Source organism: Comamonas sp. B21-038 (assembly GCF_022387135.1).
In the GTDB taxonomy this organism is placed as follows: Bacteria; Pseudomonadota; Gammaproteobacteria; order Burkholderiales; family Burkholderiaceae_C; genus Comamonas; species Comamonas sediminis.
In genome coordinates this window covers 3,310,956-3,422,630 of record NZ_CP092462.1, presented here as the reverse complement: position 1 = coordinate 3,422,630, position 111,675 = coordinate 3,310,956, and the positions used below count along the sequence as shown (strand labels likewise).

The 111,675-nt window shown below is 64.1% G+C and carries 109 protein-coding genes, 3 tRNA genes and 1 pseudogene (1 of these 113 cut by a window edge); 63 read left to right on the top strand and 50 right to left on the bottom strand.

What is annotated here, in order from left to right; genetic code table 11:
• Both MJ205_RS15830 and MJ205_RS15825 read right to left on the bottom strand, forming a co-directional pair.
• Positions 1-367, bottom strand: the 5' end (the start) of a protein-coding gene (locus tag MJ205_RS15830) for a bifunctional helix-turn-helix transcriptional regulator/GNAT family N-acetyltransferase (RefSeq protein WP_239809336.1). Its footprint begins 611 nt before the window's first position; 367 of the gene's 978 nt are visible here — the first part of the coding sequence; the start codon lies at positions 365-367; its stop codon lies beyond the left edge, outside the window.
• Positions 368-463: 96 nt separating this feature from the next.
• On the bottom strand, positions 464-1,315 hold the full coding sequence (locus tag MJ205_RS15825; protein WP_239809335.1) for a DODA-type extradiol aromatic ring-opening family dioxygenase: 852 nt from the start codon (positions 1,313-1,315) through the stop codon (positions 464-466).
• 87 nt (positions 1,316-1,402) lie between these two features.
• Here MJ205_RS15825 and MJ205_RS15820 point away from each other — a divergent pair, with 87 nt between their 5' ends.
• Positions 1,403-2,308 (top strand): LysR family transcriptional regulator, encoded by a 906-nt coding sequence (locus MJ205_RS15820; RefSeq protein ID WP_239809334.1) that lies wholly within the window; start codon positions 1,403-1,405, stop codon positions 2,306-2,308.
• On the opposite strand, the gene alkB is transcribed toward MJ205_RS15820, so the two are convergent.
• The 7 genes from alkB to MJ205_RS15785 all read right to left on the bottom strand — a co-directional run bounded on the left by alkB (position 2,305) and on the right by MJ205_RS15785 (position 8,447).
• Positions 2,305-2,970 (bottom strand): DNA oxidative demethylase AlkB, encoded by a 666-nt coding sequence (alkB, locus tag MJ205_RS15815; RefSeq protein WP_239809333.1) that lies wholly within the window; start codon positions 2,968-2,970, stop codon positions 2,305-2,307. The two genes, MJ205_RS15820 and alkB, sit on opposite strands and share 4 nt — an antisense overlap.
• A gap of 122 nt (positions 2,971-3,092) precedes the next feature.
• A tRNA-Met gene (locus tag MJ205_RS15810) sits at positions 3,093-3,169 on the bottom strand.
• 126 nt (positions 3,170-3,295) lie between these two features.
• A tRNA-Met gene (locus tag MJ205_RS15805) sits at positions 3,296-3,372 on the bottom strand.
• A 139-nt stretch (positions 3,373-3,511) separates the two neighbouring features.
• Positions 3,512-4,291, bottom strand: a complete 780-nt coding sequence (locus MJ205_RS15800) for an enoyl-CoA hydratase (protein ID WP_230778938.1) — start codon at positions 4,289-4,291, stop codon at positions 3,512-3,514.
• Between the two features lie 148 nt (positions 4,292-4,439).
• A complete protein-coding gene (locus tag MJ205_RS15795) occupies positions 4,440-6,275 on the bottom strand; it encodes a M61 family metallopeptidase (protein ID WP_239809332.1) in 1,836 nt (611 codons plus the stop codon).
• A 107-nt stretch (positions 6,276-6,382) separates the two neighbouring features.
• Complete coding sequence (locus tag MJ205_RS15790) at positions 6,383-7,096, bottom strand: DsbC family protein (RefSeq protein WP_239809331.1); 714 nt, start codon at positions 7,094-7,096, stop codon at positions 6,383-6,385.
• Between the two features lie 193 nt (positions 7,097-7,289).
• Entirely contained in the window at positions 7,290-8,447 is a 1,158-nt protein-coding gene (locus MJ205_RS15785) for an FAD-dependent monooxygenase (RefSeq protein ID WP_239809330.1), read from the bottom strand.
• Between the two features lie 154 nt (positions 8,448-8,601).
• On the opposite strand from MJ205_RS15785, the gene MJ205_RS15780 reads away from it, so the two are divergent.
• The 5 genes from MJ205_RS15780 (at position 8,602) to MJ205_RS15760 (ending at position 14,143) form a co-directional block, all read left to right on the top strand.
• Positions 8,602-9,483: an MOSC domain-containing protein gene (locus MJ205_RS15780; RefSeq protein WP_239809329.1), complete on the top strand. Its 882-nt coding sequence runs from the start codon at positions 8,602-8,604 to the stop codon at positions 9,481-9,483.
• A 255-nt stretch (positions 9,484-9,738) separates the two neighbouring features.
• Positions 9,739-10,833: a redox-regulated ATPase YchF gene (ychF, locus tag MJ205_RS15775; RefSeq protein WP_239809328.1), complete on the top strand. Its 1,095-nt coding sequence runs from the start codon at positions 9,739-9,741 to the stop codon at positions 10,831-10,833.
• A 268-nt stretch (positions 10,834-11,101) separates the two neighbouring features.
• Entirely contained in the window at positions 11,102-12,079 is a 978-nt protein-coding gene (locus MJ205_RS15770; protein ID WP_446715088.1) for an NUDIX hydrolase, read from the top strand.
• A gap of 150 nt (positions 12,080-12,229) precedes the next feature.
• Complete coding sequence (gene nadC / locus MJ205_RS15765) at positions 12,230-13,099, top strand: carboxylating nicotinate-nucleotide diphosphorylase (protein ID WP_239809327.1); 870 nt, start codon at positions 12,230-12,232, stop codon at positions 13,097-13,099.
• A 51-nt stretch (positions 13,100-13,150) separates the two neighbouring features.
• Positions 13,151-14,143, top strand: coding sequence for a tripartite tricarboxylate transporter substrate binding protein (locus tag MJ205_RS15760; RefSeq protein ID WP_446715030.1), 993 nt, complete (start codon positions 13,151-13,153; stop codon positions 14,141-14,143).
• Between the two features lie 25 nt (positions 14,144-14,168).
• Here the strand turns inward: MJ205_RS15760 and MJ205_RS15755 are convergent, their stop codons facing one another.
• A complete protein-coding gene (locus MJ205_RS15755) occupies positions 14,169-14,708 on the bottom strand; it encodes a YqaA family protein (protein ID WP_239809326.1) in 540 nt (179 codons plus the stop codon).
• Positions 14,709-15,015: 307 nt separating this feature from the next.
• Here MJ205_RS15755 and dusB point away from each other — a divergent pair, with 307 nt between their 5' ends.
• The 5 genes from dusB (at position 15,016) to MJ205_RS15730 (ending at position 19,472) form a co-directional block, all read left to right on the top strand.
• Positions 15,016-16,089: a tRNA dihydrouridine synthase DusB gene (gene dusB / locus MJ205_RS15750; protein ID WP_239809325.1), complete on the top strand. Its 1,074-nt coding sequence runs from the start codon at positions 15,016-15,018 to the stop codon at positions 16,087-16,089.
• Complete coding sequence (locus MJ205_RS15745) at positions 16,086-16,319, top strand: Fis family transcriptional regulator (protein WP_021027292.1); 234 nt, start codon at positions 16,086-16,088, stop codon at positions 16,317-16,319. The genes dusB and MJ205_RS15745 overlap by 4 nt, the downstream gene beginning before the upstream one ends.
• Positions 16,320-16,397: 78 nt before the next feature.
• On the top strand, positions 16,398-17,996 hold the full coding sequence (gene purH / locus MJ205_RS15740; RefSeq protein ID WP_239809324.1) for a bifunctional phosphoribosylaminoimidazolecarboxamide formyltransferase/IMP cyclohydrolase: 1,599 nt from the start codon (positions 16,398-16,400) through the stop codon (positions 17,994-17,996).
• 130 nt (positions 17,997-18,126) lie between these two features.
• Positions 18,127-18,615, top strand: coding sequence for a c-type cytochrome (locus MJ205_RS15735; RefSeq protein WP_239809323.1), 489 nt, complete (start codon positions 18,127-18,129; stop codon positions 18,613-18,615).
• Between the two features lie 146 nt (positions 18,616-18,761).
• Positions 18,762-19,472, top strand: coding sequence for a Bax inhibitor-1/YccA family protein (locus MJ205_RS15730; protein ID WP_239809322.1), 711 nt, complete (start codon positions 18,762-18,764; stop codon positions 19,470-19,472).
• Positions 19,473-19,558: 86 nt separating this feature from the next.
• On the opposite strand, the gene hemL is transcribed toward MJ205_RS15730, so the two are convergent.
• Both hemL and thiD read right to left on the bottom strand, forming a co-directional pair.
• The gene (gene hemL / locus MJ205_RS15725; RefSeq protein ID WP_239809321.1) at positions 19,559-20,857 is read right to left on the bottom strand and encodes a glutamate-1-semialdehyde 2,1-aminomutase; all 1,299 of its coding nucleotides are present in this window, start codon (positions 20,855-20,857) and stop codon (positions 19,559-19,561) included.
• A gap of 98 nt (positions 20,858-20,955) precedes the next feature.
• Complete coding sequence (gene thiD, locus MJ205_RS15720) at positions 20,956-21,876, bottom strand: bifunctional hydroxymethylpyrimidine kinase/phosphomethylpyrimidine kinase (protein WP_239809320.1); 921 nt, start codon at positions 21,874-21,876, stop codon at positions 20,956-20,958.
• A 304-nt stretch (positions 21,877-22,180) separates the two neighbouring features.
• Between thiD and MJ205_RS15715 the strand changes: the two genes are divergently transcribed.
• From MJ205_RS15715 to MJ205_RS15680, 8 genes are all read left to right on the top strand, one after another.
• Positions 22,181-22,567 (top strand): response regulator, encoded by a 387-nt coding sequence (locus MJ205_RS15715; protein WP_021027286.1) that lies wholly within the window; start codon positions 22,181-22,183, stop codon positions 22,565-22,567.
• Positions 22,568-22,576: 9 nt separating this feature from the next.
• On the top strand, positions 22,577-22,942 hold the full coding sequence (locus tag MJ205_RS15710) for a response regulator (RefSeq protein ID WP_256460938.1): 366 nt from the start codon (positions 22,577-22,579) through the stop codon (positions 22,940-22,942).
• A 3-nt stretch (positions 22,943-22,945) separates the two neighbouring features.
• Entirely contained in the window at positions 22,946-23,473 is a 528-nt protein-coding gene (locus tag MJ205_RS15705) for a chemotaxis protein CheW (RefSeq protein WP_239809319.1), read from the top strand.
• A 38-nt stretch (positions 23,474-23,511) separates the two neighbouring features.
• The gene (locus MJ205_RS15700; protein WP_239809318.1) at positions 23,512-25,779 is read left to right on the top strand and encodes a methyl-accepting chemotaxis protein; all 2,268 of its coding nucleotides are present in this window, start codon (positions 23,512-23,514) and stop codon (positions 25,777-25,779) included.
• Positions 25,780-25,944: 165 nt separating this feature from the next.
• Positions 25,945-32,211: a hybrid sensor histidine kinase/response regulator gene (locus MJ205_RS15695; protein WP_239809317.1), complete on the top strand. Its 6,267-nt coding sequence runs from the start codon at positions 25,945-25,947 to the stop codon at positions 32,209-32,211.
• 123 nt (positions 32,212-32,334) lie between these two features.
• Positions 32,335-32,943, top strand: coding sequence for a YqgE/AlgH family protein (locus MJ205_RS15690; RefSeq protein ID WP_239809316.1), 609 nt, complete (start codon positions 32,335-32,337; stop codon positions 32,941-32,943).
• A complete protein-coding gene (ruvX, locus tag MJ205_RS15685) occupies positions 32,940-33,389 on the top strand; it encodes a Holliday junction resolvase RuvX (protein ID WP_239809315.1) in 450 nt (149 codons plus the stop codon). Before MJ205_RS15690 ends, ruvX begins: the two co-directional genes overlap by 4 nt.
• A gap of 17 nt (positions 33,390-33,406) precedes the next feature.
• Positions 33,407-34,162: a lysophospholipid acyltransferase family protein gene (locus MJ205_RS15680; RefSeq protein ID WP_239809314.1), complete on the top strand. Its 756-nt coding sequence runs from the start codon at positions 33,407-33,409 to the stop codon at positions 34,160-34,162.
• A 28-nt stretch (positions 34,163-34,190) separates the two neighbouring features.
• Here the strand turns inward: MJ205_RS15680 and MJ205_RS15675 are convergent, their stop codons facing one another.
• A complete protein-coding gene (locus MJ205_RS15675) occupies positions 34,191-35,234 on the bottom strand; it encodes an ABC transporter ATP-binding protein (RefSeq protein ID WP_239809313.1) in 1,044 nt (347 codons plus the stop codon).
• An 88-nt stretch (positions 35,235-35,322) separates the two neighbouring features.
• Between MJ205_RS15675 and MJ205_RS15670 the strand changes: the two genes are divergently transcribed.
• The 5 genes from MJ205_RS15670 to MJ205_RS15650 all read left to right on the top strand — a co-directional run bounded on the left by MJ205_RS15670 (position 35,323) and on the right by MJ205_RS15650 (position 40,985).
• The gene (locus MJ205_RS15670; RefSeq protein ID WP_239809312.1) at positions 35,323-36,957 is read left to right on the top strand and encodes an ABC transporter permease; all 1,635 of its coding nucleotides are present in this window, start codon (positions 35,323-35,325) and stop codon (positions 36,955-36,957) included.
• A gap of 353 nt (positions 36,958-37,310) precedes the next feature.
• On the top strand, positions 37,311-38,696 hold the full coding sequence (locus tag MJ205_RS15665; protein ID WP_239809311.1) for a phosphatase domain-containing putative toxin: 1,386 nt from the start codon (positions 37,311-37,313) through the stop codon (positions 38,694-38,696).
• 51 nt (positions 38,697-38,747) lie between these two features.
• Positions 38,748-39,152, top strand: a complete 405-nt coding sequence (locus tag MJ205_RS15660) for a hypothetical protein (RefSeq protein ID WP_133855284.1) — start codon at positions 38,748-38,750, stop codon at positions 39,150-39,152.
• A 13-nt stretch (positions 39,153-39,165) separates the two neighbouring features.
• A complete protein-coding gene (gene arsC, locus MJ205_RS15655) occupies positions 39,166-39,522 on the top strand; it encodes an arsenate reductase (glutaredoxin) (RefSeq protein WP_239809310.1) in 357 nt (118 codons plus the stop codon).
• Positions 39,523-39,581: 59 nt separating this feature from the next.
• Positions 39,582-40,985 carry a phospholipase D-like domain-containing protein gene (locus MJ205_RS15650; RefSeq protein WP_239809309.1) on the top strand — a complete coding sequence of 468 codons (1,404 nt, stop codon included), beginning with the start codon at positions 39,582-39,584 and terminating at the stop codon, positions 40,983-40,985.
• A gap of 67 nt (positions 40,986-41,052) precedes the next feature.
• Here the strand turns inward: MJ205_RS15650 and MJ205_RS15645 are convergent, their stop codons facing one another.
• Positions 41,053-42,243, bottom strand: coding sequence for an IPTL-CTERM sorting domain-containing protein (locus MJ205_RS15645; protein ID WP_239809308.1), 1,191 nt, complete (start codon positions 42,241-42,243; stop codon positions 41,053-41,055).
• A gap of 290 nt (positions 42,244-42,533) precedes the next feature.
• Here MJ205_RS15645 and MJ205_RS15640 point away from each other — a divergent pair, with 290 nt between their 5' ends.
• From MJ205_RS15640 to MJ205_RS15630, 3 genes are all read left to right on the top strand, one after another.
• The gene (locus MJ205_RS15640) at positions 42,534-42,944 is read left to right on the top strand and encodes a hypothetical protein (protein WP_239809307.1); all 411 of its coding nucleotides are present in this window, start codon (positions 42,534-42,536) and stop codon (positions 42,942-42,944) included.
• The gene (locus MJ205_RS15635) at positions 42,944-43,153 is read left to right on the top strand and encodes a helix-turn-helix transcriptional regulator (protein WP_239809306.1); all 210 of its coding nucleotides are present in this window, start codon (positions 42,944-42,946) and stop codon (positions 43,151-43,153) included. Before MJ205_RS15640 ends, MJ205_RS15635 begins: the two co-directional genes overlap by 1 nt.
• A gap of 257 nt (positions 43,154-43,410) precedes the next feature.
• On the top strand, positions 43,411-43,947 hold the full coding sequence (locus tag MJ205_RS15630) for a Dps family protein (RefSeq protein WP_239809305.1): 537 nt from the start codon (positions 43,411-43,413) through the stop codon (positions 43,945-43,947).
• A 129-nt stretch (positions 43,948-44,076) separates the two neighbouring features.
• On the opposite strand, the gene MJ205_RS15625 is transcribed toward MJ205_RS15630, so the two are convergent.
• Positions 44,077-44,694 (bottom strand): hypothetical protein, encoded by a 618-nt coding sequence (locus tag MJ205_RS15625; RefSeq protein ID WP_239809304.1) that lies wholly within the window; start codon positions 44,692-44,694, stop codon positions 44,077-44,079.
• A gap of 210 nt (positions 44,695-44,904) precedes the next feature.
• Here MJ205_RS15625 and MJ205_RS15620 point away from each other — a divergent pair, with 210 nt between their 5' ends.
• Entirely contained in the window at positions 44,905-45,252 is a 348-nt protein-coding gene (locus tag MJ205_RS15620; protein WP_239809303.1) for a PRC-barrel domain-containing protein, read from the top strand.
• Between the two features lie 226 nt (positions 45,253-45,478).
• Here MJ205_RS15620 and MJ205_RS15615 read toward each other — a convergent pair whose 3' ends face one another.
• The 5 genes and pseudogenes from MJ205_RS15615 to MJ205_RS15595 form a co-directional block, all read right to left on the bottom strand.
• Positions 45,479-46,588, bottom strand: a complete 1,110-nt coding sequence (locus MJ205_RS15615; RefSeq protein WP_239809302.1) for a hypothetical protein — start codon at positions 46,586-46,588, stop codon at positions 45,479-45,481.
• A 360-nt stretch (positions 46,589-46,948) separates the two neighbouring features.
• A complete protein-coding gene (locus tag MJ205_RS15610; protein WP_239809301.1) occupies positions 46,949-47,362 on the bottom strand; it encodes a hypothetical protein in 414 nt (137 codons plus the stop codon).
• 55 nt (positions 47,363-47,417) lie between these two features.
• The gene (locus tag MJ205_RS15605; RefSeq protein WP_239809300.1) at positions 47,418-48,782 is read right to left on the bottom strand and encodes a chloride channel protein; all 1,365 of its coding nucleotides are present in this window, start codon (positions 48,780-48,782) and stop codon (positions 47,418-47,420) included.
• A gap of 274 nt (positions 48,783-49,056) precedes the next feature.
• Positions 49,057-49,433 (bottom strand): annotated as a pseudogene (locus tag MJ205_RS15600) (c-type cytochrome).
• 76 nt (positions 49,434-49,509) lie between these two features.
• A complete protein-coding gene (locus MJ205_RS15595) occupies positions 49,510-50,292 on the bottom strand; it encodes an AraC family transcriptional regulator (RefSeq protein ID WP_239809299.1) in 783 nt (260 codons plus the stop codon).
• A 105-nt stretch (positions 50,293-50,397) separates the two neighbouring features.
• Between MJ205_RS15595 and MJ205_RS15590 the strand changes: the two genes are divergently transcribed.
• The 5 genes from MJ205_RS15590 (at position 50,398) to MJ205_RS15575 (ending at position 53,675) form a co-directional block, all read left to right on the top strand.
• Entirely contained in the window at positions 50,398-51,204 is an 807-nt protein-coding gene (locus MJ205_RS15590; protein ID WP_239809298.1) for a sulfite exporter TauE/SafE family protein, read from the top strand.
• 129 nt (positions 51,205-51,333) lie between these two features.
• Positions 51,334-51,738, top strand: a complete 405-nt coding sequence (locus MJ205_RS15585; protein WP_239809297.1) for a bleomycin resistance protein — start codon at positions 51,334-51,336, stop codon at positions 51,736-51,738.
• 550 nt (positions 51,739-52,288) lie between these two features.
• A complete protein-coding gene (locus MJ205_RS15580) occupies positions 52,289-52,780 on the top strand; it encodes a hypothetical protein (RefSeq protein ID WP_239809296.1) in 492 nt (163 codons plus the stop codon).
• Positions 52,781-52,859: 79 nt separating this feature from the next.
• A complete protein-coding gene (locus MJ205_RS23690) occupies positions 52,860-52,991 on the top strand; it encodes a hypothetical protein (protein ID WP_256460937.1) in 132 nt (43 codons plus the stop codon).
• Positions 52,992-53,336: 345 nt separating this feature from the next.
• Positions 53,337-53,675, top strand: a complete 339-nt coding sequence (locus MJ205_RS15575; protein WP_239809295.1) for a hypothetical protein — start codon at positions 53,337-53,339, stop codon at positions 53,673-53,675.
• A 176-nt stretch (positions 53,676-53,851) separates the two neighbouring features.
• Here the strand turns inward: MJ205_RS15575 and MJ205_RS15570 are convergent.
• Positions 53,852-53,926: transfer RNA gene (locus tag MJ205_RS15570), tRNA-Arg, on the bottom strand.
• 170 nt (positions 53,927-54,096) lie between these two features.
• On the opposite strand from MJ205_RS15570, the gene MJ205_RS15565 reads away from it, so the two are divergent.
• Positions 54,097-54,831, top strand: a complete 735-nt coding sequence (locus MJ205_RS15565) for an MOSC domain-containing protein (RefSeq protein WP_239809294.1) — start codon at positions 54,097-54,099, stop codon at positions 54,829-54,831.
• 129 nt (positions 54,832-54,960) lie between these two features.
• On the opposite strand, the gene MJ205_RS15560 is transcribed toward MJ205_RS15565, so the two are convergent.
• The 3 genes from MJ205_RS15560 to MJ205_RS15550 are packed head-to-tail and all read right to left on the bottom strand — an operon-like array spanning position 54,961 to position 62,434.
• Entirely contained in the window at positions 54,961-59,355 is a 4,395-nt protein-coding gene (locus MJ205_RS15560) for a translocation/assembly module TamB domain-containing protein (RefSeq protein WP_239809293.1), read from the bottom strand.
• 2 nt (positions 59,356-59,357) lie between these two features.
• On the bottom strand, positions 59,358-61,244 hold the full coding sequence (locus MJ205_RS15555) for an autotransporter assembly complex protein TamA (RefSeq protein ID WP_239809292.1): 1,887 nt from the start codon (positions 61,242-61,244) through the stop codon (positions 59,358-59,360).
• A gap of 2 nt (positions 61,245-61,246) precedes the next feature.
• Complete coding sequence (locus MJ205_RS15550) at positions 61,247-62,434, bottom strand: vWA domain-containing protein (RefSeq protein ID WP_239809291.1); 1,188 nt, start codon at positions 62,432-62,434, stop codon at positions 61,247-61,249.
• Positions 62,435-62,506: 72 nt separating this feature from the next.
• Between MJ205_RS15550 and MJ205_RS15545 the strand changes: the two genes are divergently transcribed.
• Positions 62,507-63,091: a hypothetical protein gene (locus MJ205_RS15545; protein ID WP_239809290.1), complete on the top strand. Its 585-nt coding sequence runs from the start codon at positions 62,507-62,509 to the stop codon at positions 63,089-63,091.
• A 19-nt stretch (positions 63,092-63,110) separates the two neighbouring features.
• Here MJ205_RS15545 and MJ205_RS15540 read toward each other — a convergent pair whose 3' ends face one another.
• From MJ205_RS15540 to MJ205_RS15530, 3 genes are read right to left on the bottom strand one after another with little or no spacing between them, the layout of a single operon-like run.
• Entirely contained in the window at positions 63,111-63,704 is a 594-nt protein-coding gene (locus MJ205_RS15540; protein ID WP_239809289.1) for a GNAT family N-acetyltransferase, read from the bottom strand.
• Positions 63,705-63,718: 14 nt separating this feature from the next.
• The gene (locus tag MJ205_RS15535) at positions 63,719-63,949 is read right to left on the bottom strand and encodes a hypothetical protein (protein WP_239809288.1); all 231 of its coding nucleotides are present in this window, start codon (positions 63,947-63,949) and stop codon (positions 63,719-63,721) included.
• Between the two features lie 7 nt (positions 63,950-63,956).
• On the bottom strand, positions 63,957-64,811 hold the full coding sequence (locus MJ205_RS15530; RefSeq protein ID WP_239809287.1) for an AAA family ATPase: 855 nt from the start codon (positions 64,809-64,811) through the stop codon (positions 63,957-63,959).
• A 103-nt stretch (positions 64,812-64,914) separates the two neighbouring features.
• Between MJ205_RS15530 and MJ205_RS15525 the strand changes: the two genes are divergently transcribed.
• On the top strand, positions 64,915-65,595 hold the full coding sequence (locus tag MJ205_RS15525) for a c-type cytochrome (protein WP_239809286.1): 681 nt from the start codon (positions 64,915-64,917) through the stop codon (positions 65,593-65,595).
• A 21-nt stretch (positions 65,596-65,616) separates the two neighbouring features.
• Here the strand turns inward: MJ205_RS15525 and MJ205_RS15520 are convergent, their stop codons facing one another.
• Both MJ205_RS15520 and kefC read right to left on the bottom strand, forming a co-directional pair.
• Positions 65,617-66,051: a DUF1841 family protein gene (locus MJ205_RS15520; protein WP_239809285.1), complete on the bottom strand. Its 435-nt coding sequence runs from the start codon at positions 66,049-66,051 to the stop codon at positions 65,617-65,619.
• Between the two features lie 94 nt (positions 66,052-66,145).
• Entirely contained in the window at positions 66,146-68,020 is a 1,875-nt protein-coding gene (kefC, locus tag MJ205_RS15515; RefSeq protein WP_239809284.1) for a glutathione-regulated potassium-efflux system protein KefC, read from the bottom strand.
• Between the two features lie 245 nt (positions 68,021-68,265).
• On the opposite strand from kefC, the gene MJ205_RS15510 reads away from it, so the two are divergent.
• Positions 68,266-68,904 (top strand): LysE family transporter, encoded by a 639-nt coding sequence (locus MJ205_RS15510; RefSeq protein ID WP_239809283.1) that lies wholly within the window; start codon positions 68,266-68,268, stop codon positions 68,902-68,904.
• Between the two features lie 39 nt (positions 68,905-68,943).
• Here MJ205_RS15510 and trmL read toward each other — a convergent pair whose 3' ends face one another.
• Together trmL and MJ205_RS15500 are read right to left on the bottom strand one after the other, a co-directional pair.
• Positions 68,944-69,429 (bottom strand): tRNA (uridine(34)/cytosine(34)/5-carboxymethylaminomethyluridine(34)-2'-O)-methyltransferase TrmL, encoded by a 486-nt coding sequence (gene trmL, locus MJ205_RS15505; protein ID WP_239809282.1) that lies wholly within the window; start codon positions 69,427-69,429, stop codon positions 68,944-68,946.
• Between the two features lie 64 nt (positions 69,430-69,493).
• A complete protein-coding gene (locus tag MJ205_RS15500; protein WP_239809281.1) occupies positions 69,494-70,261 on the bottom strand; it encodes a ComF family protein in 768 nt (255 codons plus the stop codon).
• Between the two features lie 49 nt (positions 70,262-70,310).
• On the opposite strand from MJ205_RS15500, the gene MJ205_RS15495 reads away from it, so the two are divergent.
• From MJ205_RS15495 to MJ205_RS15465, 7 genes are all read left to right on the top strand, one after another.
• The gene (locus MJ205_RS15495) at positions 70,311-71,219 is read left to right on the top strand and encodes a biotin synthase (protein WP_239809280.1); all 909 of its coding nucleotides are present in this window, start codon (positions 70,311-70,313) and stop codon (positions 71,217-71,219) included.
• Positions 71,220-71,508: 289 nt separating this feature from the next.
• The gene (gene coxB, locus MJ205_RS15490; protein ID WP_239809279.1) at positions 71,509-73,158 is read left to right on the top strand and encodes a cytochrome c oxidase subunit II; all 1,650 of its coding nucleotides are present in this window, start codon (positions 71,509-71,511) and stop codon (positions 73,156-73,158) included.
• A 39-nt stretch (positions 73,159-73,197) separates the two neighbouring features.
• Positions 73,198-74,844, top strand: a complete 1,647-nt coding sequence (ctaD, locus tag MJ205_RS15485) for a cytochrome c oxidase subunit I (protein ID WP_116924682.1) — start codon at positions 73,198-73,200, stop codon at positions 74,842-74,844.
• On the top strand, positions 74,841-74,948 hold the full coding sequence (locus MJ205_RS15480; RefSeq protein WP_230775372.1) for a cytochrome oxidase small assembly protein: 108 nt from the start codon (positions 74,841-74,843) through the stop codon (positions 74,946-74,948). Before ctaD ends, MJ205_RS15480 begins: the two co-directional genes overlap by 4 nt.
• A gap of 18 nt (positions 74,949-74,966) precedes the next feature.
• Positions 74,967-75,593: a cytochrome c oxidase assembly protein gene (locus MJ205_RS15475; RefSeq protein ID WP_239809278.1), complete on the top strand. Its 627-nt coding sequence runs from the start codon at positions 74,967-74,969 to the stop codon at positions 75,591-75,593.
• A complete protein-coding gene (locus tag MJ205_RS15470; protein ID WP_239809277.1) occupies positions 75,593-75,805 on the top strand; it encodes a DUF2970 domain-containing protein in 213 nt (70 codons plus the stop codon). Before MJ205_RS15475 ends, MJ205_RS15470 begins: the two co-directional genes overlap by 1 nt.
• 56 nt (positions 75,806-75,861) lie before the next feature.
• A complete protein-coding gene (locus MJ205_RS15465; protein WP_239809276.1) occupies positions 75,862-76,743 on the top strand; it encodes a cytochrome c oxidase subunit 3 in 882 nt (293 codons plus the stop codon).
• 25 nt (positions 76,744-76,768) lie between these two features.
• Here MJ205_RS15465 and MJ205_RS15460 read toward each other — a convergent pair whose 3' ends face one another.
• Entirely contained in the window at positions 76,769-76,987 is a 219-nt protein-coding gene (locus MJ205_RS15460) for a DUF2909 domain-containing protein (protein ID WP_239809275.1), read from the bottom strand.
• Positions 76,988-77,190: 203 nt separating this feature from the next.
• Here MJ205_RS15460 and MJ205_RS15455 point away from each other — a divergent pair, with 203 nt between their 5' ends.
• Genes MJ205_RS15455 through MJ205_RS15435 form a run of 5 tightly spaced genes read left to right on the top strand, consistent with a single transcriptional unit; the run spans position 77,191 to position 81,380 of the window.
• A complete protein-coding gene (locus MJ205_RS15455; RefSeq protein ID WP_239809274.1) occupies positions 77,191-78,015 on the top strand; it encodes an SURF1 family protein in 825 nt (274 codons plus the stop codon).
• Positions 77,948-78,688, top strand: coding sequence for an SCO family protein (locus MJ205_RS15450; protein ID WP_239809273.1), 741 nt, complete (start codon positions 77,948-77,950; stop codon positions 78,686-78,688). The genes MJ205_RS15455 and MJ205_RS15450 overlap by 68 nt, the downstream gene beginning before the upstream one ends.
• 12 nt (positions 78,689-78,700) lie before the next feature.
• Complete coding sequence (locus MJ205_RS15445; protein ID WP_239809272.1) at positions 78,701-79,831, top strand: COX15/CtaA family protein; 1,131 nt, start codon at positions 78,701-78,703, stop codon at positions 79,829-79,831.
• A gap of 33 nt (positions 79,832-79,864) precedes the next feature.
• Entirely contained in the window at positions 79,865-80,764 is a 900-nt protein-coding gene (cyoE, locus tag MJ205_RS15440; protein ID WP_373450022.1) for a heme o synthase, read from the top strand.
• Between the two features lie 7 nt (positions 80,765-80,771).
• Complete coding sequence (locus MJ205_RS15435; protein WP_239809270.1) at positions 80,772-81,380, top strand: SCO family protein; 609 nt, start codon at positions 80,772-80,774, stop codon at positions 81,378-81,380.
• A gap of 50 nt (positions 81,381-81,430) precedes the next feature.
• Here MJ205_RS15435 and MJ205_RS15430 read toward each other — a convergent pair whose 3' ends face one another.
• A complete protein-coding gene (locus MJ205_RS15430; RefSeq protein ID WP_239809269.1) occupies positions 81,431-82,261 on the bottom strand; it encodes an urease accessory protein UreD in 831 nt (276 codons plus the stop codon).
• Between the two features lie 260 nt (positions 82,262-82,521).
• On the opposite strand from MJ205_RS15430, the gene MJ205_RS15425 reads away from it, so the two are divergent.
• The 8 genes from MJ205_RS15425 to ureG are packed head-to-tail and all read left to right on the top strand — an operon-like array spanning position 82,522 to position 87,984.
• Entirely contained in the window at positions 82,522-82,824 is a 303-nt protein-coding gene (locus tag MJ205_RS15425; RefSeq protein ID WP_239809268.1) for an urease subunit gamma, read from the top strand.
• 31 nt (positions 82,825-82,855) lie between these two features.
• Positions 82,856-83,464: a HupE/UreJ family protein gene (locus MJ205_RS15420; RefSeq protein WP_239809267.1), complete on the top strand. Its 609-nt coding sequence runs from the start codon at positions 82,856-82,858 to the stop codon at positions 83,462-83,464.
• A 14-nt stretch (positions 83,465-83,478) separates the two neighbouring features.
• A complete protein-coding gene (locus MJ205_RS15415; protein WP_230775352.1) occupies positions 83,479-83,787 on the top strand; it encodes an urease subunit beta in 309 nt (102 codons plus the stop codon).
• A gap of 49 nt (positions 83,788-83,836) precedes the next feature.
• Positions 83,837-85,555 carry an urease subunit alpha gene (ureC, locus tag MJ205_RS15410; protein ID WP_239809266.1) on the top strand — a complete coding sequence of 573 codons (1,719 nt, stop codon included), beginning with the start codon at positions 83,837-83,839 and terminating at the stop codon, positions 85,553-85,555.
• Between the two features lie 14 nt (positions 85,556-85,569).
• Entirely contained in the window at positions 85,570-86,052 is a 483-nt protein-coding gene (locus MJ205_RS15405; RefSeq protein WP_239809265.1) for a GNAT family N-acetyltransferase, read from the top strand.
• Between the two features lie 11 nt (positions 86,053-86,063).
• Positions 86,064-86,624: an urease accessory protein UreE gene (gene ureE / locus MJ205_RS15400; protein WP_446715087.1), complete on the top strand. Its 561-nt coding sequence runs from the start codon at positions 86,064-86,066 to the stop codon at positions 86,622-86,624.
• Between the two features lie 2 nt (positions 86,625-86,626).
• Positions 86,627-87,328 carry an urease accessory protein UreF gene (locus MJ205_RS15395; protein WP_446715029.1) on the top strand — a complete coding sequence of 234 codons (702 nt, stop codon included), beginning with the start codon at positions 86,627-86,629 and terminating at the stop codon, positions 87,326-87,328.
• Positions 87,325-87,984, top strand: coding sequence for an urease accessory protein UreG (ureG, locus tag MJ205_RS15390; protein WP_133855334.1), 660 nt, complete (start codon positions 87,325-87,327; stop codon positions 87,982-87,984). Before MJ205_RS15395 ends, ureG begins: the two co-directional genes overlap by 4 nt.
• 24 nt (positions 87,985-88,008) lie before the next feature.
• Here ureG and MJ205_RS15385 read toward each other — a convergent pair whose 3' ends face one another.
• From MJ205_RS15385 to rpoH, 7 genes are all read right to left on the bottom strand, one after another.
• On the bottom strand, positions 88,009-88,509 hold the full coding sequence (locus tag MJ205_RS15385; RefSeq protein ID WP_239809262.1) for a gamma-glutamylcyclotransferase family protein: 501 nt from the start codon (positions 88,507-88,509) through the stop codon (positions 88,009-88,011).
• Between the two features lie 24 nt (positions 88,510-88,533).
• A complete protein-coding gene (locus tag MJ205_RS15380) occupies positions 88,534-89,457 on the bottom strand; it encodes a DUF6999 family protein (RefSeq protein ID WP_239809261.1) in 924 nt (307 codons plus the stop codon).
• The gene (locus MJ205_RS15375) at positions 89,454-91,397 is read right to left on the bottom strand and encodes an iron-containing redox enzyme family protein (protein ID WP_239809260.1); all 1,944 of its coding nucleotides are present in this window, start codon (positions 91,395-91,397) and stop codon (positions 89,454-89,456) included. The genes MJ205_RS15380 and MJ205_RS15375 overlap by 4 nt, the downstream gene beginning before the upstream one ends.
• 6 nt (positions 91,398-91,403) lie before the next feature.
• Entirely contained in the window at positions 91,404-92,360 is a 957-nt protein-coding gene (locus MJ205_RS15370) for a fatty acid desaturase (protein WP_239809259.1), read from the bottom strand.
• Between the two features lie 10 nt (positions 92,361-92,370).
• Complete coding sequence (locus MJ205_RS15365; RefSeq protein WP_239809258.1) at positions 92,371-93,126, bottom strand: sterol desaturase family protein; 756 nt, start codon at positions 93,124-93,126, stop codon at positions 92,371-92,373.
• On the bottom strand, positions 93,123-94,067 hold the full coding sequence (locus MJ205_RS15360) for a Bug family tripartite tricarboxylate transporter substrate binding protein (RefSeq protein WP_239812762.1): 945 nt from the start codon (positions 94,065-94,067) through the stop codon (positions 93,123-93,125). The genes MJ205_RS15365 and MJ205_RS15360 overlap by 4 nt, the downstream gene beginning before the upstream one ends.
• A gap of 190 nt (positions 94,068-94,257) precedes the next feature.
• The gene (rpoH, locus tag MJ205_RS15355; RefSeq protein WP_394680901.1) at positions 94,258-95,235 is read right to left on the bottom strand and encodes an RNA polymerase sigma factor RpoH; all 978 of its coding nucleotides are present in this window, start codon (positions 95,233-95,235) and stop codon (positions 94,258-94,260) included.
• A gap of 349 nt (positions 95,236-95,584) precedes the next feature.
• On the opposite strand from rpoH, the gene cutA reads away from it, so the two are divergent.
• A complete protein-coding gene (gene cutA / locus MJ205_RS15350; protein WP_239809256.1) occupies positions 95,585-95,932 on the top strand; it encodes a divalent-cation tolerance protein CutA in 348 nt (115 codons plus the stop codon).
• 30 nt (positions 95,933-95,962) lie between these two features.
• Here cutA and MJ205_RS15345 read toward each other — a convergent pair whose 3' ends face one another.
• The 3 genes from MJ205_RS15345 to ftsY all read right to left on the bottom strand — a co-directional run bounded on the left by MJ205_RS15345 (position 95,963) and on the right by ftsY (position 101,373).
• A complete protein-coding gene (locus MJ205_RS15345) occupies positions 95,963-96,742 on the bottom strand; it encodes a DeoR/GlpR family DNA-binding transcription regulator (RefSeq protein WP_239809255.1) in 780 nt (259 codons plus the stop codon).
• A gap of 93 nt (positions 96,743-96,835) precedes the next feature.
• Complete coding sequence (locus MJ205_RS15340; protein ID WP_239809254.1) at positions 96,836-100,006, bottom strand: metallophosphoesterase family protein; 3,171 nt, start codon at positions 100,004-100,006, stop codon at positions 96,836-96,838.
• 152 nt (positions 100,007-100,158) lie between these two features.
• Entirely contained in the window at positions 100,159-101,373 is a 1,215-nt protein-coding gene (gene ftsY / locus MJ205_RS15335; protein WP_239809253.1) for a signal recognition particle-docking protein FtsY, read from the bottom strand.
• 28 nt (positions 101,374-101,401) lie between these two features.
• On the opposite strand from ftsY, the gene MJ205_RS15330 reads away from it, so the two are divergent.
• The 4 genes from MJ205_RS15330 to coaD all read left to right on the top strand — a co-directional run bounded on the left by MJ205_RS15330 (position 101,402) and on the right by coaD (position 105,600).
• Positions 101,402-102,847, top strand: coding sequence for a M16 family metallopeptidase (locus MJ205_RS15330; RefSeq protein ID WP_239809252.1), 1,446 nt, complete (start codon positions 101,402-101,404; stop codon positions 102,845-102,847).
• A 102-nt stretch (positions 102,848-102,949) separates the two neighbouring features.
• A complete protein-coding gene (locus tag MJ205_RS15325; RefSeq protein ID WP_239809251.1) occupies positions 102,950-104,293 on the top strand; it encodes a M16 family metallopeptidase in 1,344 nt (447 codons plus the stop codon).
• Entirely contained in the window at positions 104,293-104,997 is a 705-nt protein-coding gene (rsmD, locus tag MJ205_RS15320) for a 16S rRNA (guanine(966)-N(2))-methyltransferase RsmD (RefSeq protein ID WP_239809250.1), read from the top strand. The genes MJ205_RS15325 and rsmD overlap by 1 nt, the downstream gene beginning before the upstream one ends.
• A gap of 105 nt (positions 104,998-105,102) precedes the next feature.
• Complete coding sequence (gene coaD, locus MJ205_RS15315) at positions 105,103-105,600, top strand: pantetheine-phosphate adenylyltransferase (protein WP_239809249.1); 498 nt, start codon at positions 105,103-105,105, stop codon at positions 105,598-105,600.
• 14 nt (positions 105,601-105,614) lie between these two features.
• Here coaD and MJ205_RS15310 read toward each other — a convergent pair whose 3' ends face one another.
• From MJ205_RS15310 to MJ205_RS15290, 5 genes are all read right to left on the bottom strand, one after another.
• Entirely contained in the window at positions 105,615-106,739 is a 1,125-nt protein-coding gene (locus tag MJ205_RS15310; protein WP_239809248.1) for a zinc-binding metallopeptidase family protein, read from the bottom strand.
• Between the two features lie 124 nt (positions 106,740-106,863).
• Positions 106,864-107,184, bottom strand: a complete 321-nt coding sequence (locus MJ205_RS15305; protein WP_239809247.1) for a BON domain-containing protein — start codon at positions 107,182-107,184, stop codon at positions 106,864-106,866.
• Between the two features lie 93 nt (positions 107,185-107,277).
• Positions 107,278-107,664: a hypothetical protein gene (locus MJ205_RS15300; protein WP_239809246.1), complete on the bottom strand. Its 387-nt coding sequence runs from the start codon at positions 107,662-107,664 to the stop codon at positions 107,278-107,280.
• Positions 107,665-107,775: 111 nt separating this feature from the next.
• The gene (locus MJ205_RS15295) at positions 107,776-107,937 is read right to left on the bottom strand and encodes a DUF1328 domain-containing protein (RefSeq protein ID WP_021026244.1); all 162 of its coding nucleotides are present in this window, start codon (positions 107,935-107,937) and stop codon (positions 107,776-107,778) included.
• Positions 107,938-108,199: 262 nt separating this feature from the next.
• Positions 108,200-109,537: a sensor histidine kinase gene (locus MJ205_RS15290; RefSeq protein ID WP_239809245.1), complete on the bottom strand. Its 1,338-nt coding sequence runs from the start codon at positions 109,535-109,537 to the stop codon at positions 108,200-108,202.
• Between the two features lie 109 nt (positions 109,538-109,646).
• On the opposite strand from MJ205_RS15290, the gene MJ205_RS15285 reads away from it, so the two are divergent.
• The gene (locus MJ205_RS15285) at positions 109,647-110,279 is read left to right on the top strand and encodes a response regulator (RefSeq protein ID WP_021026242.1); all 633 of its coding nucleotides are present in this window, start codon (positions 109,647-109,649) and stop codon (positions 110,277-110,279) included.
• Positions 110,280-110,355: 76 nt separating this feature from the next.
• On the opposite strand, the gene MJ205_RS15280 is transcribed toward MJ205_RS15285, so the two are convergent.
• Positions 110,356-110,742 (bottom strand): response regulator, encoded by a 387-nt coding sequence (locus MJ205_RS15280; protein WP_239809244.1) that lies wholly within the window; start codon positions 110,740-110,742, stop codon positions 110,356-110,358.
• A gap of 153 nt (positions 110,743-110,895) precedes the next feature.
• Entirely contained in the window at positions 110,896-111,651 is a 756-nt protein-coding gene (locus tag MJ205_RS15275) for a HesA/MoeB/ThiF family protein (RefSeq protein ID WP_239809243.1), read from the bottom strand.
• Between the last annotated feature and the right edge of the window lie 24 nt (positions 111,652-111,675).

Below are 111,675 nucleotides of genomic sequence, written 5' to 3'. Positions count from 1 at the left end.
TGAGCTGCGCCAGCGCGCTGCGCACCTGCATTTGCCCGTAGGCGTGTATGCCCGCTACCGTGCGTTGGCCTTGCGCTGACAGCTGCAATTGCTTGGCGCGTGCATCGTCAGTGCAGGGCTGCTCCTGCAGCTCGCCGTTGGCGATGAGCTTGGCCACCATGCGGCTGACGCTGGATTTGTCCAGCCCCAGAAACTCCGCCAATTGGGCGGCGGTGACAGTGCCATGCGCATCGATTTCCAGCAACGCATGGACCGCAGACGCCGAGTAGGGCGTGGCCGCCAAGGTGTTGGCCATAAAACCCAGCTCCCGCACCATCGTGCGGGAGGCGCTGCGGATGTCGTTGACCAGGGGGGTGTCGGCTGTCATGCGGCTCTCCAGTAGTTGGTTGCAATATACATCCATATGGTTGTATGGTACAACTTTTTTGGAGGGTGTGTCTACCGCACCCCGCATCTAAAGCGCTTAGGCTGCATCCAGCCGGTAGCTGGACACGGCCAGCCCACCCATGAAGGCATCCTCATGGTAGATGCGCACGGCGCGGTCGGCCTCGGCGGCACCGACGGCGACCATCAGCGGCAGCAAATGCTCCTCGCGCGGGTGGGCAATGCGGGCCGCCGGGGCGTCCTCCCAATCCAGCAGGCGCTGGCTGCGGCTGGCGCTGTCCACCTGCAGCATGGTCTCGGCCAGCCAGTCGTCAAAGGCCTTGGAGGGCACCCTGGCCTGCGGTCCAAAGGCGCGCAGGTTGTGGTACGACAGGCCGCTGCCGATGATCAGCACCTCCTCATCGCGCAAGGCAGCCAGCGCGCGGCCCAGAGCCAGGTGTTCAGCGGGGTCCAGGCCCCGGCGCAGCGACAACTGCACCACCGGCACCTGGGCCTCGGGGTAGATCGCGGCCATCGGCGAGAACATGCCGTGGTCATAGCCGCGCTCGGCGTCCTGCTCCACGGCGATGCCGGCCTGGGCCAGCAGCCCCGCCACCCGCTCGGCCAATGCTGGCGATCCTGGTGAACGGTAATGGATCTGGTAGGTGTGGGCCGGAAAGCCGCCGTAGTCATAGATCATGCCTGGCTGGGGCGTGGACTGCACGGTGAAGCTATCGGCCTCCCAGTGGGCGGACACCATCAGGATGGCGCGCGGTGTGCGGCCGATCTGGCGCGGAATATCGGCCAAGGAGGCCGCCAGCTGCGCATAGTAGTCATGCATCTCGGGCATCCAGGGCCAGGGGCCGCCGCCGTGCGAGATAAAGTACACGGGCAGGCGGCTGCCGCCCATGCTGGCGGGAATGGTGTTGGTGGTTGTGGTCGTGGTAGTCATGGCAAAACTCCTTGACTCCACTTTAGTAGCTGCCCAAAAGGAAACCAAGTAGCTAAAATGCAGCGATTGATTTCCTGTTGAGAAACTATGGACCAGCTCATCAGCATGCAGGTGTTCCAGGCGGTCGTGGACAACGGCAGCTTTGCCCAGGCCGGCGAGCGGCTGGGCATTTCGGCGCCGATGGTGAGCAAGCATGTGGCGCAGCTGGAGCAGCGCCTCGGTGCGCGCCTGCTCAACCGCAGCAGCCGCCATGTCAGCCTGACCGAAGCGGGCCAGCGCTGGTATGCGCAAAGCCGCCTGGCTTTGGAGATGCTCGATGCCGCCGCCCAGGAGATCGGCCAGCACAACCAGGCCCCCAGCGGCCAGCTCAAGATCAGCGCGCCGGTCTGGTGCGCCACGCCGCAGATGGCGCGCATCCTGGCGCGCTACCGCGCCCGTTATCCGCAGGTGCTGGTCGACATCCACCTGGACAACCACAAGATTGACCTGGCCACTGCCGGCTACGACATGGCCTTGCGGGCCTCGTCGGACCCCGCGCCGCATCTGATTGCCCGCCCGCTGTGCCAGGTGCCTTTCTACCTGGTGGCCAGCCCCGCTTACCTGGCGCAGGCGGGTTTGCCCCAGCAGCCTGCCGACCTGGCCCAGCATGCTGCGGTGCTGCCCAGTTATGTGTCGCTCAGCCCCCTGCAGTTGACCCAGCCCGGTGGCCGCAGCGCGCCGCTGCATGTGCAACCGGCCCTGCTGTCCGATGATTCCAACCTCAGCCTGCATGCGGTGCGCGCCGGCATGGGCCTGGGTTTCCTGCCCTCGTGGCTGGTGGAGGACGATCTGCGCAGCGGCCAGCTCCAGCGGGTGCTGCCGCAGTGGGATGCGCTGACCGTGACCCTGTATGCGATCTACACCAGCCGGCGCTACCTGGCGCCCAAGGTACGCAGCTTTATCGATTGCCTGTCGCAGGCGTTGGGTGGTGCGGGCAGCGGCGCAGCCGACTAGCTGGCGCGGCGGAAAGTGAGGTTGATTCTTTGCCCGTCCAGCAGCGGATGGGCCACGGGGCTGGCCCCCTCCTTGACCGGCATCACCCCGTGGTAGCGCATGCGGTCCACGCCGCCCCAGACCACCACATCGCCATGCTGCAGCGGCAGCTTTTGCGTGGCGTCGGCGCGCTGGTCGCCGCCCCACAGAAAGATGGCGGGCAAGCCCAGTGACACCGACACGATGGGGTGGCGGGCATCACCTTCGTCCTGGTGCAGGGTCAGGCGGGTGCCGACGGTGTAACGGTTGATCAGGCAGGCATTGGGCGCAAAAGGGGGCAGGTCGGCAGCTTCTGCCGCCTGCGCAGCCAGTGCTGCAAAAGCCGGTGGCATCGGCGGCCAGGGTTGGCCGCTCAACGGATCGGTGGCAGTGTAGCGGTAGCCGCGCTGGTCGCTGTACCAGCCGAAATCGCCGCAGTTGGTCATCGCCACCTGCATCTGGCGGCCGCCCGGCGTGCGCAAATGCCGAAACGGGGCCCGCTGCACGAGTTCCTGCACCTGGCGGAGCAAGTCACTCTCCCAGCGCAGTGCAAAGCCGCGCAGCACGCAGGCCTGGTGGCCAATGGCAATGCGCTCCCAAGGCATCTGGCCTTCGTCGGCAGGGGGACTGAACAGGTCTTGCATGCCGCCTATTGTGCCCCGCTGACCTGTGCTGCAGAGTCGGACGGGACGCTGGCCTGGGGCTGGGCGCATCTGTGCACCCCCAAAAAAACCGCAGCGCCTGTGGCAGGCGCTGCGGTGGGATGTGGTGGTCGTAGTGGGACTTGAACCTACGACATCAGCATTATGAATGCTGCGCTCTAACCAACTGAGCTATACGACCGACGGGCTCCATTGTAGAGGCGGATGGGCGGCCTGCCGGGCACCTGCTGCGAGTTTTTCAGCCACCAAAACAGATGCGGCAAAGAGAAAAGCCGCAGCGATTGTGCAATCACTGCGGCTTGTAACCTGGTGGTCGTAGTGGGACTTGAACCTACGACATCAGCATTATGAATGCTGCGCTCTAACCAACTGAGCTATACGACCGGCAGAACGAAATTATATACCGAAAATTTGGCCTGGCGATCAATGTCGCCAGGTTTTGTCAAAATGGGGTGATGGGGCGGGGCCGTTGCCGGGCATGCCCAGGCCCGTTGGTCTGGCCTCCACGGCACCGTCACGTCGATCAGCTGTTGCTGAACTGGGCCTGGCGCTTGTTGACGAAGGCGTCCATGCCTTCCTTCTGGTCGTTGGTGGCGAACAGCGCATGGAACAGGCGGCGCTCGAACATCACGCCGTCGTTGAGGCTGCCTTCAAACGCACGGTTCACCGATTCCTTGGCGGCCATCACGGCCAGTTGCGAGAAGCCGCTGATGATGATGGCCGCGCCCAGCGCTTCTTCCATCAGCTTGTCGACGGGCACCACGCGGCTGACCAGGCTGGCTCGTTCGGCCTCGTCGGCGTTCATCATGCGGCCGGTGAGGGCCAGGTCCATGGCCTTGGCCTTGCCCACGGCGCGCGGCAGGCGCTGCGTGCCGCCGGCGCCGGGGATGACGCCCAGCTTGATCTCGGGCTGGCCAAAGCGGGCGTTGTCGGCGGCGATGATGAAGTCGCACATCATCGCCAGCTCGCAGCCACCACCCAGTGCATAGCCACTGACGGCGGCAATCACCGGCTTGCGGATGCTGCGGATCGCCTCCCAGTTGCGGGTGATGTAGTCGCCGCCATAGGCGTCGGCAAAGCTGTACTTGGCCATCGCGCCAATGTCGGCACCGGCGGCAAAGGCTTTTTCGCTGCCGGTGATGATCATGCAGCCAATGTTCTTGTCGGCATCAAAGGCCTTGAGCGCCTCACCCAGCTCGTTCATCAGCTGGTCGTTCAGCGCGTTCAGCGCCTTGGGGCGGTTCAGCGTGATGATGCCCACCTTTTCGGCTTCGACGCGCACTTCGATCATTTCATAGGCCACGGTCTGTCTCCTTGGGTTTGTGGGGCAGCAGCGGCCTGCTGGCGCCCGCATGGTCGACAGGCATCCTACACCAAGCAGGCTGTTGCGGCGCAGCAGCCTGCACAAGATGGCGCTTTTTGGGTGCTGGTGGGCGTGCCGCCACCCGTGATCAGCGCCCGTCCAGCCAAAGGTTGACCAGATTCACATCGGTGACAGCCAAGGTGACGGTATCGCTCTGGCTGGCAGTTTTTGGAGCCTTCTTGCGGCCTTTGCCCGGGGCGCTGGCGGCGCGGGCCGGCAAGGCCAGTGGCAGGCGCAGCAGGCGCTTGTCGCGCGCCACCAGCGCCAGCACCTGCTGGGCGTCACCGGCATACAGCGGCAGGTCGTCGAGCTTGTGCAGGCGCCAGCCGATGCTGTCGGTGCTGGCCTGCAGTGGCTCGATGCCGATCCATTCGTCGCCCGCCATCATGCCGGCGGCCTCGGCCGCGCCGCCGCGCAGCACCACCTTGATGCTGATACCCGCTGCGCCCTCGGCCACCCGCAGGCCCAGTTGCTGGGCGATCTGGGGCTTGTCGGGCTGGCAGTCCACGCCATGGGCCTGCAGCAGGGCGGCTACCGGCAGGTCCAGCTTGCCGTGCACCCAGGCGCTGATGTCGGCGGCCCAGCTGCGGCCGGTCAGCTCGTGCAGCACATCGAGCAGGTCCTGCTCGCGCATGGGGCCGGCCTTGCAGCGCCGGTACAGCGCCCGCATCACCGCATCCAGCCCGCTGTGGCCTGCACGGCGCAGGCTCAGGTCCAGGCACAGCGCCACCAGCGATCCCTTGGTGTAGTAGCTGACGGTCGCGTTGGGCGTGTTCTCGTCCTGGCGGTAGTACTTTACCCAGGCGTCAAAGCTCGACTCGGCCACGCTTTGCACATGCCGGCCCGGCGTCTGCAGGACCTGGTTGAAGGTCTTGTTGAGCAGCTTGAGGTACTGCGCGTTGTCCAGCAGGCCCGCGCGGCGCAGGACCAGGTCGTCGTAGTAGCTGGTGAAGCCTTCGAAGAACCACAGCAGCTCGGTGTAGTTCTCGCGTTCGTAGTCATAGCTGGCCAGCTCCATCGGGCGCAGGCGCTTGACGTTCCAGGTGTGGAAATACTCATGGCTGATCAGGCCCAGCAAGGTGATGTAGCCACTGCTGGGCTGGGCCTCGCCCTTGCGGGGAAGGTCGCGCCGGCTGCAGATCAGGGCGGTGGAGTTCTTGTGTTCCAGGCCGCCATAGTTGTCGTCCATGGCGTTGAGCATGAACACATAGCGCTCGAAGGGCGGCTTGCCCCGGGGATGCCAGAGGCGGATTTCGGTCTCGCAGATCTTTTGCGTGTCGGCCACCAGGCGCGCGCCATCAAAGCTGGGCGGTGCACCGGCGACGACAAAGCGGTGTGCCACGCCGTGGGCACTGAACTCGGCGCTCCAGAACGCGCCCATCTCGACCGGGCAGTCCACCAGCTCGTCGTAGCTGCTGGCGTGGTAGCGGCCAAAGCCCTGGGGGTTGGTCTGCGCGGCCATCAGGCCGGTGGCCACCTGCCAATGGGGCTGCTGGGCCGGCGGCTCGATGTGCAGCACCTGCAGCAGCGGCTCGCTGCCATGCACACGCAAAAACACGCTGGTGCCATTGAAAAAGCCGCGCTGGCTGTCGAGCCAGACGGTGCGCACCGAGCTGTCGTAGGCGCAGATCTGGTAGCTCAGGGTCAGCGGCTCGGCCGCGCTGCTGTCCACCACCCAGGTGTTCTTGTTCTGCTGCTGGACGTCGACCAGCTGTCCGCCCTGGCTGGCACTCAGGCCCTGCAGCGATTTGGAGAACTCACGCACCAGGTAGCTGCCGGGGATCCAGACCGGCAGCGACACGGTCTGCATCGCCTTGGGCCGGGGGATATTGAGCACCACCTGGTAGAGGTGGGCATGCAGATCGATGGGCGTGATGGTGTACTGGATGGCGTGCGGTGCCAGGGCGGGTGCGCTTTGGGTCATAGCCTGCAAGCGTAGCCCCAATTGCATGGGCGCGTGCCGACCCAGGAATTCACCGGCGCAAAAAAAGGCCCCGAAGGGCCTGAGGAAAGAGGGGCAACGCGCCTGGTTTACTTGACTGCCTTGAGGCGCTTTTCCAGGTCGTCCGAGCCAATGGCGCCCGGCACGCGCGAGCCGTCTGCAAAGAAGATCGTGGGCGTGCCGGTGATCTTGTACTTGCGGCCAAATTCCATATTGCGCTGCAAGGCGGTCACGTCGCAGCTCGATGGAGCGGCGGGCGCATCCGTGCCCTTGAGCATGTGGCTGGCCCATTCCTTGGCCGGGTCCTTGGCGCACCAGATGTTGCGCGACTTCTCGACCGAATCGGGGCTCAGGATCGGGTAGAGGAAGGTGTAGACGGTCACGTCCTTGACGTTTTGCAGGTCTTTCTCGAAGCGCTTGCAGTAGCCGCAGTTGGGGTCTTCGAACACGGCGATCTTGCGCGAACCATTGCCCTTGACGGTCTTGATCGCGTCCTTCAGATTGAGGCTGTTGAAATCCACGGCCGTCAGCTTGTTGATGCGGTCTTCGGTCAGGTTGCGGTGCGCCTGGGTGTCGATCAGCTCGCCCTGGATCAGGTAGTTGCCCTTGGCATCGCTGTAGAACAGGTCGGTGCCGACGCGCACCTCATACAGGCCCTGCATCGGGGTGGCACTGATTTCGTCAATCTTTTGCAGCTGGGGGATACGCTCTGCCAGCGCCTTGCGGATCGCGTCTTCTTGCGCACTGGCAGAGAAACTGGCCGCGATGGCAGCACTGGCCAGTACGGTAGAGAGAATTCGCATGGGGAAACCTTCTTTGATCTTGATAGTAAAAAGCCAGCGCGCGGGAGAGGCCCCAACGCAGGGAAAGCCGCTTGGCGGTGCACCGATGTCCGTCTGGGCGGGAAGTGTGCCTGAACGCTAAACCCCCGCAACTATTAACATTTTGGTACCGCAAGCGGCTTTTGGCCGAACGACGGTTTGTACCAGATGGGCGCTAAAAGTTCACTCCCATGGCCTGGCGGGTCACCCACGATTTCAGCGGACCGCTGCTTTCAAAGCCGCGCATGCCCCAGTTTCTCAGGCTCTGCAAAGGCGTCTCGGGCCTGGTAAACAATTGTTGAATGCTGTCCATCGCCAAGCCGATGGGGGCCAGGCGCGCCTTGCGCTCACGCTCATAGCGGCGCAGCAGGCGCAGGTCCGACAGGCGGCGCCAGCGCGCATCTTCGCTGGTCAGCAAACGCGCCAGTGCGGCGATATCGGCCATGCCCAGGTTCAGTCCCTGGCCGGCCAGCGGGTGCACGGCGTGGGCGCTGTCGCCGGCCAGCACCCAGCTTTGGGCCCGGGCAGTATCTTGCAAGGCGCTGCCCGGCATCGGGCCGCACCACTGGCGCGCCACCGACTGCTGCAGCGGCCAGGCGGCACGCTCGGCGCACACGGTCAGCTGGCCCAGCATGCCCTGGCTGGCCGACTCCAGCGCCATCGCCAGGCCTGCATCGTCCAGCGCCTTGACCCCTTCAACCTGGCTGACCGGCAGCGACCACACGACGGCCACCTCATGGCCGCCGGGGCCGCCCAGCGGCAGAAAGGCCAGAATATCGCCAGCGGCAGAAAACCACTGGCGCGCGGCCTGGCCGTGCGGGCGCTCGCAGCGCAGACGCGTAGCGACGGCGGTCTGGTGGTAGGGGATGGTGGTGAATTCCACGCCGAATTCCTCGCGCGTGCGGCTATGCTTGCCTTCGCAGACCACCGTCAGGCGGGCATCGACCGGGCTGGTCACCGTCTCCACCATCGGCTGGTAGCGCACGGCGGCGGCCAGCTGGGCCTCCAGTGCGGGCACATCGACGATCCAGTTCAGTGCCTCGGTGCGCTGCTGCGCCGCATCAAAATGCACCTCGCCGCCCTGGTCGCCATAGACGTCCATGCGGGTCACCGGCGTGGCGTACTGGGCCTCGGGCCAGCTGCGCACCGATTGCAGCACCTCCCGCGAGAGCTGGTTGAGGGCATAGGCGCGCACATCACCATGGCCGCTGTTGCTGGGCGCCGGGGCGGTATCCACCAGCGCCACGCGCATGCGCTCCCGCGCCAGCAACAATGCCAAGCTGCGGCCCACAATGCCCGCGCCACGGATACAAACGTCGAATTCAGAAGCCATAAGCGACCTATTGTAGTGGGGCACTGTGGCAGCGCCGGGCGCCTGTACGACTTGCTGCAGGGGTCTGGCTACCGTTTGGCGCCGCGTAGATGCAACGCAGCCTTTTACTCGTTACAGTGTGGTTTGCCCAGAACCAACCCAGGCGCAGAGCAGCATGGCAAATAGCGATTTTTTTGATGTCACCGGCCATATCGGCCAATTGTGGGTTTTTCCCATCAAATCCTGCGCCGGCATCGCCGTGCAAAGCGCGCGCCTGTTGCCGACGGGCCTGGAGCATGACCGGGCCTTCATGCTGGTCGATGGGCAAGGCGACTTCATCTCGCAGCGCGAGATCGCCCGCATGGTGCTGGTGCAACCGGCCATTGCCGAGGGCGTGATGACGGTGACCGCCCCGGGCATGGAGCCGATCACGGTAGACATGGCCTTTGCTGGCCCCGAGCGTGCGGTGCGCGTCTGGGATGACCGGGTGACGGGCCTGCAGGCGCCCGATGCAATCAATGCCTGGTTCAGCGCGTTCCTGCAGACCGAATGCTATTTGGTGCGCATGGCGCCCCAGGCGCTGCGGCTGGCCAGCAAGAAATGGACCGGCGGCGCCGACGCCCCCACGCAATTTGCCGATGGCTTTCCGGTGCTGGTGGTCAGCCGGGCCTCGGTCCATGAGCTCAATGAGCGCCTGACCCAGGCAGGCGAAGCGCCTGTGGTGGCAGAGCGCTTTCGCGCCAATATTGTGGTCGAGGGCTTCCAGTCCCACGACGAGGACCGTATCGAGAGCCTGTCGGTGCAGCAGGGCGGGCCGGGCAGCCAGCAATGGGTGGATCTGCCACTGGTCAAGCCCTGTGCGCGTTGCCCGATCCCCGATATCGACCCGGCCACGGCTGCAAGCGGCACCAGCGTGACCGACACCTTGCAGACCTACCGCCACGACGACCGCCTGGATGGCGCCGTAACCTTTGGCATGAATGCCTATGTGCCTGCGGGCACCGGTGGGGTGCTGCGGGTGGGTGATGCCGTCGGCGGCGCGCTGCAGTTTGACTGAGCGGCGCAAACAGCACCCTGGAGACGTCGTTGCCCCGCCGGCCGCGCCACGCCTGGCCGCACGCATGTGTTGCCTGCGGTTCGATGCTTGGTCAGGGACGCCCAGTCGGGGGCGCCCAGCCTCAACTGCCAACCTGCGGTGTTCGGGGCCGGGTGAGCAGCCCGAAGCCTCCCTGTTAATACGCCTGGATTCGCGACTGCCATGCAGTCGGCTTAAAATGCCGGGTTTGTCCGAAAGAATAGAGAAAGCACTGCCATGAGCCTCAAATGCGGCATCGTCGGTTTGCCCAATGTTGGCAAGTCCACCCTTTTTAATGCGTTGACCAAGGCAGGTATTGCCGCCGAAAACTATCCTTTCTGCACGATCGAACCCAATACCGGCGTCGTGGAAGTGCCCGATCCGCGTCTGGACCAGCTGTCCAAGATAGTAGAGCCCGAGCGCATTGTTCCGGCCATCGTCGAGTTTGTGGACATCGCCGGCCTGGTGGCCGGCGCCTCCAAGGGTGAAGGCCTGGGCAACCAGTTCCTGGCCCATATCCGCGAAACCGACGCCATCGTGAACGTGGTGCGCTGCTTCGAAGACCCGAACGTGATCCACGTGGCCAACAAGGTCGACCCGATTGCTGATATCGAGGTCATCCAGACCGAGCTGTGCCTGGCCGACCTGGCCACCGTGGAGAAGGCGCTCAACCGCTACAGCAAGGCGGCGAAGTCGGGCAACGACAAGGAAGCTGCCAAGCTGGTCTCGCTGCTGACCCCCATCCAGGCCGTGCTGGACCAGGGCAAGCCTGCCCGCATCGTGCCCGTATCCAAGGAAGACGCGCCGCTGCTCAAGCAGTTCTGCCTGATCACCGCCAAGCCAGCGATGTTTGTCGGCAACGTCAGCGAAGACGGCTTTGAAAACAACCCGCTGCTCGACAGCCTGAAGGCCTATGCCGCAGCCCAAGGCGCGCCCGTGGTCGCCATCTGCGCCAAGATCGAGGCAGAAATGTCCGAGATGGGCGACGAAGACCGCGACATGTTCCTGCAGGAAATGGGTCTGGAAGAGCCGGGCCTGAACCGCCTGATCCGCGCCGGCTTCTCGCTGCTGGGTCTGCAGACCTACTTCACCGCAGGTGTGAAGGAAGTGCGCGCCTGGACCGTGCCCGTGGGTGCCACCGCGCCCCAGGCGGCAGGCGTCATCCACGGCGACTTCGAGCGTGGCTTTATCCGCGCCCAGACCATCGCCTTTGACGACTTCATCCAGTACAAGGGTGAGCAAGGCGCCAAGGAAGCGGGCAAGATGCGCGCCGAAGGCAAGGAATACATCGTCAAGGATGGCGATGTGCTGAACTTCCTGTTCAACGTCTGACCATTTCGGCGGCGACGCTGCCCGCAGGCATTCGCTGCGTGCTGGCAGTCAGAACCTCCAAGCCCGCTGCGCGTCAGCGGGCTTTTTCGTGGGGCGTTGCGGTCATGCGCCTGTGGCAGCGGGATGGCAGCGGGATGGCAGAGCAGGGCGGCCAGCCGTTATAAGATAGCCGCTGCTTGCCAGACAGCGGCTCCGTTGGCGGTTGCTGCAAGTGCAGCCCCGTCCACCGATTCTTGAAAGCCCCCTTTTGGTGACCCCACCTGCCCCGATCACACAAGCCACTGCTGCGGATGCCCCCCGTGCGCCGAGCGCCGCCGAGCGCGAGCAGCATTCGGTGCAGGCCGATCTGGTCGCGGTGCTGGTGGCGGTGACGGGCGGGCAGCCGCGCATACTGACCACGCAGGCCGGTGAGACCCTGCCAGCGGGGCCCTTTACCGCCAACCACCGCTCGCTGCAGGCCAGCCTGCGCGCCTGGGTCGAGACGCAGACCCACCACCCGCTGGGCTTTGTCGAGCAGCTCTACACCTTTGCCGATGGCGACCGCTCGCAGGAGCTGGGCATGCGCGCGATCTCTATCAGCTACCTGGCACTGACGCGCGAGCTCGACGATGCCGGCCTGGCCCAGCCGGGCTGGCAGGACTGGTACCACTACTTCCCCTGGGAGGACTGGCGCAGCGGCGCGCCCGAGATCCTGGACCAGCGCATTGCGCCAGCGTTGCAGGCCTGGAGTGCGCAGGCAACGGGCAAGGCAGCGGCCAGCGCGCGCTGGGAGCGGGCCCGAGTGAGCTTTGGCCTCGAGGGCAGCGATTGGAACGAAGAGCTGGTGCTGCAGCGCTACGAGCTGCTGTTTGAAGCGGGCCTGGTCGCAGAAGCCTGGCGCGATGGCAGGGCGGCCCCGACAGGCCAGACCTTGCTGGGCACGGCAATGCGCAATGACCACCGCCGCATTCTGGCGACCGGCATGGCGCGGCTGCGCGCCAAGATCAAGTACCGGCCTGTGGTGTTCGAGCTGATGCCCGACAGCTTCTCGCTGCTGCAGCTGCAGCAGACTGTCGAGGCGCTGGCCGGGCGCAGCCTGCACAAGCAGAACTTTCGCCGCCTGATCGAGCAGCAGGCGCTGGTGGAAGAGACCGGCGAGATCAGCAGCCAGGGCGCAGGCCGCCCGGCCAAGCTGTTCCGCTTTCGCCGCAATGTACTGGTGGAACGCGCGCTCGCGGGCAACAAGCTGCCGCTGGCGCGCGGCTGATCGTCCTGATCCGTTCTTGCAGGCCGCAACGGAGGCGGCATCATGGCAGCGTCAGGACTTGACAATATTTATACTCATAATTAGCATAAATGTGCGCGTGACCGGTTAAGCGCTGGTGCGCCTCTTTTTTTTACCCTTTAAATACTCAAAATGAGCATTAATCAAACTGCGGCGCTGCCGGTTCCTCCTCTGCCTGATGTGATGCTGGAGCCGCTGGTGCGCATGGCCCTGCTGGAAGACCTGGGCCGCGCCGGGGACCTGACGACCGACACCATCGTGCCCGCAGATGCCAGAGACAGCCTGCGTCTGGTGGCACGGCAAGCGGGCGTGCTGGCGGGGCTGGATCTGGCGCGGCTGGCCTTTCATCTGCTGGACAGCGGTCTGGAGTTTGAGCCGCTGTGCGGCGATGGCACGGTGCTGGCGCCGGGCATGGAGATCGCCCGCATCCACGGCAAGAGCCGGGCGATCTTGACGGCGGAGCGCACGGCGCTGAACTACCTTTGCCATTTGAGCGGCGTGGCTAGCGCCACGTACGCGATCGCGCAGGCCATCCAGCCCTATGGCACGCGGGTGACCTGCACACGCAAGACCATGCCGGGCCTGCGCGCGCTGCAAAAGTATGCGGTGCGCGTGGGCGGTGGCAGCAACCACCGCTTTGGGCTGGACGATGCCGTGCTGATCAAGGACAACCACATTGCACTGGCCGGCGATGTGGCCACCGCCGTGGGCCGTGCACGCGCAGGCGTCGGCCATATGGTCAAGATCGAGCTTGAAGTGGACACGCTCGCCCAGCTCGATGCCGCATTGCAGCTGGGGGTGGATGTGGTGCTGCTGGACAACATGGACCTCGAGACCCTGCGTACGGCGGTGGCCATGTGCCGGGGCAAGGCGGTGACCGAGGCATCGGGCCGCATCACACCCGAGACCGCGCCGCAAGTGGCCGCCACCGGGGTGGACCAGATCGCCGTCGGCTGGCTCACCCACAGCGCCAAGGTGCTGGACATCGGCCTGGATGCCTGATCCGGCCCTCTACCACCCGCGCACCCTGCATATCCTGGAAGGAGGCCTGTGATGCCCCGCGTTCTCCAACGCTTCTCCTGGTGGTGGCTTGCCGCCGCCGCTGCGGCCTGCATGGCTGCCGGCCTGTGGCTGGGCGGCAGCAGCATGGCGGCAGCCCGCTTTGACAAACCCATGACCATCGTGGTGACCTTTCCACCGGGCGGCGGCACCGACTTGCTGGCGCGCAAACTGGGCGCCGCCTTGCAGCAGCACACGGGCCAGACCGTGGTCGTGGAAAACCGCCCCGGCGCCAGCGGCAATATCGGCGCGCGCCATGTGGCGGAGGCGGCAGGCGATGGCAGCACCTGGCTGATGGTGAACAGCTCGTTCGCGATCAACCCCGCCGTTTACCGCCAGCTGGATTTTGACCCGCGGCGCGATTTCAAGGCCGTGTTCAATGTGGGCACGATTGCCTCGGTGCTGGTGGTGCCGCAGGCCAGCGAATTGCACAGCCTGGCCGATGTGCGCGCCTCGGCGCCATTGCAACCGCTGCCCTTTGCCTCGTGCGGCAATGGCACGCCGCAGCACCTGGCCGGGGAGATGCTGGCCCAGGCCGCGCAGCTGCATTGGCAGCATGTGCCCTACAAGGGCTGCGGGCCGGCCATCACCGCCGTGGCGGCCGGCCAGGTCGCCATGGGCATGGTCACCGCCAGCAGCGCTGCGCCGCTGATCGAGGCCGGCCGCGTGCGCGCCATTGCCATCACGGCCCCTCAGCGCCTGGCGCAGTGGCCGCAGGTCGCCACCGTGGCCGAGCAAGGTGCAGCCGGTTTCAGCGTCGAGCAGTGGCATGGCCTGCTGGCGCCCGCTGCCACCAGCGATGCGGTGGTGCAGCGCATGCATGCGCTGCTGGCGCAGATCCTGGCCGAGCCGGCGATGCAGCAGTGGCTGCGCGATCAAGGCTATACGCCGCTGCAGCAAAGTGCGGCCGAGTTTGGGCAGGTGATCGCCAGCGATATCGACCGCTATGCCGCCGTGGCGCAGCAGCTGGGCTTGCGGGTGGATTAGGCAGCGCTGAAAACCGCGCGTGCCTTCAGGAGGGCCAGAAATGCAAAATCGTGGCCGTCATCACCAGGTAGCGCAAAAACTTGCCGATCGCCATGTAGAACACGCAGGGCCAGAACGGCAGGCGCAGCCAGCCGGCCACGGCGCACAGCGGATCGCCGACGATGGGCAACCAGCTGAGCAAACAGGCCTTGGCGCCGAACTTGCGCAGCCAGATGCGGGCCATGCGCTGGTGGCGGCTCTGCTTGTTGAGTGGTGCCGTGGGGATGAGGGAGTTGGTCGGCGCGGCCGCATCGCCGGCATGGCGCAGTCTGCGGGCCTTGTACCAGGCGGTACGGGCGAGCGCGCCGGTCCACCAGCTGATCGCGCCGCCCAGTGTGTTGCCGGCGGTCGCCACCAGAATGGCCTGCCAGAACAGGTCCGGATTCAGATGTAGCAGGCCGGCCACAGCGGGCTCGGACCCGAGCGGCAGCAATGTGGCCGAGATCAGGGCCACGACAAAGACCGTGCTGAGCCCGAACTGCGGCAGGGCCAGCCATGTCAGCAACTGTTGAATCCACGCTTCCATGGCTGCCAGTGTAGCGGCTGGTGCCGGCCTGCCAGCGGCGCAGCGGGCCGCTGCCGTGTCAGCCAAGAGGCCGAAAAATACCTGCTGCACAAGCCCTGGCGCCGGCAAGGTCGGACGGCCCGCCGGGCCATTCAGGGGGTGCCCATGCGCGTCGCCAACGCCCGCCCGCAGGCCCGATTTATGGGCATTCCCAAATGTCAAGCGGGTAGATTGGATGTTTGCTACTTTTTTAAGCAGTACAATCTGCCCCTTCCCCTCACCACAACAGACAGCACTTCGGTGGCGAAGTGCTCGCTTTTTGCATTCCATGTCCGTCCGCATCGGTCCCTATACTCTGGCCAACAATGTGTTTGTGGCGCCCATGGCGGGCGTGACGGACCGGCCTTTTCGCCAGCTGTGCAAGGCGCTGGGGGCGGGGTATGCGGTCAGCGAGATGGTGACCAGCCGCAAGGACCTGTGGGACAGCCTCAAGACCAGCCGCCGCGCCAACCATGCCGGCGAGCCCGGCCCGATCTCTGTGCAGATCGCCGGCACCGACGCGCCGATGATGGCCGAGGCGGCGGTCTACAACATTGAGCGCGGCGCGCAGATCATCGACATCAACATGGGTTGCCCGGCCAAGAAGGTCTGCAACAAATGGGCAGGCTCGGCGCTGATGCAGAACGAGCCGCTGGCGGTCGAGATTGCCGCTGCGGTGGTGGAGGCTGCGGCGCCCCATGGCGTGCCGGTGACGCTGAAGATGCGCACCGGCTGGAGCGATGACCACAAGAATGCCGTGCAGCTGGCGCGCCAGTTCGAACAGGCGGGCATCCAGATGCTCACCGTGCATGGCCGCACGCGCGAGCAGGGCTACCGGGGCCTGGCCGAGTACGACACGATCCGTGCCGTCAAGCAGGCGGTGTCGGTTCCAGTGGTTGCCAATGGCGATATCACGAGCCCGGCCAAGGCCCGCGATGTGCTGGCCTTCACCTGTGCGGATGCGGTGATGGTGGGGCGGGCGGCCCAGGGCCGCCCCTGGATTTTTCGCGAGATCGTGCATTTTCTGCAGACCGGCGAATTGCTCGCGCCTCCGCTGGTGGCCGAGCTGCGCCGCCATCTGCTCGAGCACCTGCAGGACCACTATGCGCTGTACGGCGAGAGCACCGGCGTGCGCTCGGCGCGCAAGCACATTGCCTGGTATGTGCGCGATCTGCCGGGGGGCGATGCGTTCAGGCGCGAGATGAATGTGATTGAAAACAGTGCGGCGCAATGGCAGGCCGTAGCCGATTATCTGGGGGCCTTGGGGCAACAGATGGACCGGCTGCCTGGCATCGCGGCAGCACCAGAGGCCAGCGGGAGTGCGATGGCCCCAGCAACAACAATGAGTGATGACCTTGTATGAGTAAGACGACGATTGAGCAGTCCGTGCGGGACAGCCTGCAGACCTATTTTCAGGACCTGGAAGGCGAGGTGCCGGACCGCGTGTACGAGATGGTAGTGCGCATGGTGGAGCGCCCGATGCTGGAAGTGGTGATGAACCACGCCGACAACAACCAGTCACGGGCCGCCGAGTGGCTGGGCCTGAACCGCAACACGCTGCGCAAGAAGCTGGTCGAGCACAAGATGCTCTGACCCGCGCCCTGATTTCAGTGCTGCTTGCGCCCGCTGCGCAAGCGGCACAAGCCTGTTTCCATTCTTGAAGTGATTGACATGAAAGCCCTGATTTCCGTTTCCGACAAAACCGGTATTGTCGAATTTGCCCAGGCCCTGCATGCGCTGGGCGTGCAGCTGCTGTCGACCGGCGGCACCGCCAAGCTGCTGGCCGATAAGGGCCTGCCTGTGACCGAGGTGGCCGAGGTCACCCGCTTCCCCGAAATGCTGGATGGCCGCGTCAAGACCCTGCACCCGATGGTGCATGGCGGCCTGCTGGCCCGCCGCGACCTGCCCGAGCACATGGCTGCACTGAAGGAACACGGCATCGAGACCATCGACCTGCTGGTGGTCAACCTCTACCCGTTTGAAGCGACCGTGGCCAAGGCCGGCTGCACGCTGGCCGATGCGATCGAGAACATCGACATTGGCGGCCCGGCGATGGTGCGCTCCGCCGCCAAGAACTGGAAGGATGTCGGTGTGATCACCGCCGCCGACCAGTACGACGCCGTGCTCGCCGAGCTCAAGGCCGGCGGCAAGCTGTCCAACCAACTGCGCTTTGCCCTGTCGGTGGCGGCATTCAACCGCATCAGCCAGTATGATGGCGCGATCAGCAACTACCTGTCGTCGGTCACGTTCGAAGACGAAAAGCTGTCCGAGGAATACGTGCCCGAGCGTGCCGCCTTCCCCGGCCAGAGCAACAGCCAGTTCATCAAGATCCAGGACCTGCGCTATGGTGAAAACAGCCACCAGCAAGCTGCCTGGTACCGCGATCTGTACCCCGCACCCGGCTCGCTGGCCACGGGCGTGCAGCTGCAAGGCAAGGAGCTGAGCTACAACAACATCGCCGATGCCGATGCCGCCTGGGAATGCGTCAAGAGCTTCGAGGTGCCGGCCTGCGTCATCGTCAAGCACGCCAACCCCTGCGGTGTTGCCGTGGGTGCCGATGCATTGGAAGCCTATTCCAAGGCCTTCCAGACCGACCCGACCAGCGCCTTTGGCGGCATCATCGCCTTCAACCGCGCCGTGGACAAGGCAGCGGCGGAGGCCGTGTCCAAGCAGTTCGTCGAAGTGCTGATGGCCCCCGACTTCAGCGCCGAGGCGCTGGAGATCTTCAAGTCCAAGGTCAATGTGCGCCTGATGAAGATTGCACTGCCAGCTGGCGGCAACAGCGACTGGGAGCAGGGCCGCAACGCCATTGAGTCCAAGCGCGTGGGCTCAGGCATCCTGCTGCAATCGGCCGACAACCATGAGTTGCAACTGGCGGATCTGAAGGTCGTGACCGTCAAGCAGCCCACCCCGCAGGAACTGCAGGACCTGCTGTTCGCGTGGAAGGTGGCCAAGTTCGTCAAGTCCAATGCCATCGTGTTCTGCAAGAACGGCATGACCATGGGCGTGGGCGCGGGCCAGATGTCGCGCCTGGATTCGGCCCGTATCGCATCGATCAAGGCGGAAGCGGCCAAGCTGTCGCTGCAGAACACCGTGGTGGCGTCGGATGCCTTCTTCCCCTTCCGCGACGGCCTGGATGTGGTGGTCGATGCCGGCGCCACCTGCGTGGCCCAGCCTGGTGGCTCGATGCGCGACCAGGAAGTGATCGCTGCCGCCGACGAGCGCGGCGTGGCGATGGTATTTACTGGCGTGCGCCACTTCCGCCACTGATGGCAAGGCGGTACCCGCCAGGGTGCTGCCACCGCTGGCTGCAGGCCGATCCAGTCTGCAGCCCCGATACGCCGGCCATCTTCGGGTTCGCCGGCTTGTTTTCTGCGCCGGGCCCCGGGCCCCTTCCACCATGAGCGAACCACAGCACCAAGACCCGCCTCCCGCCTCCGATCCGGACAGTGACCCGCCGCGCCGCTCGCGCTGGCTGGGTGTGCTGATCGTTGCATTTGCGCTGGTGGTGGGCCTGGGCATGTTCAATATCGGGCGGCTCATCATCCGGCCCAAGCCCGAGGTGACGGCCGCTGACCGCCTGATCGAGGCCAGCCCCCGGTTGCAGCAGGGCCGCGAGCTGGTCACCCGCAGCAGCGACTGCATGCGCTGCCACACGATGGAGCTGGATGTGGTGGGCCCGGGTTTTCGCAACATCGCCAAGCGCTATGCCGACCGTGACGACGCCGTCCCCTATCTGGCGCGCAAGATCCGCGAGGGAAGCGTCGGCGAGTGGGGCCGTATCGTGATGCCACGCCATCCGCAGGTCACGCAGGAGCAGGCCGAACTGATGGCCGGCTGGCTGATGGCCCTGCGCCCCGCCAACGCGCCTGCCGCCAGTCCGCCTTGAGCGCCTGTCGGACCAGCCGCACGAGCCCGCTGCTGCAGCGGGCTTTTTTGCGTCCGGCGGCAATGTCCGTAGACAGGGTCTGGAAAGGCCATGCTTTGTAAAGCAAATCTGCGATACTGCAGCGACATAGACCTGAAGGAGGATGCATGAACTTTCCCGAATACGCCGGACACGGCGGTGGCCTGACCGAGGCGAACAGCCGAGGCCAATTCATCAAGGCGGCCTACAGCCATTTGGCCGTCGCCATTTTGGCTTTTGCCGTGCTGTCGTTTGGCCTGTACGCCAGCGGTGCATCGTTTGCGATGCTCAAGATGCTGGGCGTAAGCAAGTGGGGCTGGCTGGCCGTCATGGGCGCTTTCATGGTGGTCGGCTGGCTGGCGACCAATGCCGCCGACAACTCGGAAAGCACCGGCGTGCAGTACCTGGCGCTGGGCGGCTTTGTGTTTGCCGAATCGCTGATCTTCGCCCCGATGCTGGCCATGGCCAGCATCATTGCTCCCGGCTCGATCCAGGCGGCCTCGATTGCCACCCTGGCGTTGGTGGCGGGCCTGACCTTCACGGCCTTCACCAGCAAGAGGGACTTCTCCTTCCTGGGCGGCTTCCTGAAGATCGGTGGCCTGGTGGCCATCGGTATCATCCTGGCCGGTGTCGTGTTCGGCTTCAAGCTGGGCATCTGGTTCTCCGGCGCGATGGTGCTGTTTGCCGGCGCTTGCGTGCTGTATGACACCTCGCAGATCATGCGCCACTACCCGGCAGACCGTCCCGCTGGCGCGGCCCTGCACCTGTTCGCATCGGTGGCCCTGCTGTTCTGGTATGTGCTGCGCCTGATCATGCAACTGGGTGGCAGCGACGACTGATCGCCTGCGACAGACAACAAAAAACCTCGGCACGCCGAGGTTTTTTTATGCCCGCCAGGGACGGGTGGCCAGGCAGCGGAGGGCGCTTACAAGGTCTTGAAGACGTCGCGGGCTGCTTCGATCGTCGCCTGGATGTCGGCATCGGTATGGGCGCTGCTGACAAAGCCCGCTTCGTACAGCGCCGGCGCAAAGTAGTGGCCGCGCGCGAGCATGCCGTGGAAGAACTTGTTGAACAGCGGCTTGTCGCTCTTCATCACCGCTTCGTAGTGGCTGGGCAGCTCGGGCAGCAGGAAGAAGCCGAACAGACCGCCCTGGTGGTCCACGCTGAAGGGAACGCCTGCGGCATCGGCCTCGGCCTTGAGGCCGGCCATCAGCTGGCCGGTCTTCGCATGCAGCGCTTCATGGAAGCCTGGCTGGCTGATCAGCGACAGGGTCTGCAGACCACAGGCCGTGGCAATCGGGTTGCCCGACAAGGTGCCGGCCTGGTAGACCGGGCCCAGCGGCGACAGCTTTTCCATGATCTCGCGGCGCGCGCCAAAGGCGGCCATCGGCATGCCGCCGCCAATCACCTTGCCCAGCACGGTGATGTCGGGCTTGAAGCCGGGGATCTGCTGCGCATACAGGCTTTGCGCGCTGCCCAGTGCGACACGGAAACCGGTCATCACCTCGTCGTAGATCAGCAAGGCGCCATGTTCCTGGGTCAGCTCGCTGATGCGGCGGGTAAAGGCGGTGCTGGCGCGCACAAAGTTCATGTTGCCGGCAATCGGCTCCATGATCACGCAGGCGATCTGGCCGTCGTACTTGGCAAAGGCTTCTTCGAGCTGGCCGATGTCGTTGTATTCCAGAACGATGGTGTCCTGCACCACCTGGGCGGGCACCCCTGCCGAAGACGAGGCGCCAAAGGTCGCCAGGCCCGAGCCGGCCTTGACCAGCAGCGCATCGGCATGGCCGTGGTAGCAGCCGTTGAACTTGATGATCTTGTTGCGGCCGGTATAGCCGCGCGCCAGGCGAATCGCGCTCATGCCCGCCTCGGTGCCGGAGCTGACCAGCCGCACCATGTCCATCGACGGCATGAGCTTCAGGATGGCTTCAGACAGTGCGATCTCGCGCTCGGTGGGAGCACCGAAGGAAAAGCCTTCGAGCAGCGCAGCCTGCACGGCGCTCAGCACCTGCGGGTGGCCATGGCCCAGGATCATCGGGCCCCAGGAGCCGATGTAGTCCACATAGCGTTTGTCATTGGCATCAAACAGGTGCGCGCCTTGCGCGCGGGCGATGAAGGCCGGCGTGCCGCCTACGGCATTGAAAGCCCGCACGGGCGAATTCACGCCGCCGGGGATCACCTGGCGGGCACGTTCAAACAATTGGGCGTTTTTATCCATCGTCATAAGGGCTCACATCTACTCTGGCCTTGGATTGTCGGCCAAGCGGGTGCCTGGGGCTGTCAATCCGGTATTCACTGCACTGGAACAGGCAGGCTTTGAACTCAGAGCGGGCGGGTGTGGAGCGCGTCGCTCTCATCCCCATCCGCGCTGCCGTCATCTACTACGTCCTCGTCATCGGCATGCACCCAGAAGAGACGGTCAGGCACGGTCTTACCCATGCCGGGGCGCAGGCCTCCCTCCAGACATTTGTCGAGGTAGGTCATCGCCTCGGCGGTCGCGTCGCTCAGCGGCACCTCGGTGGCCAGCAAGGCCGTGAGCGCCGCGCTCAAGGTGTCGCCTGCGCCGATGTACTCGGTCTCGAAAAGCTCGAACTCGCCGCTGCCGTACACGGTGTCGGCCGAGGCGAGCACGTTTTCCACATGCTGGTCATGGGCGGGGATGCCGGTCACCAGTACAAAGGGCACACCATGGTCGGCGGCGGCCTTGGCCAGGTCACGGGGGCTGGGGCGGTGCTCGGAGGTGCGGTAGGGCAGCAGCCAGCGCCATAGCAAGCCATAGGCACCGACCAGCACCGTCACCTGGGGCAGCAGCAACTCCTGGTACGCATCGAGGTAGTCGTCGATCAGTTCGCTGTCCCACCAGGCCATGCCGGCGACATAGGCGACGACCGGTACATCGGGGTAGTCATTGGTTACTTCCGCACACACGCGTACATTTTCAATCGATCCCAGAAAGCCCAGTTTGATCGCGCGGATGGGAATGTCCTGCAATACGGTCTGCGCCTGTTGCTGAACTGCATCATCGGACAGCGCATAAAAGTCGATGGTGTCGAGCGTATCGCGGATCAACGCACCCGTGACGACGGTGCAGGGGTGTCCTCCCATCGACGCCACGGCCAGCGCATCGGCATTGGTGCCGCCTGCGCCGCTGGGGTCATTGGCGTTGATGCAGAGGATGCTGGCGGTATCAATCGTCGCGGCCAACGTGCTTTCACTCGGGCTGGATTCTGGCTGGTTTGTCAAGGAGGATGTCATAGGTCAACGAGATAAAGCACATTGATGCAGGAATCACCGTTAAATCTGTGTTGAAAAGCTACAATCGTTGCATTCTATGTAAAGCCTCTGTAAGCTTTTCAAAATTAGGAGCAGGGACGACGGATGCAGTGTACGCGCTGTGGTGCAAAATGCACCTCCAGCACATGCGGATTCGTCGAAGAAAAATTGCCATAGGGCGTATGTGTTCAATGCAAACGGGTGGGAGGGGCTATGTCAGCCTTGGCTGCCGCGTGCATTCGCATTTCATGACATGCAATGAGGAGGGTGGCCGGTGACAGTTTCCGCAGACAACTTCAAGGTATTGGTGGTTGACGATAGCAATACCATTCGCAGAAGTGCTGAGATTTTTCTGAAGCAAGGCGGCTACGAGGTGCTGCTCGCTGAAGACGGCTTCGATGCCCTCTCCAAAATCAACGATTTCAAGCCGGACATGGTGTTTTGCGACATCCTGATGCCCAAACTGGACGGCTACCAAACCTGCGCCATCGTCAAGCGCAATGATGCTTTCGCATCTACACCCGTGGTCATGTTGTCGTCCAAGGACGGCGTTTTCGACAAGGCCCGGGGACGCATGGTGGGATGTGAAGACTACCTCACCAAGCCATTTACCAAAGATCAATTACTGGAAACCGTCGGACGTTTCGTTGCCGAACGTTAAGGAGGGGTCGTGCCTATTCAAAAAGTTCTTATCGTTGATGACTCAAAAACCGAATTGATGTTTTTGAGCGATCTGCTTGTACGCCAGGGTATGGTGGTGCGCACTGCGCAAAATTCGGACGAGGCGATGCTGCGCCTGGCGGAAGACCGGCCCGACCTGATCCTGATGGACGTCGTGATGCCAGGGCAGAACGGCTTTCAGCTGACCCGCCTGATCACCCGCAGCCCGGAGTATGCGGATATCCCGATCATCATGTGCACCAGCAAGAACCAGGAAACCGACCGGGTCTGGGGCATGCGCCAGGGCGCACGTGGCTATGTGACCAAGCCGGTGGATCCGGCCGAACTCAAGGCCAAGATCGAGGCACTGGGATAAGGCATGGCACAGCGCGAAGACTTGCGAGAGCTGCAAACCCGGCTGGCCGATCGTCTGAGCCAGGCACGCAACCAGACGGCGGTCGGTGCCTCGTGGCTGGCAGTCAAGATCAGTGGCCGGAACTTTCTGCTGCCTTTGAGCCAGTCCGGCGAAGTGCTGGGCTGGAGCGGGGTGGAGCCTGTGCCCTACACCAAACCCTGGATGCTCGGTGTGACCAGCATCCGGGGTATTTTGTTGACGGTGGTGGATCTGGCCCGCATGCTGGGCCTGCCTGTCGCACGCAGCGAACAGGTGTTTGCCGGGGCTTCGGTCGTCGCGCTCAACCCCATGATGGGCGTCAATGCCGCCCTGTTTGTCGAGCAGCTGGAAGGCTTGCGCGGCAGCAATGACTTCGCGCATTCCAAAGACAAGCCGGCCGATGCGCCGGAATTTTTTGGTGCGCTCTATACATCCGCCAGTGGCGAGCAGTGGCAGGAACTCAACCTGCAGCTGCTGGCCAATGCGCCCGATTTTCTCGATATCACGGTTTAGTGCGGGGCTTCCGCGGCTTCATCCCTTTCGGTATTTGTATGTTCAACAAACTATTCAAACGCAAAGAAGACGTGGCAGACCCAGGCGTCAGCATCTTCCCAGATGGTGACCAGGTGATGCTCTCCGAAGGCTCGACCGGTGACGGCGTGTCCCCCGCCAAGACGGCGGCCAATGTATCCGGCGCTGCGGTGCAGGACGATTACATGGCCCAGCTGGTCGAGGGCGAGACCGCCTCCGACGATCTGGTGACGCTGCCGGTGCTGGGTGCGGCACCGGCTGCCAAACACCAAAAGACCCTGCTGACCATCGTCATCGTGGGTCTGGTGGTGTTCTTTGCGCTGGCGGTGTGGGCGATCTTGCAGTCGCGCACGACAGGCGGCCAGCTGGCAGCCACCGGCCAGGCCTTGACCCAGTCGCAGCGTCTGGCCAAATCGGTGGGTCAGGCGGTCAACGGCAATGAGCAGGCATTTGCCGAAGTGGCAGAAGCCTCGTCGATTCTGAAGAAGAACATCGATGGCCTGAACTCCGGCTCGGAAGACCCGGCGATCAAGGCGCTGGGCAGTTCCTACGCCGAGGTGCTGGCGCCGCTGGTGGAAGCCTCGGACCGCACCGCGAGCAAGAGCGATGCCGTGGTCAAGCAGAAAGCCTCGCTGGTCGCGATGAACAAGGACTTGCAGGCGATTCACAAGAACACGCAGACCCTGCTCGAGCTGAGCGAGGCGGTGGTCAGCCTGAAGCTCCAGCAAGCGGCTCCGCCCGCTGAAATCGCCGCAGCCAGCCAGCTGGCGATGCTGACCCAGCGTATCGGCAAGTCGGCCAACGACTTCCAGAGCGCCTCGGGTGCCAATGCCGAGGCGGTATTTCTGCTGGGCAAGGACTTGAACACCTTCAAGGAAATCGTCGCCGGTCTGCTCAACGGCAGCGCCGAGCTGCGCCTGAGCCCCGCCCGCGATGGCGCCGTGCGCGACAAGCTGCAGGAACTCTCGTCCCAATACGACATCACGTTGAAGGATGGCTCGGCGGTGCTGAGCAACCTCAAGGGCATCTCGGAAGCCCGTGAGGCCGAAGTCTCGATCCAGTCGGCCAGCGATCCGCTGCGCAAGGGCCTGGAAGCACTGCAGGCGGACCTGAACAGCTGGTCCGACCGCATCTGGCTGTACCTGGTGGGCATCGTGCTGGCAGCGTTGCTGGTGGGCCTGGGTGTGTGGGGCCTGGTGCGCCTGCAGCTGGCAGACAGCTTGAACCGCCGCCGCGCTGCAGAATCGCTGCAACAGGAAGCGACCCGCCAGGAGCAGGAGGCCAAGCGTCTCAATGACGCCAACCAGGCTGCCATTTTGCGGCTGATGAACGAGTTGCAGTCCGTCGCTGAAGGGGATCTGACCCAGGAAGCGACCGTGACGGAAGACATCACCGGCGCGATTGCCGACTCGGTGAACTACACGGTGGAAGAGCTGCGCATGCTGGTGGGCAGCGTGCAGAACACGGCGACCCGCGTGGCACAGACCACGTCGACCGTGGACTCCACGTCGACCGAGCTGCTGGCTGCGTCGACCGAGCAACTGCGTGAGATTCGCGAAACCGGCAAGTCGATTCTCGACATGGCGACCCGTATTAACCTCGTGTCGTCACAGGCGCAGGAATCGGCTTCGGTGGCGCGCAAGTCGCTGATGGCGGCCGAGTCGGGCCTGCAGGCGGTGGAAAACGCGATCGGTGGTATGAACTCGATCCGGGACCAGATCCAGGACACCTCCAAGCGCATCAAGCGCCTGGGTGAGTCCTCGCAGGAGATTGGTGAAATTACCGACCTGATCTCGGACATTACCGAACAGACCAACGTGCTGGCATTGAATGCGGCCATTCAGGCGGCCTCCGCCGGTGAAGCCGGCCGCGGCTTCTCGGTGGTGGCCGAGGAAGTGCAGCGTCTGGCTGAGCGCTCGGCCGATGCAACGCGCCAGATCTCGGTGCTGGTGAAGGCGATTCAGACCGACACCCAGGACGCGGTGGCCGCTATGGAGCGCTCGACCCAGGGTGTGGTGGAAGGGGCCCGTCTGTCGGACAGCGCCGGTACGGCACTGGCGGAAATTGACCGCGTTTCGCGTGAGCTGGCAGATCTGATTCAGCAAATTTCCCGTTCTGCGTCCGACGAAGCAGTTCAGGCCAACGATGTGGCAGAGAATATCCAGCATATCTTTGCGGTGACGGAGCAGACCAGTGATGGCACCCGTACCACAGCGCAGCAGGTGCGTGAGCTGTCGCAAATGGCCGAGGAACTGCGCCAGTCGGTGTCTCGGTTCAAGATTGCCTGACCCATGTCTGCTGTTTCATTTTGACCCGCAATCGGGGACTGTTGCATGTCTATAGCTATCGAAAATAAAGCGGAAAACGCACAGCCAACAGAAGAGAGGGATCTCGGGCCATTGGCGTGGATCAATGACGAGGTTCGCCGGTCACTGGAATCCACGGTCAAGGCATTGCTTCGTTACAGCCGGGATGTGGAAGCGGCCAAGGTATCGGACCTGGAGGCGATCGACACCACCGGTATCCGCGTGGCCAAGCAGTACCTGCACCAGGTCAAGGGTGCGTTGCAGATGGTGGGTGTGGGCCAGGCGGCCGAGCTGGTGGGCCTGATGGAAGTGGCGGCGCAGCGCTTTGCGGCCAAGCCCCACCTGTGCACCGAGAAATCGGTCGCGCTGATGGAGCGCACGTCGTTTGCGCTGCTGGAGTACCTGAGCCATGTGCTCAAGGGGCGCAACGTCTCCTTCGTAGCGCTGTTTCCGCAGTACAAGGAAATGCAGGCCTTCACCGGTGTGGAGCGTGTCCACCCGGCCGATCTCTGGCAGGGCGACCAGGCGCAACAGGAACCGAAGACGCCGCCAGTGGCCGCACTGCCACTGGACCGCGGCGCCCGTGAGCGCCTCGATGCGGACATGCTGCAGATCATCAAATCTGCCGACGCGCGTGCAGCGCAGGATTTGACCGCCGTCTGCCTGGGCCTGGCCCAGGGCCAGACGCAAGCCCCTTTGAAACTGTTCTGGAAGGTGGCCGCAGGCTTCTTCGACGCGCTGGCGTACAAGTTGCTCGACCCCGACCTCTATGTGAAGCGCTCGGCGTCGCGGGTGATCATGCAGTTCGCAGCGCATGCCAAGGGTGGCAGCGATGTGGACCAGAGCCTGCAGCATGAGCTGAATTTTTTCTGTGCTGTTGCCCAGGGCCCGGATGAGGCCAAGGCGGCGGTGCTGCAAGCGGTGCGCGTCAGCCTGCAGACCGAGGCGCTGCAAGGCGTGAACTACGGCCAGGAGCGCTTTGGCCTGTATGACCCGGCTGTGCTCGCGCAGGCGCGCAAGCGCCTGGAGTCAGCTGCCGAGCTGTGGTCGTCGCTGGCCGATGGTGACCGCTACAAGATCAAGCCGGTCGCCGACCAGTTCCACCTGATCCGCGAATCGCTGCACAAGCTGCATATTGGTGCCGACGAGCTGGGCGCAGCGCTGGGCCGGGTGACCGAACGCCTGGTGAGCACCGGCACGCCGCCTTCGACCCCGATGGCGATGGAAGTCGCCACTGCCGTGCTGTACCTACAGGCCAACCTGGAGTCGCTGGATGTCAAGCCTGCGCTGATGCGCGAGCGTGCTGACCGCCTGGCGCAGCGCCTCGACCATGTGCTGGCCGACCAGCCGCCCGAGCCTCTGGAGACCTGGGTCGAAGAGCTGTACCGCCGCGTCAGCGACCACCAGACCATGGGCAGCGTGGTCGATGAGCTCCACTCCACGCTGGCAGAGGCAGAAAAGCACCTCGACCAGTATTTCCGCAACCCCGAGGATGTCTCGATGCTGGGCACCGTCACCGGATCGCTGTCGCAGATGCGCGGCGTGCTGTCGGTGCTGGGCCTGGACCAGGCTGTCGCTGCCACGCAGCACCTGCGTTTGGTGGTGGATCAGCTGGCCGCCGGCCAGGTGGCCGACGACGACAAGCCCGTGGTTTTTGAGAAGCTGGGCAACAGCCTCGGCGCGCTGGGCTTTCTGCTCGACATGCTGGGCTACCAGCGCACCCTGGCGCGCAAGCTGTTTGTGTTTGATGCGACCAGTGGCGAGCTGCGCATTGTGATGGGCACCCAAAGGGCCGGCGATGTCGCGCCTGCCCCGGTGGCACCCGCGCCGGCCGCAGCGCCCGATGCGCCCGAGGAACCGGAAGACGATTCCGTCTACTTCGCGCCGACCATTCCGGCGCCCCTGTTCGAGGCCAGCCCGGCCCCGGCGCCCAAGGCGCCTGCGGTGCTCGCCCCGGATCTGCAGTTTTTTGCGCCTGCCCCGGCACCGGTATCGGCACCAGCACCAGCACCAGAACCATCCCCTGTGGCGGCAACCCCGGCACAGCCGCAGGTTTCCGAGGAGGCACTGGACCAGGAACTGCTGGACATCTTCTTGGAAGAGGCCCAGTCGGTCGTGCAGACCGGCGGCCAGGCACTGCAATCCCTGCGCCGCGATGCGGCCGATGCCGAGGCGCTGACGACCTTGCGCCGCGCCTTCCACACGCTCAAGGGCAGCTCCCGCATGGTTGGGCTGGTGCAGTATGGCGATGCGGCCTGGTCGATGGAACAGGTACTCAACAGCTGGCTGGCCGAACACAAACCGGCCGATGCGCCGCTGCTGGCGCTGAGCGCCGAGGCACTGACCGGTTTTGGCCGCTGGGCCGAGGACATTGGCGCGCAGCGCCAGTCCACCTGGAACCCGGAGATCTTCCGCATCTCCGCCGATGCCATGCGTCTGGATGGCGTGCACCTGCCCTTGGTGGTGCCTGCCGCGCCTGGCCAGGTGCCGCAGACGGAGCAGTGGCCGCACGGTACCGAGTCTTCGGCGCTGGAGGCCGATGCCTCTGCCGCAGCCGACGCTGCAGAAGAAGGGGCCGCGTTGGAGCTGCCTCCGCCAGCGCCTGCTGCCGCACCGGATGCGCCGGCCGAGCCGGCGCCAGCGCTGGCCTGGCCGCTCGACGGCCTCGACCTGGAGCTGGATCCGCCCGCTGCGCTGGAGCCCGAGCCAGCCTTGACCACGCCTTCGGGCCTGGTGCCGCTGGCGATGGCGCCGGAAAGCGCCGAGGAGGTCGATTTCTCGGAGTTTGCCCAGGCGATGGCCAGTGCCGAGGCCAAGGCACCCACTGTGCAGGATCCCGAGACGCTGCAGCCGCACGACAGCGCGCTGGACTTTGTATCGATGGACGCGGGTTTGGAATTTGTGGCCGACCTCGAGGCTGCCAAGCTGGAACCGGCGCCAACCCGCTTGCCGCTGGAGCTGCCGTCGCTGGATCTGACCGACGTGCCCGCCTCGCTGGAGCCGGCCACCCCGACTGGATTCGATGCCATCGAGTTCGCGGACACCATGCTGCCCGCGCTCGAAGCGCTGCCCGAGGAGCCGGTGGCCGAGCCCCAGACCCTGCTCGTGGTGCCCGATGATCTGGCGTTCCCCGAGGCGGTTCCGCAGGCGTTGGAAGTGACGGAGCCGACTGAACTACTGCAGCCGCATCCAGACATCCCGGCAGCGGACCTGAACGAGGCGTTCGTGTCGGCTGCCGAGCCGCAGGCGCCCGAACCCGCGCTGCGGCCCGCCGCTCCCGCAGAGGCTGAGGCAGCGGCCGAGCTACCCGTCCACGCGGAAACGCAGGCCCATCCGGAAGCACCCGCCGACGTGCAAGCAGAGGCGCTGGCTCCCGTGCCAGCGCCGTCTGACACCGAGCCGCCGGCCGATGCTCAGGAGCCGGCCGAGGTGGCCAATGTGCTGGGCGTAAGCCCGGCGCTGTTCAATGTCTACCTCGCTGAAGCCGAGAACTGGTCGCACAACCTGGAGAAGGTGCTGTACGCCTGGGCCCAGGCGCCCAACCGCAATTTCCCCGAAGATGCGATCGCCTACGCCCATTCATTGGCAGGCAGCTCGTCCACGGTCGGTTTCAGCTCGTTGTCCGAGCTGGCCCGGTCGCTGGAGCATGCGCTCTCGCACATCCACAACTTCTCCAACCCGGAGGTGTCCTGGCTCAATACCTGCCAGGCAGCGGGCTCGGAGATCCGCAAGCTGCTGCACCAGCTGGCAGCCGGTTTTGTCAAACCGGCCAGCGAGATCGTGGTGCAGGACCTCGAAGACATTGCGAACCAGGAAATCAACTCGCAATTGCATCCGCCTTATGGCATGGCCGAGTTCGACCTCGAGCCCTCTGGCCTGGGCGAGTTGCGCGAGCATCCGGCCCGCGCAGCCGAGCCGGCCCGCGCCTTTGCAGCTGCAGCCGCCGTGCCGGCCGCTGCGTTGCCCGATCTGCTGGAGTTGCGCAATGACGATGCGATCGAAGTCGTCGACGTCATTGACCCTGACCTGTTCCTGATTTTCGAAGAAGAAGCGCAGGAGCTGCTGCCCAAGCTGGGTGGGGCGCTGCGCGAGTGGTCTTCCGACCCGCAGTACCTGCCGCCGCGCGGCGAAGTGCTGCGCCATCTGCACACGCTCAAGGGCAGTGCGCGGCTGGCAGGCGCGATGCGCCTGGGCGAAATGTCCCACCGCATGGAGTCCGAGGTCGAGGACATCGGCACCGAAAACCTGACCGGCCAGGACATCGAGATTCTGCTGGCGCGTTACGACGGCCTGCAGCAGGAATTTGTCGGTCTGCAGGAGCGGGGCAACCAGGTGCTGGCAGAGGGTGCCTTGCCCCAGCAGGCCCCTGCGGCCACCGAGATGGGCGAAGTGGTGGCCGAAGTGGCGGCCAGCACGCCCGCTGCACAGGAAAGCGCCAGTGCAGAGCAGGCGCTGCAAGCAGCCGATGCCGCTGACGCCAGCGCTGGCGTACAGCACAAGCCGCTGATGCTGCGCATGGCGCCGGTGCGTGCCGCTGCTGGTCAATCGGTGCGTGTGCGCTCGCAGTTGCTCGACCGCCTGGTCAATGAGGCAGGAGAGGTGCTGATTGCCCGCTCGCGTCTGGACATGCGCCTGAGCAACATCCGCTCGTCGATCAAGGACATGTCGAGCAACCTGGAGCGCTTGCGCACCTTGCTGCGCGATGTGGAGATGCAGGCCGAGTCGCAGATGCAGTCGCGCATGGCGCTGGCCAAGGATTCGGATTCGGGCTTCGATCCGCTGGAGTTCGACCGCTTCACCCGCGTGCAGGAACTCACCCGCATGATGGCCGAGTCGGTCAACGACGTGGGCACGGTGCAGCGCAATCTGCAGCGCACCGCCGAAGGCGCCGAAGACGATCTGATTGCCCAGGGCCGCCAGGCGCGCGAGCTGCAGCGGGACCTGCTGCGCACGCGCATGGTGGAGTTCGACTCCATCTCCGAGCGTCTTTACGCCATCGTGCGCCAGATCTCCAAGGAGCTGGGCAAACAGGTCAAGCTGGACATCACCGGTGCCTCGATCGAGATCGACCGGGGTGTGCTGGACCGGGTCACCCCGGCCTTCGAGCACTTGCTGCGCAACAGCGTTGCGCACGGTATCGAAACGCCGGAGGAGCGCAAGGCGCAAGGCAAGCAGCCGGTGGGCACGATCGCCATCGATGTGCGCCAGGAAGGCAACGATATCGCCGTGTCCATCCACGACGACGGTGCGGGCCTGCAGCTTGAGGCCATTCGCCGCAAGGCCATGCAGTCGGGTCTGATCACAGCCGACGAGCCGCTCGATGTGGACAAGGCGGCGCAGCTGATCTTTGCCCCCGGCTTCTCCACAGCCACGGAGGTCTCCGAGCTGTCGGGGCGCGGTATCGGCATGGACGTGGTGCGTACCGAGATCCAGTCGCTGGGTGGCCACATCGTGACCACGTCGGAGACCGGCAAGGGCACCCGCTTCCAGATGGTGATGCCGCTGACCACGGCGGTGACCCAGGTGGTGATGATGCGCGCCGGCGATCTCAAGTTCGGCGTTCCCGCCAACCTGGTGGAATACGTGCGGCGCGTGCCCAAGGCGCTGATCGAGCAGGCCCATGCCAACGGTGTCTACACCGACAACGAGCAGGAGCTGCCGTATTACTTTGCCGGTGCGCTGCTGCAGGGCCACCTGCGCAGCCAGGAAGAGCCGGAGAAGACCAGCGCGGTCGTGATCCTGCGCTCGGCCACCAAGCGCCTGGCCGTGCACGTCGATGAAGTGCTGGGCAACCAGGAAGTCGTGGTCAAGAACCTGGGCCCGCAACTGGCGCGCCTGCCAGGTCTGGCCGGCATGTCGGTGCTGGCATCCGGTGCGATTGTGCTGATCTACAACCCGGTGGCCTTGTACACCGTGTATGGCCAGCAGATTGCCGACCGCATTGCCGAAGCGGCGGTGCGCCCTGAAGTGGCCAAGGCACCGGTGCGTGAGTTGGCCGAGCAGGTGGTGCAGACGCCGTTGGTGCTGGTGGTTGACGACTCCATCACCGTGCGCCGCGTGACCCAGCGTTTGCTGCAGCGCGAAGGCTACCGCGTAGCGCTGGCCGCCGATGGCCTGCAGGCGCTGGACCGTCTGCGCGAGGAGCGCCCGGTCATGGTGCTGTCGGACATCGAGATGCCGCGCATGGACGGCTTCGAGCTGGTGCGCGAAATCCGTGCCGATGCGGCGATGAAGGACCTGCCGGTGGTGATGATCACCTCGCGCATTGCCGACAAGCACCGCGAGCACGCGGCCAGCCTGGGCGTGGACCATTACCTGGGCAAGCCCTATGCCGACGAAGTGCTGCTGTCGCTGGTCCGCCAGTGTGTGCTGGACAATGAGATCAAGGCGGCCGACGCCGCCCCGCTGCACTGATCGGGCCGATGGCTCCAGTCCCAAGGGCTGCCTGCGGGCAGCCCTTTTTTATGCGCGCCCGGCAGCCCTTGCAGCGTGCGGTGCACCCAAAAGGGCGCCGGGCTGCCCGTACAATAGTTCCCCATGAGCGCTGAGATCGACACTTCCGGGACCATGAACCTGACACACCATTTTCTGATTGCGATGCCGGGCATGCAAGACGAGATGTTCGGCCGCAGCGTGGTCTATGTGTGCGAGCACAGCGAAAAAGGCGCGCTGGGCATCATCATCAACAAGCCCTCGGACATCACGATGGGCAAGCTGTTTGACAAGGTCGATCTGCCACTGCGCCGCGAGGACCTGGAGCTCGAACCCGTGTTCCAGGGCGGCCCGGTGCATACCGAGCGCGGCTTTGTGCTGCACGACCGGATCGTCATCGAATCGGGCGCCGCCGACGAGTCCGCGTACTCGGCCACCTTGACCATTCCGGGCGGCCTGGAGATGACCACTTCGCGCGATGTACTCGAAGCGCTGTCCACTGGCGCCGGCCCGCACCGGGTGCTGGTGTCGCTGGGCTATTCGACCTGGGGCGAGGGCCAGCTCGAGTCGGAGATCACCGAAAACGCCTGGCTGACCGTGCATGCCGATGCGGGCGTGATTTTTGATACACCGGTGGCCGAGCGCTACAACACGGCGCTGGCGCTGCTGGGCGTGCAGCCCTGGGCGCTGTCTGCCGCTGCTGGCCGCGCATGACGGACGCTGCCACCAAGCCTTTACTGGCAGAAGCGGCGCGCATGCAGAGCTTCATCGCCTTTGACTTTGGCATGAAGCGTACCGGCGCTGCCTTTGGCACCCGGATGCTGGGCACGGCCCGGCCGCTGCCGACGATCCATGCCGAAGGCAAGGCCCGTTTCACGCCGATGGAGAGCCTAATCAGCCAGTGGCAGCCCGACGCACTGGTCGTCGGCATTCCCTACCACCCCGACGGCGCGGCCCATGAAAATACCGCGCTGGCGCTGCGCTTTGCGCGCCAGCTGCGGGGGCGCTTTGGACTGCTGGTGTTCGAGGTGGATGAGCGCTACAGCACCACCGAGGCGCTGGCCAATGGCGCGCGCGATGCCGATGCGGCCTCGGCCTGCATCATTCTCGAGCAGTTCATGCGCAGCCTGGATGTGCCCGAACTGGGCAGCACGGCCTGAAACCCCGCTGGCCCGCCATGCATGCGCTGACCCGTTCCCTGATTGGCCTGTGGCGCCTGGCGCGCATGGGTCTGCATATCGTGGTGGGTGTCATCACAATCTGGCTGACGTTTGGCCGCCTGGGCCATGCCGAGCGCAACCGGGCGGTGGAGCGCTGGGCCGCTCAACTGCTCCGGCTGAGCGGCATCGAGCTGCGGGTGCTGGGGGCGGTGCCTGCGCACGGCCCCTTGCTGATCGTTGCCAACCATCTGTCCTGGCTTGACATTCCGGCCATCCATGCGGCGGGGCACTGCCGCTTTGTTTCCAAATCCGACGTCAAGGCCTGGCCCGTCATCGGCGGCCTGGCCAGCGCCGCAGGCACCTTGTTCATTGAGCGCAACTCCCGGCGCGATGCGATGCGCACCGTCAGCCGCATGGAGGAAGCCATGCGCCACGGGGATATCGTTGCGGTCTTCCCCGAGGGGACGACGGGCGATGGCCGGCAGCTGCTGCCTTTCCATGCCAACCTGCTGCAATCGGCGATTGCGGCCGAGGCGCCGGTGCTGCCCTTGGGGCTGTGCTTTTACGACAAGCTAAGTGGCCGCATGAGCAGTGCCCCGAGCTATATAGGCGACGAGAGCCTGTTGGGATCCATCTGGCGCACCGTGACGGCACCGCCGTTGGTGGCGCAGCTGAACTATGGCCAGCCGCAGGCCAGCGCAGGCCGCAACCGGCGCGACTGGTCGGCCGATCTGCAGGCGGCGGTGGACCAACTGCGCCAGGTGCAGCGCTGACGAGGACCGAGGGCTGCTGGCCTGAGGTTCATTGCCCGGGCGCGAAGCAGACCAGGTGCTCGGGTTGGGCACGCAGGCCGATGCTGTCGCCCACGGCGTGCTGCAGCTGGCTGGAGACCTGCGCATAGACCAGCTGCTGGCTGGGCAGCTGCAAGGTGTAGAGATACTGCGATCCCCGGAAGGATTTGCGCAGCAAGGTGGCGCGGTACGGCGAGGCAGGGTCAAACACCACCTCGCTGGCGCGCAGCAGCACATCGCAGGCCTGTGATGCTTCCGGCGCGGCGATGGCACCGAGCGGGGTGTCGAGCTGCCAGCCTTGCGCAGACGACACCGGGGTGGCCGGCAGCAGACTGCCGTGGCCGATGAAGTTGGCCACAAAGCGGCTGGCGGGTTGCTGGAACAGGGTGCTGGCATCGGCCCATTGGTGCAGGTGGCCGCTTTCCATCACGCCAATCTGGTCGCCAATCGCAAAGGCCTCCAGCTGGTCGTGCGTGACGAACAGCGCGGTCGCCTGCGCGGCCTTGAGGATGTCGCGCAGCTCATGGGCCAGGCGTTCACGCAGATCCACATCGAGGTTGGAGAAGGGCTCATCCAGCAGCATCAGCTGCGGCCGGGGCGCCAGCGCCCGGGCCAGCGCCACCCGCTGCTGCTGGCCGCCTGACAGCTCATGCGGGTAGCGCCCAGCGCTGTTCTCCAGCCCCACGAGGCGCAGCACCTCCTGCACGCGCTGCTGCTGCTCCGGCCGGGGCAACTGGTGGATGCCGAAGGCCACATTCTTGCCCACCGTCAAATGCGGAAAAAGGGCGTAATCCTGGAACACCATGCCGATGCGGCGTTTCTCGGGCGGCAGATTAGCGCTGCTGCTGCTGACGACCTGGCCTTGCAGGCGGATCTCGCCGCTGGCGATCGGCTCGAGCCCGGCCACTGCACGCAGCAAGGTGGTCTTGCCGCAGCCCGAGGGGCCAATCAGCACGCCGATATCGCCTGCCTGCAGCTGCAAAGACACCTGCGCCACTGCAGGCCGGGGGCGCCCGGCATAGCGCACATTCAGTTGGGAGACCTCTAGAAACATGGCCGCATTGTAGAGGGCTCTCCCGGGCAAAGGGCTTAGGTGCCTGGCAGGTAGAATCGCCAGCTTTTGGCCCGTCAGTGATTCGCATTTGCAAAATCTCGCCCGCTTCCGTCGTCAGCTGCTGCTCGTAGCCATTGCCCTGGTGCTGGTGTTGCCGGTGCTCACCGTCTTTAGCGCCTGGTTGCCCGGGGCGGGCAATGACCTCGGTGCGTTTGCCGTGGTGCGCGAAATGTTTGCGACGGTGCTGCCGGGCTACATCCGTACCACTGTGGCGCTGGGGCTGTTGGTGGCGTTGGGCTCGGCGGTCGTGGGCACCCTGTGCGCGGCGGTGGTGACCCTGTTCGACTTTCGCGGCCGCAAAACCTTGGAATGGTTGCTGCTGCTGCCGCTGGCGATGCCCGCCTATGTGACGGCCTATGCCTATACCGATTTTCTGCAGTTCAGCGGGCCGCTGCAGGTGTGGATGCGTGCCAGCTTCGGGCTGCAAGGGCGGCTGCTGCCGGAGGTGCGGTCGCTCGGCGGCGCCGTGCTGGTGTTTGTGGTCTCGCTCTACCCTTATGTCTACCTGCTGGCGCGCACGGCGCTGAGCGAGCGCGCCGCCCACCTGATGGAAGCGGCGCGCCTGCTGGGCGCCTCGATGCCGCGCCGGATCTGGGCGGTGGCCTTGCCGATGGCCCGGCCAGCGGTGGTGGCCGGTGTGGCACTGGTGATGATGGAGACCCTGGCCGATTTCGGGGTAGTGAGCTACTTTGGCATTCAGACCTTCACCACCGGTATCTACAAGGCCTGGCTGTCGATGGAGAACCGCAGTGCCGCAGCCCAGCTGGCCACGATGCTGCTGGTTTTGGTGCTGGTGGTGCTGCAGCTGGAGCTGCGCGCGCAGCGGCGCATGCGCTTTGTCACCAGCGGGGTGGGGCGCGCCTCATCGGCCGAGGCCCAGCCGTATCGCCTGCAGGGTGCGCGCTGCCTGGCAGCGTGGTTGCTCTGTGCGCTGCCAGTGCTGCTGGGCTTTGTGCTGCCCGTCATGTTCATGCTGCGGCCCTTGGCGGCCGATTGGTCGGTGATTCCGTTGGACCGCTTTGTGCAGTGGGCCGGCAACAGCATCCGCTTTGGTGCGATCACTGCCGTGCTGGCCGTGGCCATTGCCTTGCTGGCGGCCTATGCGGCCCGCCGCAGCCAGGACTGGGTCACGCGCAGCACGGTGGGCCTCATCAGCCTGGGCTATGCGGTGCCCGGCGCGGTGATCGTCGTGGGCCTGCTGCTGCCAGTGGGCTGGGTGCAGCAGGCGTTTCCGCAATGGGCCTTTCCGGCGCTGATCACCGCGACCTCAGCCGGCATCATCTGGGCCTATCTGGTGCGCTTCACTGCCATTGCGCTGCAGTCCCTGCAGAGCGGCTACACCCGCATTCCCAGGAGTCTGGATGAATCGGCACGCATGCTGGGTGTGGGCAGCGCCGGCCTTCTGGTCCGCGTGCATGGCCCGCTGCTGCGGCGCTCGGCCCTGACCGCCGCGTTGCTGGTCTTTGTGGATGTGATGAAGGAGCTGCCCGCCACGATGGTGCTGCGGCCCTTCAACAGTGACACCCTGGCCGTGGTGGCCTACCAGCTGGCACGCGACGAGCGCCTGGGCGAGGCGGCGCTGCCGTCGCTGGCGCTGGTGCTGGTGGGGCTGGTGCCGGTCATCTTGCTGATCCGCACGATGCGCAGCTCGGCATCGCGCTGATACCTCTCATCCTCTTTGCCTGGCTGGCGGTTCAGCAGGCTGGCCGCGCACATTCCATCGGCGCATTCGGGCGAGCTGCATCACCACAGCGGCTGCACGCTCCCCCTAATTTGGATCTCCGTGGTGTTATTGCCCTATCGATAGGTGACCTATATCGCCTTTGATCTGGATCAAACATCCATCTCGGGTTTTCCCTTAAACTGAATTTTTGAAACATTAATTGACTATTGGTGTTTCATTTTTTGAATCACCGAGATGCTTGCCGTCCGCGTGATTGGATGGCTGGCGCGCCGAGGTGGTGCCAGGCTTGGCTTCCCGTCCACCTCCCAATGCCGCGCAGCGGCTCCCATCGCGTGCAAACACCAACTCCCGTTCTGGAAACAGACAACTGGGGCGTGGCCTATGGCGACAAGGTCATCCTCTCCAGCCTGCAACTGCAGATCGCCCCTTGCGCCATCACGGTCCTGATGGGGCCGGTCGGCGGGGGCAAGTCCACGGTGTTGCGCAGTCTGGCGGGCCTCAATGACGAAAACCCGCGCTTTGCGCAATGGGGGCAGTTGCGCTATGCCGGCCAGCCGCTGGCGGGCGTCCACCGGCCCCACCTGGTGCGCCAGCATGTGCGCCTGATGCAGTCAAGCGTGCAGGATTCGCTCAGCGAGTTGCTGCCGCAGGCCCATCTGCTCTCCGGTTTGGACCGCCGTGCCTGGTGCGAGGCCTATCTGGACCGCATGGGCTTTGCCGATATCAAACCGCTGCTGGCGCAAACAACGGTGGAGCTGTCTGCGATGCACCAGCGTGCGGTAGCCATTCTGCGCGAAGCCGCTGCCCAACCCTTGCTGCTGATGTGCGATGAGCCCACTGCCGACTTGCAGGACTACGACGCCTATCTGCTGCTGGAACTGCTCAAACGCATTGCCCGCGAGCGCGCTGTGCTGCTGGTGACCCACAACCAGCGCCATGCCCAGCGCGTGGCCGACCATGTGCTGCTGCTGGCCGGTGGTGCGGTGCAGGAGACGAGCCGCGCTGACCACTTTTTCTCCGCGCCGTATTCCCCGGCAGGCCAGCAGTTTGTACGCAGCGGCAGCTGTGCCGTGGTAGTGCCGCAGCAGACGGTGCAAGAGGCCATGCAGGCCGAACCTGCACCTGCAGCGCTGCAGGCCCCCGCCCGCACCGCTGCGCAGGCGGCCCGCCAAGGCCAGCGTGCGGTATTGCCCGATCTGGCGCTGGCCAACCCGGTGCTGGCGGCCGAACACTATGTGCCCGGCGCGCGCGGGCCGCGCGGTTTTGCCTGGCTGGTGCCGGGCAAGCTGGCCGGCACGCCGCTGCCGGGTGTGGTCAATGACACCGATGTGGACATGCAGGCGCTGAGGCGTTGCGGCATCACCGTGCTGGTGTCGTTGACCGAGACCGATATCGACCAGGCGGCGCTGGCGCGCAATGGCCTGCGCAATGTGCATCTGCCGGTGCATGACCGGGAACCGCCATCGGTGTCGCAGCTGCAGATGCTGATGCTGAAGATGAAGCGCCTGCTGCTGGCCGGCGAAGTGCTGGCGGTGCACTGCCTGGCGGGCCTGGGCCGCACCGGCACCGTGCTGGCGGCCTGGCTGGTTTTTGAAGGCGTCACCGCTGAAGAAGCGCTGCGCCGTGTGCGCGAGATCGAGCCGCAGTACGTGCAGTCCGAGCAGCAAGAACGCTCGCTGTTGGCGTATGAAGAAATGCTGCTCGAGAAGATGGGCTAATCGCATCCGAGGTGCCAGCCCCTTACCAACCCACTTTGAAGGAATACATCAATGTCCATGGATACCGTTTTGCAGAAGGTCGCTACATTTGTGCCCGAATGCCTGGCTGCCGGCTATGTCGATGTGGCTACCGGCATGCTGCTGGCCATTCGCACGGTCGATTCGCACCCGCGCGAGGTGATCGACCTGGTGGCCGCGGCCACCGCCGACCTCTTCAACGGTCCCAATGTGTCGATGATCGAGCGCATGTTCAAGAAGTCGCGCGGTCTGCAGGACGATGGCCACCACTACTTCCAGGAAATCATCGTCAACAGCGACAACCTGATCCATATCTTCATGCGCGGCAAGGCCAACCCCGAGTATGTGGCCGTGCTGGTCTGCCGGCGCACCGCCAACCTGGGTATGGCGCTGACCAAGGCGCGCATCATCATGCCCGAGCTCGAAGCCTCTCTGTAATAAGATCGGGGGCATGGCCCAAGACACGATCACCATCTACCACAACGCTCGCTGCAGCAACTCACGCGGCGCGCTGGCGCTGATGGAGGCCCGCGGCATCGAGCCCCGGATTGTGGACTACCTGCGTGCGCCGCTGGACAGCGCGCAGCTCGCGGCGCTGATCGCGCAGCTGGGGCTGCCGGTGCGCGAGGTGATGCGCAGCAAGGAGGCCATTTATGAGGCGCTGGATCTGGGCCGTGCGGGCTTGAGCGATGCCGAACTGATTGCGCAGATCGCCGCCCATCCCGAGCTGCTCAACCGGCCCATCGTCGTGAGCGCCAAGGGCGCACGCCTGTGCCGCCCGCCTGAGCGGGTGCTTGACCTGCTCTGATGGGCCCGGCCGCTTGCGCGCCCAGCCGCCGTCCCGCGCACGCTGACGGGCAGTAGGCCATGCTGCGCGTGACCGTCCTCTCGGGCCTGGGCCACACGATTGCGGTGGTGGTGGCGCTGCTGGTCTACACCTTGGTCACGCGTGCCGGGCACCAGCGGCGCCATCCCGCGTCCGCCATCGGCTGGGTGCTGGGCATGGTCACCTTTCCCTATCTCTTCCTGCCTCTTTTTCTGGTGTTCGGGCCGCGCAAGGCGGTGCGGCCGCCGGCGCATGCCGTTCTCCCCCCCACCGGCCAGCGCCGCAGCACGGTGCCTCCTCAGGTGCCCGGCTGGGCAGGCCAGTTGCTGGCCAGCATGGAGCTCGATCCGGCCCAGCCCAATGCGGAGGTGGTGTTCCATGAAGATGGCCTGCAGGCCTTGCAGCAGCTGCTGCAGTTGATCGAGCAGGCGCAGCGCAGCCTGGATGTCTGCACCTATGTGTTTGCCGACGATGTCGTCGGTCGTCAGATCGGCACGGCGCTGCAGCAGGCTGCGCAGCGCGGAGTCAAGGTGCGGCTGCTGCTCGATGGCGTGGGCTGCTGGCGCCTGCTGCCCATGCGGCTGCGCCAGTTGCGGCGCTCGGGCGTCCTGGTGCGCCGCTTCATGGTGCCGATGCTCCAGCCGATTCGCGGTGGCAGCAATCTGCGCAACCACCGCAAGCTCGCGGTGGCTGACGGCGTGCATGTCTGGAGCGGCGGGCGCAATCTGGCCGATGAGTACTTTCTGCCCAGCAGTGCCGGGCACCCGGCCTGGGTCGACCTGAGCTTCAACGTGCAAGGGGCCCTGGCCGGCGTGGTGGCCGCGCAGTTCGAGGCCGATTGGCGCGCGGCCAGAGGCCGGCGCCGCCCTATGTGGCTGTCGCCAGCGATGGCGCTGGGGGGGGGCGACCAGGGCTGGGCCCAGTGGCTGCCCAGCGGCCCCGACCATGCCGATGACACCTTGCATGCGCTCTACCTAGCCAGCGCCTTCCATGCGCAGACATCGATCACCTTGGTGAGCCCGTATTTTGTGCCCGATGACGCGCTGCTGGAGGCCTGGTGCCTGGCCTGCCGGCGCGGCGTGCAGCTGCGCGTGGTGGTGCCCCAGTGCTCCAACCACCGCCTGGCCGACTGGGCCCGTGAGCGCGCATTGCGGGCGCTGGTGCTTGCCGGTGCCCAGGTGTATTGCTCCCCCCACATGGTGCATGCGAAGGTGGTGGTGGTCGATGACCGCATGGCACTGTGCGGTTCGGCGAACCTCGACGGGCGCAGCCTGTTCTTGAACTACGAGGCGATGACCGCGTTCTACAGCGCCCGGGAGATCGCCTGGCTCCAGCATTGGTGCGGGCAGCAGATGGCAGAAAGCACGACCTATGCCTACCGTGCACCGGGGTGGTGGCGGGATGTCGGAGAGGGGCTGGTGCGCGGCGTCGCCTTCCAACTGTGAAGCGCCGATCCGCAGCAGACCCCAAAAAAAGCCACCTGCAGGTGGCTTGTACCAGACCAGGAAGCCATCAGGCCCGGACCCGTTTGCGTGAACGCGCCAGGCCCCAACCTGCCACCAGGCCCGACAGGCCCAGCAACGCCCAGACGCCGAGCGCGGGAACCGCTTGGGGCGTCGCAGGTTGTGGCGGTGTGGTGGTCGTCTTGACCGGGCCGAAGGCCGCGCTGCACACCTCGGGACCCACCAGGGTGCCCCGGACGGCCACGGGAGTGACACAGTAGTACAGATAGGCTTTGTCATCGGCAGTTTGGGGGGTGTAGGTCACCGTGCCTGCGGCGCCCAGTGTGTTGCCCGACTGCAGCACGGTGCCCTGGGCAGCCTGGGTCAGGCTGGCATTGTCACTGCGCACCCATTGGTAGCGGGTACCGGTGGCGCTGCTGTCTTCGGGGTCGGATTCGGTATCGGCGTAGCCATAGGTCCCCGTCAGGGTCTGGCCGACGTCAGGCTGGCCGCTGACGGCAGGGATGGCGGCCGGTGCATCATTGGGCAGGCAGGCATTGCTGCCTGAGATAGCCGCTGCGAAACCCATGTACGGATTTCCGCTTTTGACATAGACGGTCATGGTGTTTGCACCGGCCTGCCAGTCGGGCGAGGCCATGCTGGCGATGGTGAGCCAGCGGTTGGTGCCAAAACCGTTGTAGTTGAACTGGTTGGTGCTGCCTGCCTGCGGCAGGCCCCAGGTGCCCAGGCCCCGTGCCAGCTGCGATTTGCCGTTGATGAAGATATCGACCACCGAGTTGTCGGCGCTGTAGGTCATTGAAGGCGCAAAGCTGCCCAGCGAGACTGCCGGGTCAATGTTGAATTGCACCTGGAACAGGGCATCGATATTGCCGAAGTTCGCGCCGTCGACATAGGGCTGGCCGCCCCAGGCATTGGCAGCGATCCATTGCGCCGTGCTGCTGGCCGCTGGTGTGCTGGTCCAGCTCGACACGCGGCTGGTGACGATCGTGGCATCCCCAAAGCTGCGCCAGTTGGCCGGATCGCTGCCCGCATAGGCAGACAGGTACTGAAAGCGCCAACGGCTGTCGACCTGTGCGTTGCTGGTACTGGGCTGGCCGGTATTGAGTTGGGCCAGCGAGTTGGGGCTGCAATCGATCGTGACGGGGGTTTGGGCCTGGGCCAGGCTCCATACGCCCCAGCTGGCGGCAAGAAGGGCGCTGGCCGCCCAGTGGCGTACCGGGTGTTTTTGTCGATGGGACATGGTCGATGTATTCAATAAATCAATTGAATTTTCATTATTTCAAATTCAATAGAAAAAATCTGTTGAGTACAGCGAAACACTTATAGCCGTTGAAAATTGTCCACAAAGCTGTGACATTTCCATGCGCCTTCGTCGCAGGCGAGATCGTTTTACGGGCAGAGATATCGATGAGGGCCAGGCTGGAAAGATGCTTGCTGCCGGCATTCCGGAAGCAGGAATCCTGCCGCGATTGACAAGTAAACCTGACATTGATAAAGTCAGGTTTACTTTACATTTTTGGAAACTTCACCGTGCACCACGCGCTCTCTTCGCATCCGCCGTCCGCTTCGCTGCGCCGCTTCCTGATCCGCACAGCGGTATGGATGGGCATTTATTGCGCCCTTCATCTGGGGGTCATCCTGGGTTGGTTCGACGCCATCCTCGGCACGCCCAGCGCCTGGTTGCTGGCACTGGCCGTCGCGGTGCCGATTGCAGCGCAGTTGCGCGCATCGCTGCTGTGGATCCAGGCGGCCGACGAATACCAGCGTGCGCAGGCCATCCGCAGTGTGGTGATGGCCTGTGGGCTGTTGCTGATGCTATGCACGGTCTGGGGCTTTGGCGAGAGCTATGCCGCCGCACCGCATTTGCCCGCCTGGCTGGTGGTGCCGCTGTTCTGGCTGGTGTGGGCGCTGGTGAGCGCAGTGATGCGGGTGCGGGGCTGATGGATAACCATCTGCGCGCCCTGCGTGCCAAGGCCCAGTGGACGCAGGCCGATCTGGCCCTGCGCCTGGGCGTATCGCGCCAGGCGGTCAATGCGCTCGAGACGGGCAAGCACGATCCTTCACTCGATCTGGCCTACCGCATCAGTGTGGTGTTTGGCTTGCCGGTGGAGGCGATCTTTGCCAACCCCTACCGCCGCGACGGGTCCTGAATGTCCGTGGGCGGTTGCTTCCGGCGATCATTGAGGTGCGTCAACATCCGGTGCTTTCCCGCACATCATCAACACTGGCTGACAGGGATTTGTTTGCAATATTTCTGCTTTGGTATGAAGCTAGACAGCCTCTGAATAGCAGAGTCTGTTAGAGCGGATGGACCGCTGCCATCTGGCTGCCATGCTGGCGCCCGATACTTGCAGGTTCAGCCGCTTTCGCTTCGTTTGTCTTCGACGCTTTGTTTGAAAGGTATTCCATGGCCAAATCTGACCGCAGCACCAAAACGGATATCAAGGCGCGCCGCAAGGCGCCGCTGGTCACCCCCAGTGACCTCGATTCGGCGGCTACCAAGGACATCAGCGCGGCCCTCAACGGCGTGCTGGCGGATGTCTTTGCGCTCTACCTCAAGACTAAGAATTTCCACTGGCATATGAGCGGACCGCACTTCCGTGATTACCACCTGCTGCTCGACGAACAGGCTGACCAGCTCTATGCGATGACGGACGCCATTGCAGAGCGTATCCGCAAGGTCGGTGGCACGACCTTGCGTTCCATTGGCCATATCGCCCGCCTGCAGCGCATCAGCGACAACGACGCCGACTATGTCGAACCGCTGGACATGCTGGCGGAACTGCGCGAGGACAACCAGCAGATGGCCGCCCGGCTGCGCGAGGCCCACAACGTCACCGACGAGCACCGAGACATTGCGTCGTCGAGCCTTCTGGAAAACTGGATCGACGAAACCGAGCGCCGCACCTGGTTCCTGTTCGAATCGAGCCGCAACGCAGGGTGAGGGCTGGAGCGCCCGGCGCAGTGCGCACCGCGGCGCCTGTGCTCGCTTGCAAAGCCCCACCCCGCTGCGCGCGGCGGTGGGCCACAGAAGTTGCCGGCGCGCCTGTGGCCGGCGAGCCGGCGCTGCCTTTCAGCGCTGGCGGCGCTTGGGCAACCAGGCGAGTGGGGCCAGCAGCAACGACAGCAGGGCCAGGCCCCCGGGGGCCATCGCGGGTACCGCCACCGGCGTTGCGGCGGGAGGCACATAGGCTTGGCCCACGACCTCTCCCGATTCGATCAGACGCAGGTCGCCCGGGATGGTGCAACGTGCATCGGGGCAAACCGTGGAGAATGCCTTGCTGCGCAGTGCCAGGACGGGCTGCGCCATCGGGTTGATCGGGATGGTGCCGCCCGCATCGGTCATCGGGCTTTGCAGGTCGATCAGCAGCACCTGCTTGCCGGTCATATCGCTGGTGTCCGGCGGTGCAAAAATAATGAACTGCGCAGGGTCGGGCGACGCTTCGGCACAGTTGGCGCCATCACAGGTACTGCTGAAGCTGGCTGCCGCAGAGCCATCCGGCGCCGTGGTGGCAATGCCGATGCGGCTGTAGCTGCCGGTGGACGCGTCAAACACATAAGAGCCGCTGGCGGTGCCGCCATCCTCAAACCTGACATCGGTCAATGTCCATTGCACCAGTGCTGCATGGGAGGCTGAGGTAAAGCCAGCAAAGGCCAGGGCAAGGGCGCCTGCACATAGAAGTTTGCTCATCGTCATTTTCCAAAGGGGTTTGAATGCAAACAAATGTATCCCAATCTCCAGGTGCGCTGGCGCAATCGCTGCCGCTTGCGGTGCACTCCTGCTCTGGTGGTAGTCTGTCAGACGCGGCGCTCTTTGGATGCTTGCCATTGCGGAGCCGCTGCAATGGGCAAATATCTTGATACATTTGCTTTTGCTCCAAATTTTTTTTGTGGTGAGTGTATGGATAACCAAGACAAAGTCACGATTCACACCCCTTTTGCCATCTCTCCGCGTGGCGCCGAAGTGCTGGCCACCGGCTGGAGTGTCAGAAAAGAGTTCATCGGCGAGCCGGTGCACGATGCCAACGGCCAGGAAATTGGCACGGTCGACGATGTGATCGTTGGCAGAGAAGACAACCTGATCTTTGCCATCGTTGGCATCGGCGGCTTCATGGGGCTGGGGACCTATGATGTTGCGATTGAGTTTTCCCGCTTCAAGCTCGGCAAATACGGACTGCTGCTCCCCGATGCCAGCAAGGAGACCCTGCAGGGCCTGCCCCAGTTTGTCTATCCGAAGGCCACCGTCTAAGCCCTGGCGCCCGCGCCCCCCACCCGCTGTTCCACGCTGAGCGCCGTTGCTGTCCATCGCAGCTGCGGCGCTTTTGCCGAACTGGCCCGGACCCAGTGCGGCAGTGGTTGCGCTTCCGTCCATGCCCGGCAGGCCTGCAGCCTGCGATCGGCATCCGTGAGGCCCTGGCACCGAGACATAAAAAAAGCCACCCTGCGGTGGCTTGCCCGTTGACGGCGCTCGGGTGTCAGGCGCGGCGCTGGCGCCCGATTCCGAGCCATGCGATCAGCGGTGTCAGTCCGAGCAGCGCCCACAGCCCCAGACCTGGCACCGGCGTAGGGGCCTGCTGCACCACACGGGCGGTGACAGGTCCCACCGGGCTGGTGCAGACCTCTGCACCAGGACTGGCGCCGGTTTGGGCGGCCGGCTTGACGCAGAAGAACACGTACTGGTTCAGATCCGTGGCTTGCAAGGTGTAGCTGACCGTCTGGCCCGCACCACCGGTTGTGCCACTGGCGACGACGGTGCCTTCGCTGGCGCTTGCGATGCTGGGGTTGGGACTGGTGACAAACTGATAGCTGGTGCCGGTGCCGCTGGGGTCTTCGATATCGCCATTGTTGTCGGTATAGGTATAGCTGCCAGTGACGGTGGAGCCGACCTGGGGCGTGCCGGTGATGGCGGGCTCGGCCACCGGCACGGTATTGGGAGGGGCGCGCTCGATGAGGGCCACCATGTGCTGGTAGGCAGGATCCAGGTTGCGGAACAGGTCCATCGTGTAGGTGGTGGAGCGGTAGGACGTGCGCAGTGTGGGCAGGTTGGCCTTCATCGCGTCGTACAAGGTGGTGTAGGCGGTGACGAATGCCGCCTGGTCCGTGCCACCATAGTCAATGACGTTTTCCAACGCGGGGCGCGAGGAACCTGTGCTGGTATTGATACTGGCGGCGCTGCCGTCATAATCATTACCGATTTCCCACAAGGCATATTGCAGTGCGCGCCGCTGCTCAATGGTGCCTGTTTTGTAGAAAGTCAGATAATACTGGTCGAGCAGCCAATAGATGGCCGCTTCCCCTGCAGCACCCGAAGGGCCCCGGATCGCCGTCGCCCCTGCTTCCGTCTCAAACTGCGCTTTGGGTGTGCTGTAGGTAAAAGGCGGGTTCGTGCGGTGATCAATACAAATCAGCAGCACTTCGTCATCGCTATAAAGTGGTCCATCGGGATCATAAGCCAGCGATGTAGAGGTGCCTGAATAGATTCCGCTTCCGGCGTAAGTCACCGGGCCGGATATGGCCGCGGCGCTGGACAAGCCGGGCACGGCCATCGCAAGCATGGCGGCAAGGGTCAGAATCTGTGTTCGCATCGTATTTTCCATTTGCTGTACTGAGGCACCGCTCCGCCTCCGTTGGAGTGCTGAACCGTCTCCCATTGCCGTGGATCTGCGGATCACCGCCGTCCCGAGACAAGCTCGCTAACACAGGCACAGGTGGACGGGCTGGATAACGGCCGCGAGCCGGGTGATACCCAGGCAGGTGGAGAGGTATGCAGAAAATATACAGCGTGTCTAAATGTTCGATACTTTGGTTTTTTGCAAAGATATTTGCTTTTATGCAAATGTGCTGGGTGATTTTCCAGAATCGAGGCGGGTGTTTATATTGTTGACATTTGCCGCAAAAACCAAAGTAGCGGATGGATAGTCAGTAGCAACTACCAACGCATGGCCTTAGTTTTTGATGATTATTTCAGCGCTTGGCAGCGCGCTGGTAAATAGTGTGGTGCGCAAGCTTTTTGGCGATGGCGGCTGGCTGATTTTCTCGGCTGTCCAGTGGTTCCATCCGAAGGCGGTGTCATCGATGCATTGCTGGCTATCGATGTTTGGAGTGCCATGGATGGAGACCGGGGTAATATCTTTATGGTGTCTTCCGGTATTCACGCGGCGCTGTTGAGGCTTCGTGGGGACCATTATTGAACCTCTGAAACGATGATGTGATGCGTTGGGCGAGGTTGCGGCGAGGGCTGAAACAGTGATTGCAGGCTTTAAAAAGAAAATAAAGCTATTTTGAATTGTAGTTTTGCAGGATGGCGGCCTCGGCCCCCAGGTCACGCAGTGCAGCCGTACACGGAGAGCGGTGGGCATGCTGCGGACTGGTGCAGAGCCATGGGGGTAGCCGCAGCCTCGAATTGGGGCAGATCTACGGCGAAGACGCAGGTGGCTGCACTGCCGCTTGCGTGCTGGCAGGCTCCGCTGGCCGTACCTGTGCCAGCATGTAGTTCGCCAAGGTTTCATACAGCGGTCGGGCGATCATCCGCGAGACCAGACTGGCCAGCATCGCGGCCGCCATCAGGCTCAGCACCATCGAGTGCCCATCTACCATTTCCATCACGATGATGAAGGCGGTGAGAGGCGCTTGCGTGACGGCAGCGAGGAAGGCAGCCATGCCCATCGCGATCAATGCGGGTGCGATATCGCTGCCCATCATCAGCGACACGTTGTGACCGACACCCGCGCCAATGGACAAGGACGGCGCAAAAATTCCGCCCGGCACACCCACCCAGGCAGACAGCCAGGTCGCGATGAATTTGAGCGTCACGTAGAGCGTTGGCATTTCCGCTTCGCCAGCGAGCATGTGCTTCACTTCCTCAGAACCGGCACCGAAAGTGGCGCCGCTGGTGACCAGGCCGATGACCGCAATCAGCAGACCCCCCACTGCTGCAAAGCGGATAGGGTATTGCGCGCGGATGCGGTTCAGGCGCTCTGGTGCTCCTGTCAGTGATGCGGCCATCAGTTTGGCAAACAGACCCCCCAGCGCGCCGCAACTCAAGGCCACACAGATGCCAGGTAGCAGCGCGTGCCAATCCAGGCTCGGCACCTGGATGCGCCCGAAGTAATTCAGGTTGCCAAACGCTGACACCCCCATGAGACCGGCGAGCACGATCGCCGCAATGATCAACCCGCTGGCGCGCGCCTCCAGCTTGCGGGACAGCTCTTCAATTGCAAACACGATCCCCGCCAGTGGCGCGTTGAAGGCCGCCGCAATACCCGCTGCGCCGCCCGCCACCAGCAGCGCATGGCCGGTGATGCCCGAGCGCGGACCGAACCAGCGCTTGGCGTGGTGCATGACACCAGCGGCCACCTGAACCGATGGCCCTTCGCGGCCGATGGACAGCCCGGCCAGAAACCCGAAGCCTGCCAGCGTTATCTTTGACGCGGACAACCACAGCGACACGAAGCGACTGCGCTCTTGGTCATGGAGCGCCGTCTCTTGTGCAGCCATGACCTGAGGAATCCCCGAGCCCGCAGCCCCCGGGGCCCAGCGCCGTGTGGCCCAGACGATCGCTGCCGTCAGGCAGGGGGTCCAGAGCAGCACGGCCCAGCCACCTTGCCAGTGGTAGATGTGCATGAACCAGTCAAACGCCTTCTCAGCCACCATCGTGAAACCCACGACGCACAAACCCGCAGCGGCGGCATAGGCCAGCACAATGCCGCGCTCCACCCAGCGCCATCCCTCCCCGAATTCTTGTCTCAGGTTCTGTACGAAATCGGGTTCTTGCTGCATTGCGCCCTCGTGGAGTGAGGCATTCAGTCTAGTCAGTTTGGAGGGGATGGGCCATTGCCATCGTTGCGCGCGACCATAAAGCTCAGGCTTTTGTAGCGGAGGCCCATGTTGAGAACGGAATCTGCCGCGCTACACAGGCTGTGGTGAGCCGACCGGACATTGCGGCAGGAATGAAGGCCCCACGACGCGCGAGCAGGCGCCGTGCGCTGGTTCTGGAGGTGGGGCAATCCAGGCACAAGGCAGGGCACTACCTGGCCATCTCGCTCTATGCGTGTCAGCGCTTTTTCGAGATCTCGGCGGTCATGTACTCGTTGAGGTCGCGCAAATCCTTCACCCGCCATCTAAACGCTGGCAGCTTGACGCCGTTCTCGCGCAGGGTTCTGGGAATCAAATCGCCATTGGGCCTCAGCACGACCGATGAGACGATGACGCCCGGGTAGTCATTCAAGCGCCTCTTGAACGCGGCGGTCGTGAGGTCGGGGTGGGCGGGTTGCTTTTGTTCGCCAAAGGCCCTGTGCCTTTGATATCGGCGCCATGGCACATGGCGCAGCGCTGCACAAAGATATTTTTGCCATTGCTGTTCTCTGCCTGTGACCAAGGGGTGTGTGCCAGCAGTAGAAGACTGAGCGAGACGAAGACGGATTTTTTCATCGGGTGTTATGGTATTTTGGGCCGGCATTATTTTGTCGCAGGCTGCAGCCTTTTCTCTGGCATTGCCGGTCAGGTCTCATATTTTCTTTGCGCCGTGCCGTTGCCTGAATGCACTGGGGGCCTTGCCCAAGCGCTTGCGGAACATGGTTGAAAAGGCACTGGGGCTGTCATAACCCAGGTCCAGCGCCACCTGCGTGACCGACTGCCCGCCCGACAGCCTGGGGAGGGCCGCGAGCAAACAGGCCTGCTGCCGCCAGGCGCCAAAGCTCATGCCGGTTTGCTGGCGAAAGAAGCGGTTGAAGCTGCGCAGGCTTTTGTGCAGTTGTTCGGCCCAGTCCTCCGGCGCGTCCTGCAGCTGTGGCGCCTTCAGGAACGCCTTGCACAACGCTGCCAGCGTCGCGTCTTGCGGGATGGGCGCAAACAAGGGCATGGTCTCGGCCAGGCGCACTTCATGCAGCAGCAATTGCGCCAGCGCGCCGTCGCGGCCTTGTTCGTCGTAGAGCGCGGGCAGCGCGATGGATGCCAGCAGCAACTGGTGCAGCAGCGGGCTGACCACGAGCGCTTCGCAGTGCTCGCCTTCGCGCAGCGCGGCTGCGGGCTCTATATACAAACTGCGCGTGCTGACGCCTTGCATGCGCACCCTGTGCCGTTTACCTGCCGGAATCCACACCCCGCTGAACGGCGGAATGACCCAGGCGCCATCGTCGGTCTCCACCTCCATCAAACCGCTCATGCCGTACAGCACCTGCGCACGGCGGTGGGTGTGGGTGTCCAGCAGGGTGCCGGGGCGGTAATCGGTGCTGATGGCCAGCAGAGGGCGGGGCACGGTGTCCACCGCATCGAGGGCAATGTTGTGCATCCCGGCATCTTGGCCTAAATGCGAGGATGTTTGGCTATTTGTTGAAGGTCAGCCGCTGCATATTTTTCTATCGTGGCGCTTTGCAACCTTGGAACTGCGCTTCTCATGTATTTGCTGCTGCTGTGTTTTGGTGTTCTTGCCGGTGTGACCACCGTGCTGTTTGGTTTTGGCGGAGGCTTTGTGGTCGTGCCGCTGCTGTACGCGGTGCTGCTAGGGGTCTACGGTGCCGATAGCGAGATGGGGCGCGCTGCGATGCATATCGCGGTCGCCACCTCTACCTGCGTGATGATCTTTGGCGCGGGCATGGCCAGCTGGCGCCACCACCAGGCCGGAACCCTGCCCTGGCGCCAGGTGCGGCCGCTGCTGGGCTATGTCGCGGTAGGCGCGATACCCGGCGCAATCGCTGCGCTGATGCTGAGCGGCAGCTGGATCCGCTGGGCCTTTATCGTCTATCTGGGCTTGACGATTCTGGACAGCCTGCTGCGCTCTGGCTTTACCCAAAGCCATCGCAGCGAGATGCGCGCCATGGCCCAACCCGCTGCGGCTGCGGCAGGCCTGTCGATAGGCGCTATTGCCGCCTTTCTGGGCGTGGGCGGCAGTGTAATGACGGTGCCGCTGATGCGGCGGCGCGGCGCGAGCATGACAGCGGCGACAGCGGCAGCCAACCCGCTGTCATTGCCGATGGCGATCGCAGGCACCGCCACCTATGCGCTGATGGCCTGGAACACCGCGTCTCTGGGCGCCTGGCATCTGGGCTTTATCGATCTTCGCGCCTGCGCGGTGCTGGTGCTCGGCTCCTGGCTCGGTATCCACCTGGCCTCCCGGTGGATCGGGAAGATCCCCGATGGCCTCCATGCCAAGGTCTATATTGCATTGCTGTGCGGGGTCTTGCTGGCCATGCTGCTGAGCTAGCAGTGAGCGACGGGCGCCTCGAGGAACAATCGCTGCGGCTTGGACGGTGCGGGATGCCTCGTTGCACGCTGGGTGGCAGCATACCTGGGAGGTCAGATGGGGTTTTCTGCATTGGTGCCAGAGTTGGTGGTGACGGACATCAACGCCAGTCTTCAGTTTTGGTGTGGTGTTGTGGGGTTTTCTGTGTGGTATGACCGCCCGGAAGAACACTTTGCCTACCTTAGCTTGGGGGAGGCGCAGATCATGTTGGAGCAGCATTGCCCGGGCGACCGCAGCTTTGTCAATGGTGCGCTGGCGCAACCCTTTGGCCGTGGCATCAATTTCCAGTTGGCGGTGCCATCGGTGGACGAGATCGCCAACCGCTGCGCCCGGCAGGGCATTGCGCTCTTCTGGCCGATGGAGGAGCGCTGGTACCGGCAGGGGAATCATGAGGTGGGGCAGCGGCAAATGATCGTCGCGGATCCGGATGGTTATCTGGTGCGCTGCATGCAGCCGCTGGGTACCCGCTCCAAGCGCCTGCCGGCGCCTTCATAGTTTTGCTGCCCAGATGTGCTCTCTTGGCACACAAGCGGGCTCAGCTGAACTAGTCGGTGTAGTAGCGCGGCGCAGCAAGAACAGGCAAACAGAGACACTTGTTGAAGCGATTCGGGCGGGCCTTGGATGTCAAAATTTCTCGGTGTTTTTCCCAGGCCCTTTTCCCAGTATTGCTGCAATTGCTGCGTGGCCAGCAGTTGCTGAAAATGGACGGGCGAGCCAGTCAATTCATATAAAGTGGCGCAGCAAAAATAGCCAGTCAATGCAGCTTTGCAGAAAGTGGGGCATGCGGGCAACTGGTTGGACGCTTGCCAAGCGCGGGCGGGATTATTGGGCAGGCTTTGTACGGTTCTCACTATGTCGTGGCGGAAGGAACGCTCCGCAGTGCTGCTCTGGATCCAATCCGCGCGCCAATAACAAACCTAGGACTCAGCATACGCCAGTTCCTCGTCTGCTGTCATCGGGGGATCGACAATGGTTTCCGTGTAGCATTATTAACAACTAGTAATATATAAGTAAGTGTGCACACTTTTTATATCAAGGGTTTCCGATGATTCGCATGTCTTACGGAGCGGTAAAAATGATTTTGCAGCAAATCGCTGCATATAGACAGGGAGATTTAATGAAAAAGTTTTTTGCGGCCGTAGCTATCGCATGCGGACTGGCTGGTGTTACCCAAGGTGCTCAGGCGGCCGGTAATGTCGAAAGTGCTTCTATGAACCATATGCGCGGTTGGGCGTGCGACCCAAACTCTCCGCTCTACCAAGGGCAAGTGATGATGTACCGTGACGATGGTCAGTGGGTGGGTACCGCGCAAATCAATGTGGCGCGTGAAGCCGCAGTTAGCAATGCATGCGGTGGCGGAACCATTCATGGATTTGATGCCAGTTGGCAAGTGGATCCATCGCTGATAGACAATAAAAACCATTATGTTGAATTCTGGTATATCGGCGGCCAAGAAATGGAACTCACCAGTTCTCGGAGGTTGCTGGGATTCTGTCAGGCTGTCATCAGCCCTAGTGGACTTTGCCCAACGAACTGATAAATTTTATTCGGCTTAGATTCCGGCCTCGATACCAACCCGCTTCGGCGGGTTTTCTCATTTCTGAAGGAGTCTCTCAATGCAGAGCACAGATATCAGCAAGCCGATTGCAAAGGCAGTGAGTGCGGTGACAGTAGCCATGGCCGCGCAAGCCGGAACCCAACGCTTCTACCGTAGCGTTGTCTATACGGAACTCATTGCCTATGGCTAGTTTTGGAAAAGCAATTACGGTTGGCTTTTAACCGCTGGGGCTAGAGCAAACCACGACGAGGTCGCGCATCATCATGTTTGACGAGTACCGCGAGATGAGAGAAACGAAGGGGTGACCTAACGTGCGCAAGATTCCAGGCGTACTACGCGCAAACCCGATGCCCCTCGTGGTCGTGACGGATACATGGTAGCCGAGCGCGGCGAGGCAGCAGCCCATACGCTTGCAAAGCACAGCGAGTATGTCCAGGCTGTGGCCGCCGAGACCGGCACATTCCAAGCGTTCAAAGCCGTCATGTTGATGGGCAGCTATTACGAGAGCCGCTACCGCGCCACTGGCGCGCCTTAGGTGGACAAGCCTACGAAGGGCCAGTCGCCGACCGACTGCTGCGGTCTCGAAGGCAGCCGCTACCTGGCGACCAAGCGCATCGCCATGGCTATGTTTCGCCTTTGGACCACCTCTATGCCGTTGCAGCAGGCTGTATTCATCGGCTTCATCCACTACAAAGGTGAGGGCGCGTTGCACACCTCGATCCTGCTGCGCAAGCCCAAGTCCACTCGGCTGCCCGCAGCCACCTTGCAGATAACGCCGCATCCCTTGACCGCCAACTTGCAGAAGGCCCGGCGAGCTCGCATCGCGCCGCTGGCGGCATCATCCCGGTTAAGGGTAGGGGGTTCGCCGGGTTAAGGCTGTAGGTGCCTCGCGCTGCGGCCTGGAAGAAGCGACAGAAGACTGGTCTCCGGAACGCAAAAAAAGGCCCCCAAAAGGAGCCTCAAGAATCAGAGTGAAATCGGCTGTCGATGTCCCGCAATGTCCCCGGGGGCGACTTTAAAAGAGAGCCACTTGATTTCATTAAGAAAAAGTGGTCCCCCCGACAGGAATCGAACCTGTATCTAGCGCTTAGGAGGCACTCGTTCTATCCATTGAACTACGGAGAGGGACAGCGGCCTATTGTAGAGGACTTGCCGAGCCTCGCAGCCAATCTGGCGGGGGACGGCATCCGATGCGTTGATCCGCACACAGGATGCCCTTCAGCGCAGCTTGCTGCCTGGGCTGTAAAAAGTCGCGACTCCAGGCAAACTCCCGCGGAAGCGCAAAATTTCACAGCATGTTTCCTTTTCCTTCCACCCCACTCCCCCCATTGGCGGCGCTCCATGACCGCTGGCAACCCATCGGTTCCCTGCAAGCGCTTTACGTCAGAGCCGGCAAGGCGCCTGAGCCGCGATCGGTGGCGGAGGCCCAGGCGATCGGCGGCTATGGCCTGGCAGAGGATCGCCATGCGTCCCTTCTGTCTCCCCGGCAACTGCTGATCGCGGACAACGGTGCCTACCGGCGCTGGGATTTAGCGGACGGCACTCTTAGGGAGAATCTGCGGGTGGACTTCCCGGTCCGGGGACTTGCTTCCGGTGATCTGCTGCGGATTGGGAGCGACGTGGTGCTTTGGATCACGTTTGTCTGTGAACCCTGCAGGCTGCTGGAGCGCAGGGCGCCGGGGATCGTTGCGAATATCGGCCGAGACCGAGGCATGCTTGCCCGCGTGCTGCGAGGCGGAACCATCCGCCGTGGCGCAGCGATAGCGGTATGCCGCGCGATAGCGCCTGCGTTCAGCGACCAGTGGCAGCAGAGGGTCCAGCAGGTGGCCTGCGCGGTGCCCGGGGGCGCCTGGATCAGCTATCGGCAGCTGGCCGAGATGGCCGGCGTGCAAACGGCCTATTGCAGAGCTTTCCCCAGGGTGCTGGCGCAGTTGCCAGCGAGCGTGGCCGCAAGGGTGCGGAGCCAGCGCAGTGCGGTGGCTGAGGCGCCCTGGTCCGGTGCTGGATTCTTTGGCATGGCCCAGGATTGACGCCTGCATTGCCTGAGAAACGGCAACTGCAACCCCGGCTTCCCGCTGACAAACATGCCTCCGCCGTTTTGCAACGGGGCGGAGGCATGTCCTTGCGCACTGCACCCGATCTGTGGCTCAGGGGCTCAATCAGTCATAGCGCAAGGTGTAGATCAGATCCAGCGCGCTGGTCGTACCGGCGGAGCCGCGCAGCTGCAGATTGCGGGTGAAGTCATAGAAGATGTAGAGCGCGCCCAGGGTGCCGGCCAGGCCGGCTTCGTAGGTCACATACAGGTCCTGCGAGATGCGTTTGCCCAGGGACAGGCTGGCGGAGTCGCGGTCGGTACCGCCAAAGCCGATTTCGTCCAGGCCCAGGCCCTTGGCAATATTGCCGGTGATGCTCTCGCCCGAGCCGCCGCTGAGCAAGGCCAGCGCTGCTTGCTGCATCAGTGCGCTGCTGGCGCCACCTTCGGCTGGGTCGCGTCCCATCACCACCCAGGAGATCTTCTCCGCATCGGGCATTTCGGGGTTGGAGTACAGACGCACGCGCGGCGCCTGTGCCGAGCCGCTGACCTGCACACCCGCCCGCACAGCGATGTTCGGACGCAGCGCCAGAATATCGAGCGAGGGGTTGTTGTACGGGCCATTGAAACGGATCAGGCCGGTTTCCACATTCAGCACCTGGCCCCAGGCGCGGTAGCGGCCTTCTTCGGTGCTGATGACGCCGGTGATACGCGGCATGCCGATGCCGGCGCCGCCGCTGCTTTGCACATTGAGCGTGCCAGTCAGGCGGGTGGTGATGCCATAGCCTTGCAGCGCGAAGTCGTGGCCCATGTCGAGCTTGACGTTCAGGATCAGCGGCTTGGCGGGTGTCACCTGGCCTGCAGGGGCATCGAGCTTGGCCTGGGCGGCCTTGGCCGCTTCCTGCTTGGCCTTCTCGGCAGCGGCTGCGCGGCTGGCCTTGGTGCTGACCACGACATCACTGCCCAGCTTGGGCGAGGATTCATCGGCCAGCATGATGCTGGCGCGGTCCACGGTCAGGTCCCCGGTGATGCTCATCTGGCCTTGCTGCAGCTGGCTGCGCACCTGGCCGGAGACGCTGACCTGGCGGTCGGCACGCACCAGCACCTGCAGGGCCTTGGCCTGGGTGCGGATGTCCATGCGGATATCGGGTGCAGCGCCGTTTTGCGGCATGGTCCAGCTGATGGTGCCGGTGGCATCCAGGGTACCGCCGCTGGTGGGCGCGGCCGTCAGATTGCCGCTGTAACCGGCGATGCGGGCACGGCTGCCTTCGCCGCCGTCAAAGTGCAGGCTTTGCAGCTCCAATGTATTGCCGTTGAGCTGCGCACGCAGGCTGCCGTTGCGCAGGTCCACGCCATCCAGCTGCGATTGGACGTGCATCTTGTCGGCGGTGATGGTGCCGCTCCAACGCGGGTCTTGCAGATTGCCCGCCAACTGCACATTGGCCGCCAGGCTGCCCGCTACGCGCCAGCCCGGGGGCGCAAAGCTGGCCCAGATGCCCAGGTCGGGCATTTGCGCCTGCACGCTGCCGCTCAGTGGCGCATCGGGCGCCACGGTGGCGCCCAGGTAGTTCTTGCCTTCGTACTGCAGTGCGGTTTGCACATCGGCCGTCAGCTGACCGGCGTTGACCGAATCCCACTGCACGCGGCTGCGCACCTGGCGGTCTTGCACGGTCACTTCCACCTTGGCAGTGCGGATGCGCGCGATGACGGTCTGACCCTCTGCCGAGAAGGCCTTGGAGATGGCGCCTTCCTTGCCACTGGAGTGGAAGGTCACGTTCTTCGGCGCGCTGCCCTGGGTGTGCAGCTGCAGATCGCCGCTGGCGCGCTCGATCTCGAGCTTGGCATTGAGGCCGTTTTGCGTGTTGACCTCCCAACGGCCCTGGACCACCAAGTCTGAATCAAGCGGGCTGTGCTTTTGCGCCTGGCTCGGATCGGGCTTTTGGAAGGCGCGAATCCAGCGCACAGGCAGGCCTTGCAGGGTGCCCGTGCTCTGCAACTGCACAGCCTTGTCCGCCCCCTGGCTGAACTGCAAGGGGTTCCATTGCAAGGTGACCGTGCCGGGCTGGGGGCTGGTCAGCTGTAACTGGCTGGCGCCGGTGCTGGCGCGCAGGGGCTGGTTGCCGGCGGGCAGCTGCAGTTGGAAGTCCAATGGCTGCTGCAGCTGTACCTGCCAGGGCTCCTTGTTGGGCGGCAGCGTCGCGCGGGCTTGCAGTTTGCTCAATGCGCCACTCCACCGCTGGGCGGCCGTGCTGTTGGCCGCCAGGCTGACCTGGGCGGCCATTTGCTGCTCGCCATGCTGGGCTTGCGTGCGCAGGTCCAGTTGCACCTTTTTGAGGTTGCCGACCAGGGCCAGCTCGGTATCGCGCAGCTGCCACAAGTCGGCGGCATCGGCGCTGGGGCGCACGCTCAGCTGCGGGGTGGTGATGCTGGCATCGAGTGCAAAGGGCTGGCCACCAGAGGGAATGCCCTCTGGCAATCGGGCCAGCAGGCCGGCCTGCTGCAGCTGGCGCAGCGCATCACCATAGCCACCGCTAAAGCGCAGCCTGGCATCCAGGCTGCCCTGGGCCAGCATGCCCTCGGGCAGCGCCTGGGCCATGCCCGGCACCTTGCGCAGCCACTGCAGCAGTTGCTCGGCGCTGCTCAGCCGCAGCAAGACATTGCCCTGGCCTTGCTGAGGCGTGGCCTGGGCCTTGGCATCCAGATTGGCACCGGGTGCCTGCACCGACAGCTCACCCGCGCCGCTGCGCTGGTCGATATTGGCGGTCAACTGCTTGGCGTTGATGTGGGCGCCCAATGCATCGATCTGCGCGCTTTGCAGCTGCAGCTCGGGTGCTTTCCACTGGCCCTTGGCGACCACGCGGTCGATCGGCAAGCTGGTGCTGGCCGCCGTAGCCTTGGCCGGCGTGCGGCGGTCGGAGGTGATGTTGGCGTCAAAAACAATGGCCTCGTTCTGCGACTGGGCCGACAGGGTGCCGGACAGCGGCGCGCTGTCGATGCGGGTATCGACCAGCGCCGGGTTGATGGCGCGCAGCGCCGCCTGGATGCCGGCATGGTGGTCTGCCAGGCGGTAGTGGCCCTGGGCGGTCAGGCTGCCGCTGCCCAGTTGCACCTGGCTGCCTTCAAGGACATCCACGCGCTGGCCGTCAAACAACGCGTGGGTCTGCACGGCGCTGACCGGCAGGTGCTGGTGGTTGATGGGGCCGGGCAGGGCGTTCTTGATATCGACCTGGATATCCAGCGGCACGGGCAGCAGCGCAGGGGGCGTTGCGGGGGCGGCATCCTGGGCATCGGCAGAAGTGGTGGCATCGGCCTTGCCGGCCGTGGGGTCCACCGGCACATCCACCAGTGCTGGTGCGGGATGGGCGGCATGGGTGCTGCTGACCAGCTCGGGCGCTGCCTCGCTCACCGCCAACTGGCCGTTGAGCAAGGTGGTGGGCAGGCTGGGCAAGAAGGCGCCCAGGTTGACGCTTTGCAACTGCGCCTGTGCCGGGCCCAGCGGCCAGGGGCGCCAGGGGTAGACGGTGGCATTCACATGGGCCTGCATGGGCGCGGCGCTGGCCAGTGCCTGGGCCGAGCGGGCGGCCTGGGCCTTGGCGGCTTTCTCCTGGGCCGAGGGTGCCTTGTTGGCGGTTTTTTTGTTGCCGGGGGCTGGCGCGGGTGGGGTGTCCGCCGCCTTGGCCGTTGCAGCGGGCAACTGGGGATTGACCTGGGCCTGCACACGCAAAGCGGCATCCAGGCCCGACAAGGTCCCCGTGACCTGCACAACGGCATCTGCCAGGATGGCGGGCAGGGCATCGGTGGCAGGCTGGTCCAGTTGTGCTTTCAGCTTGGCGCTGGTCTGCATCGGCGCCAGTGCATCCACATCCGCTTTGAGCTGCAGGCGGCTGTTGAAGGCTTCGACCTGGTCGATCTGCAGCTGGTGCTTGTCAGCGGCGTAGAGGTAGTGGCCCTGCAGCTGCGTGACGGTGACGGGCTGCGGCGCGGCCCAGACGATTTCATCCACCGTAAAAGGCACCTCCAGCACACGCAGCGGCAGCGGTAACTGCTCCAGAGGCTTGGTCGGCTCCTTGGGCTTGTCGATGCCCGAAGGCGTGATGGTGACCTTGGCGATATGAATGGGCGCCAGACGCAGCTCGCGGTCCAGAATCTTGTCCAGGCTCCAGCCGATGGTGGCCTGGTCCACCTGCACGCTCAGCGACGGGTTGCTCCATTGCAGTTGGCCGATGCTGCCACCGCCGCGCAGGCTGCCTTGCACATCCTGCGCCTGCAGTTGCATGTCGGCCGGCAAAAAGCGCTGGGCCAGGGTGATGGTGCGGGCCAGCGAATCGTTCTGCCCCGTCCACCACCAGGCGCCGCCCAGCAAGGCCACCAGCAGCACGATGAGGGCAAGCAGCAACCACAGCAAGTAGCGTGCGGCGCGCCGCCATCCACTGCGCTTTTGAGGGGAACGGGGGCCGCTGGGCGGAGACGCCGCAGCAGGCGCCGCGCTGGCCGGAGGTGCAATAGCGTGTGTATCTGCCATTTTTAGAAGCTGTATCCCAGACGCAAGTGCAAGCGGAAGCGTTCATCTTTGAGGCCATAGGCCACATCGGCCTGCAGCGCACCGACCGGGCTGCGCCAGCGCAATCCGGTGCCAATGCCCCAGAAGGGGGTCAGATCACCGGCCTTGTCGGCGACCGAGCCTACGTCGGCAAACACCGCCGATTCCCAGGCGCTGATCTCGCCATTGCGTACGAGGGGGCGCTGGTACTCGACGCTGCCCACGTACATGTAGCGGCCGCCATAGACCTGGTCGCCCGCAATGCGGGTACCGATCTTCTTGTAGCCATAGCCCCGCACGGTGGTGTCGCCGCCGGTGATGAACAGCTGGGTCGCAGGGATCACGGCCGAATCCTTGGCCATGATGGCGCCGCCTTCGGCCCGCAGCGCAATGCGCGCGCTGCGCGAGCTGCCATTGGGCGCTGTGACCTTGCCTGCCGGCACAAAGCCCTGCCAGCGCAGCAGGCTGCGCACAAAGGGCTCGCGCTCTGGTGTGATGGTGTAGCCGGCACCCAGCTCGGCGGCAATGCCGTAGCCGCGCGTGGGGTCGGTATTGTTGTTGAAGTAGCGGCCCGTCCAGCCGTAATTGACGCTCAAGGCGCTACTGGAGGGGATTCTTTCCTGGCCCTGCACCGAGGAGAAGTCGTACTGCAGGAAAGCGCTGCGGTCGATATGGTCCGAGCTTTTCTTGTGACCACCGCGCAGCTGCATGGAGTTGACGGTGAAGTCGCCATTGAGTTCGCGCTTGACCTCGCCGGCGCCAAAATAGGCCCAGCCACTTTCCTTGGGCAGATCGGTCCATTCGGTGGACAGCAGCTTCTTGTCGCGTTCAAAAGAGAACTTGCTCACGGCCCGCCATCCCAGCCCGGGCATCTTGTTGTGGATGTGGTCCAGGCTCAGACGCGGCCCGGTGTCGGTCGACATACCGATACCAAACACCACCTTTTGCAGCTTGGCTTCACGCACCTGGGCAATGACCGGCGCTTCCTTGGGATTGGCGGTGTCGGTGTCCAAGGTCAGAAAGACCGAATCGTAATAGCCGCTGGCGGCCAGCCGGGTCTGGGCATCGAGCATGTCGGTTTCGCTGTAGTTCTGGCCGCTGGGCAAGCGGGCAATGCGGGCGATGCCTTCAGCGTCGTAACGCTCGGTCCCCTCGATGCGCAGCGGGCCGAACTTGTAGAGCGGGCCGCTGTCATAGCCCACTGACAGCTTGGCCTCGTTGGTATCGCCGTCGATGTTGGCCTGGCTGTTGCTGATCTTGGCGGTGGGGTAGCGGTTGCGCTGCAGGCTGCGCAGGCCTTCGGACTTGGCGCTGCTCCAGCCTTTTTGGGTAAAGCCCTCACCGGGCTGCAGATCCCAGTTGCGTTGAAAGCGCGCGCGGCGCGCGGCAAAGTTCTTTTCCTGGGTGACTTCACCGCTGTAGTCCAGCTCGACCTCGGTCACCTTGGTCTGCGGGCCGGGTTCGACCTCGATCAGCAACTGGGGGCGTGCCTGGCTGTTGTCTGTCGAGATGCCGGTGTCGGCGGGCGCGGTGCCGGTGTCGTAGGCATCGATCTTGATCTCCGGGCTGAAGTAACCCAAGGTGCCCAGCAGCTCGCGCACGTCTTCATCGGCACTGCCCAGCAGGCGTGTCATCTCGCTCATCTGCAGCCCGGGAAAGTTGCGATAGCGTTTGAGCTCCAGGTGCTGCTCCAGGTACTCGCGCACCTCCTTGGGGGCCTTGACGGTGATATCAAACGCGGGTTCGCTGCTGGCATGCGTCGCGGAATCCTCCGCGTCGTCGCCCTTGGGGGTGCTGCTGCAGCCTGCAAGCAGAGCAGCAGTAAGAATAAAAAACGCCGGCAGGACCGGCGTCGTCAGACGTTGGCGCATGGTCACTTTGACAGCAAACGCATCGTGTCCTCCAGCCCTTTGAGCGACAGGGGAAACATGCGGTCACCTACGAGTTGTTGTATCAGGCTGATGCTTTGGCGGTATTGCCACACGCCTTGCGGCTCCGGATTGATCCAGGCGTGTTTTGGAAAGGCATGGGTCAATCGTTTAAGCCACTCGGCTCCAGGTTCCTCATTGTTGTACTCAACAGAGCCTCCTGCTTGTAGGACTTCGTATGGACTCATTGTTGCATCGCCGACAAAGATCAGTTTGTAATCTTTGTTGTATTTTCGGATGATGTCCCAGGTCGGAAATTTCTCGGCGTAGCGGCGCTTGTTGTTCTTCCACATGTAGTCGTAGACACAGTTATGGAAGTAGTAGAACTCGAGGTGCTTGAACTCGCTTTTGACAGCGCTGAACAACTCCTCGACCCGCTGGATGTGGTCGTCCATCGTGCCGCCCACGTCCATCAGCAGCAGCACTTTCACATGGTTATGGCGCTCGGGCACCATCTTGATGTCGAGGTAGCCGGCATTGGCCGCCGTGGCGCGGATGGTGTCGGGCAGGTCCAGCTCCAGGTCGTTGCCTTCGCGGGCAAAGCGGCGCAGGCGGCGCAGTGCCACCTTGATATTGCGGGTGCCCAACTCCTGGGTGTCGTCGTAATCGCGGTAGGCCCGCTGCTCCCAGACCTTGACGGCGCTGCGGCTCTTGCCCGGGCCGCCAATGCGCACGCCGGCCGGGTTGTAGCCACCATGGCCAAAGGGGCTGGTGCCGTTGGTGCCGATCCATTTGCTGCCGCCCTCGTGCCGGCCTTTTTGCTCTTCCAGGCGCTTTTTGAGCGTCTCCATCAGCGCATCCCAGCCCATCGCCTCGATGGCGGCCTTTTCTTCGGCACTCAGCTCTTTTTCCAGCACCTGCTTGAGCCAGTCCTCGGGCAGCTCCTTCTTCCAGTCGGTGAGCATTTCCATGCCCTTGAAATAGGCGCCAAAGGCCTGGTCGAACTTGTCGAACAGCTTTTCATCCTTGACCAGGCAAAGCCGCGCCAGGAAATAGAAGTCGTCCAGGCTCCAGGCATCCTGGGAGCGGGGACCGGCCAGGCCCTTGTCCAGTGCTTCAAGCAGCGTCAGCAGCTCCTTGACCGACACCGGCAACTTGGCCGCGCGCAAGGTGTAGAAAAAGTCTATCAACATGGTTTGTAAACAATCCGTAACAGTTTGGCGCTAGCCTCTCCAGTCTAACGGGTACTCGGAAGGCTAGCTGTCATGGTGATGATCAAAACGGACAAGGCACGCCAGGCTTTGCGGGATCGCGGCAGCCTGTCCGTGCAGGAGCGCCAGATTCTGATCTTGTGCGACGGCCAGCGCTCACGTCAAGAGATTGCGCGTTGGGTCGGGGACAGCGCGGGCAGTGTGCTGGATGCCTTGGTCCTGTCCGGCTATCTGGCCACGCAGCAGTCCGCAGCACCGCCTCCGCCCTTACCACCTGCCGCGCCTCCGGTCCCGCCAGGCACGCCCGCACCCCCATCGCCTGCTCGGCCCGCATCCGCACCGGTGGCGGCTGCATATGTGGAGCAGACGCGGGCCAGCCATGGCAGCAAACGCTCGCTGGCCGGCTGCAAGATGTATGCGGTGGGGATTTTGCAGATGCAGCGCAGTGCCGATGCGATGGCGCTGGCCGTACGGGTGCAGCAGGCCAGCGATGAGACCGAGTTGCTGCTGGGCCTGGTGGACATGGTCAGCTTTCTGGAGCAGATGACCAATACCGGCTATGCCGACAACGTCAAAACCCATCTGCGCCAGATTCTGCCGGAGCAGTATCTAGGCGTGTTGAACCTGCAGACTGCCTGAGCTGGCAGCTCTTGAAGTCTCAGCGCGGCTGGTCCAGCAGGTACAGCAGCTGGGCCTTGGCCTCGGGCCATTCGCCGGCCAGCATGCTGTAGAGCACGGTGTCCCGTACGGTGCCATCGCGGCGCGGCGCATGGTGGCGGATGACGCCGTCCTTCTTGGCGCCCAGGCGCTCGATCGCTCGCTGGCTGGCGAAGTTGTAGTTGTCGGTGCGCCAGCCCACAACGGCAGCGCCCAGTGTCTCGAAAGCGTGGGTCAGCAGCAGCAGCTTGCAGGTGGTGTTGACATGGCTGCGCTGCACGCTGCGCGCATACCAGGTGTAGCCAATCTCGACGCGCTTCAATGCGGGCACGATGTCGTGGTAGCTGCTGGTGCCCAGCAACTGGCCGCTGGCCTCGTCCACCACCGCAAAGGGCATGCGGCTGCCAGCATCGCGCATCGCCAGGGCCTGCTCGATATAGGCGCGGGTGTTTTCCGGCTCGGGTACCGAGGTCACGCGGATGTTCCACAGCTCGCCATCCTGCGCGGCAGCACGCAGGCCCGCCTCATGCGCCAGGGTCAGCGGGGTCAGCAGCACGCCACGGGCGCGCAGTTCAACGGGTTCAACGAAGGCCATATGCCTCTTTCTATTCAGCGTTCAGGGTTGGAGGGGCGGCGGCTGCGCCAGCGCCGGGCCAATTGCAAGCCCGCGCCACCGCCCAGGCCGACCAGCACAATCGCGGCAATGCTGCCGGCGCCATAGCCTTCGGAGAACAACTGCCAGCCCAGCAGCGTGGCAATGCCCCAGCCCAGCAGCGCGCCCACCAGAAAACCGGCCGCGTCGCTCAGCCCTTCGATCAGCAGTTGCTGCGGCGTGGCCATGGCAGCGTCAGCGGTTGCGCTGGTTCATGAAGACCAGCTTTTCAAACAGGCTCACATCCTGCTCGTTTTTCAGCAGCGCACCCACCAGCGGCGGGATGGCGATCTTCTGGTCGGCCGTTTGCAGAACCTCGGGCGGAATGTCTTCGGCCACCAGCAGTTTGAGCCAGTCGATCAGCTCGCTGGTAGACGGTTTTTTCTTCAGGCCCGGCAGGTTGCGGATGTCGAAGAACACCTTCATTGCGGCCGACAGCAGCTCTTGCTTGAGCTTGGGGAAGTGCACGGCCACGATCTGCTGCATGGTCTCGGCATCGGGGAAGCGGATGTAGTGGAAAAAGCAGCGGCGCAGGAAGGCATCGGGCAGCTCTTTTTCGTTGTTCGACGTGATGACCACCAGCGGGCGGTGCTTGGCGCGGATCATCTGGCGTGTCTCGTAGCAGTAGAACTCCATCCGATCGATTTCACGCAAGAGATCATTGGGGAATTCGATATCCGCCTTGTCGATCTCGTCGATCAGCAGTGCCACCGGCTGGTCGGCGGTGAAGGCCTGCCACAGCACGCCCTTGATGATGTAGTTGTTGATGTCCTTGACGCGGCTTGCGCTCTCGGGGTCGGCGAGCTGGCTGTCACGCAGACGACTGACCGCATCGTATTCATACAAACCCTGCTGCGCCTTGGTCGTGGACTTGATGTGCCACTGCAGCAGCGGCATGCCTAACGCCTGTGCAACCTCCTCCGCCAGCATGGTTTTCCCTGTCCCTGGTTCCCCCTTGACGAGAAGCGGTCTTTGAAGGGTAATTGCCGCATTGACCGCCAGCATGAGGTCATTGGTCGCGACGTAGTTCTGTGTGCCTTGGAATTTCATGGAAGTGGATGCAGAATCGTGATGACGGGGCCGGTACAGCGTTGACTATAAACCCAGATCTCCGCATCACTGCGGTGGCCTGAACCACACGATTGTGCGCACAATGAATAAAAGATGGACCACGATATTTGCCTTGCTTGTCGCGTCAGCGACCGGCGCAGTCTGCGCGCAGGAGATCAAGGGCAACGCCAAGGCGGCTGAGGGCAAGGTAGCGATGTGCATTGGCTGCCACGGCATTGTGGGCTACAAGGCCAGCTTCCCCGAGGTCTACCAGGTGCCCAAGATTTCGGGCCAGAGCGAGAAGTACATCGATGCCGCTCTGCACGCCTACAAGAAGGGTGACCGCAAGCACCCGACGATGCGCGCGATTGCCGATTCGCTGAGCGAGCAGGACATTGCCGATCTGGCTGCGTACTATGCGCAGCACACGGTGGGTGAAACCAAGCTGGCGGACAAACCATCGAAGGTGCCCAGCGCCGAGGTGGCGGAACTGCTGAAAAAAGGCACCTGCGTCAGCTGCCATGGCGACAACTTCTCCAAGCCGCTCGATCCTTCGTATGCCAAGCTGGGTGGCCAGCACCCGGACTATCTGTACGCGGCGCTGAAGTCCTATACCGTCGAGAAGAACGCGCGCATCGGACGCAACCACCCGATCATGGTGGGCATGGCCAAGCAACTCACCCATGCCGAGATGAAGGCGCTGGCCAACTACATCGGCAGTCTGGACGGCCCGCTGCAAATCGTGCCCGAGTCGCGCTTTCGCAGCAAACAAGCGGCCAACTAAGGCACTGCAGTCGTCAGCCGCTCAGTCCTTGGTAGCCTGGCGCTGCACGGCAGCCACATAGGCATTGCCGTCGGGCGGGCGGCCCGAGCGCTGGCTCTCCCACAGCATCGTTCCCAGGCATTCCATGGCCACATGGTGGGCGTCGTGCAACGAGCCCAGGCGCTTGGCCAGCAGCTCCACGGCCTGGCGAATACCGCGCGGCTGGTCAATGCTGCACTGCTCGCTGATCGACAGGTGCATCGACAGGTGCAGGAAGGGATTGGTCTTTTCCGGCGTCAGGTCGTAGTTGCGGGCAATGGCCGCATCCACGTCGCTCAGGTCTTCACGGTATTCCGGGTGCTCATCGATCCACAGGCTGGCCAGGGTCTCGATGGCTTCCATCGGCTGGCCCGCCTGGTGCTTGGCATTGGCGGCGCAAAAAAAGCGCCGGACATCGGCTTGGGAGGGGTTGAACATAGGGCGCACAGCGTAGCATGCGCTGGGCGGCCACGCTGGGCTGTGGTTAAGCCGGTGGAAGGGCGGCCGGTGCCTGGCGCTTGTCAACAGGTTCTCAGATCTGGCTGTGCGGGTCTTCGGGCGGCGGCGGGTAGGGGCTGCTCGGTGCGTCCTTGGCTTCCTGCACCTGCTCCTGGCGCTCCTGGCGCTCACGGGCCATTTGCTCGACCAGCTGCTCGCGGCCTTGCTTGGCAACGGCCAGCATGGTTTCGCGGTCATGGTGGTGCTCGTACATCTTGTCCGACAGCTCGATGTTGTGCGCGCGGAACACGGTCACCACATACTGCGCATCTTCTTCGCTGTAGCCCATCAACTCCAGCGCCTTCTCGGCCGTTTGCAGGCTGGAGTCGAACACCTCGCGGTCAACATGGTGCACGCCCATGTCGCGCAGCGCATACCAATGCGCCACATCCTTGGCCCGGGCGACGATCTTGAGGTGCGGAAAATGCTGCTGCACCAGGCGCACGATCTGGTTGGTCTGCAGCTCGTCATCGACCGCGATCACCATCACCTCGGCTTTTTCCGCGCCGGCAATGCGCAGCAGGTCCTGGCGCGTAGCGTCGCCATAGAACACCCGGTAGCCAAAGTTCTGCGCCACCTCCAGCATCTCGACACTGTGGTCCAGGATGACGGCCTTGATGCCCTGGCTCAGCAGCACGCGGGTGACGATCTGGCCGTAGCGGCCGAAACCGGCGATCAGCACCGTCGCTTCCTGCTGCTCGCTGAGCTCGGGTGGCACATCGTCGCCCTTGGTCAGGTTGGCAAAACGGGGCATCAGCCAGCGGTCCATTGCGGCCACGATCAGCGGTGTGGCCACCATCGAGATGGCCACCGAGCCGATCAGCAGCGAGGACTGCTGGGGCGTCAAGATGCGCTGCGCCTGGGCGGCGCTGAACACCACAAAGGCGAACTCACCGCCCTGGGCCAGCAGCAAGGTGAAGAGAGGGCGCTCCTGCACCGGCATGCGCAGCAGCTTGGCGAGCCCATAGATGACCACGGACTTGATCAGCAGGAACAGCAGCACCAGCACCAGCATCGTCAGCGGCGCCTGCAGGATGACGGAGAAGTCGATGCTCATGCCCACGGCAATGAAAAACAGACCGAGCAGCAGCCCCTTGAAAGGCTCGATATCGGCTTCCAGCTCGGCGCGGAATTCGCTGTCGGCCAGCAGCACGCCGGCGAGGAAGGCGCCCAGCGCCATCGACAGGCCGATCTGCAGCATCAAGAACGCAATGCCCACGACCAGCAGCAGCGCGGTGGCGGTCGATATCTCGCGCGACTCGCTTTGGGCAATCCAGCGCAGCACAGGGCGCAGCAGGTAGCGGCCCACCAGAATGACGGCCACGATGATGGCCAGCGTCTTGCCGATTTCCATCAGCACATTGCCGTCGTTCTGCGCAGCCTGGTGGCCCACGGCCAGCAGCGGAATCAGTGCCAGGATCGGGATCGCCGCCACGTCCTGGAACAGCAAAATCGCAAAACTGGTCTTGCCGCTGGTGGTGGACATCAGGTTGCGCTCGGCAATGCTTTGCAGCGCGATCGCCGTGGATGACAGCGCCAGGCCCAGCGCCGCAATCAGCGCCAGATGCCAGTCATAGCCAAAAACCAGGCCAGCGGCAAACAGGCCGGCAGTGCACAGCAGCACCTGGGCCGTGCCGACACCGAAGATGGGGCGGCGCATGCTCCACAAGCGGCTGGGCTGCAGCTCCAGCCCGATCAGGAACAGCATCAGCACCACGCCGAACTCGGAAAAATGCAGAATGTCCTGGACGTTGCTGACCAGCTGCAGGCCGCTGGGGCCAATGATCATGCCGGCGACCAGGTAGCCGATGATGGTGCCCAAGCCCAGCGCCCGGGAGATGGGCACCGCAATGACGGCGGCAGCCAGGTAGAGAAAGGTATAGGTAAGCCAGGCGGGTGCGTGTTCCATGCTTGCGGTTTGTTATCGGTGTTTTGTAGTTGCGGTGCACAGATTACTTTTATTTGCCGGGTCACGGTAATTTATTGCAATGTTTTGCGGTTGGCGCTTGTGGGTATTGCCGCGCTAGCTATCAAAAAATAGAGTGCGGCAATGGCCGCAGCGCCTGCGTGCCTGGCCTGGCCGCGTGATAATCCTCGCTTTGCCCCAAAGGGGCTGTGTTGGTGGCGGACGGCTCCGCTGCCCCAGGATGAACCATGGACTTGCATACTTGGATGGCGTATCTCGTTGCGGCTTGCATCATTGCCGTATCTCCCGGATCGGGCGCCGTGTTGTCTATGAGCCACGGGCTCTCCTACGGGGTGCGCAAGACCAGTGCCACCATCCTGGGCCTGCAACTGGGCCTGCTGCTGATTCTGCTGATTGCCGGTGCCGGTGTTGGCTCGCTGCTGATCGCATCGGAGACGGCCTTCAATGCCGTCAAGATCGTCGGCGCCTGCTACCTGATCTACATCGGCTTTGCACAGTGGCGCGCCAAGGGCGGCATCATCGATACCGAGGCCGAGCAGCCCGCCAGCGGCAGCTGGCAAAAGCGCGCGCTGAGCGGCTTTTTGACCAATGCCACCAATCCCAAAGGCATCATCTTCATGGTGGCAGTGCTGCCCCAGTTCATGACCACGGAGCGCCCGCTGTGGCTGCAGCTGCTGATTCTGGCTGCCACCACGTTGGCGGTCGACACGGTGGTGATGCATGGCTACGCCGGTAGCGCCAGCGTGCTGCGCCGCCTGCTGCGCGACAGCCGCGCGATGCGTATCCAGAACAAGGTGTTTGGCGGCTTGCTGATGCTGGTGGGCATGGGCCTGTTCTTCGTCAAGCGCACGCAAAACGCGGCTTGAGCCGGAGAGCCCCGCTGGGGTGGCGGGGCTGGTGGGTGATTACTGCGCCCGCGTGCCGTCCGGCATCGCAAAGCCGTTCTGGCGCCAGGCCTCGAACACGGTCACTGCCACGGCATTTGAGAGGTTGAGGCTGCGCTGGCCGGCCACCATCGGCAGGCGCACCCGCTGGCTGGTGGGAAAGCTTTCGCGCACGGCGATGGGCAAGCCCCGGGTTTCGCAGCCAAACACCAGCCAGTCGCCGGGCTGAAAGCGCACATCAAAGGCCGGGCTGCTGCCATGGGTGGTCATCGCAAACATGCGGTCGGCGGCCGGCTGCATGCGCTCCAGGAAGGCTTCCCAACTGGCATGGCGCTGGGTGGCGGCGTACTCGTGGTAGTCCAGGCCGGCGCGGCGCATCAGGCGGTCTTCCATCGAAAAGCCCAGCGGCTCGATCAGGTGCAGGCGGCTGCCGGTGTTGGCACACAGACGGATCACATTACCGGTGTTGGGGGGGATTTCGGGTTCGACCAGGACGACGTTGAACATGGCAAATGCGCAAAAACAAGGGCGCCAGTGTAGCGGCCCGGCCAAACAGGGGTGGGCTGCTGCGCTATTGGCCCGGCGCCGGCGTTCTGGCAAAGACCAGGGCTTGCACGGCCGGTGCGCCACGCGTCTGTAGCAGTTGCGCCACCGCCCCCAAGGTGGCGCCGGTGGTCATCACATCATCCACCAGCAGGGGGCACGCACCCAGATCCTGCGCCTGCAGCCCCGGCCGCAGCGCAAAGACATGGCGCAGGTTGCGCAGCCGGGCCGCGCGGTCCAGGCCGGCCTGGGCGGGGGTGTCCAGCAGCCGCTGCAGGTAGTGGGGCTGCACCTGGGCCCGCACAAGCCCGGAGGGCGCCTGGCGGCACAGCGCTTGGGCCAGCAGCAGCGCCTGGTTGTAGCCGCGCTCGCGCATGCGGCCGGCAGACAGGGGCACCGGCAGAATGACGCTGGCCTGCTGCAGGCTGGCGAGGACCCCCGGGGTGCGCAGCAGCAATTGGGCCATGCGGTTTGCCCATGCCAGCTGCTGGTGAAATTTGAGCCGCAGCACCATGCCATCCCAAGGCGGGCTATAGTCCACGGCGGCATGGCAGTACTGCAACAGCGGTGTATCGCGCAGGCAGCCGGCGCAGACGTCGGTGCTGGCGGGCAAGGGCAGCGCGCAGCGGCTGCAGCGGCGCAGGCCTGGCTGCCAGCAGACCTGGGCGCAGGACGCACAGATCCAGTCACTGGGCCAGCTGCGGCACACCAGGCATTGGCTGGGCAGGTGGCCCAGCACCTGGGCCGCCCGCTGCCACAGGCTGGGCCGGTGCTTGTCAGGTGTCGCTGCTGTCATTGCTTTTATACCAATCCATAATCTGCGCGCCAAAGCGCAGGTGTCCCCCATGGCTGAATTTACCGCACCTCCCTCGATCGACCCCCAAGCCGCCCATGCCTGGCAGCGGCGCGCGCCTGCGCACAGCCCCTGGCTGCACGAGGAGGTCGGCCGCCGGATGCAGGAGCGCCTGCAGTGGATCGTGCAAAAACCGGAATCCTGGTGCAGTTGGGAGCCAGTTTACGGCGGGCTGGAGGCGCACCAGCAGGTGGCAGAACGCTACCCTGCGGCTGACATCCACATCGTCGAAAGCCGTCCGGCCCATGCCGCGCTGCTGCGCAGCCAGCTGGACAAGCCCTGGTGGGCACTGAGCCGCTGGCGCCAGGCCAAGTTGCACTGGGGCCTGCCTGCGCCGGGAAGTGTGCATATGCTCTGGGCCAATATGGCGCTGCACCAGCACCCCAACCCCCAGCAGCTGCTGCAGACCTGGCACCAGAGCCTGGCGGTCAACGGCTTTGTGATGTTTTCCTGCTTCGGGCCGGACACGCTCAAAGAGCTGCGCGCGGCTTATGCGAGCCAGGGCTGGCCTGCGGCCAGCCATGAGTTCACCGACATGCACGACTGGGGCGATATGCTGGTGCAGGCCGGCTTTGCCGAGCCGGTGATGGACATGGAGCGCATCAGCCTGTCGTATTCAGGCGCCGCGCAATTGCGCGCCGAGCTGCGTGAGCTGGGCCGCAACCTGCACCCGGCCCGCTTTGGCGGCCTGCGCGGCCGCCAGTGGCGCGACCAGCTCGACGCCTTGCTGACGGCCAAGTTGGCCGATGCGCAGGAGCAGGGCCGTCTGGTGCTGTCGTTCGAGATCATCTACGGCCATGCCTTCAAGCCCACGCCGCGCATGAAGGTGCAAGGCGAGAGCAGCATCAGCGTGCAGGATATGCAACAGATGCTGCGCCAAGGGCGACCAGGCGGGGCCTGACCGCATCGCTTGCGGCTGCTGGCGCGCAGCGCCCAGGCGGTGCCGCCGCCTTAACACATTCCTGCGCTGTCCAGTGGTGGACAGCCGCTGTTGTCAATCTCCTATGATCCCGGGATTGCATGGGTTGCAATCTTGCGCGGTTGCGGCCATGCTCGCTGTAACGACCAAGTGGTACGGGTGCAAGCGGAGATGCGCCCGGCGGTGTCTGCACCACGCGGCTGGATGTTGTCCCCCACATCATTCAGCCTGCCCTATATAACGATGAGAAGATGAGAAGTAAGTGACAACTATGAAAAGTGATTCTCATAAGCTGGCTTCTTGGCTGCTGCTGGTGGCATCCGGCCTCACTTCCGCAGCCCATGCGGTGCAAAGTCTTCCCGGCGGCCCGGCCGTAGGGCAGATGAACCTGGCTCCCCCCGTTACCCGTATTGCCCAGGAGCAACACACGCTGCACTGGATGATGCTCTGGATCTGCACCATCATCTTTGTCGGTGTGTTCGCGGTGATGTTCTATGCGATCTGGAAGCACCGCAAATCCAAGGGAGCCGTGCCTGCCACCTTCCATGAATCGGTCACGGTCGAGGTCACCTGGACCGTGCTGCCGTTCATCATCGTGATCCTGATGGCCCTGCCAGCCACCAAGGTGCTGGTCGCGCAAAAGGACACCACCAATGCCGATCTGACGGTCAAGGTCACCGGTTACCAGTGGAAATGGGGCTATGACTACCTGACCGGCGAAGGCGAAGGCCTGAGCTTTATCTCCACCCTGGACAGCGGCCAGCGTGCGATGTCGAACAGCGGCGATGTCTCCAAGGCGCCCAATGACTACCTGCTGCGCGTCGACAAGCCTCTGGTCGTGCCGGTCGACAAGAAGGTGCGCATCATCACCACCGCTGCCGACGTGATCCACTCTTTCATGGTGCCGGCCTTCGGCATCAAACAGGATGCGATTCCGGGCTTTGTGCGTGACACCTGGTTCCGTGCCGAAAAGACCGGCGACTACTATGGCCAGTGCGCCGAGCTCTGCGGCAAGGAGCATGCCTACATGCCCATCCATGTGAAGGTGCTGTCGGCCAGTGATTACAGCGCCTGGGTGGCTGAGCAAAAGAAGCTGCTGGCCGCACAGGCTGATGATCCCAACAAGGTCTGGGAGCTGGCCGCATTGGTGGCCCGCGGCGAAAAGGTCTATGCCGCCAACTGCGCCGCGTGCCACCAGGCCAACGGCAAGGGCGCCGGCCCGATCAAGGCGCTCGATGGCAGCCCGGTGGTACTGGGCCCGACGGCCGACATGATGCACACGGTGCTGGAAGGCCGCGCCAACGGGGCCATGCCGTCCTGGAAGCAACTGAGTGATACCGACCTCGCGGCGGTGGTCACCTTCACCAAGAACCACTGGAGCAACAAGACGGGCACGATGGTGCAACCCGCCCAGTTTGTCGCTGCACGGGGCGGCACCTTCCCTGAAGGCGGAGGTTCGGCCACGCCAGCCGCTGCTGCTGCACCGGGCGCAGCGCCAGCGGAAGGGGCAGCCTCTGCGGCCCCAGCAGCACCGGCTGTACCAGCACCACCAGCAGCACCAGCAGCCGCTGAGTCGGCCGGTGCCAATGCTGCAGCAGCCGCAGAAGCGCCCATCTCCCAAGTGCTGTTTGCCAGCGGCAAGAGCGAGCTGGACGGCGCAGCGCAGGAAGCCGTGAAGAAGGCGGCCGCGACCCTGGCCGGCCAGAGCGGCAAGGTAGCGTTGTCCGGTTTTGTCGATGGCACTGGCAATGCCGATCAGAATGCGCTGCTGGCCAAGGAGCGCGCCCAGGCGGTGGCCAAGCTGCTGGTCGCGCAGGGCGTGGCCGAAGCACGCATCGAACTGCGCAAGCCGCAGACCATCACCGCAGGCGAGGGCGCTGACAGCCAGGCGCGCCGTGTCGATATTGTTGCTGCACCCTGAAGCGTGCAAGCCCCAGAAGAGCCATCGGAGTCAAGATTTATGAGCGCTGTTCTCCCCACAGACCCCAGCCATAGCGACCACGGCCACGCCGACCATGCCCATGACGACCACCACCATGGTGCGCCCACGGGATGGCGCCGCTGGGTGTTTGCCACCAACCACAAGGACATCGGCACCCTCTACCTGCTGTTTTCGTTCACGATGCTGATGGTCGGCGGGGTGCTGGCCCTGCTGATCCGTGCCGAACTGTTCCAGCCCGGGCTGCAGCTGGTCAACCCCGAGCTGTTCAACCAGCTGACGACGATGCACGGGCTGATCATGGTGTTCGGCGCGATCATGCCGGCCTTTGTCGGCTTTGCGAACTGGATGCTGCCGCTGCAGATTGGCGCGAGCGACATGGCCTTTGCCCGCATGAACAATTTCAGCTTCTGGCTGATGATCCCGGCCGGCCTGATGCTGGTGGGCTCGTTCTTCATGCCTGGTGGGGCACCCGCTGCGGGCTGGACCTTGTATGCGCCACTGACCCTGCAAATGGGTCCTTCGATGGACACCAGCATTTTTGCGATGCACATCATGGGTGCCTCGTCGATCATGGGCTCGATCAACATCATCGTCACGATCCTGAACATGCGCGCGCCGGGCATGACCTTGATGAAGATGCCGATGTTCGCCTGGACCTGGCTGATCACCGCCTACCTGCTGATCGCCGTGATGCCGGTGCTCGCCGGCGCCATCACGATGACCCTGACCGACCGCCACTTCGGCACCAGCTTCTTCAACCCCGCCGGCGGTGGTGATCCGGTGATGTACCAGCATATCTTCTGGTTCTTCGGCCACCCCGAGGTCTACATCATGATCTTGCCGGCCTTTGGCATCATCAGCCAGATCGTGCCGGCCTTCAGCCGCAAGAAGCTGTTTGGCTATGCCTCGATGGTCTATGCGGTGGCGGCGATTGCGATCCTGTCCTTCATCGTCTGGGCACACCACATGTTCACCACCGGCATGCCGGTGACTGGCCAGCTGTTCTTCATGTACGCGACGATGCTGATCTCGGTGCCGACGGCGGTGAAGATCTTCAACTGGGTCGCGACGATGTGGCGCGGCTCGATGACCTTCGAGACGCCGATGCTGTTCTCGGTGGGCTTCATCTTCGTGTTCACGATGGGCGGCTTCACCGGCCTGATCCTGTCGATGGCGCCGATCGATATCCAGCTGCAGGACACCTACTATGTGGTGGCGCACTTCCACTATGTGCTGGTGGCGGGCTCGCTGTTCTCGATGTTTGCCGGCTACTACTACTGGGCGCCCAAGTGGACGGGCGTGATGTATTCCGAATCGCGCGGCCGCATCCACTTCTGGGGCTCGCTGATCTTCTTCAACATCACCTTCTTCCCGATGCACTTCCTGGGCCTGGCCGGTATGCCGCGCCGCTATGCCGACTACCCGATGCAGTTCGCCGATTTCAACATGATCGCATCGATCGGCGCCTTCGGCTTTGGTCTGATGCAGGTGTACTTCTTCGCCTTCGTCGTCTGGCCTGGCATGCGCCACCGTGGCGAGAAGGCCCCGCAAAAGCCCTGGGAAGGTGCCGAAGGTCTGGAGTGGGAGGTGCCATCGCCCGCGCCTTTCCACACCTTTGAGACCCCGCCCAAGCTTGATGCGACCGCCACCAAGGTGATTGGATGATCACGCCGGCGCAGCGCAAGGCCAACCGGCGACTGGCATGGATTCTGGCGTCGATCGCCGTGGCGTTCTTCATCGGATTTCTCGTAAAAATGACGGTGCTCTAGCAGCACGGGGAGCAGCAGGTGAGCAGACATGCAGACAACGCGAAGATGGTGGGCAAGCTGGCCGTGGTCGCCTTTGGCATGTTTGCCTTCGGCTACGCGCTGATCCCGCTGTACAAGCGCATCTGTGAGGTCACCGGCATCAACATCCTGGCGCTGACCGAGCGTGACGTGCCGGGCAACGGCACCGCGGGCAAGAACGTCAAGCTCAACAGCCAGGTCGACGAGAGCCGCACCATCACTGTGGAGTTCGATGCGAATGCGCGCGGCCCCTGGAGCTTCAAGCCGGCGGTGCGCTCGATGCAGGTCCACCCCGGCGCGCTGAGCACGGTGATGTACGAGTTCCGCAACGAGCAGGACCACCGCATGTCGGCCCAGGCGATTCCCAGCTATGCGCCCAAGCAGGCCGCGCCGTATTTCAACAAGCTCGAATGCTTCTGCTTCAACCAGTACACGCTGGAGCCCGGTGAGCGCAAGGAATGGCCAGTGGCCTTTGTGATCGACCCCAAGCTGTCCAAGGACGTGACGACGATCACGCTGTCCTATACCTTCTTTGAGGTCGGTGGCCGTATCCCGGCAGCGCCTGCGTCAACGGCGGTGCTGGTGCCTGCGGTGCAGGGCGCCGGGGCGCAGGCAGGGGCCTCCTGATGGCGAGCGTGCCCGGCCCGCAACCGCCGCGCAAAGGCAATCTCTGGCGCACGGTCAAGGCCGTGGCCTGGTCCTTTTTGGGGGTGCGCAAGGGCGCGGAATGGCAAGAGGATGGCGTGCAGATCACGCCATTGCAGGTGATTGCCGTGGGTTTGGTGGCGATCTTCCTGTTTGTGCTGGGGTTGATGGCCCTGGTGCAGTGGCTGGTTTGATGCCAGGATTGGCATAGCGCAAGAATGAATCAATAAACGATATTTCAGGAGCAGCGATGAGTGCGACTTCCCATGGCACCACACCGTACTACTATGTCCCGGCCGAGTCCCGCCACCCGGTGATGGCGGCCATTGGCCTGGGCTTTGTGATTGCCGGCGCCGGCAACTGGGTCAACGGCCATACCTGGGGCATGTACCTGCTCTTTGCCGGCATTGCCTGGTGGCTGTTTGTGCTGTACCAGTGGTTTGGTGATGCGATCCGCGAAAGCGAGCAGGGCCTCTACAGCCACCGCATCGACCTGTCCTACCGCTGGAGCATGAGCTGGTTCATCTTCTCGGAGGTGATGTTCTTCGGCGCCTTCTTCACGGCGCTGTGGTGGGCACGCTCCCACTCGCTGCCAGCGCTGGGCAGCCTGGACAATGCCCTGCTCTGGCCCGATTTCAAGGCCGTGTGGCCCAGCGTGGAAATGGGCGCGACTGCCTCGCCTGCGGGCATCGTCGAGCCGTTCCAGACCGTGGGCCCCTTCTGGCTGCCCACCATCAATACCGCGCTGCTGCTGACCTCGGGCGTCACCCTGACTATTGCCCACCATGCATTGCAGGCCGACCAGCGCAGCAAGTGCATCCGCTTCATGTGGATGACGGTGGTGCTGGGCATCATCTTCCTCTGCGTGCAGGGCTATGAGTATTTCCACCTCTACACCGAGCTGAACCTCAAGCTCAATTCGGGCACCTACGGCTCCACCTTCTACATGCTGACGGGCTTCCACGGCCTGCATGTGTTCATCGGCATGCTGATGCTGCTGGTCATCACGCTGCGGCTGCAGAAGGGCCATTTCACCGCCAAAAAGCATTTTGGCTTTGAGGGCGCGGCCTGGTACTGGCACTTTGTCGATGTGGTCTGGCTGGGCCTCTACATCCTCGTGTACTGGATGTAGCGGAAGGTTGACCGCTGCCGGGGCCTCAAGCCCCCAGCGGTATGCCATGGGGCTGCAGGTAGCCCAGCTTCCATGCCAGCAGGATACCGGCAAACACCAGTACCGACAGCGCAATGCGCAAGGTCAGCGCCCAGGCCATGCGCTTGCTGCCTGCGTCGGACTGGTTGCCGCGCAGCATGAACAGACCGGCCGCAGCCAGGCAGGCCAGGATCACCACAAGGGCGAGTGCGATGAGCAGGTGCATAGGGCTGTCCTCAGGGTTGTCTCGGTGTTCTTGGAATGCGCCGCGTAGCGCCCGGATGGCCTCTCTGGCAGCTGGCGCAGCCCACCCATTGTGCGGCAGTGCCAGACAGCGCGCCATCCGCCCGCACCCCAATAAGGTCACCCTGCGGCATCACGTCCAACGCGGTGCTGGCTGCGACGCCCTGCAGCGGGTATAACCAGCGTATGCCCGCGCCTTCTGCTTCCTCCTCCATCCCCACGACCAGCACGGAGCGCCGGGCGAAGCTGCGTTGGGTGCTGATCACCGCCGCCGCTGCGGCCTCGATGCTGCTGACCGCCTCGCTCGGCTTCTGGCAGCTGCGCCGCGCCGACCAGAAGCTGGCCTACCAGGCCCAGTTGGATGCGCGTGCGGCCCTTCCGGCGCTGGCCGGGGCCAGCCTGCTGCAGCCCATGGGCGAGGCCGAGCGCGCCAGCCTGCTGCACCGCCAGGTGGTGCTGCAGGGTGAGTGGCTGCCGCAGTTCACGGTCTTCCTGGACAACCGCCAGATGCAGGCGCGCCCCGGCTTTTATGTGCTGACACCGCTGCGCCTGGCAGGCCCGGTAGCGCCAGGCCAGCCGCAGACGGTGCTGGTGCAGCGCGGCTGGGTACCGCGCAACTTTGAAGACCGGCTGGCGCTGCCCGAGGTGCAAACGCCTGCCGGCACGGTGCAGTTGGAGGGGCGGGTGGCGGGCCAGCCGGCGCGGCTTTTCGAGCTGCAGACGTCCGCCGGGAACCCAGGGGTTTCCCGAATCCGGCAGAATCTCGACACCGATGGTTACGCGCAGGAAACCGGCCAGCCCTTGGCAGCACTCACCGTGGTGCAGACCGGGCAGTCCAGTGAAGGCCTGCTGCGCGACTGGCCCGTAGTAGGCAGCGGCGTGGAAAAGCATTATGGTTATGCATTTCAATGGTTTGGTCTGTGTAGCCTGATTGCGATCCTCTATGTCTGGTTCCAAATTGTCCGACGTGTCCTTCGACGCCGCAGCCACCCAGGCCCCGCCGCCCGCTGATGAAGCGCTGCTGGGCCTGACCGTGCATGGCCTGCCGCCTGCCGGGCAGGCGGAAGCCGCCCTGGAGCAGGCCGAGCGCTCGCGCAGCGGCCGCCTCAAGATGTTGCTGGTGCTGCTGGTCTGTGCGGCGCCGGTGATCGCCTCCTACTTCACCTACTACGTGATCCGACCCGAAGGGCGGCGCAATTTTGGCGAGCTGGTCAGCCAGCAGCCGGCGATTCCGGCCGCGCAGGTGAAGACCTTGGACGGCCGGCCGTTTGACCTGCAAAGCCTTAAAGGCCAGTGGCTGCTGCTGAGCGCTTCGGCTGCGGCCTGCGACGAGGTTTGCCAGAACAACCTCTACCTGCAGCGCCAGCTGCGCGAGAGTCTGGGCCGCGAGAAGGACCGGCTGGACTGGGTCTGGCTGGTGACCGATGACGGCGAGCCGCCGCAGGCCCTGCGTGCCGCGCTGGACCAGGCTACGGTGCTGCGCGTCCCCCAGGCCTTGGTGGCCCAGTGGCTGCAGCCGGCGGCCGGCCAGCAGCTGGGCGAACATTTGTATGTGGTGGACCCGCTGGGCCACTGGATGATGCGTTTCCCCGCCCAGCTCAGCCGCTCCGATGCGGCCAAGGCGCGCAAGGATCTGGAGCGTTTGTTGCGCGCGTCGTCGAGTTGGGACCAGGAAGGGCGGTAGTGGATAGCTAGCATGACTTCGCAGGATTTGTATGATTTCGCGCCGCTGGCGCGTGTGTTGCTGACCGGGGCCATCATTGCGCTGGGCCCCATCGTCTGGATCTGGTGGCGCCACCGGGGTGCCACGCCGCTCAAGCGCCTGCAGGTGCTCGCCGTTCTGACCCTGTTTCTGTCCTTCGACCTGGTGATGTTTGGCGCCTTTACGCGGCTGACCGATTCCGGCCTGGGCTGCCCGGACTGGCCGGGCTGCTACGGCAATGCCAGCCCGATTGGCGCGCATGCCGAGATATCGGCCGCGCAAGCGGCCATGCCGACCGGCCCGGTCACCCATGGCAAGGCCTGGGTGGAGATGATCCACCGCTACCTGGCCACCGCCGTGGGCGGCCTGATCATTGTGCTGACCGCCAGTGCCTGGCTGCAGCGCAAACGCGGTGGATCCCAGCCGATCAGCCCCTGGTGGCCGACCGCCACGCTGGTCTGGGTGCTGATCCAGGGGGCCTTTGGCGCGCTCACCGTGACGATGAAGCTGTTCCCCGCCATCGTCACCCTGCACCTGCTGGGTGGCACCGTGCTCTTGATGCTATTAACCGTGCAGGCAACGCGCCACACGCAATTTGCCGATAATCTAGGGTTAGTCCCAGTGCCGCGCCTGTTGCGGGGCCTGGTGGCGGTCACGGCGCTGCTGGTGTTTGCGCAGGTGACCCTGGGTGGCTGGGTCAGTACCAACTATGCGGTGCTGGCCTGCACCAGCTTTCCCATGTGCAATGGCGCCTGGTGGCCGGCGATGAACTTCGACGGGTTCCAGATCTGGCGCCCGCTCGGCTTTCTGGCCGACGGGTCGCACATCAGCTACGAAGCGCTGGTGGCCATCCACTACATGCACCGGCTGTTTGCCTACCTGGTGATTGCCGCCTTGTTGTGGCTGGGCTGGATGCTGCGCACGGTGCCGCTGCTGCGGCAGCAGCGCCGCTGGCTGATCGGCCTGACGCTGCTGCAATTTGCCACGGGACTGTCGAATGTGGTGCTGGACTGGCCGATGCTGGCGGCCGTTCTGCACACCGGGGGCGCTGCTGCCATCATGGTGGTGCTGACCTGGATCTGGTGTACTGCGGGCCCTGAACCTGCCCGCAGTGCTGCGAGCTGATGACGCTGTATGGAACAAAGACTGAGTGCCCCGATGACCGAACTTGCCGCAACGCCAATGCCGAACCGCTTTGCGCAGTTCTATGCCTTGACCAAACCCAAGGTGGTGCAGCTGATTGTGTTTTGCGCACTGATCGGCATGGTGCTGGCCGTGCCCGGTGTGCCGAGCGGCGCCGAGCTGCTGCGCATGGCCGTTGCTTGCGCGGGCATCTGGCTGGTGGCGGGGGCCGCCGCCGCCTTCAACTGCCTGGTGGAGCAGAGCATCGATGCGCGCATGAAGCGCACGGCCTGGCGCCCGACGGCGCGCGGTGAGCTGTCCAACCTGCAGACCCTGATGTTTTCTGCAGCGCTGTGCATTGCCGGCTCGGCCATCCTGATCGTCTGGATCAATGCCATCACGATGTGGCTGACCTTTGCCACCTTCGTCGGTTACGCCATCATCTACACCGTGATCCTCAAGCCGCTGACGCCGCAGAACATCGTGATCGGCGGCGCATCGGGCGCCATGCCGCCGGTGCTGGGCTGGGCTGCGATGACCGGCGATGTCTCGCCCCAGGCGTTGCTGCTGTTCCTGATCATCTTCCTGTGGACGCCTCCGCACTTCTGGGCGCTGGCGCTGTACCGGGTCGAGGACTACCGCAAGTCCGGCCTGCCGATGCTGCCGGTCACCCATGGGAACTATTACACCCGCGTGCAGGTCTTGCTCTACACCGTGGTCTTGTTCGCCGCTGGTCTGCTGCCCTTCATCATCCAGATGAGCTCCTGGATCTACCTGGTGGCGGCCGTCGTGCTGGGTGCCGGGTTCTTTGGCTATGCCTTTGCACTGTGGCGCAATTACTCCGATGCGCTGGCACGCAAGACTTTCCGTTTTTCACTGGTCTACCTCAGCCTGCTGTTCGTGGCGCTGCTGGTGGACCACTATGTGAGCTGGTAAATCTGCAATGAACAAGCGCAATGCCCTTCGCTGGCTGGCGGGCTCGGCCATGCTGGCCTCGACCGCCGGTTTTCTGACCGCCTGCAAATCCAAGGCCGATTTCAACGCCATCGACCTGACGGGCAGCAAAGAGTACGGCCAGGATTTTTCGATGCCCGACCAGCATGGCCAGCGCCGCAGCATGGCGGACTTCAAGGGCAAGGTCGTGCTGGTGTTCTTTGGCTTTACCCAGTGCCCCGATGTCTGCCCGACCACCTTGGGTGACCTGGCAGCGGTCAAGCAAAAGCTCGGCGCCAAGGGCGAGAAGCTGCAGGTGATCTTTGCCTCGGTCGATCCTGCCCGCGATACGCCCGAGATCCTGCAGGCCTACCTGGCCAACTTCGATCCCAGCTTTCTGGCGCTGCGCGGCAGCGACGAGGAAACGGCCAAGATGGCCAAGGACTTCAAGGTCTACTACAAGCGGGTCGAGGGCCAGACCCCGGGCAGCTACACAATGGACCACACCGCGGGCGACTACATCTTCGACCCGGAAGGCCGCCTGCGCCTGTACAGCCGCTACGGCACGCCGGTCGACACCCTGGCCAAAGACATCGAGCAGCTGATCGACGGCGCCTGAGCGCGCAATCGCGCAAGCGAGTGGGGCAGGCAGCCCCTTAGAACAGCTTCTTACATCGACCATATGCGCGGCCGCTGCGCCGGCAGGCCCCAGAGGCTGCTGCGCCAGTGGCCCCAGACTGTCTTCCACAGCTGCATCGCAGGCTCCACCACCGGCGCCAGGCCGCGCAGCACCAGCATGTGCTCGTTCGGCGCGGTCACGCCTGCCATCACCTCTGCAGGCGCGGCCTCCAGCAGCAGCTGGGTGCTCTCCAGCAGCGCTTCGCGCTGGGCGCGGGCGATCGGCGAGCCGCTGGCGTAGACCAGGCTGCCCATGCAGCGCTGGCCGGCCAGACCGAGCTGGCCGTTGAGCAGCAGCCCATCATCGGCCCGGATGCGGCCACGCTCCAGAAAATGCCCCGGCCAGGCGATGTGCTGGGAGAACACCCCCTGCACAAAGGGCTGGCCCGCCAGCGGCAGGCCCAGCGCGGTGATGTCCCAGCTCAGCAGCTCGGCGCCGGGTGCCAGCTCCATCTGCAGCTCATTGGCTGCATCGCAGGCGTTGTAGGCAATGGCCTCCAGCGGCAGCCATTCCAGCCGGGCGCCGGCCTGCAGCCGCAGGCGGGTGCGCTGCAAGGCTGGCTGGCCATTGCTCTTGTAAAAGCGCGTCGCCCCCGGTGTGGTCACCAGCGCATGCGCGCCTGCCGCTACCTCCACCGAGATATCCAGCACATCACCGCCCACCAGACCACCGGGCGGGTGCACCAGCACGTTGTGGCAAATGCCCGGGCCTTCGGGGTAGAGGCTTTTGAGGATGCGCAGCGGGCCATCGTGGCTGAAATGCACCGAGGTCTTGCCGGCGTGCTGGTGGTACTGCAGCGCCAATTGGGCATGCCAGCTCATGGCTGGCGCTGGTGCGCAGTCGCCGCTGGGCAGCATAGCCCAGGGGCAGGGATCGGAGGCGAGAAGGGTGCGCAGGACATGCCTGGGCTTTTGCAAGCCACGTGCCAGGAACTGCACTGCGCTGGGGGGCGGGCTGCGCTGAATTGGTGCATCTGCGCCAGGCTTGCATGCTTGTGGTGCAAAGGGCTGGCGATGCAGCACGCAAAGCGTGCATGCGCTGCCGCTGCGGCCCTTGGCATGTGCCTTGCTTTGCAGTCTGTATGGAACTGACACCTCGCGAAAAAGACAAGCTGCTGATCTTTACCGCCGCCTTGCTGGCCGAGCGGCGCCTGGCCCGGGGGCTCAAACTGAACTACCCCGAGGCGGTGGCCCTGATCAGCGCCTTCGTAATGGAAGGTGCGCGCGATGGCCAAACCGTTGCCCAGCTGATGAGCGCCGGCCGCACAGTGTTGACCCGCGCCGATGTGATGGAGGGCATCCCCGAGATGATTGCCGATATCCAGATCGAGGCCACCTTCCCCGATGGCACCAAGCTCGTCACCGTGCACGAGCCCATTGTCTGAACTCCTTCTTTCCCCTGCGCAAGATAGCACCATGAACTTCAAGAAACTCTCTGCCAGTGTGGCGCTTGCCGCTGCCGCCTTGCCCCTGTCTGCACTCGCCCATGTGGGCAGCGATGGCGGCGGCCACCATGGCTTTTTGAGCAGCTTTGGCCATGCCTTTGCCCACCCCTTTACCGGTGCCGACCACATGGCGGCCATGCTGGCCGTGGGTGCCTGGAGTGCGCTGACCGTAACGCCCGCCTGGCGCGCACCGGCTGCCTTTGTGGCCCTGCTGGTGGCCGGCGCACTGGCAGGTTTTGCGGGCCTGTGGGTGCCCGGCGTGGAGCCGATGATTGCCGCATCGGTGCTGGTGCTGGGCCTGCTGGTGGCCGTGCAAAAGCAGATGCCCTGGGTGCTGGCCGCTGCGCTGGCCGGGGTGTTTGCGTTTTTCCATGGTGCGGCCCACGGCTTTGAGCTGGCGGCCGATTCTGCACTGGCATCTGCCGGCGCGCTGGCGGGCATGGCGCTGGGCTCGGCCCTGCTGCATGTTGCCGGCATGGTGCTGGGCAAGGTGTTCATGCAGCGCCACCGCTGGCTGGCCAGGCTGGCGGGCGGCGCCACCGCCGTCCTGGGCGCAGCCATGCTGACCCGCCTGGCCTGACGAGGAGCCGCACGATGATCCCAGGTGAACTGCTGCTGGACGCCGGCGAACATACGCTGAACCCGGGGCGCCGCACCACCAGCCTGGTGGTGCACAACGCCAGCGACCGGCCCATCCAGGTCGGCTCGCACTACCACTTTGCCGAGACCAATGCCGGCCTGGTGTTTGACCGCCAGGCGGCCCACGGCATGCGCCTGCATATTGCCAGCGGCATGGCCGTGCGCTTTGAGCCCGGCCAGCAGCGCACGGTGGAGCTGGTGGACATCGGTGGTGACCGGCAGATCTACGGCTTTCGCGGCCTGGTGCAAGGGGCGCTGGAATGATGCGCAGCACGCAGCCTGCGAGCCTGCGCTCTAAGACAGGATGGTTCTGATGGCAACGATGGACAGACGTGCATACGCAGAAACCTATGGGCCTACGGTGGGTGACCGCCTGCGCCTGGCCGATACCGCGCTGGTCGTGCAGGTGGAGCAGGACTTCACCCTGCGCGCAGGCGGCTACGGTGAAGAGGTGAAGTTTGGCGGCGGCAAGACCATCCGGGACGGCATGGCGCAAAGCCAGCGCAGCAGTGCGCAGGGCGCGATGGACACGGTGCTGACCAATGCGCTGATCATCGACCACTGGGGCATCGTCAAGGCGGACATTGGACTCAAGGGCGGCCGCATTGCCGCGATCGGCAAGGCAGGCAACCCGGACACGCAGCCAGGGGTGGACATCATCATCGGCCCGGGCACCGAGATCATCAGCTGCGAAGGCATGGTTGTCACCGCTGGCGGCATCGACACGCACATCCACTTTATCGCACCCCAGCAGATCGAGGAGGCGCTGACCAGCGGGGTGACCACGATGATTGGCGGTGGCACCGGCCCGGCCACCGGCACCTTTGCGACGACCTGCACGCCCGGCGCCTGGAACATGGAGCGCATGCTGCAGGCGGCCGATGCCTTTCCGATGAACCTGGGTTTTCTGGGCAAGGGCAATGCCAGCCTGCCGCTGGCACTGCATGATCAGATCAGCGCCGGCGCGATTGGCCTCAAACTGCACGAGGACTGGGGCAGCACGCCCGCCGCGATCGACAACTGCCTGGATGTGGCCGAGCTGACCGACACCCAGGTGGCGATCCATACCGACACGCTCAACGAGAGCGGCTTTGTCGAAGACACGGTGGCCGCGTTCAAGGGCCGCACCATCCACACCTTCCACACCGAAGGCGCAGGCGGCGGCCATGCGCCCGATATCCTGAAAGTGGTGGGCGAGAGCAATGTGCTGCCCAGCTCCACCAACCCGACGCGGCCCTACACGATCAACACGTTGGACGAGCATGTGGACATGCTGATGGTCTGCCACCATCTGGATGCCGGCATTGCCGAGGACCTGGCCTTTGCCGAGAGCCGCATCCGCAAGGAAACCATTGCGGCCGAGGATATCCTGCACGACATCGGCGCGATCAGCATGTTCAGCTCCGACAGCCAGGCCATGGGCCGGGTGGGCGAGGTCATTTTGCGCACCTGGCAGACGGCGCACAAGATGAAGCTGCAGCGCGGCGCGCTGCCGGGCGACAGCGACCGGCATGACAACTTTCGCATCAAGCGCTACATCGCCAAGTACACGATCAACCCGGCCATTGCCCATGGCATCAGCCATGAGGTGGGCAGCCTGGAAGTAGGCAAGTGGGCCGATATCGTGATCTGGAGGCCGGCCTTCTTTGGCGTCAAGCCCAGTTGCATTCTCAAGGGCGGCTTTATTGCCATGGCGGCCATGGGTGACCCCAATGCCTCGATCCCGACGCCGCAGCCGGTGCACTACCGCCCGATGTTTGGCGCCTTTGGCGGGGCGATGGCCAGGACCTCGCTGACCTTCGTCTCGCAAGCCGGCCTGGCCGCCGGCATTGGCCAGCGCTTTGGGCTGGCCAAGACCTTGTCGGCCGTCAAGGGCATACGCGGCCTGCAAAAGCAGCACATGGTGCACAACGACCTGGCGCCGCACATGGAGGTGGATGCCCAGACCTATGCGGTGCGTGCCGATGGCCAGCTGCTGACCTGCGAGCCGGCCAGCAGCCTGCCGATGGCCCAGCGTTATTTTTTGTTTTGAAGCGGTAGAGACCCATGGCAAGCCCATTGATTTTCAAGCGCGACCCGGTGACCGACCCGCGCGTGCTGGCGTTTTTGGAAGAGCACCTGAGCGATATGCGCCGTATCTCGCCGCCCGAGAGCGTGCATGCGCTGGACTCGGAGCAGCTGCGTGCGCCCGGAATGTACCTCTGGACCGCCTGGACGGCCGGGCAAGAGCCCCAGGCGCTGGTCGCCACCTGCGCGCTCAAGACCCTGGATGCCGGCCATCTGGAGCTCAAATCGATGCGGGTGGGCGCCGAGCAGCGCGGCTCGGGCGCAGCCCAGCAGGTGCTGGACCATGTACTGGCCCAAGCCCGGGTGATGGGGGCTGCACGCATCAGCCTGGAGACGGGTACCGAGACCTTCTTTGCGCCGGCGCGCCGCTTCTACGCGCGCAATGGCTTTGCCCACTGCGCGCCGTTTGGCAGCTACCAGCCCGATCCCAACAGCTGCTTCATGCGCCTGGAGCTGTCATGACGGCGCAAGCGATGCTGCAGGTCTCCAAATGTCTGCCCGGTGGCCAAGGCCTGGCGCCGGCCCTGCGCAAGCGCGCAAGCTTTGTCGAACTGGACTGGGATGTGCGCCAGAAGTCGCGCTTCTCGGCCACCGACAGCAGCGGCCGCGCGCTGGCGATTTTTCTGCCACGCGGCCAGGCCGTGCGCGGTGGTGATGTGCTGGTCGCCGAAGACGGCTCGGTGGTCGTCGTGCAGGCCGCGCCGCAGAAAGTGCTGCACATCAGCGCCTGCGCGCAGCATGGCTCGGCCTTTGACCTGATGCGTGCCGCCTACCACCTGGGCAACCGCCATGTGCCGATCGAGCTGCAGCCCGACCACCTCAAGATCGAGCCCGACCATGTGCTGGCCGACATGCTGCGCAGCATGCACATGACCGTCGTAGAGGCGGAGCTGCCCTTTGAGCCGGAAGGCGGCGCCTATGGCGGGCATGTCACCAACGATGGCCACAGCCACCATGGACATGGTCATGTGCACAGCCATGACCACCCCCATGACCACGGGCATGGCCATGCCCATCCGCACCACCACGGATGAGCATGCAGCCCCTCAGCCTCTCGCCCGCCAGTTTTTTGCAGCTGATATGGCTGGCCTCGCCAGCTTTGCCCATTGGTGGCTTCTCCTATTCGGAAGGCTTGGAGGCGGGCGTGAATGCCGCGCTGGTAGGCAACGAGGAGCAGGCCGCAGACTGGATTGACCAGCAGCTGCAGCTGAGCCAGGCACGGGGCGATATGGCGGTGCTGGCCCAGGCGATGCAGGCTTGGCAGCGCGATGAGCGCGCGCGCATTGTTGCCCTCAATGCCTGGGTGCTGCAGACGCGCGAAAGCAGTGAGCTGCGCCTGCAGACCGAGCAGATGGGCCGCTCGCTGGTGGCCTGGCTGCAGAACCGCTATGCCGATGATGCCCAGGCCTTGGCGCTGGTGCACTGGCTGGCGGCCGAGGATGCGAGCTACCCGCTGGCCTTTGCGCTGGCCGCGCACCTGGCAGGGGCGGGCGCGCGCGATGCGCTGCTGGCCTATGCCTTTGGCTGGGCCGAGAACATGGTGCAGGCGGCCATCAAATCGGTACCGCTGGGGCAGAGCGCCGGCCAGCGCATTCTGGCGCGGCTGGCGCAGGCGATACCGGGCGCGGCCGACCATGCGCTGGCGCTGGGCGATGACCAGCGCCAGGCTTTTTCTCCGATGCTGGCCATTCTCTCGGCCCGGCATGAACACCAATACTCACGGCTTTTTCGATCATGAGCACTGCACTGCACCACATTCCCCACCGCAGCAAAAAGCTGCCTCCGCTGCGCGTCGGCATCGGCGGGCCCGTGGGCTCGGGCAAAACCACCATCCTCGAGATGCTGTGCAAGGCCATGCGCGACAAATGGGACCTGATCGCCATCACCAACGACATCTACACCAAGGAGGACCAGCGCCTGCTGACCGTCAGCGGCGCGCTGCCGGCCGAGCGCATCATGGGGGTGGAGACGGGCGGCTGCCCGCACACGGCGATCCGCGAGGATGCGTCGATCAACCTCGAAGCGATTGACCGCATGCTGGGCCAGTTTCCCGATGCCGACATCGTCTTTATCGAATCGGGCGGGGACAACCTGGCTGCGACCTTCAGCCCCGAGCTGTCGGACCTGACGATCTATGTGATCGATGTGGCGGCCGGCGAGAAGATCCCGCGCAAGGGCGGTCCCGGCATCACCAAGAGCGATCTGTTTGTGATCAACAAGACCGATCTGGCGCCCTATGTCGGTGCCAATCTGGATGTCATGCGCAGCGACACCGAGCGCATGCGCAGCGGCCCCAAGGGCACCAAGCCCTTTGTGATGACCAACCTGAAGACGCTGGATGGTCTGGACGAGGTGGTCGCTTTTATCGAAAAGCAGGGTCTGCTGCTGGGCTGAGCCCCTGGCTTGGGCGCTTGCAGCTTAGCCCGGGGGCGTGTTCAAGCTGAATGCCGTATCGGGGTGCTCGCGACCCTGCTGCGCAATCCATTCCAGCCAGTCCTGCGCGGTGATCTGCGTGCGTCCGTGCAGGGCGGGGGGCAGGGCCTCGTAGACCAGCACCTCCAGCGGCTGCTGGCCGCCGCTGACCAGCTCCACATCCAGGGTCAGCACGCGCTTGGTGTATTCGCCAATATCGACAGGCCAGATGCCTTCTATGCGGTCCATCGCCTGCTCCAGCGCATCGCTCAACGGGTAGACCTCGGCCAGCACCAGGCCGCTGCCCTGCAGTTGCAAACCGGGGTACCAGCCCAGGTCATACAAGGTGCCGGTCAGCAGGGTGCGGCCCACGCAGGCGAGCTGGTCGGCCAGGCGGGTGATGTCGTTGACGCCGCCGGCGCGCAAGGTGCCATAGACGGCGACATGGCCGGCGCCGCAAGGGATCCAGCGTGCGGGGATGGGGTGTTCGGGGGGCGGCGTCTGCATCGGAAGGTGGTGGAGGGCGGTGGCTCAGCTGGGTTGGGGGGAACGGCCGGCGGCCTGCCGGGTCTTGGCGATTTCGCGGCTGGGCAGCGGGGTCTCACCGGTGGCCATGCGCATCAGCAGGCAGTGCAGCATCTCGGTGGACAGGCCATGGAGCACCAGGCGGTGGCCGGCGCGCAGGGTGGACAGCGGCACCAGCGGGTGCTTGTTGTTGAGCATCACCAAATGCTCGGGCGAGGACAGGATCTTGGCCGCATAGATGGCGACGGTCTCATCGAGCTGCAGCGAATTGCTGGCGCGCCAGAAATCGTTGTCGGTCAGCAGCAGCTGGTAGACCGGCGTGTAGATTTCGATGGCGCTTTGCAGATCGAGAATGTTCAACCGCCCCTGCGGCATCGCCGCCAGCTCCAGCGGCGGATCGCAGAGCATGCCAAAGTTGGGCTCGGCCACCGGGCCCATGTGCTGGCCGTGGGTGCGCAAGCTGGTGTTGAGCCGGATGACAAAGTTGAACAGGTTCAGGTCGTGCTTGAGGAACAGCTCGTCCTTGATGTCGTCGATCTCCATCGGTGCCAGTGGCTGTGTGGGCACGGGCGTGGGGGCATTGGCGCCGATAAAGCTCAGGATCTGCGAGCCCAGGTGGAAGTGGCGCATGATGAGCCAGTTCGCCTCGGGCGAGACAAAGCGGTTCATGCTGAAGGCCAGGGTGCGATGCAGCAGCCTGGAATGCGCCCAGCGCTTGGGCAGCAGCACCTTCAGGATCTGGATCAGGATGATGCTCAGCCGTGCAATCGGCCGGATGAAGGGCAGCAGAAACTGGCGCGAGCGGCTGCTCGAATCCTTGAGCCAGGCTGCCTTGACATGGTCGGGCAGCGGCGTGCTGTCGTCCAGGTAGAGCGCCAGCCAGGGGTTGGGATCGCGCTCGTCGTGGGGAATGTCGCGGAAGTCGGTCATCGTGCGGGCTCCGTGGCCGTGGCATCCAGAATGTGCTGGAACTGCATCAGGTAGAGCGCCGCGGTATGGCGTGCGGTGGCGGCAATCGCCGCAGCGGCAGTGCCAGTCTCGTCCAGCGCCATGGCCATCTGCACGGCCATCAGCCAGCGCTCCAGGTGGTCTTCGTCATTGGCGCCGTGGTATTCCAGAAAACGGAAGCAGTCCGGTCCCAGTGCCAGGTGCTGGCGCAGCAGCGGCAGCAGGCTGGGAACGATGCGCTGGCCCGTGCCTTCAATGATGTAGATGGCACCCAGGAGCCCAATCGGGTTGGGGGTGGCCGCCAGGCTGTGCAGGTAGCTGTTGAGCGCCTCGCCGCCGGGGTTGCGGCGCAGCTGCTGGATGTCGGTTTGCGTGCCGCCGGCGTTGAGATAGTCCTGGTGCAGGATCTTGAAGTCGTTCTGCTCCTCGCTGGCATGCACGCCCATCAGCGCGGCCAGCTCGGCATAGGCGCCTGTGAGCGAGGACGCGCCTTCGCGCATCCACAGGCTGCCTTCGCGCACCTGGGGCACCCACTGGCTCATCCAGCGCACATAGTCGGCCTGCCGGATCTGGCCGCTGTGGATGCGGTGCACCAGCGGCGTGCGCCAGACCTGGGAGCGGTAGTCATGCCAGATGCTGGCCAGCTCGGTCAGCAAGGGGGCCAGGCCGGCCGGGGCGGCGGCAGGGTCATGGGGTGGGGCGATCAGCGCGCTTTGTGCAGCGGCGGCGGCGGGGGTGGCCCGCTGGGCAGGCGTGCTGGTACGGGCTGCTGCCGGGCTGGCGGGCGTGTGGTTCTCCACCTCCAGCAGCATATAGCCAGCGGTAAAGCGGCCGGACTCTGGCACAAAGCAGAGTATCGTGTCGCCGGGTTTCAGGCGCGCATGCTGGGTCTGCAGGTACTCGGCGATCATCACAAAAATGGAGGCCGCACCGGTGTTGCCGCGCCAGGCCAGGTTGCTCCACCAGCGCTCGCGCGGGATGGACAGCTGGGCCTTGTTCAGCAGCTCATCGACGACGGGGATGAATTTCTCCGACGAGTAATGGCACAGAAAGTGGTCGATGCCGCGCTCGGGCAGCCAGCCCTGGTGGGCGATGCGGGCGTACTCGTGGATGCAGACATCAAAGAGGTGGGGCAGCAGGCGGATGTCCTGGCGCAGCGACAGCGCGCCCGCGGCCTCGGCGTCGGCCCAGGAGGGGAAATCCAGGTGGCTGCGCTGGCGGTCATGCGTCAGGCCCAGCTGCATGCACACGGGGTAGTCGCCGGCAAAGCTGCGCTGGTGTGTCCAGCGCAGCTTCAGGCGCAGGTCGGGGCGCTGGGGCAGCGCGGCGCCCTGGCCCAACAGCACGGCGCCGGCGCCATCGCTCAGCATCCAGCGCAAAAAGTGCGCATCAAAATCGGTGTTGTAGTCCTGGCCCGCGTAGCGCGAACGCTTGAAGAGCCGGGACGGCATCTCGCTGGCCACCGCCAGCGCATGGCCATGCGTGCCATGCTCCACCGCCAGCGCCGCGCTTTGCAGCGCGCCGACGCTGGCCGCGCAGACGCCATGCACGCTGAGCAGCTCCATCGGCGGGGCGGCCATCTCGCCCTGGATCATGCTGGCAAAGCCGGGCATCAGCGCATCGCCACCCGATGAACCGCTGGCCAGAAAGCCGATGTCGGCCAGCGGCCTTGCGGCTTGCGCCAATGCTGCTTCAATAGCGCCCTTGGCCATTTGCGCATTGCTGTAGGTGGTGCTGCCATCGGGCGCAATCGCATAGTGGCGCTGCTGGATGCCGTTTTCCGCGAGAATGCGGCGCTTGATGCGTTCGGACAGCCGGTTGAGCGGAGCCACATAGGCATCCATGCCGTCATTGGCGACGGGGGCACCGGGCATGAAGTGACCGGCGGATTCGATATAGACCTGCGAGTATGCGACTGGCATAGATGACTACTTTTTCTCCATAGGCGGCATCAGCGACCGGCTGCGGGCCGATCGGCGCACCAACCCTCCTACAAAGACCCGCGCCATATACGGCAACAGGCCTGCCTCATTGAGCACCGGGTGGACCCGGTGTCGGTATTCATCGGCATGCAGGCGGGTCAACGCCGACCAGTGTGCATGCGGGCATTCATGGTGGGCGGTGTGCAGGCCAATATTAAAGAGCAACGGGTTGACCATGCCCTCAAAATTGCGTGCGTAGTTCAGCATGCCACTGCCGGTATCGTTTTCCGGCTTGGGGGGCTTGCGGCCATCGGCATGGGCATGTTGCAGGTAGTTGGTGGCCAGCAGCCAGTGCAGGCCATGGAGCTGCGGCACGATGACGAAGAGCAGCGCCTTTTTCCAGTCCAGCGCCAGCAGAGCCGCCCAGCTGCCCAGCCACAGCGCGTACTGGCCCATGCAGTAGCGAAACGCGCCCGGATGCCGTTGGCGCAGGCCACGGAGCCAGCGGATGAACAGCGGGTACAGCACCCAGGCAGCCTGCAGCGGATGGACCAGGTAACCCCAGAGGTGGTTGGTGTCGCCCCCAAAGCGGTAGGTGCGGGCGATGTCCTGCTCGCCATGTTTGTAGCGGTGGTGGTTGCCGACATGGGCGGGCCAGAACACAAAGGTGGGGTGGCCCTGCAGCAGGGTCAGCGCATAGTCGGTGGCACGGTTGGGCCAGCGGCTGTGGGGGCCCGTCCACATGCGCAGATGGGTGTGGTTGTGGTGGATGACGCCGATGCCCAGAGTCAGAAACAGCGCGACCAGGTAGAGCCACCAGACGAGACCATGCTGCCACTGCCAGGCGGCGATCAGCGGCAGCGCCAGCATGTAGAGCAGCGATTGCCAGTCACGCCAATGGCGCAGCCGGGGCAGCTTGCGGGGGGCGGTGGCGGGCTGGGGCAGGCTGTCGTCGCGGGTCATGCGGACCGGTTCAAGCAGCGGGACGGCCTGGGGCCGGGCGTGGCGGCAGCGGGTCGGCTTCGCTGCGCATCAGCCGGTCCATGAAGGCCAGCGCAAAGCCATAGTTGCCGGCAGGCCGGGCATGGTGCAGGTGGTGCCGGCGGCTGGCAGCGAGCGGGTGGCGGGGCCCCACATGTGGGAAGAAGTCGTAATTGGCATGGCCCACTGCGTTGAGGAAGATGCTGAACACCGGCACCGAAGCGAGGGACCAGAAGGCAAAGTCATGCAGCACCATCGGCAGCAGGATCACATTGCCCAGCATCATCGCCTCGATCGGGTGGAAGCTGTAGGTCGACCACGGCGTGACCACGACCGAGCGGTGGTGGTCGCCGTGGAAGCGCTTGAACCAGCGCGTGTGCAGCAGGCGGTGGTTGATCCAGAAGTGCACATCGTTCCAGATCAGCAGCACCCAGATCTCGATGGCGATCTGCCAGCCGCTGGGGGCGATGGCGAAATGCGCCCAGCCCAGCTGTACAAAGCCCCAGGGCACGACCATGCCCAGGCCAAACACCAGGATGGAATGAAAGGATTGGCGCCATTCGCGCCGCAGCTGGTCGGGCTTGAGCGGCCGGGTATCGAGCACCCGGCCAATGCCACGCTTTTGCAGAAAGCGGGTGAGCGCCGTCATGCCCAGTCCTCCGATCAGGTACAGCGCGCTGAAGAACACGAGGCCCCAGGCCATCACCTGCCAGGCGCTGAGATCGGAGAAGACTTGGGCGGCCGTCATTGCGCGCGGATGTTCTGCTCTTTGATGATGGCGCCCAGCGCCTTCACATCGGCATCAATGCGGTTCTTCAGGCCTTCGGGGGAGCTGCCGACCGCCTGCCAGCCCTGCAGCGCCAGCTTCTGGCGCATGTCGGGGCTGCGCACGATCTCGCCCACGGCAGCGGCCAACTTGTCGACATGGGCCTTGGGCATGGCCTTGGGCGCTGCCACGGCGTTCCAGATTTCCATGTCGTAGTTGCCAATGCCCAACTCCTTGAGGCTGGGCAGGCCGGGGGCCAGCGGGCTGCGCGCGGCAGAGGTCACGCCAATGCCGCGCAGCTTGCCGGCCTGGATCTGGTTCATCGCCAGCGCCGGGGGCAGCATCGACAGCTGCAGGTCGCCGCCCTGGATGCCATTGAACACCTGGGGGTAGCCAGGGTAGGGGATGTGCTCGGGCTTGATCTTCGCGCGGCTTTTGAGCAGCTCCATGCCCAGGTGGCCAATGGTGCCTACGCCGGGCGAGCCATAGCTCCAGCTGCTGCCCGCCTGGGTGGCGGCGTCGAAGAAGGCCTTGCCCTCGGGCGCCTTGGCCGGCGCCACCAGCACCAGCGGTGCCACGCCAATCAGGCCTACAGGCTGCAGATCGGTCAGCGGGTCATAGCGGATCGACGGATTGAGCAGCTTGGCAATCGTCATATTGCCGTTGATCATCACGCTGAAGGTGTAGCCGTCGGTCGCGCGCGCCACATATTCGGCAGCGATATTGCCACCGGCCCCGACCTTGTTCTCGACGATGATCGGTTGGCCCAGCGCTTTTTCCAGCGGCTCGGCCAGCGCGCGGGCGGTCAGGTCAGGCGACGACCCGGCTGGAAAGCCGACGATCAGATGCAGGGGTTTGCTCGGCCAGTTGTCCGCTGCCAGCGCGCCGGTGCTGGCCCATAGGGCGGCGAGGGTGGCCACCATCAGACGGCGAGGTAATTTAAATGTCATAAGAGTTCCAGTTTCGCATGAACCGTGGCGGCAGGCACTTTATACATTCACCAAGTCGCATGCAAGCATAAAAAAAACGCATAGACCGACAGGTCTGTGCGTTAATTATTGTATTTAATGCCCTCTGGATATCAATATATCCTTGGGGATATTCTTTGCCTATTTAGGCATACTCTGCCAATGCCTTGCGCATTTTCTTCATGGCTGCCGATTCGATCTGGCGAATCCGCTCGGCGCTGACACCATAAACTGCAGCTAGGTCGTGCAGAGTCATGCCGCCCGAGCCATCGTCGTTCACCTTGAGCCAGCGCTCTTCCACAATGTGGCGGCTGCGCTCGTCCAGGGTGGCCAGGGCCTCCTGGATACCATCGGTAGCCAGGTAATCGCGCTGGCGCGATTCGATCATCGCGGTCGGCTCATGCGATGCATCAGCCAGATAGGCAATGGGGCCGTAGGCTTGCTCGCCGTCATCGGAAGGGCTGGGGTCAAGCAGCACATCACCGCCCGACAGGCGGGTTTCCATCTCGATCACATCTTCGCGCTTGACATTCAGATGCGCGGCCATCGCGTCGATTTCGCTCTCGGAGAGCGTCTCGCGCTGCATGGCACCGTCTTCCATGCCAGCTTCCGCCTTGAAGCCCTGCTTCATCGAGCGCAGATTGAAGAACAGCTTGCGCTGGCTCTTGGTGGTTGCCACCTTGACCATGCGCCAGTTCTTCAAGATGTATTCGTGGATCTCGGCCTTGATCCAGTGCATCGCGTAGCTGACCAGGCGCACGCCCTGATCGGGGTCAAAGCGCTTGACGGCCTTCATCAGGCCGACATTGCCTTCCTGGATCAGATCGCCGTGCGGCAAGCCGTAGCCCATGTACTGGCGGGCAATGGATACCACCAGGCGCAGGTGCGAGAGCACCAGGCGGCCTGCGGCCTCGACATCGCCGTTTTCCTTGAGTTTCTTCGCATAGCCCAGCTCTTCCTCGGGGGTCAGCATGGGGATGCGGTTGACCGCAGTGATGTATGCGTCCAGATTGCCCAGGGGTGGTACCAACGACCATGGGTTTGCAGGAGCCAGTGCGGTAGAGGGGATGGCGGCTCCAGAATGAGTTGTCACGCTAGAAGTCCTTTCGTCTATGCGATACATAGTAACACCGGTAGGAGTCCCTAGATGCTGTGGGAGTTCCCATGCTGCGGTGCAGTATGCGGGGGGTTAAGTTTCAGCTAAGCAACGCTGAAAACGGCGCCGGTGAAGGAGGCGTTGCTCCTGTTTTTGAGCATCTTCAAGTTTCTTTACGGCGGCAGCCGCAGTGGGCGGGGTGCTGTCTGACACCCGTATGCGCTTTCAGGACGGTTGGAGTGGCCAGGTTGTGGATAAGTTCCAAGGAATGGCCGAAGAATCGGCGGGCATTGCTGCGCGCCACTACGCTGGATGGCAGCCGTAGAGCGGCTAATATGCGATGAAAGTCATGGAGTTGAAAATGGACAGGTTGGCAATGAACCCCCGCCCCGACGGCAACTACCTGGTGGCCTGGGCCAGTACCACGGTAGACAGCGAAACGGCTGCGCATGCGTTGGCACGCGAAGGGGTCCATGCCAGGCTCGCCGCTTGCGCGCAGGTTGAGAAAATCCATTCGCACTACTGGTGGGACGGTCAGTTGCAGCAGGGCGATGAATGGCGGATCACCTGGAAGACCACGCCCCGCAGCCTGCCGGCGCTGCAACGCTTGCTGGTGCCCTTGCATCCCTATGCACTGCCGCAATGGCTGTGGGGGGATGGCCCTGCCAGTCCCGCCTATGCAGCCTGGGTGGCGGCCGAGGTGGGAACCCCGGTGCAGGCCTGAGGGCCAGAACCGAGGCCTTGCCGTGGCGCCTTAAACGGTGACCACGTCCAACCCCTGCGCGCTCAGCGCTGCCAAGGCCGGCGCATTGGCCGCATGGATATTGGTAACCAGCGTCTGCTGGGCAGGAGGGCGGGTCACAGCGTAGCGGCTGCGCAGCCCTATCTTGCTGTAGTCGGCCAGCACGAGCAGCGAGGAAGACTGCTCGGCCATCGCCGTGGCCAGACTGGCTTCCTGCTCATTGCCGAAGGTCACGCCATCGTGCGCGTTGATGCCCACGGGCGAGATGAGGGTGACATCGGCGCGGTAGCGGCGGATCTCGTTGAGGGTGACCGGTCCATAGGTACAAGGAATTTCCGGGTTGGTATCGCCGCCCAGCAGCACCACGCGCATGCCCTGGGCTGTGTCTGACGGGGCCTGGGTGCCTGCCAGCTTCAGGGCGACGGTGATGGAGTTGGTGACCACGACCAGCCGGCTGATCAGCCGGAGCTCTTCGGCGAGGATGGCGGTGGTGGTGCCCGCATCGATAAACACCATCTGGCCCGGCTGCAGGCGCTTGACCGCCGCCTTCGCAATCGCGCGCTTTTCTGCCACGCGCAACGCCTGGCGCTGCACAAACGGGGGCTCTTCCTGTGTGACGCGGGCAACGCCGCCATGCACGCGCCGCACCAGGCCCATGGATTCGAGCGCCAGCAAGTCCTGGCGCACCGTTTCGCGCGAGACCTGCATGTCCTGAATGAGTCTTTCGGTGCTGAGCCGGTCGATCGAGGCGAGCAGCGATTGGATGCGGACGAAGCGGTCTTCTTGCAGCATGGATGCGTTTCCTTCGGGGGCAGGCTGCTCGGGCAGCCCGCGCTATTGTGCAACACCGGCCCCGGCAGATACTTGCTGGGGCCGGTGGTTCGTTCAGCGGTGGCGCCTTGCGGCCACAGCCATTGCGATCAGCAGCAGTGATGCCAGCAGCAATGCCAGAGGCTGGTTGGCGGGCACCGGCTGGGCGGCCGGCACCGGGGGCACCACGATGTCGGCGGGCACCGCGACCAGCATCGGATCGACGATGGCGCCGTTGACCACCCCGTCTTCGTCCAGCGGGCCACCGTCGGTCACGGTGTAGCGGACGGCGCCCCCTGCAATGCTGGCGCCGGTGATCTCGCTGACCGTCCGCTGGCCGTTGCTCGCGGTATGCACCTTCATGACCCGGCTGTTGGCGGGCAGGCCGGCGGGCAGCTCCAGGCGGACCTGGGCGCTGAAGCCTGCATGGTCGCAGCCCGAGAGCGTGAAGGACAGCAGGCCGGTAGCAGCTTGCAGGCCGGCGGGCAGCAGACCGGCGGGCACGGCGCTGACGCTGGCGTTGGACTGGTCACAGCGGGTGGCGGCCTGGATGTTCAAGTTCATCGCGGGCAGGTTGCCGCCGGGGCTGGGCAAGCCGGTGTCGATCAGGTCCTGCACGGGAGGCTCGGGCTCAGGCGCGGGGTTGCCCAGCTCGAAAGAGCCGGTCGCGCTCCAGCCGGACCAGTTCAGATGGGTATCGCGCACGCGGACCCGCCAGTACCAGCGTTCATCCTGGCCCAGCTGCAGCACCTGCGCTGGCTGGCCCTGGAAGGGGTCCCAGGCCGAGCCCTTGCTGCCACCGGCCTGCAGCAGCTGCGCATAGCACTGGCGGCCGCCCTGGCGCTCGGCACCGCTGTCACCGTCTTCGTCCCACTTGTAGCCGCAGCTCCAGCGGTCACGCAGGCTGTTGCCACCTGCAATGATCGCGCTCGTCAGCTTGCCGCGCGCGGTGTTGGCCGCCACATTCGGGTAGAGGCGCTGGGGGTTGGCCAGCAGCTGGCCCAGCGGCAGGGTGGTGATGTCGGCATCCTTTTGCGTATTGGTGCGCACGCCGTTCAGGTAGGTCCAGTTTTCGCTGCGGGTGTCATTGCCCCAGATATCGTAGACCGGCTGGCCGGCGGCAAATTGCGGGTCCTTGGAGACCTGCCACTGCGCTTCGTAGAGCGCTGGCCCGGCCACTGGCCGGTAGGCCAGCTGCAGACGGGCCGGATCGACCTTGCCCAGCTTGGCCTGGACCAGCTCCGGCTTGAGCGACCAGGCCTGGCTGGTGATGGCGATGCTGTCGTCTGGCGTGCTGCTGGTGGTGGAGGCGCCCAGGTCGTAGCGCTTCCAGGTCAGGGCCGGGGTGGCGCTGCCAAAGCTGGCTTCCAGGGTGCCATAGCCAAAGCTGAGTTTGGTGTTGGCGATGACGTCCAGATCGCTGTCATCGCTTTGCTTGGCGCCTTCGAGCGCGCCACTGCCAGAGGCCACGTTCAGCCAGAGATGGCGGCTGTTCATCGAATTGCCGCGCTCATAGAAGTGCACATGGCCGTTCAGGTTGACCGTGATGGCCCCGGTCGTGCGGCCATAGTCTTCCATCTGCGCAATGAAATCGCAGGTGGCCATTACCTCGCCCTGGCGCCATTTTTCGCTCAGGCAGGGGTGGTGGTTGAGCAGCACCATATAAGGCTTCTTGTCCACACGGGTCTGGGCCATCAGGCCGGTGAACCAGTTCAGGTGCTCCTGCATGTAGTCGGCGCGGAAGAGCCCGCGGCCGTTGTCATAGCTGCTCCATCCCCCGGTGTTGTGCATGGCCGAGGCGGGGTTGAAGTCGCTGCCGACAATGCGCATGCCCAGGTAGTCCAGCTGGTACCAGTGCAGCGGGTACTTCTCCGAGCCATTGGCAGGCATGCGGTTGAAGTACTTGCGGTAGGTCTTGGCCCAGCTTTTTTCAGCGCCGGCGCTGGCTTGTTCTCCACCAAAATATTCGTGGTTGCCTGGCGCGGGAATCAGCGGCACGTAAGCGGTGATGGCGGCCAGCGGTCCGAAGAACTGGTCCTTCCAGTTGCTGCGTGTGCCACCCGATCCGACCAGGTCACCCGGCACCATGAAGCCGGCCAGGTTCTGCGCGCATTGGGCGGCCACGCCTGCGCAGTCGTTGTTGATGATGCCCTGGGTGATGTTCTTGAGGCGGTTGGCCAGGCCATCCTGGGTGTCCGAGACCACGGCGAACTTGGCGCTGGCGACGCCATCGCCTTCGCGTGGCCAGGTCTTGAACTGGAAAGGGCCTGCCAGCTTGGGTGCTGCGCTGGTACCTGTCACCACCGCGTACTCATAGAGTGTGTTGGACTGCAGACCGGTGATGTCGGCAAAGAAGATGCTGCTGTCGGCAAAGTCGCCGACCGGGTTCTTGGCGGGCAGCAAGGTGTAAGGCCCCGTGCTGCCGGCCAGCCGCCACCAGATGGTGGGGGCGGATTCGCTGGTCTCGAGCATCACGGCCATGTGGTCGGGGCCGGGGTTTTGCAACGTGGGGCCGACGGTCAGTGCCGGTGCCGTGGCCGTGCTGGGCAGCTTGGCTGGGTCAAAGGGCTTGGGCGGCTCGCTGCTGGTGCGGGTCAGCACCACATCATCGAGGCCCCAGTACCAATTGTTGTCGGTGTTCAGGTAGCTGAAGCGCAGGCTGACACTCTTGGCACCGGCCGGGACGCTGAAGGCCAGGCTCTCGGCCTGGTTCAGCCGCGAGGCGCTGGTCTCATTCAACAGGGTCTGGACGCTGCTGTCATCAAAGACCGCCTCGACCCTGATGCTCTCCTTCTTCGTCGAGCCCATCTGGAAATGGTTGAGAAAGGCCAGCGTGTAGCTGCCGCCGCCCTGGACCGCAATGCCGGGGCTCTCCATCACGGTGCTGAAGTACTGACCGCTGGTGGGCCGCAGGCCATCCGATTCGGCCACGGCGATCTTGCCGCTGGCCTTGGTCCACTTGGCACGCTCACCGCCCGAGACCTGGGTGGTCCAGTAGCTGGGCGTGACGAACTTCCAGCCCAGCCAGGGCAGTTTGGCCGCGGTCGAGCGGCCGCTGGTGGCCACTGTCTCGGCATTCTCCAGCCGCAGCGTCCAGCCGGCGGGCGCTGCTGTGCCCAGGCCGGCAGGCGCATCGGCGCCCGCTGCATCAAAGTTCTCGCTGAACACCACCGTCTGGGCCAGCGCCAACCCGCTGATGGCCCAGAGCCCGGCGGCACACAGCTGCCGCACGCTTGCTATTTTCATGAAACCTCCTGCATTCAAGGCCGATGTGGTGAAAGCATGTCTTCACCAGGAAGTGCAAAAAATAACAAGATTGCATGAAACTACAATGACTCAGCCCAGAAAAAGCCCCGCTGGGCAGAGCGGGGCTGCACGGGGGAGGGCCGGTGTGGCGATCAGGCCAGCAGGGCCTGCGCAAATTCCTTGGCGCTGAAGGTCTCCAGGTCTTCGACCTTTTCGCCGACGCCGATGAAGTACACGGGGATGGGGCGCTCCTGCGCAATGGCCGCCAGCACGCCGCCCTTGGCGGTGCCATCGAGCTTGGTGACGATGAGGCCCGTCAGCTGCAGGGCATCGTCAAAGGCCCGCACCTGGTTGAGCGCGTTCTGGCCGGTGTTGCCATCGATGACCAGCAGCACTTCGTGCGGCGCGCTGCCATCGGCCTTGGTGACGACGCGCTTGATCTTCTTGAGCTCTTCCATCAGGTGCAACTGGGTGGGCAGGCGGCCGGCGGTATCCACCAGCACGACATCCTTGCCCCGGGCCTTGCCGGCGGTCACCGCATCAAAGCTGACAGCAGCGGGGTCGCCCCCTTCCTGGCTGATGATCTCGACCGTGTTGCGGGTGGCCCAGACACCGAGCTGCTCGCGCGCCGCAGCGCGGAAGGTGTCGGCCGCCGCCAGCAGCACGCTCTGGCCCGCATCGGCCAGGTGCTTGGTCAGTTTGCCGATCGAGGTGGTCTTGCCGGCGCCATTGACACCGGCCACCATGATGACCGTGGGGCTGTGCTCACCGATGACCAGCGGCTTTTCCAGCGGTGCCAGCAGGTCGGCCAGCGCGCTGGCCAGCAGTTCCTTGACGGCGGCCGGGTCGGTGGTCTTGCTGTCCTTGACGCGCTGCCTGAGGTCGTCCAGCAGGTGCTGGGTCGCCTTGACACCGGTATCGGCCATCAGCAGGGCCTCTTCCAGCTCTTCATACAGCTGTTCGTCGATCTTGGTGCCGGTGAAAACCGTCGCAATGCTGGAGCCGGTTTTGCGCAGCCCGTTCTTCAGGCGGCCCATCCAGCTGTCGCGGCTGCTGGGAACCTCGGGTGCTATAGTGATAGGAGCTATCGGCGCGTGCGGGGCTTGTGCAGATGGGGTTTTTGTTGCCGTTTCTGCAGCCGTGGGTGCCGGGGCTGCGGCCTTGCCGCCCATGCCCAGGCCACGCAGCCAGCCCGTCTTGGCGGGCTCCGCCGCCACAGGGGGGACAGGGGCCACCGGCGCACTGGGCACCTGGGGTGCGGGCGCCGGGGTGCCGGCCAGCGGAGCGGGCGCAGGCACTGGCTCGGCGGCGGAAGGGCTGGGGGCTGCGTCGGCAGCGGGAGATTTTTTCTTGAAAAAACTGAACATTGTGCGCTACGTAGAATCAGCCTATTTTATGAAACGTTCCACCATTTTGCTGGCCTTGATGGCCTCCCTGGGCGCTGGGGCTTCTTCAGCGCTGGCCGCGCCGCCGGTCTCCAGCGCTGCCATTGCCTCCAATTCTGCCGGTGCCCAGCAGTTCACCCTGTCCAACGGCATGGGCCTGATCGTGCAGCCAGACAAGCGCGCGCCGACGGCCGTGCACATGGTCTGGGTGCGTGTGGGCTCGATGGACGAGGTCGATGGCCGCTCGGGCCTGGCCCATGCGCTGGAACACATGATGTTCAAGGGCACGGCCACGGTGGCGCCCGGCGACTTTTCGCGCAAGGTCGCGGCGCTGGGCGGGCAGGACAATGCCTTCACCAACCGCGACTACACCGGCTACTACCAGCAGATCCCGTCCGGCAAGCTCGAAGACGTGATGCGCCTGGAGTCGGACCGCTTTGCCAACAACCAGTGGCCTGACAGCGAGTTCAAGAAAGAGATCGAGGTCATCAAGGAAGAGCGCCGCATGCGCACCGATGACAACCCGCGTGCCAGCCTGATGGAGCAGCTCAATGCCGCGACCTGGCAGGCCTCGCCCTACCACCGCCCGGTGATTGGCTGGATGGGCGACCTCGATTCCATGCACCCCGATGATGCCCGTGCTTTCCATAAGGCCTGGTATGTGCCGGAGAACGCCGTCGTCGTCGTCGCCGGCGATGTCGATGTGGACAAGGTGCGTGCGCTGGCCGAAAAATACTATGGCAGCATTCCCAGCCGTGCGCTACCCGAGCGCAAGCCCCGGCCCGAGCCGCTGCAAAAGGGCGAGCGCCGTCTCGACTACAAGGCGCCTGCCGAGCAGGCCTATGTGGTGATGAGCTTCAAGGTGCCTGACCTGCGCAACCTGGTCGAGCCCAAGGACAGCGACAAGGATGCGATGGCGCTGTTGATGCTCGGGTCCGTTCTCAGCGGCTATGACGGCGCGCGCCTGGACCGCCAACTGACCCAGGGCGCCAACCGTGTGGCCGATGCCACCTTCAGCGGTGCCAGCGTGGTCAACCGGGGGCCTTCCACCTTCTTGCTGGGCGGTGTGCCATCGCAGGGCAAGACCGCCAAAGAGGTAGAGACGGCCTTGCGTGCCGAAGTGGCCCGGGTTGCCAGCGAAGGGGTGGGCGAGGCCGAACTGGAGCGGGTGCGCACGCAGTGGCAGGCCTCGACCGTCTATGAACGCGACTCGGTCTTTGGCCAGGCCAATGACCTGGGCTCCAACTGGGTGCTGGGCCTGCCGCTGGATGCCAATGACAAGCTGCTGGCGCTGATGAAAACGGTGACGGCTGCGCAGGTGCAATCGGTGGCAGCGCGCTATTTTGGCGATGACCAGATGACGGTCGCGACCCTGGTGCCCCAGCCGCTGACCGATGCGGACCGGGCCGCCCAGAAGCGCAGCGGCGCGGCGACCAAGGATGGTGCGGTGCACTGACCGGAACCCGGTGGCGGGTGCCGTGCTTGAGGCGCCCGCCACCGATTGTTTTTCTCAGGGCCTGCTGCCCATGGCAGGCGGCCCTGGCTAGCAGAGATACCCATGCGAACCTCTTTTTGCAAAACACTGGTCGGCGGCGCGGCAGCCTTGCTGGCCTCCCATTCGGCCTGGGCCTTGCTGCCCATCGAACACTGGACGCAGGACAGCGGCGCCCAGGTCTGGCTGGTCAACAGCCCCACCATTCCGATGGTGGATGTGCAGCTGAACTTTGATGCCGGCAGCCGGCGCGATCCGGCCAACCAGGCCGGCCTGGCCAGCGCTGCGGCCATGATGGCGTCCAAGGGTGTCAAAGCCCAGGGCAGTGCGCCTGCGCTGGACGAAAACGCTGTCGGCGAGGCCTGGGCCGATCTGGGTGCCAGCTTTGGCGCGGGTGCCAGCAGCGATGCGCTGACCTTTTCGCTGCGGTCGCTGACCGACAGCAGCCTGCTGAACCGTGCTGCCGACCTGGCGGCGCGCCAGATGGCCCAGCCCAGCTATGACGATGCTGTCTGGCAACGCGAGCGCGAGCGCTGGAATGCGGCGATCAAGGAGGGCAATACCCGCCCCGCCGTCGTCGCCGGCCGTGCCTTCAACAAGGCCGTGTTTGGCAGCCATCCTTATGGGCTGCGCGCCACCGAAGACACGCTGGCCCAGATCAGCCCGGCGGTGATGCAGCAGTACCTGGCGCGCTCGGTCGATGCCTGCCGCGCCAAGGTGACCCTGGTGGGGGCGTTGGACAAGGCCCAGGCCGATGCGCTGGTCAAGCGCCTGCTGGCCCAGATGCCGGCCACGCCCAAGGCGCAGTGCACTGCACCGCCCGAGGTGCCCGCAGTGCAGCCGCTGGCCAAGGCCGATGACGTGAAAATCGCGTTTGACTCCGCCCAGGCCCAGGTGCTGTTGGGCCAGCCCGGCATCCGCCGCGCCGATCCGGATTTTCTGGCGGTCATGGTGGGCAACCATATTCTGGGCGGCGGCGGGTTTGCCTCGCGCCTGATGGAGGAGGTGCGCGAGAAGCGAGGCCTCGTGTATGGCGTGTATTCGACGTTCAACCCGGGGCTGGATGCCGGTGCCTTCCAGATCGGTCTGCAGACGCGGCCAGACCAGGCCGCCGAGGCGCTCAAGGTCACACGTGAGGTGCTGAGCCAGTTCATCGCCAAGGGCCCCACCGAGCAGGAGCTGCGCGATGCCAAGGACAACCTGATTGGCGGCTTTGCGCTGCGCGTGGACAGCAATGCCAAGCTGCTGGGCAATGTGACCAATATCGCCTGGAATGGCCTGCCGCTTGACTACCTGGACCACTGGACCGACCGCGTCGAGGCGCTCAGTGCGGACGATGTGCGCAAGGCCATGGCGCGCATGGTGCAGCCCGACAAGCAAGTGACCGTGGTGTTGGGAGCAAAACCATAATGGGACGCAGTGCCATCAAAAGCGAGAGTGCGCTGCGCGCGCTGGTGCAAAAAGCAGCCGCTGCTGCAGAGACCGCTGCCGACGCGGCGCCCGCCCGCAAGCGCGGCAACGCCGGCAATGCTTCCCGCGTCGCAGCATCTGCGGCCGGAGAGATCCGTATCATCGGCGGCCAATGGCGCCGCACCAAGCTGGCGGTGCTGACCCGCCCCGATCTGCGGCCAACGCCGGACCGTGTGCGCGAAACGCTGTTCAACTGGCTGGGCCAGGACCTGGCCGGCTGGCGCTGCCTGGATGCCTTTGCCGGCACCGGCGCGCTCGGGCTGGAAGCCGCATCGCGTAACGCCAGCCAGGTGCGCATGGTCGAGTCCGACGTGCAACTGGCCGCGCAGATCAAGCAGCTGGCGCAAAAGCTGGGTGCCACACAGGTGGAGGTGAGCCGGGGCGACGCACTGGCAGCGCTGCAGGCCTACCAGGCGCACTGGGATCTGGTCTTTATCGACCCCCCGTTCTCCGGCCAGCTGTTTGTGCCGGCGCTCAAGGCGGCGCATGCAGCGGTGACCGCCCAGGGCTACATCTACCTGGAGGCGCCAGAGGCCTGGAGCGAGGAGGCCTTGGCCGCGCTCGGGCTGGTGTGCCATCGCTACCTGAAGGCAGGCGCCGTGCATGCGCACCTGTTGAAGAAAGCCGAGGCGCAGCAGGGCTAGAGCGGGAATGCCTGCGCGGTAGCAGGGCCGTGGCGGAATGGTTTATGCTGCACTGCAATGTGCCAGGGCTGCTGGCACGACGATGATGCTTTGCAGGAGACATACATGACATTGGCCATCTACCCAGGCACGTTCGACCCGATGACCCTGGGCCACGAGGATGTGGTGCGCAGGGCCTACCAGCTGTTTGGCAACGTGATCGTGGCCGTGGCCGAGGGCCACCACAAGAAGACCATGTTCACGCTCAAGGAGCGGATGGACATGGCGCGCGAAGCGGTTAAGCACTACCCCAGCGTACGGGTCGAGAGCTATTCAGGCCTGCTGCGCGATTTTGTTGTGGCCCAAGGCGGCAATGCGATTGTGCGCGGCCTGCGTGCGGTCACCGATTTCGACTACGAGTTCCAGTTGGCCGGCATGAACCGCTCGCTAATGCCCGATGTGGAAGCCGTCTTCCTGACCCCCAGCACCCGCTACCAGTTCATCAGCAGCACCTTTGTGCGCGAAATCGCGATGCTCAGCGGCGAGGTTGACAAGTTCGTCTCTCCTTATGTCGCGCAGGAGCTGCAGCGCAAGGTGACGCAGCGCCGGGCAGAAGAGGCCTGATCCGGCAGCGCTGGTCAGCTCTCGGAGGACTGGGCCAGTGCATGCACCGGCGCACTGTGCAGCGGGTGCGGGCGCCGCACAATCTCATGCACGTACCGCAGTTTTTCCAGAGCGCCTGCGGACAGCGCGAACGGATATGCATCCTGCTGGCCCAGGCTGCGGTTGAGGCTGTTGAGCAGCAGGGTGACCGGCACCCACTGCGCCACCATGTCTTCAAAACTGGGCGCTGGCTGGACAAACGGATCCCCCATCGACACCGAAGGGCTGCCCTCGGCCATCGTCATCCGCGTCTGGTAGCTCGCTGCGGTCTCCAGCACATCGACCATATGCAGATAATGTGCCCAGGATTCTGCCCAGTCTTCCCAAGGGTGGGCGCTGGCATAGGCACTGACGTGCTGGCCGCTCCACTGCATATAGCTGGGTGGGTTCGCATAGTAGTGCTGCAAAGACTGCGGATAGCTTTGGCGCTCGTCGCCAAACAGCTGGCGGAAGCTGTCCAGCTCTCCGCCATCGCGCACCAGCTTGTCCCAGAAGAAATGGCCCGATTCATGGCGCAGGTGCCCCAGCAAGGTGCGGTAGGGTTCGTGCAGCGCCACACGGCGGCGCACGCGTTCGTCGTCGTCGGCCTCGGCAATGTTGATGGTGATCAGACCGTTCGCATGGCCGGTGACCACAGGCTGGTCCGGCACATCGGCGAGGAACTGGTAATGGGGGGTCCAGCTGGGTTCATCGGGATGCAGGCCAAGCCGCGCCAACGTGTAGTAGAGCCGGCGTTTGGCGCTTTCTAGCTTTTGCCAGCGCAAGGTGTTGCCGCTGACGGAGAGATCAGGCAGCACCAGGGTTTGCCGGCAGGAGCTGCACAGGCTATGGGGCGCATCGGCCGGAATCGCAAAATTGCAGGCCTGGTACTGGTCCCGGTTGGCACACATGCGGTAGCGCTGGCCGCTGCTGCCCGCTCTTGAGGTGATTCGTTGCCACAAAGGGCCCGGCACGGGCGTGGGCGTATCGGAGTCGAGTGCAGCCATGGCCCCCACATCGTCGCAGTCAGGCAGATAGGCCAACGCTGCGCCGCAGTTGACACAGTGCACGCTCTCGAAAAAAACCAGTTGACCGCATTGGTCGCAATGGAACAGGCGCATCGGTCAAGCTTAACGCATCGCTGCGCGATTGACCATGACCACCCAGTCAGACGATCGCTCGTGCACAGGCGAAAAAAAACCAGCGGGCCTGGGCCAGCTGGTTTTTGCAGTCGGGTCGCGAAGCTTACTGCTTGACGATCAGGCTGTTGCGCACTTCGGTCACGCCCTTCACGCCGCGAGCGATCTGGCCAGCGCGGTCCTTTTCCAGTTGGGACTTGGCGAAACCGGACAGTTGCACGATGCCGCCGTCCATGGTCTTCACATTGATCGAGCTGGCGGAGGTTTCCTTGTCTTCGGCCAGCTTAGCCTTGACAGCGGTGGTCACAGCGGAGCCGTCGATGTATTCACCCACGGTTTCCTGCTTGCGAGCCACGGAGCAGCCAGTGGCCATCACCAGGGTTGCACCAGCGAAAGCAGCGATAGCGATAGTACGGGAGAGTTTCATTTTTTGTTTCCTCGCAAAGTGTTGTTAGGGTGCTTGAAAATCGATCGGCATTTGCACCGCACTTATCCGTTATATGCCGACAGATACTTGAAATCAGTCGCGACGGCGGGTCGCCATGATGACCAGGGTGGCCAGTGCAGCGCCGGCTGCCATCGCGATGGCCATCGACTTGCCCGGCTGGTCCGAGACATATTCGTTGGCACGCTCTTGTGCACGGTAGAACTGCTCACGGGCACGGTGCGACGAGTCAGCCGCCAGGCCAATGCCGCGCTCTGCCCAGTCTTGAGCGCGAGAGGCAATATGGTCGATCGAGTGGCTCTTTTCATGACCGTATTCATCGACAGCACGCTCGGCCTTGTTGGCAGCGGACTTGACCGCACGACGGGTGTTGTCGACAGCCTTTTCAGCGCCGTCCAGTACGTCATTGGCAGTGTCTTTTACTTTGTCCACAGCGTCTTTGGCAATTTTTTCGGTATCCATGAAATAGCCTCTTTCTATGATGTTCAATGAAGATGTTGCAGTGTACGTTGACCTGCGCGTACCGATTAAATGTATCTGGTGGTGAGCACAGGTTCAAGGGTTGTCAAAGCGCTACTTTTTCAACAATCCCATCAGGAACGACGCCACGGCCAACACGATAAAGATCACAAACAGAATCTTCGCAATGCCCACCGCGCTGGCCGCGATACCACCGAAGCCGAACACAGCGGCGATCAGGGCGATGACCAGAAAGACAACAGCGTAATGCAGCATATTTTTCTCCTCATGTTGTTTGCTGTGCAAGAAGGTGCGAGCAATGACTGCATTCTGGCTGCTGCCCGCAGGCCGTCTTGCCAGCAGGTGCGAAGAACAGGTGTAGGACGGTTCCCGCTGTCGCGTGCCCGCTGCGGCAACGCAGCAGCTGCGCAGCCGCATGCAGCAAGGGCCGCCTGTCGGCGGCCCTTGCGTGGACTGTGTTTTAGTGGAGGCGGCTTCTGGCGCCGCGGGGAAGGGGGCAAAAGGGCTGCCCACCCCATCAGTTCTGCGGCAGGTTGGCTGAGATCGTGGTTCCCTGCTGGGGCGCGGAGGCGATGTGCAGCCGCCCGCCGCTGGCTTCGATGCGGTGGCGCATGCCGGCCAGACCGTGCGAGTTGGGATGGGCCTGGCTGGGGTCGAAGCCCACACCGTCATCGCGCACTTGCACGAACACATGCTTGGGGTGGCTCTGCAGGCTGATGAGCACGTTGCGCGCCTGCGCGTATTTGGCAATGTTGGTGAGCGATTCCTGGATCAGGCGGTAGATGCTCAGTTGCATCGCTTCGGGCACATTGATCGGCTCGAGGCTCAGCTCGACGGCGACGTTGCTGCTTTCGGAGAACTCCTTGGCCAGAATCTCCAGCGACGCGGTCAAGCCCAGGTTGGACAGCGATGACGGGCGCAGGTTTTCGATGATGCGGCGCTTCAAGGCAATGCCGCTGTTGAGTGTTTCGATCAGGTGCTTGATACGTTCCTGCACATCGGGCGCTGCCATGTCGATCTTGGACTTGAGCCGCGCCACGTCGAGCTTGGCCGTGGTCAGCAACGCGCCCAGCTCGTCGTGCAGTTCGCGGGCCAGATGGGCGCGCTCGTCTTCACGCACCTGCTGCAGGTGGGTGGCCAGTTCGCCCAATGTGGCCGTGCGCTGGCGCACCTGTTTCTCCAGCTGATCGCGCTCGTCTTCGAGCATGCGTTGCTCGCGCAGCATCAGACCGGTGAGGCGGTTCGATTGGCGCAGGTACAGGTAGAACGCCAGCAGGCCCACGACACTGACCATCGCGATTCCCAGCCGCGCCAGGGTCAGCGATTTCAGGATCTCGGCCTCGTTGTGCATGCGCCGCTCGTTGCTGTGGATCACCAGCTCATTGCTGAGCTTGCGCATGCTGTCCATCGTGGCCTGGGCTTCCGGGCTTTTGACCAGAAAGCGCCAGGCCTCTTCAAGCCCCTGACGGCGCAGCGAGATGCTGGTATCCATCTGGCTGAGGCGCTTGGCGACTTCCCGTCCCAGCATCGATGAGGTCTGCAGGTCTTCGGGGAACACGCTGTAGATGGCGCGCAATTCATCGACGGCATTGTTGACGTTCGTGCAGGCCTGCTGGTAGGCCATGAGGTTGCTCTCTTCACCGCTGAGCAGGTAACCGCGTGCATGGGTTTCCGCATCCACCACCTGCTGCATCAGCTTGTCCAAGGTGGTGCGGGTCTGGTAGGTGACCGTGAGGTTCTGCAGCGAGTCATGGGACCGGTAATAACCAGCCTCGTTGATGCCGATCAGCACGGCAGCAGCCAAAAAGGCGGCTGGCAGACTGATCGCCCATTTGCGCAAGCGTGACCAACGCATGGAGCTTCCTTTTTTGATGGTTTTTGGTTTATGCGAGTGATAATAGAGCAAACTTCGGGCAGCGCTTGCGACTGGCAAGTGCTGCGGTTTGCGCTGCATGAGGGGAAATATGATTAAAGTTGGTATCGTCGATGATCACGCCATTGTGCGCTCGGGCCTCAAGCAATTTTTGGCCGAACATGTCGATCTGCGTGTCGTCGGAGAGGCGGCCAATGGACGGGAAGCCATCGATCTGGTGCGCAAGGAAGAGATCGACGTTCTGATCATGGATCTGTCGATGCCCGGGCAAAGCGGTATCGATGCGCTGGCGATGTTGCGCGCCAAGGCGCCCGACATGGGCATTCTGATCCTGAGCGGCTACCCTGAAGCCCACTATGCGATCAACCTGATCCGGCAAGGGGCCAGTGGCTACCTGAACAAGGAATGCGACCCGTCCGAGATTGTCGAGGCGCTGCGCACGATCTCGCTGGGCAAACGCTATCTGACGCCGGCCGTCGCCGACTTGCTGGCCCAGCAACTGCACCGCAAGGAGGATGCGCCTCCGCATGAGCAGCTGTCCGAGCGCGAGTTTCAGGTGTTCTTGAAGCTGGCCAAGGGTGAGACAGCGGGCAATATTGCCGACCAGCTGTCGCTCAGCGTCAAGACGGTGAGCACCTACCGCACGCGTTTGATGGAGAAGATGGGACTGGCGTCGAACAGCGACCTGACCTACTACGCACTGAAGAACGGTCTGATCGACTGAATGCGCCCACTTTCGCAAGACCAGCGGCCTGCCCAGGCCGCTTTTTTGTGAGGGCCAGCAGGGCAACATCAGGCGCTCACTGCAGCTGGGATGTGCGCTCAACGCAGTAGTCGATCAGCGCGTCAATATCTTCCGATTTGTCGAACACCCGGTTGGCGCCCAGCTGCGCGCAGCGCTCACGCATGCTCGGCGTCGCATAGTTGCTGAGAATCACCAGGTGCTGGTGTGGCGCCCGCTCCTGGAGCTTTTCGAGCACACCCAGGCCGCTGCCTTCCAGCAGAAAAATGTCGATCACGGCCAGATCCCAGTCGGTGGCCGGGTTAGTCAGCCAGGTCGTGGCGTCGGTTTCGGTGCTGGCATGCCCCACGGTCTCCACCTGTGCCAGATCCTCTAGTGTGGCTATCAGGTTGTCGCGGATGGTCTTGTTGTCTTCTACCAGATATGTTTTCAAACGGCGATGCATATACGGCTACACGGGTGTGTCTTACCGTAACGATGATAGCAACAAGCCGTGGTGAAACCATCGGTCTGAAAGGATGGCGTAAGTAGGACAAGACCTCGTAGGTTTAATATTTATCTATAATAATATATAAAAAACAAATAACAAAGCGGGATATCAATGGTGCGCCTGGCCGCAGACCGGGCACTGGGGGTTGCGGGCGACCTGCATGCTGCTCCATTCCATGTCCTTGAGCTCGAGCATCATCAGCCGCCCGTTCAGGCTGCGCCCCACGCCAGCCACGAGCTTGAGCGCCTCGGCGGCCTGCATCGTGCCGATGATGCCCACCAGCGGCGCAAACACCCCCATCGTGGAGCAGCTGGCTTCCTCGAACTGCTCGTCCGGGGAGAACAGGCAGGCGTAGCAGGCGGCGCCTTCGTGGCGCCTGTCAAATACGCTGATCTGGCCGTCAAAGCGGATCGCCGCCCCGCTCACCAGCGGTTTGCCCTTTGCCACGCAGGCCGCATTGATGGCCTGGCGCGTGCGGTAGTTGTCCGTGCAGTCCAGCACCACGGTCGCACTGGCGACCAGGGCCTGCAGCCGCTCTTCACCGACACGCTCCTGCAGCGCCATGACCTGGACATGCGGATTGATCGCCTGCAGCGTGGCGGCGCAGGAGCTGACCTTGGACTGTCCCACGCGCTCGGTGGTATGGGCAATCTGGCGCTGCAAATTGGTCAGATCGACGGTGTCGTCATCGACCAGGGTGATGCGTCCCACACCGGCTGAGGCCAGGTACATGGCCGCCGGGCTGCCCAGGCCGCCTGCGCCGATCACCACCGCGTGCGCGGCCAGAATGGCCTCCTGGCCTTCAATGCCGATCTCGTCCAGAAAAATATGGCGAGAGTAGCGCAAGAGTTGCTCATCGTTCATGGGGCTATTGTCTGAAAAAAACAA

Bases quoted from the DNA above. Each gene is read 5' to 3' on its own strand.
- MJ205_RS15825 (WP_239809335.1), bottom strand. From the start codon at position 1,315: ATGACTACCACGACCACAACCACCAACACCATTCCCGCCAGCATGGGC.
- MJ205_RS15820 (WP_239809334.1), top strand. From the start codon at position 1,403: ATGGACCAGCTCATCAGCATGCAGGTGTTCCAGGCGGTCGTGGACAAC.
- alkB (WP_239809333.1), bottom strand. From the start codon at position 2,970: ATGCAAGACCTGTTCAGTCCCCCTGCCGACGAAGGCCAGATGCCTTGG.
- MJ205_RS15795 (WP_239809332.1), bottom strand. From the start codon at position 6,275: ATGACCCAAAGCGCACCCGCCCTGGCACCGCACGCCATCCAGTACACC.
- MJ205_RS15790 (WP_239809331.1), bottom strand. From the start codon at position 7,096: ATGCGAATTCTCTCTACCGTACTGGCCAGTGCTGCCATCGCGGCCAGT.
- MJ205_RS15785 (WP_239809330.1), bottom strand. From the start codon at position 8,447: ATGGCTTCTGAATTCGACGTTTGTATCCGTGGCGCGGGCATTGTGGGC.
- MJ205_RS15780 (WP_239809329.1), top strand. From the start codon at position 8,602: ATGGCAAATAGCGATTTTTTTGATGTCACCGGCCATATCGGCCAATTG.
- ychF (WP_239809328.1), top strand. From the start codon at position 9,739: ATGAGCCTCAAATGCGGCATCGTCGGTTTGCCCAATGTTGGCAAGTCC.
- nadC (WP_239809327.1), top strand. From the start codon at position 12,230: ATGAGCATTAATCAAACTGCGGCGCTGCCGGTTCCTCCTCTGCCTGAT.
- MJ205_RS15760 (WP_446715030.1), top strand. From the start codon at position 13,151: ATGCCCCGCGTTCTCCAACGCTTCTCCTGGTGGTGGCTTGCCGCCGCC.
- MJ205_RS15755 (WP_239809326.1), bottom strand. From the start codon at position 14,708: ATGGAAGCGTGGATTCAACAGTTGCTGACATGGCTGGCCCTGCCGCAG.
- dusB (WP_239809325.1), top strand. From the start codon at position 15,016: ATGTCCGTCCGCATCGGTCCCTATACTCTGGCCAACAATGTGTTTGTG.
- MJ205_RS15745 (WP_021027292.1), top strand. From the start codon at position 16,086: ATGAGTAAGACGACGATTGAGCAGTCCGTGCGGGACAGCCTGCAGACC.
- purH (WP_239809324.1), top strand. From the start codon at position 16,398: ATGAAAGCCCTGATTTCCGTTTCCGACAAAACCGGTATTGTCGAATTT.
- MJ205_RS15735 (WP_239809323.1), top strand. From the start codon at position 18,127: ATGAGCGAACCACAGCACCAAGACCCGCCTCCCGCCTCCGATCCGGAC.
- MJ205_RS15730 (WP_239809322.1), top strand. From the start codon at position 18,762: ATGAACTTTCCCGAATACGCCGGACACGGCGGTGGCCTGACCGAGGCG.
- hemL (WP_239809321.1), bottom strand. From the start codon at position 20,857: ATGACGATGGATAAAAACGCCCAATTGTTTGAACGTGCCCGCCAGGTG.
- MJ205_RS15705 (WP_239809319.1), top strand. From the start codon at position 22,946: ATGGCACAGCGCGAAGACTTGCGAGAGCTGCAAACCCGGCTGGCCGAT.
- MJ205_RS15700 (WP_239809318.1), top strand. From the start codon at position 23,512: ATGTTCAACAAACTATTCAAACGCAAAGAAGACGTGGCAGACCCAGGC.
- MJ205_RS15690 (WP_239809316.1), top strand. From the start codon at position 32,335: ATGAGCGCTGAGATCGACACTTCCGGGACCATGAACCTGACACACCAT.
- ruvX (WP_239809315.1), top strand. From the start codon at position 32,940: ATGACGGACGCTGCCACCAAGCCTTTACTGGCAGAAGCGGCGCGCATG.
- MJ205_RS15680 (WP_239809314.1), top strand. From the start codon at position 33,407: ATGCATGCGCTGACCCGTTCCCTGATTGGCCTGTGGCGCCTGGCGCGC.
- MJ205_RS15675 (WP_239809313.1), bottom strand. From the start codon at position 35,234: ATGTTTCTAGAGGTCTCCCAACTGAATGTGCGCTATGCCGGGCGCCCC.
- MJ205_RS15660 (WP_133855284.1), top strand. From the start codon at position 38,748: ATGTCCATGGATACCGTTTTGCAGAAGGTCGCTACATTTGTGCCCGAA.
- arsC (WP_239809310.1), top strand. From the start codon at position 39,166: ATGGCCCAAGACACGATCACCATCTACCACAACGCTCGCTGCAGCAAC.
- MJ205_RS15650 (WP_239809309.1), top strand. From the start codon at position 39,582: ATGCTGCGCGTGACCGTCCTCTCGGGCCTGGGCCACACGATTGCGGTG.
- MJ205_RS15645 (WP_239809308.1), bottom strand. From the start codon at position 42,243: ATGTCCCATCGACAAAAACACCCGGTACGCCACTGGGCGGCCAGCGCC.
- MJ205_RS15635 (WP_239809306.1), top strand. From the start codon at position 42,944: ATGGATAACCATCTGCGCGCCCTGCGTGCCAAGGCCCAGTGGACGCAG.
- MJ205_RS15630 (WP_239809305.1), top strand. From the start codon at position 43,411: ATGGCCAAATCTGACCGCAGCACCAAAACGGATATCAAGGCGCGCCGC.
- MJ205_RS15625 (WP_239809304.1), bottom strand. From the start codon at position 44,694: ATGAGCAAACTTCTATGTGCAGGCGCCCTTGCCCTGGCCTTTGCTGGC.
- MJ205_RS15620 (WP_239809303.1), top strand. From the start codon at position 44,905: ATGGATAACCAAGACAAAGTCACGATTCACACCCCTTTTGCCATCTCT.
- MJ205_RS15615 (WP_239809302.1), bottom strand. From the start codon at position 46,588: ATGCGAACACAGATTCTGACCCTTGCCGCCATGCTTGCGATGGCCGTG.
- MJ205_RS15610 (WP_239809301.1), bottom strand. From the start codon at position 47,362: ATGCCCACCGCTCTCCGTGTACGGCTGCACTGCGTGACCTGGGGGCCG.
- MJ205_RS15605 (WP_239809300.1), bottom strand. From the start codon at position 48,782: ATGCAGCAAGAACCCGATTTCGTACAGAACCTGAGACAAGAATTCGGG.
- MJ205_RS15595 (WP_239809299.1), bottom strand. From the start codon at position 50,292: ATGCACAACATTGCCCTCGATGCGGTGGACACCGTGCCCCGCCCTCTG.
- MJ205_RS15590 (WP_239809298.1), top strand. From the start codon at position 50,398: ATGTATTTGCTGCTGCTGTGTTTTGGTGTTCTTGCCGGTGTGACCACC.
- MJ205_RS15580 (WP_239809296.1), top strand. From the start codon at position 52,289: ATGATTCGCATGTCTTACGGAGCGGTAAAAATGATTTTGCAGCAAATC.
- MJ205_RS23690 (WP_256460937.1), top strand. From the start codon at position 52,860: ATGCAGAGCACAGATATCAGCAAGCCGATTGCAAAGGCAGTGAGTGCG.
- MJ205_RS15565 (WP_239809294.1), top strand. From the start codon at position 54,097: ATGTTTCCTTTTCCTTCCACCCCACTCCCCCCATTGGCGGCGCTCCAT.
- MJ205_RS15560 (WP_239809293.1), bottom strand. From the start codon at position 59,355: ATGGCAGATACACACGCTATTGCACCTCCGGCCAGCGCGGCGCCTGCT.
- MJ205_RS15555 (WP_239809292.1), bottom strand. From the start codon at position 61,244: ATGCGCCAACGTCTGACGACGCCGGTCCTGCCGGCGTTTTTTATTCTT.
- MJ205_RS15550 (WP_239809291.1), bottom strand. From the start codon at position 62,434: ATGTTGATAGACTTTTTCTACACCTTGCGCGCGGCCAAGTTGCCGGTG.
- MJ205_RS15545 (WP_239809290.1), top strand. From the start codon at position 62,507: ATGGTGATGATCAAAACGGACAAGGCACGCCAGGCTTTGCGGGATCGC.
- MJ205_RS15540 (WP_239809289.1), bottom strand. From the start codon at position 63,704: ATGGCCTTCGTTGAACCCGTTGAACTGCGCGCCCGTGGCGTGCTGCTG.
- MJ205_RS15535 (WP_239809288.1), bottom strand. From the start codon at position 63,949: ATGGCCACGCCGCAGCAACTGCTGATCGAAGGGCTGAGCGACGCGGCC.
- MJ205_RS15530 (WP_239809287.1), bottom strand. From the start codon at position 64,811: ATGAAATTCCAAGGCACACAGAACTACGTCGCGACCAATGACCTCATG.
- MJ205_RS15525 (WP_239809286.1), top strand. From the start codon at position 64,915: ATGAATAAAAGATGGACCACGATATTTGCCTTGCTTGTCGCGTCAGCG.
- MJ205_RS15520 (WP_239809285.1), bottom strand. From the start codon at position 66,051: ATGTTCAACCCCTCCCAAGCCGATGTCCGGCGCTTTTTTTGCGCCGCC.
- kefC (WP_239809284.1), bottom strand. From the start codon at position 68,020: ATGGAACACGCACCCGCCTGGCTTACCTATACCTTTCTCTACCTGGCT.
- MJ205_RS15510 (WP_239809283.1), top strand. From the start codon at position 68,266: ATGGACTTGCATACTTGGATGGCGTATCTCGTTGCGGCTTGCATCATT.
- trmL (WP_239809282.1), bottom strand. From the start codon at position 69,429: ATGTTCAACGTCGTCCTGGTCGAACCCGAAATCCCCCCCAACACCGGT.
- MJ205_RS15500 (WP_239809281.1), bottom strand. From the start codon at position 70,261: ATGACAGCAGCGACACCTGACAAGCACCGGCCCAGCCTGTGGCAGCGG.
- MJ205_RS15495 (WP_239809280.1), top strand. From the start codon at position 70,311: ATGGCTGAATTTACCGCACCTCCCTCGATCGACCCCCAAGCCGCCCAT.
- coxB (WP_239809279.1), top strand. From the start codon at position 71,509: ATGAAAAGTGATTCTCATAAGCTGGCTTCTTGGCTGCTGCTGGTGGCA.
- ctaD (WP_116924682.1), top strand. From the start codon at position 73,198: ATGAGCGCTGTTCTCCCCACAGACCCCAGCCATAGCGACCACGGCCAC.
- MJ205_RS15480 (WP_230775372.1), top strand. From the start codon at position 74,841: ATGATCACGCCGGCGCAGCGCAAGGCCAACCGGCGACTGGCATGGATT.
- MJ205_RS15470 (WP_239809277.1), top strand. From the start codon at position 75,593: ATGGCGAGCGTGCCCGGCCCGCAACCGCCGCGCAAAGGCAATCTCTGG.
- MJ205_RS15465 (WP_239809276.1), top strand. From the start codon at position 75,862: ATGAGTGCGACTTCCCATGGCACCACACCGTACTACTATGTCCCGGCC.
- MJ205_RS15460 (WP_239809275.1), bottom strand. From the start codon at position 76,987: ATGCACCTGCTCATCGCACTCGCCCTTGTGGTGATCCTGGCCTGCCTG.
- MJ205_RS15455 (WP_239809274.1), top strand. From the start codon at position 77,191: ATGCCCGCGCCTTCTGCTTCCTCCTCCATCCCCACGACCAGCACGGAG.
- MJ205_RS15450 (WP_239809273.1), top strand. From the start codon at position 77,948: ATGTCTGGTTCCAAATTGTCCGACGTGTCCTTCGACGCCGCAGCCACC.
- MJ205_RS15445 (WP_239809272.1), top strand. From the start codon at position 78,701: ATGACTTCGCAGGATTTGTATGATTTCGCGCCGCTGGCGCGTGTGTTG.
- cyoE (WP_373450022.1), top strand. From the start codon at position 79,865: ATGACCGAACTTGCCGCAACGCCAATGCCGAACCGCTTTGCGCAGTTC.
- MJ205_RS15435 (WP_239809270.1), top strand. From the start codon at position 80,772: ATGAACAAGCGCAATGCCCTTCGCTGGCTGGCGGGCTCGGCCATGCTG.
- MJ205_RS15430 (WP_239809269.1), bottom strand. From the start codon at position 82,261: ATGAGCTGGCATGCCCAATTGGCGCTGCAGTACCACCAGCACGCCGGC.
- MJ205_RS15425 (WP_239809268.1), top strand. From the start codon at position 82,522: ATGGAACTGACACCTCGCGAAAAAGACAAGCTGCTGATCTTTACCGCC.
- MJ205_RS15420 (WP_239809267.1), top strand. From the start codon at position 82,856: ATGAACTTCAAGAAACTCTCTGCCAGTGTGGCGCTTGCCGCTGCCGCC.
- MJ205_RS15415 (WP_230775352.1), top strand. From the start codon at position 83,479: ATGATCCCAGGTGAACTGCTGCTGGACGCCGGCGAACATACGCTGAAC.
- ureC (WP_239809266.1), top strand. From the start codon at position 83,837: ATGGCAACGATGGACAGACGTGCATACGCAGAAACCTATGGGCCTACG.
- MJ205_RS15405 (WP_239809265.1), top strand. From the start codon at position 85,570: ATGGCAAGCCCATTGATTTTCAAGCGCGACCCGGTGACCGACCCGCGC.
- ureE (WP_446715087.1), top strand. From the start codon at position 86,064: ATGCTGCAGGTCTCCAAATGTCTGCCCGGTGGCCAAGGCCTGGCGCCG.
- MJ205_RS15395 (WP_446715029.1), top strand. From the start codon at position 86,627: ATGCAGCCCCTCAGCCTCTCGCCCGCCAGTTTTTTGCAGCTGATATGG.
- ureG (WP_133855334.1), top strand. From the start codon at position 87,325: ATGAGCACTGCACTGCACCACATTCCCCACCGCAGCAAAAAGCTGCCT.
- MJ205_RS15385 (WP_239809262.1), bottom strand. From the start codon at position 88,509: ATGCAGACGCCGCCCCCCGAACACCCCATCCCCGCACGCTGGATCCCT.
- MJ205_RS15380 (WP_239809261.1), bottom strand. From the start codon at position 89,457: ATGACCGACTTCCGCGACATTCCCCACGACGAGCGCGATCCCAACCCC.
- MJ205_RS15375 (WP_239809260.1), bottom strand. From the start codon at position 91,397: ATGCCAGTCGCATACTCGCAGGTCTATATCGAATCCGCCGGTCACTTC.
- MJ205_RS15370 (WP_239809259.1), bottom strand. From the start codon at position 92,360: ATGACCCGCGACGACAGCCTGCCCCAGCCCGCCACCGCCCCCCGCAAG.
- MJ205_RS15365 (WP_239809258.1), bottom strand. From the start codon at position 93,126: ATGACGGCCGCCCAAGTCTTCTCCGATCTCAGCGCCTGGCAGGTGATG.
- MJ205_RS15360 (WP_239812762.1), bottom strand. From the start codon at position 94,067: ATGGTGGCCACCCTCGCCGCCCTATGGGCCAGCACCGGCGCGCTGGCA.
- rpoH (WP_394680901.1), bottom strand. From the start codon at position 95,235: ATGTATCGCATAGACGAAAGGACTTCTAGCGTGACAACTCATTCTGGA.
- cutA (WP_239809256.1), top strand. From the start codon at position 95,585: ATGAACCCCCGCCCCGACGGCAACTACCTGGTGGCCTGGGCCAGTACC.
- MJ205_RS15345 (WP_239809255.1), bottom strand. From the start codon at position 96,742: ATGCTGCAAGAAGACCGCTTCGTCCGCATCCAATCGCTGCTCGCCTCG.
- MJ205_RS15340 (WP_239809254.1), bottom strand. From the start codon at position 100,006: ATGAAAATAGCAAGCGTGCGGCAGCTGTGTGCCGCCGGGCTCTGGGCC.
- ftsY (WP_239809253.1), bottom strand. From the start codon at position 101,373: ATGTTCAGTTTTTTCAAGAAAAAATCTCCCGCTGCCGACGCAGCCCCC.
- MJ205_RS15330 (WP_239809252.1), top strand. From the start codon at position 101,402: ATGAAACGTTCCACCATTTTGCTGGCCTTGATGGCCTCCCTGGGCGCT.
- MJ205_RS15325 (WP_239809251.1), top strand. From the start codon at position 102,950: ATGCGAACCTCTTTTTGCAAAACACTGGTCGGCGGCGCGGCAGCCTTG.
- rsmD (WP_239809250.1), top strand. From the start codon at position 104,293: ATGGGACGCAGTGCCATCAAAAGCGAGAGTGCGCTGCGCGCGCTGGTG.
- coaD (WP_239809249.1), top strand. From the start codon at position 105,103: ATGACATTGGCCATCTACCCAGGCACGTTCGACCCGATGACCCTGGGC.
- MJ205_RS15310 (WP_239809248.1), bottom strand. From the start codon at position 106,739: ATGCGCCTGTTCCATTGCGACCAATGCGGTCAACTGGTTTTTTTCGAG.
- MJ205_RS15305 (WP_239809247.1), bottom strand. From the start codon at position 107,184: ATGAAACTCTCCCGTACTATCGCTATCGCTGCTTTCGCTGGTGCAACC.
- MJ205_RS15300 (WP_239809246.1), bottom strand. From the start codon at position 107,664: ATGGATACCGAAAAAATTGCCAAAGACGCTGTGGACAAAGTAAAAGAC.
- MJ205_RS15295 (WP_021026244.1), bottom strand. From the start codon at position 107,937: ATGCTGCATTACGCTGTTGTCTTTCTGGTCATCGCCCTGATCGCCGCT.
- MJ205_RS15290 (WP_239809245.1), bottom strand. From the start codon at position 109,537: ATGCGTTGGTCACGCTTGCGCAAATGGGCGATCAGTCTGCCAGCCGCC.
- MJ205_RS15285 (WP_021026242.1), top strand. From the start codon at position 109,647: ATGATTAAAGTTGGTATCGTCGATGATCACGCCATTGTGCGCTCGGGC.
- MJ205_RS15280 (WP_239809244.1), bottom strand. From the start codon at position 110,742: ATGCATCGCCGTTTGAAAACATATCTGGTAGAAGACAACAAGACCATC.
- MJ205_RS15275 (WP_239809243.1), bottom strand. From the start codon at position 111,651: ATGAACGATGAGCAACTCTTGCGCTACTCTCGCCATATTTTTCTGGAC.